Consider the following 115343-nt stretch of genomic DNA (forward strand, 5'->3'; position numbering starts at 1 on the left):
TCAATGACAATGCGATCAAACTTCCCGCTTTTGGCGGCTTTTTCGCAAAACGGGTATGAAATATATGAAACGTCTTTTGCTGATGTCAGGCTTTGTGCTGGCCGCCTCATTTTCCGCACCGGAAAAGGCGCAGGCGGAAAGCTATTACCTGACGGCGCAGGAATTACTGCAAATGTGCGGCAGCAGTTTTAATACCGATTACGGCTACTGCGCGGGTTATGTCACAGGTGTTGCCGATGAATTGCTGGGAAGTGCGGCCTCCTGCCATAAGGTCAGCGTCAAAAGCCAGCAGCTGCGCGATATTACCGTGCGCTATATGGAGAAACATCCGGAAAGCCTGAACCGCCCTGCCCGCAGCGTCACCGCAGAAGCTCTGGCGGCGGCCTTCCCCTGCCGCTAGAAAACCTGCATCACAGATATTAAAAAGGCCTCCCGAAAGGAGGCCTTTTCTTTTTTTACTGTGCTCCAAATTCTTTCTTTACGGGGCCTGCTGCTGCATCGGCTGTTGTTGCGGCGGTTGCTGACCGCCCCCCATCATCATCATCATGGCATCCTGACCGTTCACCAGCATTTTTCCTTCACGGCTGACGACGAAATCATAGGTTAAGACGGATTGTCCGGTCTTTTCATCCGTTCCCGGCTTGCCAAGCTGCTGTACCAGCATCAACGGCATCAGCGCCTGCTGCATCATCGGCGGCAGTTCCTGCGCTTTTGCCTGACTTTCCGCCAGCATCTCGTTCAAATTACGCAACCGTCCGAAGAATTGTGCCGTAAATCCGAACATGGCCGTATTGTCGGCAACCGCCTCACCTTTCAGCGATGTTCCCAAAGCCGGCATATCAACAGCGTGGTTTTCAAGCGTATATTTGGTTCCGGCCTCGCTCAGCATTTGCTGGATTGCCGCCATATTCAAACCTTCCGCACCGCGCGCATCCGGCTGCAATGCCGTACTCAACAGCGACAACAAGCCTTTCATCGGCATATTGGTAACATTCATTTTATAGTCGATCAGCGTCGGAATATATTGCTGGAAATCAGCCTGAATGCCCGGAATGGACAAACCGTTCAGATTTCCGCTGAGCCGGACCGAAATATTTTCACCGCGCATACCGTTCAGACCGAAACCGAAACCGGTATCTTTAATCGAGAAAGAGACCGCATCACGACCGACCGGCTGGAAATTCACCGTCATATCTTTCAGGGAGAAATCCGTATCCATGCCGTTTGCCGCTTCCAGCATCAGGGTGACGATACTATTAGCATAGGCGGCACTTTCTTCAGCCGTCATATTCTCCATATCAGCTTCGCCCATTTCTTTCTGGAACTGCGTCATTCCCGCCAGATCAAAGGCTTCGGAGGTTCCCGTCAGGACAATATCGCCGATACCGACAAAGAAATTGCCTTCCTGTTCACTGAAAGAATCAATCTTCAGCATATTGGCTGAAAATTTGCTGGGGCCGCTGTAATAGCCGCTCGCATCGGGTTCAAGATTCATCATCCCGCTTAAATCGTTAATTGTCAGGGTGATACCGGCTGCGGGCATCGCCATTTTGACATCCTGATAGGAAAAGCTGTATTTCGGCGTCGCTGAAATTGACGGCACATAAAGCGCATGCGCCTTTTGCTGACCGATATTCAATTGAAAGACTTCCTGCCCTGTGGAATCTTTCCCCAAAATCGGCATCGGCATCGCAACGCTCATATTCAGCGCATCATCGCCTTCCGGCACAACATTCATCACCATCTGGCCGAAATCAACCAGCAGCTTATCCGCCGCATTTGTCGGATGCTCCATTTCCAGCGCATATTCCGGCAGCACGACCTGATAATAACCGTCATGTTGGGTCACGCTCACTTCGCCCTCATGTTTTAACTTCATGGAGGGGATATTGCCGTAAACCTTATCCGCGTAATCGATCTGCTCCTGAATAATATTTTGCAGTTTTGCAGCCCCGGCATCGTCAATCACCTGCGCGTAAGACGGTGATGCGGCAAAGAATAGCGTGGCCGCAGTAAGGGCCGTAATCGTTTTTTTCATGGAAACACACTCCTAAATTATCGTGGTCAAATAGCGGATATTATCTTTATGAAACACGGAATTCGCATGAAAGACAAGTCTGCCGGTAAAATAAATTCTTCATCATCATGGCCTATCCTGACAAAACTTCCTTAAAAAACCCTTTAAAAGATGTTATGGTGCGTCTCCTTAATTTTAAAACGGATGCAAAAGCGATGAAAAACCTTGCGCTAACCCTGATCTGTGCAGCAGCATTATGCCTGTGCTTCACCAAAAAAAGCGACGCGGCCTATCTGACGGCGCTGGATCTGCTGACCATGTGTGACAGCGGCGAAAAAGCCCGTCAGGAAACCTGCGCCAGCTATATTGCCGGCGTCGTCGATTATCACCGCCTGATTCATTCGCTGGGAACCGCCCCGACGGTTGATTTCTGCGTACCGGGCAAAATGAAGCTGGAAGATGTGATTCTTCATGTCACACAATATTTGAAAAAACAGCCGCAGCATGATGCTTTCATCGCCTCCCCCGCGATTGCGCTGGCGCTGTATCATTATTTCCCGTGCAAGGGCGGCACGCGGAACGCCTCCGTACAACGCAAATAGGCGCGGCACGTCATGGTCAAAAAAACCATGCTCGACCCTGCTATCGTTTATGACGGCGATGGCACGGAAATTCTGCCCTTCCGGCTGGAAACGGATTTCACCCCCACAGGCGACCAACCGCGCGCGATTGCGGAGCTGATGACAGGACTGAACAGGGGCGAAGCCAATCAGGTTTTGCTTGGCGTCACCGGATCGGGAAAGACCTTCACCATGGCGCAGGTCATTATGCAGACACAGCGCCCTGCGCTGATCCTTGCCCCGAACAAGACCCTCGCCGCGCAGCTTTATGCGGAGATGAAAGGGTTTTTCCCGCATAATGCCGTGGAATATTTCGTCTCCTATTACGATTATTACCAGCCCGAAGCCTATATCCCGAAAACCGATACCTATATCGAGAAGGATTCGGCGATCAATGAACAGATCGACCGTATGCGCCACGCCGCCACCCGCGCCATTTTGGAGCGGCGGGATACGATTATCGTTGCCAGCGTCTCCTGCATCTACGGTATCGGAGATGTGGAAACCTATCAGGCGATGGCTTTCTCCGTTAAAAAAGGCGCGGTCATGGACCGCAATGATTTCATCCGCAATCTGGTCGCGCTGCATTACAAACGCAATGATATTGATTTTTCGCGCGGCTGTTTCCGCGTGCGCGGCGATACGGTCGAACTCTTCCCCGCCCACCTTGAGGATAGCGCATGGCGTTTCTCCCTGTTCGGGGATGAGCTGGAGGAGATCACAAGCTTTGATCCGCTGACAGGCAAAAAGACCGGCAGTCTTGACGCTGTCAAGATTTACGCCAACAGCCATTATGTCACGCCGAAACCGACCATGCAGCAGGCGCTGAAACAGATCAAAGAGGATTTGAAAACCCGCATCGCGGAATTTGAAGCCGCAGGAAAAATGCTGGAGGCGCAGCGCCTTGACCAGCGCACGCAATTCGATATCGAAATGCTGGAAGCCACCGGAATCTGCCCCGGTATTGAAAATTATTCCCGTTATCTGACAGGGCGTGCGCCCGGTGCGCCGCCGCCGACGCTGTTTGAATATCTGCCCGAAGATGCGTTGCTGTTTGTGGATGAAAGCCATGTCATGGTGCCGCAAATCCGCGCCATGTATAATGGTGACCGCGCCCGCAAAACCAATCTGTCCGAATACGGTTTCCGCCTGCCTGCCTGTATGGATAACCGCCCGCTGAAATTCGAGGAATGGGAGGACATCCGCCCGCAATCGGTTTTCGTTTCCGCCACCCCCGCCCCGTGGGAGCTGGAACAAACGGGCGGCGTCTTTGTGGAACAGGTCATCCGCCCGACCGGATTGATCGACCCGCCGGTCCTGATCCGCCCCGTGGAAAATCAGGTCGATGATCTGATGACGGAATGCCGCGAAGTGATCGCCAAAGGCTACCGCACATTGGTCACGACATTGACCAAGCGCATGGCCGAGGATTTAACCGAATATATGGTCGAGGCAGGCGTGAAAGTGCGCTATATGCATTCGGATGTCGAAACGCTGGAACGTATCGAGATTATCCGTGAATTGAGATTGGGCGAAATTGACGTGCTGATCGGCATCAACCTGCTGCGCGAAGGGCTGGACATTCCCGAATGTGCGCTGGTCGCCATTCTGGATGCGGATAAGGAAGGCTTTTTGCGCAGCCGTACCTCCCTGATTCAAACCATTGGCCGCGCGGCGCGGAATGTTGACGGGCGCGTGATACTTTACGCCGATAAGATGACCGACAGTATTAATGCGGCTTTGGAGGAAACCTCCCGCCGCCGCGAGAAACAGCAGCTTTATAATGCCGAACACGGCATCACACCGGAAACCGTGAAAAAGGCCATTGCCGCAAGCATGGCGGAAAAAGAGGAAACAGGCGCGCTGGTCAAAATTGACGGCGAAATCCTGAATCTGGCCGGCAAAGACCTCGAAAACCATGTCAAAAAACTGGAAAAACAAATGAAAGCCGCCGCCGCCGATCTGGATTTCGAGGAAGCCGCCAAACTCCGCGACGAAATCCGCCGCTTAGAAACCGCCGCCCTCAGCCTTTAATGCCCCGCCCCCTCCGTCATTGCGAGCGACCAGCGGGAGCGCGGCAATCCAGAACCCTGCCGGATTCCGCAATTAACTCTGCGCCTTTTATCTCCAATAAAAGATATAGAAGTACTCTAGAAACAGGACGTTTCATCATTTTTTCTTTTTAACGGGTACCACAAAACTCTCGGGATAACGTCTATGTTTATCTGTTATAGCGTCTGTAATTCCGAAGTCCAAAAATACTGCGCTAGCAATAATTTTTCCACCCATTTCACTAGGGATCATGCCGACTACTTCTCTACCATCATCTGTTTTACAGTCATATTTCAAGCCATCATCGGATTTTCTAACATAAATTGTGGTGGGAAGTTCCGCCGTCCAGACGCCACGCTTATTTTGGAGTTGGCATTTCCCCTCTACCCCATCGCTAAAGGAAATCGCAATAGGTGTCATAGCATCTTCAGTTAAAGTAGCGCATCCTGATATACTAAATATTCCACATAAAATTATAGTTATAGCCATGTACTTTTTCATTTTTTCATCCTTGAAATATATTTATGTATTTAGATATTAAGAACTAAATACAAATTCTTTCGTATTGTCCAGTAATAAACTATAAAAGACCAATAAAACCAAAGTAATTTTTACAGCCACACCCCATTGATTTGAATCCATTACTTAGACATCGGAGTACCAATGAAAAATAAAAACAACAGTGACGTTTTATACAGAAAGCTAATGGTTATAGCTGAAAATATTTGTGCCGAAACAAAATGGCTCTACGTAAATTATGAAATTCTAATAGCCGCAGATAAAGAGGAAGTGTCTGATAAATTTATAAATACTTATGCTGGTAACGTATGGAATGCCCTAAGAAGAAGCCTTCTTAATGAAACTTTAATAGGAATATCAAAACTTATCATAGATAAAAAAGACAATCCGTCTTCGTTCCATTCCCTGCACGAATTACTAAGAAAACAGGGAGTCCTTGAAATCATTAAACTAAATTACACCCAAGCAGAAAGTGAATTTCAAAATCGACACAAAGAACTTCTGAATGGGTTATTACGACTAGAGGAATATTTAAAAACGCATGATGTAGTGAAGAGTTTAGTTAGACATCGTAATAATTACTTAGTTCATCGATCACAAAAGGTTTCTTCAAAAACAGAAAATCTGAAATGGGGAGATGAAAAAATATTAATTGAAATTGTTTCAGAAATCATTCATCCAATGGAACTTCTTATATTGAATGTTGGTAATATTTCTAACTCCACAAGATCAATATATAAGGCGTATGCAGAAAACTTCTGGAACGGATTTGAGCCAAATGACGAAAAATTTTCTTGGTAGCTTTTAACTAATTGAGTACATTAAAGCAAAGAGATCAGCATCAATCCCCCTGTGCGAGGCTGAAGCCGCGCTGACCGTCAAAATGATAGAGGTTATCGGTTTTTACGACATCGAAACCGGCCTTATACAGTGCCGCCAGCAATTCCGCGATTTGGCCGCCGGTCAGTTCCTCCCCGTCTGCCGACATATAGCGGCAGCACCAGTGATCGGCGATGCGGTGATCTTCCAGCGCATAGGGCCAGACTTTCAAGCCGCCGACGGCAATCGAGGATAAATCCGGCCCGCCTGTCTGAACGGCGTTCAGTTTCTTTGCCAGTGCCGAGGGTGTCGCACTCTCCGACCAGTCAAGAAACACATCCACGCCGACCAGCTCTTTCTTTTGACGGGGCGGCAGTTTTGTGACAAACAACCCCATATCCATACGCCCCTCGCCATAAGAGGCCACAGGCAGTTTTTCCGGTTTCCGCCCCAGCCGTGCCACAACCGCCTTGGCAAAACCGTCTGTACCCACCGTCTCGACCGTATGTTCCGCACTGGCAATCTCGCCCGTATGTACGCCGTCTTCCAATGTGCGCAGCCAGGCATTGTGGATATTTTCCGCCACATCCGTCTGACCGATATGTTGCAGCATTAATAATGCGCCATGCAGCAGCCCTGACGGATTGGCAATGCCTTTGCCCGCAATATCGGGGGCACTGCCGTGGATGGCCTCGAACATTGCACCGCGCCGCCCGATATTCGCCGAACCGCACAGCCCGACCGAGCCTGCAACCTCCGCCGCAATATCGGATAAGATATCACCGTAAAGATTCTCGGTGACGATCACATCAAACTGTTCGGGGCGGGAGGCAATGCGCGCCGCGCCGATATCGACAATCCAGTGATCGCTTTCAATCTCGGGATATTCGGCGCGAATTTCGTCAAAAACCTTGTGAAACAGCCCGTCAGCCATTTTCATGATATTGTCTTTGGAAATGCAGGAGACCTTTTTGCGCCCCGCCAGCCGCGCATATTCAAAGGCATAGCGGATAATCTTTTCCGACCCGGCGCGGGAAATCAGCTTCAAAGCCTGCACCGTATTGGTCGTCTGACGGTGTTCAATCCCCGCATAGATATCTTCCTCATTCTCGCGCACGATCACCATATCCATTTTCGGCTGTAATGTGCGTACATAAGGCGCATAGGAGACGCAAGGGCGGATATTGGCAAACATGCCCAGCGTTTTGCGCACTGTCACATTCAGGCTTTTAAAACCGCCGCCCTGCGGTGTCGTGATTGGTGCTTTCAGAAAGCATTTTGTACGTTCCAGCGATTCCCATGCGCTGTCGGCAATGCCCGAGGGCGTGCCGCTTTTATAGACTTTCTCGCCGATATCGATGGTTTCAATCTCAAGCTGCGCCCCTGCCGCATCCAGAATATGCAGAACCGCCGCCATAATTTCCGGGCCGATGCCGTCGCCATGCGCGACTGTGATGGGGGTTTTTGTTGTCATTTTTTTGTTTTCCCTCTTTTTATTGTTTTAATTTTTAATCTTCCGGGCGGCTTTTTGATAAGCTCTTTCTTTTCAGCCAAGAAAATACTAATCTTTTGAGCATAAGATACGCGACAAAACCCATTAAAGACAAGGAATTTAGACCATGCTGCCACAGGAAATCATCCGCAAAAAACGCGACGGCGAAAAACTGAGTGAAAGCGAGATCAAAGCCTTCATCAAAGGCGTGACGGATGACAGCGTCACCGAAGGACAAGTCGCCGCCTTCTGCATGGCCGTATTGTTCAACAAGATGGAGATGGATGAACGCGTCGCCCTGACGACCGCCATGGCAGGGTCGGGAGAGGTACTGGACTGGTCGGGAGAAGACCTCGGCGGGCCTATTCTGGATAAACATTCCACCGGCGGCATCGGCGATAAGGTCAGCCTGATCCTTGCCCCCGTCATCGCCGCCTGCGGCGGTTTCGTGCCGATGATTTCAGGCCGCGGGCTGGGACATACGGGCGGCACATTGGACAAGATGGATTCCATCCCCGGCTATCAATCCATGCCCGATAATGCGCTGTTCCGCAAAGCTGTGCGCGAGGCAGGCTGCGCCATTATCGGCGCAACGGGCGACCTTGCCCCTGCCGATAAACGCATTTACAGCATCCGTGATGTCACCGCGACCGTGGAATCGCTTGATCTGATTACTGCCTCCATCCTGTCCAAGAAAATGGCGGCGGGGCTGGACGGTCTTGTCATGGATGTCAAATTCGGCACAGGTGCCTTTATGCGCGATTATGATGATGCCAAGGCACTGGCAGACAGCATCGTACAGGTTGCCAATGGCGGCGGCTTGCCGACGGTGGCGCTGCTGACCGATATGAACCAGACATTGGGCCGGACGGCAGGCAATGCCGTTGAAGTGCTGGAATCCGTAGAGTTCCTGCGCGGTGAAAACCGCAATCCGCGCCTTTACGAGGTCAATGCCGCGCTTTGTGCCGAATTGCTGGTGCTTGGCAAGCTGGCGCAGGATACGGATATCGCCCGCGGCATGGTCGATGCCGTGCTGGAAAACGGTCAGGCCGCCGAACATTTCGCCAAAATGGTGACGGTACTGGGCGGCCCCGCCGATTTCATGGATAAACCGGAAAAATATCTGAAAGCTGCGCCTGTCATCCGCGAATTCTTCCCTGAAGAAACAGGCACGCTCTCCGCAGTTGATGCCCGCAAAATCGGCCTTGCCATTGTCGGTATCGGCGGCGGCCGCACCCGCCCGCAGGACGGTATCGATCACAGCGTCGGACTGACGGAGATCGCGCAAATCGGCGATATTGTCGGTAAAAACAACAAACCGCTGGCCATCATCCACGCACAATCCGAAGAAAACTGGCAAAAAACCGCCGCTGCGCTGGCGGATGCCGTCACAGTCGCAACCGCCGGTGATGCGGCAGATGCCGTCATCGTGCGTGAAAAAATCGCCGCTTAAAGGACAAACGCCATGACGGAAATTTCCGCTGATATTCTTGAAAAGATGAAAAACGCGGCGATGGGCGCACAGAAAAACGCCTATTGCCCTTATTCCGACCACCCTGTCGGCACGGCCGTATTGGATGAACAGGGGCGTATTTTCGGCGGCTGTAATGTCGAAACCGCGCATTTTAAAGGTGTTTGCGCCGAAGCCTCGGCGATTTCCGCCATGGTCACGGCAGGCGGAAAAAAGCTGCAAGCCGTTTTCATCACCGCGCCGGATGAAAATCTCTGCGGCCCCTGCGGGGACTGCCGCCAGCGCCTGTACGAATTCGCCACAGCCGATATGCCGATCTATGCCGCAACAAAATCCGGCAATGTGAAGAAAATCCTGACGCTGGAAGAATTACTGCCCTATGCTTTCGGGCCGGAAAACATCCCGCCGCGCGGATAACAAAAGGCGGCGTTCGCCCAATGAAGCAGCGAACCCCGCCCTGTTGTGATCATTTACCTGTTATATCATGATGATTTGGGCGTGGAGGTCACGCCGACTGACTTCGCCTTAATTCTTCAATACGGTCTTTTAAGACAAGTTTCTCACGTTTCAGCTCCCGCAAGGCGCGTTCATCCGCCGCAGGATGCGTCATTTCTTCGTGAAGTCTTTTTTTGAGAGTATCGCGTTGCTGTTCCAGCGCGTGGAGATGATTTTCCATGCTCATGTGACTTGTCCTTCTCCGTAATTAAGTTCAAATTTGATGCTTTGCACAGATTGCGTAAAGCCTCGTCTCTTAAGCCTCCGTAGCCGTTCCGTGTTGCGCAAAGAGACACTTCGCACAGTCATCAAAACAGTTCGCTACAAAGACATCTATCATTGTAGCGAAGCCGTCTTAATTTTCCATTAATTCCCGCGTCGGCGGCGGCGTTTCAGCGGGCGTTTCCTTTCTATCAGCCTCTGTTTCCGGTGTTGTTGGCTCTACCGCTTCCTGCAAAGCGGCTTCCTGAACGGCAGAAGGGCCATAGCGTTCCATATAATCAACATTAGGCAAACCGCCCAGTGTATAAGCACCTTTCAAGACAACCTGCCCCATCACCAGAATAAAGCAGACCAGCGCCCCAGCCAGCTCCACAGGCGGTTTGAAAATACGGTAAATCATGTAACCGCCGATACCGTAACCGTAAAGGCGCAGTACCAGCATGACATCCTCCAGGGTTTTCGGCTCAAAAACACCGTAATAGCGCAGCGCCATAAACAGCATACCCAGCGGGATAAATATCAGACTGATCCAATTTGAAACCGTGTAATAAAGCCAGATACGGTTCGTGTTGCCGCCCGTGACGAAACGGGCAAAACCGTAGATCATCAGAAAACCGATCGTAAAGGAGGCAAGACCCGACAGAAAATGCACAAAAAAAACATAATCTGCAGAGAAAGCTTCCGTCCCGATCGGCGGATGGATTCTTGTCGAGACAAATGACAGCGGCAAAGATATCAGACTAACGGCAAAAGAGATAAAGGTTTCACGCGGCGTGCCGGAAAAACGTTCGATACCGCTGGGAATAAACAAGGCTGTTTCAAAAGCCCCGATCAAACGTTTTTTTATCTCGGCTGCAACGCTCATACCCTTATCTCCTTTTCACCATCATATTTTCCCGTTATTGCGGGCGCATCGCGGAGGCTGATTTTGCCAGCCGCACCAGATTGATAAATTCCGCGCGATAGCCGAATTCATCTTCACCGCGCCCTGATTTCGCCAGATCGATAATCGCGTCGTAATCCATGTTATTAATGTAACGTCCGCCACGCAATTTCTGCGCAAATCCCGCCACCGCTGCGGCAAAGCGCATATCATCCGGCAGGGCTTCCATCGCTTTACCGTCTTGCAATGTCACCGGACGCGTCAGCAAACGGCTGGTGTTTTCTGCGGGCAGTTTATAGCGGATTTTGACGTACGCGTACTCTTCCGTACTTTGCGGTGTTTCCGTATCCGCTGCCGCTTTTTCCGCTGCGCCGCCTGCTTCACCGTAACGCAAATCATCAATAATGCGGTTTTGCGGCACGGAGGTCGGCGTAATTTCATAAAGTGCCGTCACCGTATGACCCGCGCCAATTTCACCGGCATCTACCGCATCATTATTGAAGTCCTCGCGTGCCAAAGCGCGGGTTTCATAGCCGATTAAACGATATTCGGAGACAAGATTCGGGTTGAATTCCACCTGGATTTTCACATCTTTGGCAATCGGGAACAGCGTTGAGGACGCCTCTTCCACCAGCACTTTCCGTGCCTCGGACAGCGTATCGATATAAGCGGCATGGCCGTTGCCTTTTTGTGCCAGCACCTGCATCAGGCGGTCATTGAAATTCCCCTGCCCGAAACCGAGAATAGACAGGAACACACCGCTGTCGCGTTTTCTTTCGACAAAATCCTGCAATTCGCGCGGATTGCTGATACCGACATTGAAATCACCATCCGTACCCAGAATAATGCGGTTAACGGCGTTTTTGTCAAAACTTGCCTCCGCCATCGCATAGGCTTTCTGGATCCCCGCCGCACCGGCCGTCGAGCCAGAGGAACGCAACTGTTCCAGCGCATTGATGATTTTATGCTTTTCAGAGACTTTGGTCGGCTCCAGCGCCGTTCCCGCCCGTCCGGCATAGGTGACGATACCGACCGTGTCATTGGGGTCAAGCTTGTCCACCAGCAGTTTCATTGCATTGATCAGCAGCGGCAGACGGTCGGGCGCATTCATCGACCCGGATGTATCCAGCAGGAACACCAGATTGGCGCGCGGACGGCTCTCGCTGACCGTGTCATAGCCTTTCACGCCGATATGCATGATCTTGTTTCCGGCTTTCCACGGGCTGTCATAGACCGCGATATTCGGCAGGAAGGGTTCTTCCCTGCTTTCCGGTAAGGCGTAATCATAGGGGAAATAATTGATCATTTCCTCGATACGTACGGCATCTTTCGGCGGCAACACACCGTTATTCAAGGCGCGGCGCACAAAGCTGTAAGCCGTGGTATCAACATCTGCGGAGAATGTCGAGACAGGCTCCGCCGCCACCGCTTTCGCCGGATTTTCAGGAAATTCCTCAAAACGGTCGCGCCCCTCATCCTGATAATGCACCACCACCTGATCATCGGGGACAGGCATCGTAATCACAGGCTCGGGCGTTGGCACAACAATCGGCGGCTGCGGCGCAATAATGCCGGGGGCAACGCGCTCCTGCTCCTCTGCCATAATTTTGCTTTCCACCGGCATATTGACGGCAGGCGAGGTTGCGGGCATGGCGCGGTTTTCGACCGCCATACGGTCGGCTTCCATCCGTCCATCCGCGATAGACGCTCCTTTGCCGCGGTCAAGCCGTTCCTGCCCGACGCTTTCTGCCAATGTCATCGCCTGACGGCGCGGGCGGTATTGTTCCTTTTTCGCCAATTCGCGGGTTTTGCCACCACTACCGCTAATACTCAGCTGTCCTTGTATCTGCCCAATCGGTGTCGGCAAAGCACTACTGCCAACCTGTTTTGCAATTTCAGCACGCTTAATATTCGTTGCTTCAACAGCTTTTCTGTATTCTTCAGGCGTTTCTTCCCCGACCGTTCCCTGCACCGTTGCGGATGGGCGTATCATGGAAGTATCTTTATCCTGTTTCTTCTTGGAACCCAGAAGGTCGCCGTAATCCACATTCCCCATTTGCGTATGCACCAAATGCCCCGATGCCTGATCGGGGAAAGCCTGCCGGTAAACCTCCATCGGGCCGCCGAGTAAAACCAATACCGCACAGGCCGCCACCGCGCCTGACATTCCGCCGATTACAAAACGTTTATTCATGATCCGTCTCCATATGTTCAAGGGTTCATCTGTGCGGCTTTTTTTGCCGCTCTCCCCTTTAAGACGATCATACCCGTCAATTCCTTTGATATTTTTTTCAGCGCTGTCTTCATGCGCATCTTCCAGCCCGATTCCCAGCTGCGCATTATCGAAGGCTTCCATTGCCGCCGCCAGCGCCTCCTGCTTCGCCGTATTATCGGCTTCGGGCGCATCCATTTGCTGCAAAATCTGTTTCAGACGTTTTTCTTCAATCATTTCCCGTCCTCCACTGTTTTTGTCTGGACAATTTTACCCAGTTTTTTGCGCGCCTCGAACAGCCGCCATGACACGGTGGTTTCGGCACAATCCAGTACATCCGCTGCCTCTTTATGGCTAAGTCCCTCCCAGCAGACCAGCAAAATCACATCGCGCTGCGCCTCGGGCAGCGCATCCACCGCCGCCAGCACCTCTTTCATTTCCAGTTTCTTTTCAGGATTTTCTTCCGCCACAGGCGTGATTTCGGGTTTCAACGGCACTTCACGCGCACCGATGCGGCCTCTTTGCCGTATATGATCTTTGGCCGCATTCACCGTCAGACGGTAAAGCCATGTCGTAAAAGCCGCTTCAAAACGGTAGGAGGACATCACCCGTGCCAGCTTGATCGCGACATTCTGCGCGACATCCTCGGCATCTTCCTTATTGCCGCAGAATTTCCACGCAATCGCATAAATTTTGCCGTAATGACGTTCCACAAGCATCGCAAAAGCTTCCCTGTCGCCGCCGGCAGCCCGGCGAATCCATTCATCATCTTCCTGTTTTTGCGCCGTTTCCGTTGCCATAGCGGTTTTTCTTCTCCAGACGCCTTTCCTTTAAGACGCGAGCTGTAGGGAAATCCTTTGAAAAAATTATAACCTTTTTACCCGTCTTTGATATGCAGTATTTTTTTCATCTCGTCTTCTTCCAGCGGGTAATCGGTGCCGCCGCGTGCATAAATCAAATTGCGCGGCTGTACCCCCGCCAGTTTTTTCTGTAATTCCAGCGCCAGACGCATCTGCAACCCCGCCTTCCAGCACAGCGCCACAATAAATGCCGCATCATGTTTTGCCGCCGCTGCGTGAATATCGGCGATTTTCACCCCTGTCATCTGGTGCAGCGCCTCTTCCACAAATTTGATATTCTGCCAGGCCAGCGCGTCCAGCAGTGTTTCCGTCCCCAGTTTTCCTGATTTTTTATAGGCCGCGACCTGTTTTTTAACATCGCCCTCGGCGGTATTTTCCTGAAATTCAATCCGCCGTTTTACCAAGGCGACAATATCGGCACTGGTTTGTTTATCGAAATCTTTCCGTTTTTGCAGCAGAGAAAAGACGGTTTTTCCGGCATAACCGACCAGCTTGCGCGTCAATTCAAAGGTGAGGGACGGATGCAGCGCAATGGAGTCATGCCAATCAAGGCAGTCACGCGCATAATCGACAATTTCCTCCAATGTTTCAGGCGCAATCACCGCGCCGCGGTTTTGCAAAAGCAGTTTTCCCGCCATCACATCCAGCGTTTTGAAAATCCCCTCCGACAGCTCCTCGCCGACCTCTCCGCGCTGTGCCACAGCCTGTACCGCCCAGCTTTCCGGATGATGCGCCAAGATCGCCAGCAAATCCTTGTCACTAATCACTTTGCAATAGCGCAGCAGATTCTCCGAAACTTCCCGCTCCACATCCGCCGCCAGCTTTGCCATCACATGCGGCGGCGCCACACCCATATCCTGCAAACCTGTCGATAATGCGCGGCGGATTTTCAACATTTCATCTTCCGCCAGAATGGCCAGCGCCTGCACGGCAAAGCCGAAAAGCTGACCGTGTTCCGGTGTCGAAAGCCCGGGCAACAGCTTGACCAGACGCCCCGCCAAGGCATTACGCACATCGGCATTTTCGTCTTTCGCCAGTTTTTCACTGATTTGCAAAGGGGTGGCCGTATTGCCCGCGACAGCTTCGCGAACCTTGTCCGACGGGTCTTCCGCCATAAAATACAGCATTTCGGGAGAGGTGTGCGGGTCTTCGGCAAGCTTTTTCCGTGCCGCTTCATCGCCTGTTTCAAGAATTTCCTTATCCGCTTCGTAACGCTTTTTGGACGAGAAAAAAAACAAACGGCGTAAGAACGCAAACATGGCAGATTGCCTCTGGAATATTCCTTATAAAACAGAAAAGCCTGAAATACGGCTTAAAAGATCAGTTCGCCGCCGTTTTCGGGATATGCAGATTGCCGCCCGTCATTTGCGACGCCCAGAACCGCTCCAGCGCTTTCAGATTATCATTCAGCTCCGACAACCCCTCCTGCGGCAGGCCGATATCGGCCAGATCCGCTTCGTGCTGGCGGTACAGATCGGCAAGCGCCGCATTCAGCGCGCGCCCCTTATCGGAGAGATGCACACGCAGCGAGCGTTTATCATGGACGGAGCGCTCTTGAATCAGATAACCGTTTTCCACCATTTTCTTGACGTTATAGGACACATTCGATCCCAGATAATAGCCGCGTACCGTTAACTCGCCGACCGTCATTTCATCATCGCCGATATTGTGCAGCACAAGGCTTTGCACGTTATTGATGTCATGGATACCTGCGCGTTCCAGCTCGACCTTCAAAACGTCAAGAAACTGGCGGTGCAACCGCTCAATCAGGTGGATTATTTCGTAATATGGTGAACTCATCGGACTTCTTCTCCCGGGGAATAGACTTTCAAGATATATCCTAGACCTTTTTCAAGGCTTAGAAAACCGATTTTTTTGACGGAAATGCCACAGGATGCGGCAAGGAATAACCGATTTTCAAAAAATCAGGTCTTTTTCACCATTCAGACATATGCCGAACAACTTATCCAGATCTTTTTCCGGCACATCCTCCAGGCGGGACGGCGACCAGCGCGGCACACCGTCTTTATCAATCAGCAGGGCACGGACACCTTCATAAAAATCATGCCGCCATGCCATGTTCTGGCTCAGGCGGTAATCCATTTTTATCACGTCCTCCACCCGCGTCATGCCGCGTGCCGTATAGAAATGACGAAAAGCGGTCTTGATACTGGTCGGACAGGCCGCACGCAGAATATCATGGATTTTTTCACACCACGGGTCGCTAATCGCATCCGCCGCCAGCGCCGCGACGATTTTTTCCACACTCTTCCCCGACAGATACAGGTCAATCTTTTGCTGCAGCGGAAAAGCCTCCTCGCCGCTATAGGCAAATTTCGCCAAAGCCTGTTCCGCATCGCCGGCAATCACCTGCGCCATCACATCATCCCAGTCGCCTTCCGGCACAAAATGCGTCGCCAGCCCCAGCGCCATCATATCGCGCCCGGAAATGCTTTCCCCGGTCATCCCCATATACAGGCCGGTGAGGCCGGGCATTTTCCGGTAAAATATTCCAAATCCGATATCGGGGAAAAAGCCGATTTTCACCTCGGGCATTGCCGCTTTTGTCGACTCCGTCACAATCACATGCGACCCGTGCAGCCCGACACCGATACCGCCCCCCATCACAATCCCCTGCGCAAAGGCAATATAGGGTTTGGGATAGTTATGGATGCGGGTATTCAGCTTGTACTCTTCACGGAACAGGTGGCGGACATCATGGCCGGTATCTTTATTGCGGCGCGCCAGATCGGCTTCCACCGCGACCGCTTTAACATCGCCGCCTGCGCAGAAGGCGCGCGCGCTGCTGCTGTTGATAACCACGGCGGCGATATTATCATCTTTCTCCCATGCGGTCAGCGCCTCATCAATGGCGCGGAACATCGGCAGGGACAAGGCGTTCAAAGCCCGCGGACGGTTCAGCGTAATAATAGCTGTCCGCCCCTCCGTGCGGAACAGAACCTCCGCATCCTCTTCTATGGGGTCATTACTGGCGGCTTTTTCGGTCATGATTTAAGTAAAAAATGAATCGTTTTAAAGAATATCGTAAAGTTTTTCAGGCGGGCGGCAGATCAAAGCGCCTTTTTCCGTGATGACGATCGGACGTTCGATCAGAACCGGATTATTGACAATCTCTTTCACCAGCGTTTCATCCGTGACGGCGCCCAGATCAATATCCAGCGCCCCTGCTTCTTTTTTACGCACGATATCGCGTGCAGGCAGGTTCAGTTTTTTCAGCAGCTCGCGGATTATCTCCGCCGTCAACGGCGTTTTCAGATATTCGATGATTTCAGGTTCTTTTCCTTCTTTGCGCAGAAGTTCCAGCGCCTGCCGCGATTTACTGCAGCGCGGATTATGATAGATTTTAATCACCGGCCAAAACCTCCGAAACGGGGGCGGCCGCCGCGTCTGAAATTATCATCATTCATGGCGGCACCGGGCGGAATATTGTTGTTCGGCGCATCCTTATCATCGACATATTTCGGTGAAATACCCTGTTTTTTACGCTCTTCAAAGGCTTCAATCACCTTCATCATATCGTCATTATAGGTCTGACGCGCATGCGTATAGGCCGAACCGCCATAATTGTCCTGATGGTGCGGATCCGCACCATATTCCAAAAGCAGTTCGACATTCTCGGCATTGCGCGACCGCACGGCCGCCTGCAGCGGCGTGACACCGCTGTGGTCAACCATATCGACACGCATTCCAGCATCCAGCAATTTCTTTAAAACGGATTTATGTGCGCCATGCGCCTCCGCCGCCATATGTAGCAGAGAATCATACTGCCCGTCCTTGCCGGATTGTTTTACCGGATCAGCACCGTGTTCCATCAACCAGTCAAACATTTTGAAATCCGGCTGATAGGAACGCAAAGTATTGTGCAGCACGCCGCGCCCCTGATTATCAAGCGCGTTCACATCCGCACCGGCTTTCACCAGCGCTTTGACATTTTCCTCAACATAGTAACCGCCCGTCATCGCATTCAACAGCGGTGTACGTCCGTTCTGGTCTTTCTGATTCGGATCGGCACCGCCATCAATCAGTTTCTTGACGATTCCCGGTTCCAGATCACGCGAAATAAAGAACAGCGCATTCTGTTTTTCACGATTCAGCGCCTTCGGATCCGCGCCGGCCTCCAGCAATGCCGTTGCAACCGCGCTATGGCCGTATTGCATCGCCCGCATTAAAGGTGTGGAACCGTCGGTTCCCGGTGCGTTGACATTCGGCCCGTATTCCATCAATACCGGAAACAGCTCGCTCAACTGATAGGAAATCGCTTCTTCAAGCGCCGAGCAGCCTTCATAAACAATATCCGCACCGCGATCCAGCAGCGTCCGGACAATTTCTTCATGCTCGCCGCTGACAGCCAGCGCCAAAGGCGTTTTGCCGGATTTATCCTGTGCATTGATATTCGCGCCCATATCCAGCATTTTCCGCACGGCGGAAATCTGTTTTTTGGACACCGCCTCATGCAAGGCCGTACGTTTATTGTCCATCTCCTGATGATCCAGCTTTTTCACGGCTTCGGTCGTCAGCAGAAAATCGAGTACGCGTTCATCCTTATTATACAAAGACAGGTGAAACACCGTTTCGCTTTTATTCGTGGTCGACAGCAAATCAACGCGGTGATGCGTGAATTCCTGTACAACGGTGAAATTATTTCCGCGCACCGCATCATGGAAGGGACGTACACCGGTATGATCGGGCTTATCCGCATTCTTTGTCAGTTTCAACAGAAAGGATACGACATCAATTCCATGCGAAGAGGCGCCATGATGCAGAGCGCGGCGCCCGCGTTTATCCGCAGCATCAGGATCTGCGCCTTGCTTTACCAGCCAGGCGGCAAAACGCAGATTCGGCTTTTCATCTTTTCCGTCCACCGGATCAAACATACGCAGAAACGGCGTTTGTCCCGTGCGGTCACGGCTGTCAATGGGGATATCTTTTGCCTGCAGCGCTTTTACCAGATCGCGGTCGCGCTTTTCGACGGCGTAATGCATCAGATTACGGCCCTGCTGGTCAACCGTTTTCAGGTTAACATTCTCTTTATCCAGCATTTTCAATACAAATTCGCGATGACCGTCAAGAAGCGCCTGCATCAGTTTTGTCCGGCCGTTCGGCTTCAAAAACTCGTTGGGTGCGTCCCGCACCTCATGCAGTTTGTCCTTGGTGATGTGAATGTCCTCAGGTGCAGGTCTTTGCGCCTGTCTGTTAAAGTAAGGAGCCATTTTTCCACCTTTTCGCAATATATGGTCTAAAAGTTTCGGCACAAGGCTATCATAATTTTATGGTTATGCCTATATAAGAAAAAAAATTTCAATATGTCCGCGTGCAACAATGTGATATTGTCACCGATTCTTGACTTACCGGCCATGTTTGCTTATTTAAAAACTGTATTTTTCAGCTCCCGTAGCTCATCAGGATAGAGCGCAAGATTCCTAATTACATACCACTACCCGTAATGTAGGCTAGCGGCTGTCTGGTAAAACTCTTTTAAGGGGAAGCGGCGGCTTTATTCCTGAACGCGGAATGACATTCCACTGTTTTAACAATCATGGCGTGATATGTGTCCAATATAGGTTTCATCTCTTGCTTTGCAGCGACTACAGCCAACTCTGCGGCAAGATTATGCACCGCCAGATCACAAGCTTTAAATGCTTCCGCATCTTCTCCCAGTATAGAAAATATACGTTCCAGCTCCGCCTTAGAGGGCGGTGGATGATTTGTAATATGCTTGGCACTTTGTTCGATTGCCGTGTAATCCTGCAGAATTATCGCAGCTGTCATTTTCTCCAATTCCACACCCAAACTCCGCATAACTTCTTTCATCGTCATTTGACTTGCACTTACATGACTGTGATGGTCGTGATGCCCCTCCGCAGCATAAGCGGTGTTTACAAAATAGGCCAATAACATGCTGACAGCCATTCCGGTCAACCCAATCTTAATGATTCTCATAATTTCTCCTCCTACTCTATGTTTCAAGTTCCAGATTACCGTCACGCAAATGAAAAATATGGTCAAAACGATCATATATTTTCTCATCATGTGTCACCGCCAAGATAGCGGCATCCTGTTCGGCGGCGACTTTCCGTAGCAAATCCATCACAATACCAGCGCGTTCCGAATCCAGTGCCGCTGTCGGCTCATCTGCGAGAATAATACGCGGACGATTAGCTAAAGCGCGTGCAATGGCAACCCTTTGCGCTTCTCCCCCTGATAACTTAGCCGGGAAAGAATTCTTACGGTGATCGACTTCAAGATAACACAGAAGCTCAAGAGCCCGTTTTTCCGCTTCAACCTTGTCGTAGCCCGCCAATTCCAGAACAAGGCCGACATTATCCTGCGCAGTTAAAAATGGTAGCAAATTATGGAACTGGAAGATAAAGCCGATTTTTTCCAATCGTAAAGCCCGTAAATCAGGACGCAACCATCGCCTATCATAAACAACCTCACCATCCAGAACCATGTATCCTTCATTTGGTTCCAGGATACAGCCGATAACATTCAGTAACGTCGTTTTCCCTGATCCGCTCGGCCCCAGCAAAGCAACAACCTGCCCTGACGATACCTCAATATCTATGTGCCGAAGGGCATCAACACGCGCCTCGCCCTCACCGAAATGCTTACTAATTCCACGCAAGTAAACAAGAGCGGATGATTTCTCCTCAGCAGAATTTATGATCTTTTTCGTAGACATTTATCCACCGAGTGCTGTTGCTGGGTCAACTTTAAGTGCAAGTCTTACTCCGAGACCACTGGAAAGAATACAGACGATAATGACGGCAACAGCCAGTAACAAACCGTCATCAGGCTGCAGAACCACACGCCGGGGGAAATACTCTTTGAGACTAATAATTAACAGAGCTCCCATACCAAAACCTATAACGCCCATTGCCAGTGCTTGTTGCACAATCAACCCTATAATCGTCCTGTCAGGTGCGCCAATTAATTTAAGTGTGGCAATTTCACGAATTTTATCCGTCGTCATGGTGTAGATAATTAAAGAGATAATAACCGCTGAAACAATCAGAAGAATGGCGGTAAAAAGGCCAATTTGTTTTCGTGCCTTATCCACAACCGAACGGATCAGAATATTCTCCTGCTCCTGTTGAGATGTGGCGGATAAATGTTTCCAACGCTCTACCGTATTCACAACGTTACCCACGTCTATTTGTGGCTTTAAGCGCGCCACTACAGTATTGACTGTATCCATATCCATGCTGTTTGGTACATTTCCACGGGCAACCTCACGCCTGGCGGCGGGTGGTGCCAGCTCAAACTGTAATTCCTGTGAATCAAGTAACGTCATATAAACAACCGGATCGCCACCGGATGAAACCTGACCATCCGTAAGGCCTACAACAGTAAAATAATGCTCGCCAATCCGGACGCGCTCACCAAGCATTAATTTGGATCGGCGATCCGCGATTATTTCGTAATGGCTGCGCACAATAGCTCTGCCCGCCACAATTTTATCGGGCCCACCAGGTCTGTTCAGCTCATAACCCACAACATATAAACGTAATCTTTCGGAGCCGCGATGCGTTTCGATGGATTGATAGGTAACAGAACCGGCAATAGAAACACCGTGCAATCGCGCCACAGCTTCACGCGTATCGCCGGGAATACGTGAGGATTCTGCAAACGGTCCCCTTGTGCCTGATTCAACCACCCAGATATCAGCAGCCGGTGTCTGTGCTAACGTCAACGCATCATTAACCAGCCCTCTGTAGATACCGATCATTGACAGAACAACTCCCAACAGAAGGCTTAATCCTGCACAGGTCAGTATAAAACGTCCCAAACTATGCCGGACATCATGATAAGCCAAATTCATCTTATCGCTCTTTCTTTATGATTACCCGGCGGTTCTCACGTAATCCGGGCAGATGTGTGGCAACAATAGCAGCATCAGCATCTATACCTCCGGTTATTTCCAAATGCCCATCAAGTGTTTTATGCCCAAATACGACGGAAATGCGATGCAGACGATTTTTCTGTATAACCCAGATATCTCCGCCCGTACCGTCAAATTGTTCGACCGCCGTTTCAGGTACAAGAAGAGGTTGCTCCAATGTCGCCGTATGTATAAAGATCTCTGCTTGCTCACCAAGGTAAAAATCCTTGGGACAGTCGCTACACGAGACATAGACGCGTCTTTCTTCGCTAACCCGATCACTCTCAATATCAATACGCGTAACTTTTCCGTCGAACTCTTTATGCGGCAAAGAGCGCAAACGCACACGCACGGATTGTCCGACAAGTATGCCTCCGGCGCGCGCCTCATCTATATATCCCAGCACCCACACTGTGCGCGGATCAACAAGCGTAAACACGGGGTCACCAGCAGAAATGACTGTTCCGAGCTCCTTGCGTCTTTCCACGACAAGTGCGTCATATGGCGCCTTTAAGACATGATGATCCAGAAGCGTCTTTTCAAGCTCGTATTGAGACTGTGCTTCAGCAAGCTCGGCCTTTGCCAGTGCAACATCATTACGGGCAATCTCCACTTCTGCAGTGGCAACTTCTTCATTCAGCTGTTTTTGCTCAGCCTCTTCTTCCCCGATACTCCCGCGCGGGAGCAATACTTTGGCTCTTTGATTACTGATTCTGTGGAAGTCCAAAATCGCTTTTAGTTTCGGGATCGTTGTTTGCGCCTTTTTTAATCTTGCCTCTGCAGCTTCAACTGCCGCCGCCGCCCGCATTGTTTTTGCTTGCTGTTCCGCGCTATGTAGCTGTGCAAGTACTGATCCTTCTTTAACGCTATCCCCATAATCCGCATCCAGCTCGACCAGTGCGGCTCCGACCTCAAATCCAATTCGTGAGATTGTTTTAGCTTCAACAGAGCCCAACCCGTAGACTTCTACCGTTACATTTTCATGAAGCGGCATGACATCAATGATCAACGGTTTGTTTTGGACAAAAGAAATCCCAGCAACAGCAAGGGCTGCAATAACAATCAAAATAAGGACACTTTTCCGATTACCTTTGCTCATATCTCATCCCCACTCAAAGATGCGTCTGCGTTCAGAAAAACGTTAATCTGTATAGAAAACAGCCGCTTTCCTTCATCAACAAGGTGAAAATTTTTATCGCTTACCGACCACCGGACCGCCAGCCCCTGTATAAAACCCATAACAAGATAGGCACAATCGGCGGCTTGTACATCGCGACGAAAAGAGCCGTTTTCCTGCCCCGCAACAATTATATTTACAATGTGCTTATGTAGCGTATGCATGATTTTCAGAAAAGCTTGGCGCAGTCCTCTGTTACCGGCATGCAATTCACGGGAAAACAGAATACTGGGGATCGCAGGAACGCTCTGAATAATCCGTAGTTGCGTCAATACCAGTGCCTGTAATTTCTCGACTTCATCTCTTTCAGAATTCAGCGCCCGCTTCCATTTTTTTTTCATTGCTTCTTCTATATGAGACGCCACAGCAAGCCAAAGCAAATTCATGCCTGAAAAATGACGAAAAATAGCCGGTTGGCTGATACCAATATCCCGGGCAACCATCGCAGCCGACAACCTGTCCGGCCCAACTTTCTCAGCCAGTTTTAAAGTTGTTAAAACAATTTCCTGCTTACGCAGTTCTGCCGTTTTACGCTCAGCTATATCTTTCTTTACTGTCATTTGTAGACATGGCCTTTTTGCTAAGTTAGTTACTAATTACTAACTTAGCACGGCTTCCATAAAAAGTCAAGTCACAGTGGACTCCTATCATTACCTAGAACCATACAAAGACGTCCGGAAGTTATCCATCCATTACATAGACATAACTCAGCCACTATAAAGGATTCCAATTATTGTGATTTCATATTTTAACATGACGAGGTTATTTTATGGACAGGCTTTAACCTCTACATATATTCCATTACTAAAACTTAAATCAGCATATACTCTTGTTCTGGTACAGTGGTGCTTCGGAGAATAATTTAGCCAATGAGCCGGCTACTTAAGAATCATTTTGTCTGCCCTGACAGCAGCTTATCTCATCCACTGTGATGGCGTTCCGTTCAAAACGATCATTTCCTTTGAAAATTTCTTTATAGAGAGTATTATACTGCGATAGGCTAATTTCTCCCCGTAGCTCAGTAGGATAGAGCAACGGTTTCCTAAACCGTAGGCCACTGGTTCAAATCCAGTCGGGGAGACCACACTCCTCAGAATCGCAAGAATTTACACACTTTCTTACACACTTTCACAAGTTTTAAAAAATTATCTTATGAATTCATAATTTTGCATGTAGCGCTCATTGATTCCTAATCTTGAGGTAACAGGTTCGAGCCCTGTCGGGAGCGCCACCGCCCTTCCTGTCCGTATTTTTACTTTTTATTAATATTTCATCTGCTAGAATAATATAGTGTGCATATAGATCATAACCTGTGCATCACATGATTTAACCTTATTACCATATAACGAATAGGAGGCATAACGCTATGACATCCAAGAAACCACAACTTAGTCATAAACTTGCGGCTGGTCTTTTTGCCGGTATGGCTGTTGCACCGCTTATGTCCACCAAAGCTTTCGCTTTGGCGGCACCCGGCGTCGCAACACAGGATTTCACAACAACAACTGATGCTATTACGACATCCGCATCTAAAATTCCGAACCTTATCTCTACCGTTGCGTTCATCGCCGGTATCGGTATGGCCATCGCGGGTGTTTTCAAAATTAAAGCGCATGTGGACAACCCGGCGCAGGCTCCGCTTAAAGACGGTCTGATCCGTCTTGCCGTCGGTGGTGCTCTGCTCGCGTTCCCGCTCTTGACCAACTTGATGGTCTCTCTGATCGGTCAGGACAACGCGTCCGCTCACCTTGTACACACGCAAATGGGTAACGTTACATATCCGTAAGCGATATATACAGAAATACAATGGACAGGCCCGGCTTTTGCCGGGCCTGTTTTTTTATCTATCCCGCCATTCCCGCGCAAAAGCGGCACGGTATATTAGATAATTGTTAACGGCAAAGCGTTATAATAAACAGGACTTGGTCGCTCAAATACATTTTTACTTGAAGTATATTATTATGGCTGTCAGCAGATATGCATTACGCCCCGTTTTACAGGGGATCTTCTACAAACAGGAGCTTGAATCCTTTTTGGACAGTTTCGTTTTACCCGCAGATATTCCGGCGGAAAATGCCCCGCACGCCCCGCAGAAAGCCGAGCAGGTCCTCGACGATATCCGTCAATTATGGGAGCAAAGCGACACTCCGCTGCTGCATCCCGCCGATCTGCGCAACGCGCTATTACAAAAATATATGCCTGACAGCGACCCCGCCCTGCTGCAGATTTTTGACGAAGTCGAGCGGAGCAATTTCACACCTGAACACATGACAGGTTTTCTTGAAAAACAGCATCTGGGCCTGATTTCCGGCCTGGGTCATCTTTACGCGGAGCTGACGGGAAAACCCGTCGCCATGATCGAAGTTGATTATTCCAATATGGGCGGCACCAACGAATTCTTCCGCATTCTTCTGGCCACGGAAAAAGGTCTCGCCCCCGAAGAACTCCCGGTAACAGAGGCGTTTGATTACACCGACCGCAGCGCAAAGCTGCTTGCCAAGACCATTCAGGCCGAGGTCAAGAATACGACGGAAACCTCCAGCACCGGCGACGGCAATTTTGAATATACTGCCACCATTGACGGGCCGATGGCGCAGAATTACACCTATACGACCACGGCAGGCGGCGAAACTGCGGAAAACAGTGTCTATCACTATGACTGGAAACCCGACCCCGAAAAAAAACCTGCCCATAACATGCTTTGCATCCGTGCCGGCGGGGATGAGCTTAGAGTGATTGCAGCGGGGCTTGATCCCGCAGAATTTGACGAACTGACCGACCGTATCCACGAACAGATTGAAAACCACACCGCCAATCTTGACCTGCATGACCACCCGCATCCGAAAAATCCGGATGATCCGAACCGCAACGGATTCGGGGCGGCTGTCAGTATCGTCGATATGCGCGGCATTGATCCCGCCTCCGTCGTGCATTACGCCGATCTGCAAATCAAGGCCAACAAGCACAGTCTCGGCATGGCGCGGCGCGGCGTTATTGACGAAGAAACGGTTTATACCGCCTATCTGACCTATTATCAGCAATTTCCCGAAACGCTGCCGAACAACCAGAGCGCCGAAGAAGCCGCTGAAATGCTGACAGAAATGGAAAAACAGCTCGCACAAAAGCGCTATAACGGCTTCCAGGGTATGAAAAAGGCCACAAAGAATGATCTAGCCGCCAAAGAAAACTATATCGAACAGGAAATCGCCCTGATGGAGCTTAATGAGATGGAGCTGAACGGCGGCAACGCCCTGCCCTATCTTTACGAAACGGCAGATAACGCACCGCTGTTTTCCACCCCCGGAGAACGCCGCTATCTGCGCATGGTGCATGCCATCAAAGAACAAGGGCTGGAAACACAAAACCCTTACGAGGATCATTATCTGCGTCATACCGCCTTTCGCTCGGTCGCGATCGACTCCTCCGCCGGATGCTGGATGCCGGGTGATATGCCGGAAACCGTCAGTATTTATGCGGAAGATACCGCCTCCTTAAAAACGCGGCTTGTCAGCACGGCCGCCATGACGGAGGAAGAGGCGGCAAAACTTAAACCCCGGCTTTTGGGCGTTGCCTTTCACAATCTCGGCGGCTTAAACGATGCCGTCGGCCATGACGGCGCCAACAGCGCCCTGCAGCATATGGCGAAAAATATTATCGGCGGCGCGATGATGGAGGAAGGGCTGACTCTGGGTGACTACCAGATTGCACATTACGGCGGTGCGGAATTCCAGATTGTAACCCGCCCGGTCTATACTGACAGCAACGGTGCGGCCGTCGCCGTAGATGAAGCGAAAATCCGCCGGATTGAGACAAATATCGCCGTCAAAACCGCAGAAATGAACAAAATGAATATTGTCGCTTTTCTTGATGATGCGGGATTGCCCCCCGATGACGATTTACGGGCCAAAATGGGCAGCCGCAGATTTGCCGATATCCGCGATGTGAAGCCGGAACGCGATATCGGCGGGCTGGCGGTTGCCACATTTGCCCGCCCCGTGGAGCTGGAAGGTGACCGTGCCGGCGCGTTTATTTTCCACCATCGTGAAAAACTGCAGGAAAAAATGGACGCGTACAGGGCCAAAATTCTTACACAAAAGGCGCAGAATAAAGACCCTGCCGACAAAAAGACAAAACGCAGAAAAAACGACAGCCGTTTTGCCCAGTAAAGGAGATTGGAAACATGGGAAAAGAACGTGATAAACTGCTCTGGCAACGGGGGGATAAACCCGACCCGCGCAGCGATGCCGAGGCCTACCGCGAATATATGCGCCTGCGTGCCGAAGCCGGCAATCTGCCCCCGCATATGCAGAAACTGATCGCGCAGGCCCATCGCGACACGGCAGCAGACCATGCGCAGGAAACACAGACCGCAATGCCCGCACAAGCCGATCGTGAAAAACCGGAAAGCCCGGCACAAAGCAATGAAGAAAAAAATGTCACGCCGCATGATGTTCTTTACCGCTCTTCCTATAAAGGCTGGCTGGTTGACCAGAAATTCCTGCAATTAACGGAGGAAGCCTCTACGGAAGTCTGGACGATTATTCCGTTGCTGACGTTCTCCGTCCAGCCGGGAACGGAGGTGTTTGAAGGCGCACATAAAGCCATCCAGCGCGGCTGCAAATATAAACTCTTCATGCCTGATACGCCGGAGGTTCATCAAAATCTTGCGGAATATGTGCGGCTGCACAGACCGCTGCCGGGACAGGTCGAATTTATCCTGATTCCGGAAGAGGAATATCTCTTCCATACCGTCGTCGCACTCTATAACCCGCTTTCCAAAGACCCGATGGCAATTGAATATCTGCCCGCCGAACATCTGGCGACATGGGTGCGCATGGATGAGGATTATACAAGCCGCATCGTCAAAACCGCGCAGCGATTGATAAAAAAATACCGTAATGACAGCTATGTGCTGACGGAATCAATTCTGCGCCATATTACCGATAAAGACTAAAAACCGACAAAGATAAGCAAAGGAGAACACCATGCTGGCAGCCTTGAAATCCATTCTGTGCCCGCGCCGTCCCGCCCCTTGCGGACCGCCCGAGGAATTGCGGCAATTCACATCCGGCGACCGGCTTTTGCAGCAAAGCGGTATCAGTCCCGCGGAAGACGGCTGGAAAATTACGGTCGATAGCGGCGCATCACTGCCGTTATTCGAACTGCCGCTGGAAGATATCGACAGCGCCGTTCTGACCTATCATGCGGAACTGAAAGCGGAAAATCTGGACGGACAGGCCTATCTGGAAATGTGGTGCCGCCTGCCCGGCCGCGGCGAATTCTTTTCCAAAGGTCTGAACGCCCCCGTCACCGGCACGACGGACTGGATTACCTGTGAAACGCCCTTCTTGCTGAAAGAAGGGCAAAAACCGGATTTACTGAAACTCAATATTGCCGCCACAGGCAAAGGCACGGTTTTCATCCGCAATATCCGCGTCTCCAAAACGCCGATGGCCTAAATAACGCGCAACACAAAAAAACCCCCGCAAAATTTGCGGGGGTTTTCTATTCTTTGCAAAAAACTGATAAAGGACTGATTACTCAGCGTCTTTATCGGCGTCTTTTTTCTTCGCAGCAGTTTTCTTTGCGGGTTTCTTTGCCTTTTCCGCATCGTCATCTGCTTTCTCAGATTTTTTTGCAGCAGTTTTTTTCGCAGGTTTCTTTTCTGCGTCATCATCTGCTTTCTCGGCTTTTTTGGCAGCAGGCTTTTTCGCTGTTTTCTTTTCAGAAGCAGCAGCCTCGCTTTTGCCTTTTTCCTGCTGTTGCAGGGCAGCACCAAGAATATCACCAAGAGACGCACCGCTGTCAGACGATCCGTAATTGGCCATAGCTTTTTTATCTTCATCGATCTCATGTGCTTTGATCGACAGACCCAGCTGACGTCCGCCACGTTCGATTTTCGTGACCTTCGCATCGACTTTTTCGCCAACGGCGAAACGGTCGGGGCGTTGTTCGGAACGTTCGCGCGACAGGTCGGAACGGCGGATATAGCCTTCCAGTTTTCCGTCATTGACCGTAACGCTGATACCGTCCGCCTGAATTTCGGCAACCGTACAGGTTACGACATCACCGCGTTTCAAGCCGCCGAGGGCATCACCAACCGGATCTTCCTCAAGCTGTTTGATACCCAGAGACACGCGCTCTTTTTCCGGCAGGACTTCAAGGATCTTGACCTTGACTTTATCGCCGCGGTTATAGTCTTTCAACGCTTCGTCGCCTGCTTTTTCCCATGACAGGTCAGAGAGGTGAACCATACCGTCGATTTCCTCGTCAACACCGACGAACAGACCGAATTCGGTGATGTTCCGGATTTCGCCTTCCAGAATATCGCCCGGCTTGTGCGTATCGGCAAAGGATGTCCACGGATTATCCACACACTGTTTCAGACCAAGGCTGATACGGCGTTTCTCTTCATCGATGTCAAGAACCATGACTTCGACTTCCTGAGAGGTGGAGACGATTTTGCCCGGATGGACGTTTTTCTTCGTCCAAGACATTTCGGATACATGGACCAGACCTTCAACACCGTCTTCCAGCTCAACAAATGCGCCGTAATCGGTGATGTTGGTGATCGTGCCTTTGTATTTATCGCCGATTTTGAAGCGGCCGATAACACCCGTCCACGGATCATCCTGCAATTGCTTCATACCAAGGGAAACGCGCTGGTTTTCCTCGTTGAATTTGATGATCTGTACTTCAACGGTTTCGCCGACTTGCAGCATTTCCGTCGGGTGGTTGATACGTTTCCAGGACATGTCCGTGACGTGCAGCAGACCGTCAACGCCGCCAAGGTCAATAAACGCACCGTAATCGGTGATGTTTTTGACAATCCCTTTCAGGACCTGACCTTCTTCCAGGCTGGCAACGAGTTCGCTGCGTGCTTCCTCGCGGCTTTCTTCCAGAATGGCACGGCGGGACACGACGATATTGCCGCGTGCGCGGTCCATTTTCAGGATTTGGAAAGGCTGCGGTTCGCCGATCAGGGCGGAGGGGTCACGGATCGGGCGGATATCCACCTGAGATCCGGGCAGGAATGCAACGGCACCGTTCAGATCAACGGTAAAGCCGCCTTTTACGCGGCCAAAGATCACGCCTGTAACGTGTTCGCCGGCTTCGTAGAGTTTTTCCAATTCGCCCCATGCTTCTTCGCGGCGTGCTTTTTCACGGCTCAGAACGGTCTCGCCATTCTTGCCTTCCATGCGGTCAACATAGACTTCGACCATATCGCCGACTTTGATTTCGGCGCGGCTGCCCGCAATACCGAATTCTTTGAGCGGAATGCGGCCTTCCGATTTCAGGCCGACATCAACGGTCACAGCATCATCATCCATTTTGACGACAACGCCGTTCACGACCATTCCTTCAAAGCTGTCGACTCCGCCGAGCGTCTCGGAGAGCATGGCTTCAAAACTTTCTTTCTCACCCGTGATATCCTGGACGGGCGTCCAGTCTTTTCTGTGTTTTAAGGCATTTGCCATTGTTAATAGTCCTCTTCTTTCAATCAGAATACGCCCTTTTCGCGCGCGCAGTTTTTCGTGATACAGAAAATCCGAAAACATACGGCATTCAGGCGTTTGCAGCGGCTTTTGCGCGAGAGGCCCGCCCCGTGCTTTTCAACCGGCACCGGTTCTTTTCAGTAAAAAGAATCATGCACCGAAAGCACGGCAACAGGCGACTGCCAGCCGTTTACAGCTGTTGTTTTATGTATTTAAAGCCAAAAGGTCAAGCTTTATTTTGCAAGAACTACTTGGTTTTACGGTGATTGCTGGGGTTCATCTGCCCTTCGATAAAGTCGGGCGGCGCGATATCGGTTTCCGCTTCCGCCGCTTCGGAGGACATCACTTGCAGCCACAGGATTTTGTCGGGGTGCAAGGGCGGCTCACCGCGCTTGATTTTATCGACATATTCCATGCCGCGCACGACATGACCGACCACAGTGTATTGACCGTCAAGAAAGCGGGAATCGTCAAAAACGATAAAGAACTGGCTGTCCGCGCTGTCAGGATGCTGGGCACGCGCCATACCGACCGTTCCGCGCAGGAAGGGCTCTTTTGAAAATTCCGCCGGAATATTTTGACCGCTGCCGCCGCGTCCCGTGCCTGTCGGATCACCGGTTTGCGCCATAAAACCGTCAATCACGCGGTGAAAAACAACACCGTCGTAAAAACCGGATGATGCCAGTTTGCGGATGCGCTCCACATGTTTCGGTGCCAGATCGGGGCGCAGATTGATAATCACCTGTCCGTATTCGAGATTCATAACCAGAGTGTTTTCGTTTTCGCTCACAGGTCTCTCCTTTTTTGCGACTGTATTATTTTGGACCGGTGCCGGCGTTTCCGCAAAAACCGGATGAATGGTAACCACGGCCATCATTGCGGCAAACATCATGCACGCAAAACCGTTAAACAAGCTTTTTTGATACATTGCGACCTACTTGGTTTTGTATTTTTTTGTTTTACGTCCCCGCGCCGTTTTCAGGGCAGCAACATCCTCGCTTCGCTTTTCGCACATCTTTATCAAAAACGCGCAAAAATACTCATACACGAAGCGGGCAGCAAAAGGCAACCCGCTTACATAGTTTATGCTAGCATAAAATTCTTAAGATTCATTAAGGTAAAATATTAAAAATGTCAGAAAACCGTCAACCCGCTTTCGGCGCGTTCTTTTTGTTTTTCTTCTCCGCTGCGCGCTGCGCTTCCAGCCCCTGCAGGGTTTCGCTGATACTGCGCTGCTTGTCACTGCGATAGAAGTGCAGGATGGCGGCCTGTTGCAGTTTACCGCGTTTTCCGGCCGGTGTGTCCTCTGTCAGAACCGTCTCTTTCAGCCCCAAAGCTTTGGCGGCCTTTTTGATATCTTCGGCATTCACATCCACCGAAACATCCTCGGAACCGGTTTTCAGCACCACACGCGGGGCTTCGCCGCGGTAAATACTGGCTTCGCACAGATCATCCTTATTGCACAGGAAGTCATCAAAGACTTCCGTATGCGTCTTTTTCACAGCCGCACGGTGTTTTTCCGCCGCTTTCATCGCGATTTCCTCGCCATGGACAACGACTTCAAAATTGCCGCCTTTCACTTCGATAAAGGGCTCTTTCAGAATGCGGTCGGCATTGACCCAGTTCACGGATTTCCGTGCAGGTTTTGTCGCTGCGCGCGGCACTTGCGGTTCTTCCGCAGCGGCAGAGAATTTGCTGCCTGCTGACGCATCATTAAAGCTTTTCGCCACGCCGCTGCCGTTTTTCGCTGCGGCGGCAGGCGCTTCTTCTGCAACATCCTGCAAATATTCCAGCACATAACGGCTGGAACCGATGACCGTCAGCGTATCCATACCGGTATCTTCCGCAGATTTCACCGCCAATACGGCTTCTTTATTCACCGTCAAACCTTCGGCAATATTTTCAAAATTCGCGCGGGCGGCGATATCTTCCGCAATTTTCGCCGACAGGGCGGCATCTTTCTGCTCCTGCGCGGAAATATCGGTCTCCAGACCGTAATCACGCTCGCCGAACAGATCTTTTGTGAAAATCGTCCGACCGTTCACCAACAGTTCGACTGTTGATTCTTCCCATTCTTTTTCACCTGACGGCGCATCGGGGTCGTAATAGGCAAGTGTGCGCGTATAAACACCGTCGACTTTTTTCGTATTAATCAGCAGGTTTTCGGCATCAAGGCTGTAAACGCCGTCATTTTTCTCCTGCAGCGCTTTCGCCAGCGCATCGAATTCCTTTTTCGTGACGTCAGACACCAGAATATCCTGATCAAACACGACTTCACCGGCAGCCTCGTTATAGCGCAGAGTCGTAAATGTCGCGGCATCCAAAAGCAGCATATCCTGAAAGGCGACAAAGCTGTCTTTGCCGTCCATTGCCGCTTTAAACACTTCGTCAACGCGGCTTTCTTCCAGCGACAGCGAGATTTTATCCGTGCCGTTTTTGAAGACTTCCAGATCGCCGTACTGACCGTTAAAGATCATCATATCCCAGTTTTCGGCACGCAGCAGATCGTCACCGATACGGATATAACCGGGGCGTTTTTCCAAAACATTGATATAGGTCGTTGCGTTTTCTTTATTGATGGCGGCTTCGCTCTGGCCGCTTTTCGCGCCGGAGAAATAACCGACCGCATCATAAGCATGATAGATATGGCTCAGTTTTTCAGGATAAAGAACCGTTGCCGTGTCACCCGCAGGGCTTTGAATGTAATCACCCGCATATTGATCGGCCATACCGAACAACCGTGCGGCATTGTCCTTATTGCTCTCGCCTTCGCCGGCAACATGGAAGGCATCAGCCATTTCAATTTTTTGATCAAAGGCCTCTTCCAGCGGTTTCAGGCACTGAACGGAACCGTAAATACCTTCGGGATCGACATTTTTCATGATTTTCCCCAGCAGCGAGGATTGGAAGCCCGTGCTGTGTGAAATCATATCCGCAAATTCCGTCCGTGTCGTATTTGCCGCGACAAACTGCACCGTACCGGTATAAATACCGATATCTGCCGTCTTGCCCGAGGTCATGGCTTTTTCCGCCAGCGCATGCAGGCGCTCTTTCATCTTGCGCAATTTGGTATCATTCTGCTGTTCCGGCGCAAAAGGCGGCACACCGACGGAGACCGCCGTCTGGAACAGGGACGCCCGTGCATCTTCGGTTTTGGCAACGCCTAGCAGCGCATCCATGGCATGTTCCGCTTCCGGCTCACAGGCGGAGCGGATCAGCAGCCATTCTTCCAGCATTTCGCGGCTGGCATTTTTCAGCAGATTTCCGGTTTTCTGCGTTTTGCCCTCCGTAATGGCCGTATGCATATCGACATAGAAGTCAACGGCGGAGGTATCGCGTCCCATAATCCGGAACAATTCATGCAGCACCGCTTTGGTTTTATCCGGATCTTTTTCCGTTACCTGCAGAACCGTCGTCAGTTTCGAGCTTTGCGGGAAAGACTGCGTTTCAAAATCAACCTTTTCTTTCGCGGCCATCAACATGCGGATGATGTCGGTATTGCCTTGTTGCGCGGCGATCTGCAGCGGCGTCAATTTTTCCGTAGCCCGTTGACCGTCTTGACCTTGCTGGCCGTCTGCGCCTTGTTGTCCGTCCTGACCTTGCGGGCCTTGTTGCCGGCCTTCCGCAGGTGCCGCTTGTTGCTCCGGATTCGCATCCTGCTCTTTCTTGGCTTTTTCGGCTTCTGCGGCTGCTTTTTCCGCAGCGGCTTTGGCCTTGGCGTCCGCTTCCGCTTGTTTTTTGGCGGCAGCAGCGGCTTTTTCCTGCTCCTGCACCTCGGAAATCAGTTTTTTGACATCTTCATCGGAAACGGCTGCGACAACAGCCAATGCAACGGCGGATAAATCTTTATCCTTTCCGCGGCGTTTCAGTGCCTCATAAGTATAGCCCAGCGCTTCCGGCATCAGGCTTGCGTCTTTTTCCAGGACCAGTTCAAAAACGCGGTCAAAGACATTTGTGCCGTTTGTCAGCGCATTGCCGTCTTTATCCTTGATCGTCAATTCTTCCGGTGCGGCATCAACCGCAACTTCAAAAGCGCCCGTACGTTTTTCTCCGGCATCAAAGCTGGACAGCGCCAACGCAACCAGAGACGGCTCGCCCGTTTCTTCCAGCAAGCCCTTCACGATCTCTTTATTATCCTTATAGCGCGTAATCGCCGCACCCAGATGGTCCAGATCCTGATTCGTAAAGACGGATTTCAGGGAATCATAGGCTTGCGCATTCTCACAGACTTCCTCGAAAATCACCTGCAGGGTTTCGTTGCAGTCATTATAGACCTGACGCAGCAGATAATCAGGATTGCGGTAGGTACGCGTCAGATAGTCATTGTAATCGCCGTCGCCCAGCACTTCGGGGCGGCCTTCCGGCGGCAGATGCATGGATTCCAGCCAATCGAAAAAGCTGTTCACATAGAAAGGTTTGGAGGTTTTCAAGCCCAACAATTCGCCGCGGACTTCCTGAATTTTCTCCATGACATCGGCGGGTTTCTCTTTTTGGGTCGAGCCAAAAGGCCACATTTTCGATGCCCAGCTGCTTTTTTCGGCTTTTTCGGCTTTTTCCGCTTCAATCTTGGCCTTTGCCGTTGCCTCGACAACCGCATCCAGCGGCGCATCCGTATCTGTTGCGGTTTTCACCTCTTCCGGCGTTTCAACCGGCGTGTAAAGATGTTCGGGGAATTCCAGCGGAATCGCCGAAAGACGCTCATAGACAGCCTTTTCCGCTTTCGAGGCACTGTCGCCGCCAAAAATCTTTTCCGCAGTTTCTGTGATTGTTTTTCCGTCAGTAAGGGGGGTTTTCAGGACGGTCCCGGCCAGATCGCCCGCTTCATCCAGCGCTTTTTCAAAAGCCGCCGAATCCTTCTTGCGCAGCGCATCGCTCAACGCAAAATAGGTGCGGTACATATCGTCTTTATTTTCGGCCATCCAGATGGAAATGGCGGTCGTGCTTTGTTCAACGGCGGCAATCTCGCGGTTCAGGAAATCGCGGGTTTCCTGCCATTTTAAAAGCTCTTCCTTCAGCTCATCGACTGTCAATTGATTTGCCATGTCTCTAAAACACCCTTGATACCGAGAATCACCGGACGTCTCCGCCGTTCATTCTTTGTTAACGAATTAGTGGATAACATATCATTATTTTCCGTATTATGCAAACAAATTTCGAAAATTTCTTTGTTTCTCCGTAAAAGTAATGGACTTTTTTGTCCATATCCCCTATAAACCGCAGAGTAACATGTTGCATTTGCTATTCATCGCAAAAGAATTTACTCAACAAAACTTTGAGATTTTAAGGAGAAGACAATGGCGCAGCACCCCTTGATGCCAAAAGCCACCGCCGTATGGTTGATTGATAATACGGGACTCACTTTTGAACAAATCGCGGAATTCTGCGGTTTGCACAAGCTTGAGATTCAGGCGATTGCCGATGGCGAAATCGGCAGCGGCATTATCGGCGCGAATCCCGTCACCAGTCAGGAATTGACGGAAGAAGAGATTAAAGCCTGTGAAAAGGACTCCAAACGCCGTTTAACGATGATGAAAACGGACCTGCCGCAGCCGAAAACGCGCACAAAAGGCCCGCGCTATACGCCGGTTGCCAAACGCGCGGACAAGCCGAATGCGATTGCATGGCTGCTGAAAACCCATCCCGAGCTGATGGATTCACAAATCGCCAAGCTGATCGGTACAACCAAACCGACCATTCAGGCCATCCGCGATAAAAGCCATATCAGCACGCCGAATCTGAAACCGCAGGATCCGCTGCTGCTGGGTCTGTGCAAGCGCGACGATTTTGAAAAAGCGCTGGAACGCGCACAGCGCCGTGTTGAGCGCGAAGCCAAAGCCGCCGAGAAAAAAGCTGCTGCGAAAAAACCCGCCGCGAAAAAAGACGCGGCTGAAGCAACACCCGCTGCTGCGGATGCACCTGTTGCGGAAGCTGCGCAAGAAGATGCCGCCACGGAAGAAAGCACAACGGAAAGCGTCGAAGCACGCAGCGCCGAAGCTTAAAACCCGATTCGGTTATCAAAAAATTTCAAAACCCGCGTTTGAAAAAGCGCGGGTTTTTCTGTTCCTAATGTCGGTCTTCCTCTAAACTGAGCGCCATGACACAAAAGAAAACCGCATGCCGACATCTTTGCTATTCAATTCTTATCGCAGGCTACTTCCTAGCGACAACTTTCGCGCAAGGGGCAGACAACCTTTCACCACAATTACGAAAGTCCTGCGACCGCTTATATGACTTACAAATATTCCTGAAAGAGTTTGAGGCGACAAAAGAACATATTCCAGCTACCTCAACAAAAGAGAGCCATATGCAGGCTGATTGTTCTCACGAAGCACTCAACCTTCCCGCGCTTCAAGAGCTTGAAAAACAGGCTGCCATATTGGGAAGCACCCTAAACAAATATTACGGTATCGGAAGCGGATGGCGGGATATAGGACATGCACTAAAATGGATAAAACTTAAAGCAAGATACCACCCCACCTTACCTCTGGCGGAAATGCAAATAACGCCCCGCTCATCAGAGGATACCAAGAAATACATTGAAAATAGAAATCGTGATGAATACGTCCAAAAACAGCTTGAGGGACGCCCTTTGAGTGAAGAACAAATCATCCTCTTTGAGGAAGTGCGCAACAAAGCTATCAATGCCCTAAGCCATATATTCACGAAAGACGGCAATATCCCAAAGACCAGCGCAAATAAACGCGCGACGGAAATAGTTGATACGATTTCCTATATCCTAATTCAGGGAATGTAATATTTTCAGCCGTTACGTCTGTTTGCCGGGCGGTCTTTCTTTTGCTTCGCACCGCTAACGCCATCAACATCATTCTTGTCGGAAGCATTGTCGTTTGTCGGCGGCTGTGCAGCGATGCGGTCTTCAACCATATAGCTGGCGCTGACTTTGGTGGCACAGGAGTCGAATTCCAGCACCCAGGGGGAGGCGTTTTTCACTTTTGCCCGTTGTTCATGATAGGTTTCCGGCGTCGCCTCACCCGCCAGCAATTTAAAGGCGCGGACAACATTGGAATGGCAAACCACCATCACCGTCTTGCCGTCTTCCAGCAACGGTTTTAACTCGCGGTCGTAAAATTCCTCCAGACGTTTCTGCACATCCGCGGCGCTTTCACCGCCCGGAAAAGCCTGCGCATATTGGCGGTCAAAGGCGATAATATCAGGGTCGGTCTTGTAATGCCGTCCGGTAAAATCACCGGTATCCTGCTCCATAATGTCGTAATCCTGATGCACATTCCATGTGCCGTCCTCATTTTTCAAATGTGCGGTGGCGGCATCATCCATATGGTCCAAAATCAGCTCCGCCGTTTTAAAGGCGCGGTCCAGCGGCGAGGCATAAACCTTGTCCACATGTGTTGCAGCAAGCAGTTTCCCCGCGCCGCGCGCCTGTTCTTCGCCTTTTTCGGTCAGAGGCACATTTTTCTGCCCCGTCATTTTCTTTGCGGCGTTATAGCCGGTTTGACCGTGACGCAGAACAATCAGCGTGCCTTTTTTCTTTTCCGTCATTTTGTATTACCTTTCAAATTCTTCTTATTCTTATGTCTTTATTCTTAATCATTATAAAGCGCACGGCCCAGCTTCGGATCGCGATAGCGAAACAGGCTTTCATCAGGCAAATGAATGTTACTATGCGATTCCCACAAGGCGATACTTGTCGTCAGCCCCTGTGCATCATGAATAACCCAGCTGACCAGCTGCATCGGCTTTTGCCGGAAGATCAGCGTCAGATTCCCCGCCCCCGGATCGGCTGTCTGCGTCAGCGTCACTTCCAGCGTTTTATCTTCCGCCATCATGCCTTCCGTGATATCCAGAATTTTGATGTCGCCGGACAGGCGGATATTCTCGCGCAAAATAAAATCAGCCAGCGAATTGCCGATGGCCGTGCTGGACTGGTTTTCCATCTCCGCATCATAGAAATAGATAAACAAGCCGTCTGCGACGATAAAATCCTCGATCGGCGGGTCATATTCAAACCGCATCTTGCCCGGGCGCTGCAGATAAAACACGCCCGAGGTTTTCTCGCCATTCGGCGCCGTCTGGGTAAAATGCGCCTTCATGGTTTTCAGATCGCGCAGATATTTTTCAATCTTGCTGACGGTTTTCAGCCGTTCCTCCGCAGGATGCGGCGCGGCCTGCACCGCGTTAAGCGGAAGCGCGACGGAAAAAACCGCCGTTAAAACGAGAATGGAAAAAAAACGCGTTAAAGCAGACAAAAACTGTCGCATTCACTTATCACCCTGCGATATGTTACCGTTAAACATGCGGTGAAAATCCTAACACATTTTTTTTCATATTGGGGAATTTTTTTGACAAAAGCGCTGAAAATTATCTTTATGGGCACGCCCGATTTTGCCGTTCCCGCACTGGAAGCCATTGTAAAAGCGGGACATAATGTCATTGCCGTTTACAGCCAGCCGCCGCGTCCGGCAGGGCGCGGAAAAAAGCCGCAGCTCTCCGCCGTGCATCAATATGCCGCAGAAAACGGCCTGAAAGTGCTGACGCCGGAAAATTTCAAATCCGCCGCCGCACGGGAGGAATTTCAGGCGCTGAATGCCGATATCGCCGTGGTCGCCGCCTATGGGCTGATTCTGCCCACCGCCATTTTAAATGCGCCGCGTCTGGGCTGTATCAATATCCATGCCTCACTACTGCCGCGCTGGCGCGGTGCCGCTCCCATCCAGCGCGCCATTCTGGCAGGTGATGCAAAAAGCGGCGTTGCCATTATGCAGATGGAAAAAGGGCTGGATACAGGCCCCGTTCTGATGATGGAAAGCACACCGATTACGCCCGAAACGACGGCCACATCTTTGCATGACGCGCTTGCCGCTATCGGCAGTGATCTAGCCATCAAAACCCTTGCCGCTTTCGCAGAGGACAAACCGCCCAAACCCATCCCGCAAGCGGAACTGGGCGGCGACACCTGTTACGCATCCATGCTGACGCGGGAAGAAGGCAAAATCGACTGGTCGGAAACAGCGGATGTCTTAGAGCGCAAAATCCGCGCCCTTACCCCGTGGCCGGGCGTCTGGTGCCTGTACGCGCACGGAACAAAACGCCTGAAAATCCACGCCGCAACTGTTGCCACAGCGCAACCCGCCGTCCCCGGCACAATATTGGATAAAAATCTGACCGTGGCCTGCGGCAAAGGCACCGCCCTAACCCTAGCCTCCGTCCAGCCCGAAGGCAAAAAAGCCATGGACGGTGCCAGCTTCCTGAATGGTGGTACGGTCAGTATTGGCGACACTTTTGACTGAGAAGAAACTTTTAACGCTCTATTTGTTTCTCCATTGCCATGGTGGCGTTGGATTTGGCGCGTGCCATAACCCAATTTTTTTTGATTTAGCCCATCTCTCCAATTGATTCAGCTTGCCTTGCCTGTCTTTAGGTAAATGATTGTAGAATCTACGCATAACCCAAGCATGACCCAAAGTAACCATCCTTTCATTCACGTTCAGCCAATCATTTTTATTTTTATCAAAAACGTAAATTGTCGCCAGAGTTCTTCCATAAACATCTATTCCATGTTCTTCAATATGTACTCTTTGTCCACCGATAAGTTTAATAAGGCCATATTTGGCTGCATCCCCCCAATATTGTCCGTCTTCGGGGCAGTCTATAGCATCTAGCCGAATTGTGATTTTTCTCCACCTCTTAGACACAATCACTGTATCTCCGTCGACAACGTATAAAACCCCAGCGCGCGGCAGACGATTTATTTTACCTTTTATGAGATTACCGCTTAGTGCTTTCTTTGTTGAAGCAACGCGGATATTGGAGGGTTTCCTACGTTTACGATAGTAAGCCGACTTATTGGTGGTTACCGAAAGAATAAATCTAAAAATAAAAGCCACTATGCGCAAGACTTATCAACCCTCCAGCATCTGCACAAAACGCTCCATCAGCTTTTTGCGGCCTGCATTGTCAAAACGGATATCCAGCTTATTGCCTTCTACGCCGATCACCGTACCTTTGCCGAAATTGTCATGGGTCACGCGGCTGCCCAGCGCAATCCCCGCCTCGCTGCGTTTTTTCGATGGTTGTACATCAATCACAGCACTCGCCTCCGGAACGGAGGAGCGCGGCACGTAAAACTGCGTTTCGCGGCGGCTTTGATGGCTGTAATAAACGCCGCTATCGGAATGCGCTTCGACCAGTTCTTCCGGCAATTCACCTAAGAAACGCGAAGGGATGGCTGATGACCAGTTGCCGTAGACCATACGGTTCTGTGCATGGAAAATATACAGATTTTTCCGCGCCCGCGTCAGCCCGACATAGGCAAGGCGGCGCTCTTCCTCCAGCCCCGCCATGCCGTTTTCATCCAATGTGCGCTGGCTGGGGAACACGCCTTCCTCCCATCCCGGCAGGAAAACCGTGTCAAATTCCAGCCCCTTCGCCGCATGCAGGGTCATAATCGTCACCATATCCTGATGATTATTCTGCTGCATTTCCATGACCAGCGCGACATGTTCCAGAAAACCGCCGATATTTTCAAATTCGCCAACGGCGGCAACCAGCTCTTTCAGGTTTTCCAGCCTGCCGGGTGCTTCAACGGATTTATCCTGCTTCCACATTTCGATATAGCCGGATTCCTCCAGAATAATCCCTGCCAGCTCAGAAGGCGGCAACTCCGCCAGCTGCGCACGCCAGCGCAGAAAATCCTGCATCAGCCCTGACAGCACATGTTTCAGCTTTGGACGCAGAATATCCGTCTGGACAATACGCAGGCAGCCTTCAAACAGCGATAACCGGTTTTGCCGCGCAAAACTATGCAGGCTTTCCAGCGCCGCAGGGCCAACGCCGCGTTTGGGTGTATTGATAATGCGCTCAAAGGCCAGATCATCGGAAGGCTGCATCACCAGCCGGAAATAGGCAATCGCATCGCGGATTTCCATACGCTCGTAAAAGCGCGGCCCGCCGATCACACGATAGGGAAGGCCGATGGTCATAAAGCGTTCCTCGAACTCCCGTGTTTGATAACCCGCCCGCACCAGCACGGCGATTTCGTTCAAACGGTGCTTGCGCCGCTGCAGATTTTCAATTTCCTCACCGATTTCGGCGGCTTCCTGCGGGCCGTCCCAGACCTGACGGAGATTGATCTTCTCCCCCGCTTCGCTGGCACTCCACAGTTTTTTGCCCATCCGTCCGGCATTATGGGCGATCACGGCATTCGCCGCCTGCAGAATTTCGGGAGTGGAGCGGTAATTCTGTTCCAAACGCACGATTTTCGCCTGCGGAAAATCTTCTTCAAAACGCAGAATATTGCCGATATCCGCACCGCGCCAGCCATAGATTGACTGGTCATCATCACCGACGCAGCAGATATTCTTATGTTTCTGCGCCAACAGCCGCAGCCATAAATATTGCGCCGTATTGGTATCCTGATATTCATCCACCAGAATATAGCGGAACTGGTCCTGATACAGCCGCAGAATATCGCTGTTTTTCGGATTTTTAAAAATTGTAATCATATGCAGCAGCAAATCACCGAAATCACAGGCATTCAACGCAAGCAGCCGCTCTTGATACAGCTTGTATAATTTCGGCATTTTACCATCGACCAGCCCGCCTGCCTCGTCACGTCCGATATCTTCGGGGCGCAAAGCGCGGTTTTTCCAGCCGTCGATAACACCTGCCATCATGCGCGGCGGGTGTTTTTTCACATCCACACCCTCGGCAATGGCGATCTGTTTCATCAGCCGCATCTGGTCATCCGTGTCCAGAATGGTGAAATTACCGTTTTCAAGCTCCGCCCGTTCCGCATGGCGGCGCAGCATCCGTGCCGCCAGCGAATGGAACGTGCCGATCCACCAGCCTTCAACGGGGCGTCCGTCCAGAAGCTGTGACACGCGTTCCCGCATTTCCTGCGCCGCTTTATTGGTAAAAGTCACCGCCAGTATCTGATGCGGCTGCGCCGTGCCTGTTCTTAAAAGATGCCCCAGCCTTGTCGTAAGAACGCGGGTTTTACCCGTTCCTGCCCCGGCCAGCACCAGCAGCGGACCGTCCAGAGCCTCCACAGCCTGCCGCTGTTCAGGGTTCAGCGCCGCCAGATAAGGGAGGGCGGCAGGGTTGCTTTTCTGTTCCGTTTTTTGTTCCGCGGGGGTAGCCGGCATGAATTTGTGCTTCCGTTGCTTATTAATAGGGGACAAGCCCTGTTTTTTTCTATATGATTTTCCTTGCACCTATTCTAGGTAATGCTAACATCCTTATAAAGTCTAAAATACTCTTCAGCAGGAAAACGGAGGCTAAATTAATGAACAAACTGAAACATTTTACATGGGTGCTGGCGCTCACCCTGTTGCTCACAGGTTGTGGCACGAAAAAAGACGAAGTCGATACAGGCCTTGGCGTTGACGAACGTCCGCCGGTGACAGGGTTTGAAGACGGCGCATCTATGGACGGCGTCGAGCAAAGCGGCATTATGCCCGGCACACAGCAGGATCTGGTTGTCAATGTCGGCGACCGCGTCTTCTTTGATTACGACCAGTACACGCTGCGCTCTGATGCCCGTGAAACCATCGAGCGTCAGGCAACATGGCTGAAACAGCACGGTCACCTGACTTTCGTGATTGAAGGCCATTGTGACGAACGCGGCACGCGTGAATACAACCTTGCGCTGGGCGAACGCCGTGCGCAGGCCGTACGGAACTACCTTGTCGCGCTGGGAATTGAGCCGAGCCGTGTTCAGGTTATCTCCTACGGTAAGGAACGTCCCGCCGCTTTGGGTGCAAACCCGAATGCATGGGCACAAAACCGCCGCGGCGTTATCGTTATCAAATAACGGCACAACGGAAAAAATGATAAACCATGACGGTTCACAGCAAAAAACCAGCAAATAGCACGGCGCTAAGATTTCTTGGCACCTGCCTTTGTACGGGCTTTGTTTCTGTGGCTGTCATGGCTTTTCCTCTCAAAGCCTCCGCACAATCCTCCGCCCTTCCCGATGACCAGATTCAAAACCGCGTCCAGTATCTGGAACGGCAGGTGCAAACACTCAGCCGTGCCGTCTATCGCGGTGAAAAACCGCCCGCCGCAGCAGATAATGCAATGGGTGGCGATGCCCAGACCATGACGCAGATCGAAGTCCGCCTGTCTTATCTGGAAGAGCAAATTCAGCATCTGACAGGGCGGTTGGAAGAATACGGTTATCAAATCCGTACCATGGAAAACCGCATTGACACGCTGGAAGACCAGCTGAAAAACCGGCCCGTAATTTCACCGCCGGCACATACCGGCACATTGCCGCCCCGTTACGGCACGGCCGCTCCCGGCGCCGTCGGCGGGCATTCCGGTTACGGGCAGGAACCTTATGTTTCCGGCAATAATAATGTCACAAGTGACAGCCGCCCGCCGCTGGTTTCACCGCCCACGCAGCCGATCCTGACCATTCCGCAGCATGGCGGCGGAACGGAAGTTTTAAATACCATGCCTCCCGGCGCACAGGCGCTGGGCGTATTGCGTGTCACGGATAACGAAGCGGCACCGCAAACAGCGCCGCAGGATACGCCGGAAAAAGCCTATGAAAGTGCTTTTGCGCAAATTCGCGACCATAAATACAAGGAAGCCGCTACGTCCTTCACACAGTTCCTGCAGCAATATCCCGATCATAACCTTGCCGCCAATGCGCAATACTGGCTGTCGGAAACTTTTTATGTGCGCGGCGAATATACGGAAGCCGCCCGCCAATTTGCCAGAGGCTATCAGAAATATCCGAAAAGCACGAAAACCGCCGATAATCTGCTAAAACTCGGCCTGTCGCTGGCGCGCAGTGACAAAACACAGGAAGCCTGTCTGACCTTCACACAGCTGCAGCAGGAATTCGCGGGCAAGGCTGATGATATCGTCAGCCGCAGCAAGCAGGAACAAAAACGCCTCGGCTGTGAGTAATAGCATGAAAACCGTCAAAAAACATAACAACCGCAGTGATATCAGCGGGGTTTCCGCAGCGGAATTTGCCGCCGCCGTCACAGAACTCTTTCCTGAAAATACACTGCCGGAAAAAATCGCCATCGGTGTTTCCGGCGGCGCGGACAGTATGGCGCTAACATTATTACTGGCGGATTACGCCAAAGAAACGGGGCGGCAGCTCACCGCACTGACGGTCAACCACAATCTGCGCGCCGCAGCAAAAGACGAAGCCGCACAGACGGCACACATTCTCAAAAAACGCGGCATTCCCTGCCATATTCTGGACTGGCAGCCGACTGCGCAAAAAACCGCCATACAAAAACGCGCCCGCGACGCACGTTACCGTTTGATGACGGAATATTGCCGCGAAAACAATATTCCGGTGCTGTTTTTAGCCCATCATGCCGGCGATCAGGCCGAAACTTTCTGGATGCGCCTGCAGGCCGGCAGCGGTATTGACGGGCTGGCCTGTATGGAGAAACTGCGGCGTGAGCCGGAAAGCGGTATTCTTATCGCCCGCCCGCTGCTGAATTTTGAAAAAGACGATCTTAAAGCCGTCTGTACGGATCACGGCACAGGCTGGATCGAAGACCCGTCCAATACCGCCCCGCAATATCTGCGCAGCCGTATCCGCAAGACACTGGCGCAGATGCCGTCGGAAAAAATCAAAATCCTGCAAACTGTTGCCCTGTTCGGCAGGCTGCGTGAGAAGCTCCGCCGTGAAACCGCTGCCGCCACGCTGGATTGCGCCATTTTCTATCCCGAAGCCTATGCCGCGCTTCACCGCAATGTCTGGCAGGGCTATCCTGCCGAAATCCGCCGCCGCATTTTGCAAAATATCGTGCGGGATCTTGCCGGAAAGCCGTACCCGCCTCGCACGCGTACGGTTGATAACGCGCTGGAAAATCTTGAGAATATTCCCGATCACGGCGTTTTTACCTTTGGCGGCTGTATTTTTGAACGGCAGGGCGACACGGTCTTTATCTGCCGCGAGGCTGCCGCCACACGCCCCGAAAGCGTCACAAAAACCGCTTTCCTGTTTGGACGCTGCTTCCGCATAGAATTGCCCTTCCTGCCGGAAAAGCCGCTTTTCTGTAATGTTCTGGGTACGCGCGGGCTCTCTTTCCTGCCTGCGGCGCAGCGGAAAAATTTTGCAAAAAAATACAAATCCCTGCCGCGATTCGCACGGCAGGCGCTGCCTGTTCTGGAATCTGCGGACGGAATTGCCGCCGTGCCGCATCTTGCATGGGCGAATTCTGCGGTTTTTGGTGAAAATCCGTCGATTTCCGTCCGGTTCCGCCCTCCCGAAGCGATTTTTGACGAAGATATAGAGATTGTTTAGAATTGCCGTGCTACTATAATAGTGACAAAGAAGCATGGCATAAAACGGCATAAAAACAGGAAAAGGACGCGGTACAAAGGTGGATCAAGACCCGAAAAATCAAAGAGACCCCGATGATAATGATAATTTCGGCCGGAATATGTTTTTCTGGCTGATCATCATCCTTTTACTGGTCGGTTTCTTCAATATGTTCCAGCAAAAACCCCAGCATCAGGGCGCATCCGCACCGGTTTCCTATTCCGATCTGATGTCGGATGCCGATTCAGGCAAAATTGCCGATGTCACCCTGCAAGGCGAGGAAATCTACGGACATTACACCGACGGACGCAGCTTCCTGAGCTATCTGCCGCCGGGAACGGATATTGTCAGCCGTCTTGAAAAAACGCCTGTCCGCATTAACGCCAAACCGAAACCGACGGAAAAGCCGACACTGTGGAGCATTCTGATCTCATGGTTCCCGATGCTGCTTTTGATCGGGGTCTGGGTGTTTTTCATGCGCCAGATGCACGGTTCCAGCGGCAAAGCAATGGGCTTCGGCAAATCCAAGGCCAAATTACTGACGGAGCGCTCGGGACGCGTCACTTTTGACGATGTTGCCGGTATTGACGAGGCCAAGGCCGAGCTGGAGGAAATCGTCGAGTTTCTGAAAGACCCGCGTAAATTCCAGCGGCTTGGCGGGAAAATTCCCAAAGGCGCGCTGCTGGTCGGTCCGCCCGGTACGGGTAAAACCCTTGTCGCCCGCGCCGTTGCGGGGGAGGCAAATGTGCCTTTCTTTACAATTTCCGGTTCCGATTTTGTCGAAATGTTTGTCGGTGTCGGTGCCAGCCGTGTCCGTGATATGTTTGAACAGGGCAAGCGCAACGCCCCCTGCATCATCTTTATTGACGAGATTGATGCCGTTGGCCGCCACCGCGGTGCCGGTCTTGGCGGCGGAAATGATGAACGCGAACAGACGCTGAACCAGCTGCTGGTGGAAATGGACGGTTTCGAGGCCAATGAAGGCGTGATCCTGATTGCCGCCACCAACCGCCCCGATGTTCTTGACCCCGCGCTGCTGCGTCCGGGCCGTTTTGACCGCCAGATTGTTGTGCCGAATCCGGATATCGACGGGCGCGAAAAAATTCTGAAAGTGCATATGCGCAAAGTCCCGATGGCTGCCGATGTCGAAGCCCGCATCATTGCCCGCGGCACACCCGGATTTTCCGGTGCCGATCTCGCCAATCTGGTGAATGAGGCCGCACTGCTGGCCGCACGCCGCGGCAAACAGGTTGTCGGTATGGCGGAATTTGAAGATGCCAAAGACAAAGTGATGATGGGGTCCGAGCGCCGCTCTATGGCAATGACGGAGGACGAGAAAAAACTCACCGCCTTCCACGAAGCCGGACATGCCGTTGTTGCCCTGCACGAACCGGCCTCCGACCCGATACACAAGGCCACGATTATTCCGCGCGGCCGCGCTTTGGGGATGGTGATGCGCCTGCCGGAGGGCGACCGTATCTCGATGTCGCGGGACAAGTTGCTCGCCGATCTCGCCGTATCAATGGGCGGACGTATTGCCGAGGAAATGATTTTCGGCCATGGCAAAGTCACAACCGGCGCGTCGTCGGATATTAAAATGGCCACCGATATCGCCCGCCGTATGGTGACCGAATGGGGCATGAGCGATGAAATCGGCCCCTTGAATTACGGCGACGGCGGTCAGGAAGTCTTCCTTGGTTATTCCATGGGACGCGACAGCAAAGTTATTTCCGAAGAAAAAGCCAATAAGATCGATTCGGAAATCCACCGCATTGTCACCGAATCCTATACCCGCGCCCACAAGACGCTGACCAAATACAAAAAATCCCTGCATGCCGTTGCAGAGGCGCTTTTGGAATTTGAAACGCTGAACGGGCAGGAAATTCAGGATGCGGCCGATGGTAAAAAAATCAAACGCATCAATGCCTCTGTTAGCGCCAAGAAAAAAGCCGGACGGAAAAAACAAGGCTCCGTTCCGACAGGCGGCGGCGTTGATCTTGGCAGTTCCATCGAACCTCAAAGCACTTAGGAAAAGACTCCACCGCGCATGATCCCTTTTGCTCTGGCTATTCACGGCGGTGCGGGTACGATCACAAAAGAGATCGACCCCGCCCCCTATCTTGCCGTGTTACATGAGGCGCTGGATGCGGGCTATGCCGTATTGTCACGGCAGGGCAGCGCGATTGATGCCGTTGCCGCCGCCGTGCTGATACTGGAGGATTTCCCGCTTTACAATGCCGGACGCGGCGCCGTTTATAACCATGACACCCGGCATGAACTTGATGCCGCCGTGATGGATGGGGCAAACCGCAAAGCCGGCGCTATCGGCGGCGCGACAAAAATCCGCAATCCCGTACTGGCAGCGCGCGCCGTGATGGAACATTCCCCGCATGTGCTGCTGACAGGCGATGGCGCAAATCATTTCGCCGCCGAACACGGGCTGAAAATAGTGGAAAATGCCTGGTTTAATACCGACCACCGTCTAAAACAGCTGCATCAGGCACAGCAGAAGAACAAAATCCAGCTCGATTTTTCTGATGATGAGGAAGAACCCGCGATGGGGACCGTCGGCGCCGTTGCGCTGGATGTAAACGGCAATCTTGCTGCCGCCACCTCAACAGGCGGGCTGACCAATAAAGCCGTGGGGCGCGTTGGTGATACACCAATCATCGGTGCGGGAACCTATGCTGAAAACGGGGTTTGCGCCATTTCCGCGACGGGAACGGGGGATGAGATTATCCGTATCGTGATGGCGCATGACATCGCCGCCCGTATGAAATATCTGAACGAGAACATCGAAACCGCCTCCGCGCACGCGCTGGAACAATTAAAATCTCTAAACGGTGATGGCGGGCTGATTGCCGTCACACAGGAGGGCAAAATCCACATGCCCTTCATCAGCCGCGGCATGTTCCGCGGCAGCCGCAGCGCCGCCGACACCGAAAACTTTGCCGCGATTTTCTAATCCTGCTGCGTTTTTTTCGCCTTGCGTTTCACGGTCTTGCGCGCGGTTTTGACGGCGGCGGTTTTAAGAACCTTTGCGGCTTTCTTTCCTGCGGCGCGGGTTTTCTCTTTTATCACGCGGTAACGCGGGTCAATCCGGCTGATAAAGCCTGCCGTCATGGCGGTTGAGGACGGTACGAAATCCTCCGTCCGCTTCGGCGCGGCGCGGATTGTGCGGGCATAAAGCACGTAAATCAGCAACAGCGAGGTTAAAGCCGCAATTCCGTAGAACAGCGCCGATGTGCCGAAGCTTTCCATTACCAGCGCCGCCAGATAAGGTCCCGCCACCGCGCCAAGGCCGGAAACCAGCAAAATCGTCCCCGAAACCTGTACAAAATCTTTCGCCGCGACATGGTCATTGATATGGGCATTGCACAGCGCGCCCAAAGTCAGCAAAAAGCCGCCGAATAAGAACGCCGCAATCAAAAGCAGCCACAGCACCGCCGCGCCCGTCATTCCCATCACACACCCCGTTGCCGCCAGTCCTGCCGCGATCAACGCGATAACATTGCGGCGGTCGGTGCGGTCGGACAGCCAGCCCAACGGGTATTGCAACGCCATACCGCCAAACACGACAGCGGACATAAATCCGGCCAGCTGCGCGGTCGTCAATCCGGTCTGATAGGCGAATACAGGGCCCATCCCCCAGAAAGCGCCATTGGTCAAACCTGCCGTAAACGCGCCCGTTATTCCGACGGGAGAGATTTTCCACAGCGTCCCGATTTTCATGCGCAGGGTTTCCTGCAATTCAGGCGCGGGGGCACGTGTCAGCGCCACCGGAATCACGGCAACGGAAAACAACACCGATCCCAACACAAACAGATGAAAACCCGCCGGATCGGCCAGGTTCATCAATTGCTGCCCCAGACCGACCGATGCCAGATTGATCACCATATAAAGCGAGAACAGTTTGCCGCGGTTTTTGTTATCGGCGCGACCGTTCAGCCAGCTTTCGGTCACAAGATACAGTCCGGCAAGGCAGGCACCGGTGATGCCCCGCAGCAGCGCCCAGAAATAGGGGTCAATCCAGACGACATGCAGCAAGGCCGCCGCCGAAGCCAGCGAGGCCAGCGCCGCAAAAACACGGATATGTCCGACAAAACCGACCAGACGCGGCACGTAAAGCGCCCCGATAATATGCCCGATAAAGTAACCGGACATCAAAAAACCCGTCATACTTGTGGAAAAACCTTCGATCTGCGCCCGCACGCCGATCAGCGTCCCCTGCAAACCGTTTCCCAACAGCAGGAAAGCAATCCCCGCCATCAAAGCCGTAATGCTGCCGATAATATCGCGCATTGCCTTTAACCCCCTCTATTTCCTCCGGTTTTTCAGAGCCTGAAACACCGGACACACACCGTTTTTTATTCTTCTTTTTGTTTTTCTTGTTTTTATTCCAAATAAATAAATTTCAAGAATATGTCAAGAAAAATACACCGTAATAATGGTAAAGAGAGTATTTATTTACGCTGATTTCTGTTTACTTTCGGGGCGGGTGTTTTCAAAGGCGATACGCAGACCTTGCAGCACCAGATCGGGCAGGATTATGTCGAAAATGCCGCGTTCCCGATATAGCTGGGCGAAGCCGCCCGTGGCGACAACGGTGACGGGTTCGTTATTGAAGACCTCGGCCTTATAGCCTGCAATCACTTCCTTCATCGCGCCGAAATGGCCGTAATACAGCCCGCTTTGAATACATTCGCGCGTTGACTGCCCCAGATAGGTTGCGGGTTCTTCAATATCAACCTCCATCAGCCGCGCCGTATTCAGACGCAGGCTTTCCATCGCCACGCGCAGACCGGGCAGGATCACACCGCCCATAAAATCACTGCCGTTTTTCACCGCCACCAGCGTTGTCGCCGTACCCAGATCGACAACCACCAGATTTTTACCCGGAAACGCCGCCGCCGCGCCGATTGATCCTGCAATCAGATCCGCCCCGACTTCATTGGGGTTTTTATATTTGATATTGATGCCTGTTTTCACCCCCGCCTGCAGGATGAAATATTCCGCCTTGGGAAAATACTGCAAAAAAGCGTGACGAATGGTGAAATTCGCCCCCGGCACAACCGAGGCCAGCGCGATTGCCCGCACATCTCCATGCGGTATTTCGTTTTCACGCAGCAGATCACGCAGGAAAATCCCGAATTGATCCGCCGTACCGATCTGATGGGTGGCGTAACGGAAGCGCAGTTTCAGCTCCTCGCCGTCAAAAACCCCGCCGACAATATGCGTATTTCCGATATCAAGACACAGCAGCATGTTTTTCTTCCTTTTTACCGCATTCTGCGGGGATATTATCAATCAGGCGCACATCGCCCAACCATGCGGCGGCCAAGCGCCGCCCCCATTTTGTTTCCACATATTCGGGCTTAAATCCTGCTTTTTCAAGCTTTTTTACGATCTCCGCATCCGTCAGCGAAAAATCGGAAAGTAGGGCATAAAGCTGCGCCGCCTGCGCCTTTTCCTCTGCCGACAGGCGGTTGTTGCGGGAGCTCATGGCAAGCCCGCTTTCCGCGCGCCGTGTCGGGCAGGGAATAATCTCCGTATCCAGAAAGAAAGCCGCCGCCATTTTTCGCACCAGCAGCAATTGCTGAAAATCCTTTTCCCCGAAATAGGCGCGGTCGGCAGCGGCAATATTCAAAAGCTTCATCACCACCGTCAGCATGCCGGTAAAATGGCCGGGACGGAACTGCCCCTCCAGCACATTGGCATCTTCCGTTTCCGTGATTTGCAACGCATAGCCGTCAGGATAAATATCCTCCTCGGCGGGGTTCAGTACGTAGACACGGTTTTCCGCCCCTTCCAGAGCATCCAGCTTTGCGCAATCCTCCTTAAACGTACGGGCGTACGCCTCGTAATCCGATGCTTGATTAAACTGGGTCGGATTGACGAAAATACTGACCAGTACAAAATCATTTTCCGCCAGCGCCCGCCGCACGAGGTCAAGATGACCGTCATGCAGATTGCCCATTGTCGGTACAAAACCGAGCGTACCGTTCAGGTTTTTACGCTGTTTCTGCCAGTTTTTCGGCACCGAAACTATATGCGGCATCGGGGAAAACTCCTGTTTTAACCTCTTCAACATAGCTATCCAGTGCGCCTGTCACCAGATCAGCACCGTCAAGGAACTGTTTGACGAATTTCGGGCGGAAATCGGTATTCAGACCCAGCAGATCCTGGAAAACCAGTACCTGACCATCCGTATCCGCACCGGCGCCGATACCGATTGTGGCAATGCCGATTTCTTCGGTAATCTTTTTCGCCAGCGGCGCGGGAACGCATTCCAGCACCAGCGCAAAACAGCCCGCTTCTTCCAGCGCTTTTGCATCCTGCAGCAGTTGTTTTGCCGCTTTATCGGTTTTCCCCTGTACGCGGTATCCGCCCAGTTGATGCACAAATTGCGGCGTCAATCCGATATGGCCCATCACCGGCACGCCGCTATCAACCAGATGGCGGATAAAACCGACATTGCCGGATGTACCTTCCAGCTTCACCGCATGTGCGCCTGCCTGCATGATGGTCTGCACCGCCTCCATATTATCGGAGAGCGCTTTGCGGTATGATAAAAACGGCAGATCGCCGACAATAAATTTGTCTTTTGCACCGCGGGAAACCGCCGCCGTATGCAGCGCCATCATCTCCGTCGTAGCATTCACCGTTGTTTCAAAACCGTGCATCGTCATGGCAAGGCTGTCACCGACCAGAATACAATCCAGCGCCGTACGATTGACCAGAACCGCGCTGGTATAATCGTAACAGGTGACCATGGTGATTTTGTCACCTTTCTGTTTTTTCTTTCCGAAATCGAGAATGTTCAACATGCTTTTTCCTTTCTGTTTTGCGCCTCTGCGCCTTGTATATTTTGGTAAGTCTCTACAAAAACCTGATAGATATTCTGATACGCATCCCCCGATAATGCCGCCAGATTGCGGGCAATCGTCGCCTGATCACCACGTAGCAACGGCCCGGTCAGCGCATTTTCGCGATCACTGACAAGATTTTCCGTCTGTTGTTTCAGTAAGGGAAATGCGGCTTCGGCCGGAAGGTTGAAATCATTTTCAAAAGCATCAAACAGCTTTTGCCAAAGCAGACAGCTGTAATTTGCCGCCATCACGCAATGGGCGTGATAGGCCGCCTTCATGGCAGGGGCAAGCCGTGCATGGGGATTGGGCAGACCGGGTAGCAGTGTGGTGAAATCCGGCGCGGTATCGTCCAGAATGAAGAAAATTTCTTCATATTTTTCGCAGGCGTAAAGCCCCTGCCCAAAAGTCGTCAGCGGATGCGCGCCGCTGGCAAGTTCCGTCACCAGCGACCCTGAAAAATGGATTTTTTTGCCTTGTTTGCCGCCGAGATGGTCGCGGATAAAGCTTTCAATGGCGTCATCACGGATCAACACCAGAATGCGCTGCGCATCGCCAAGCTCTTCTAGGGGAAGACCACGATGCCAATGGGAAACGGAAATACCGAGAAGGGAAAAATAATGCAAAAAATGCCGCGCGACGCGGCCATTGCCGATAATCAGATATTGCGGTACTTGTCCCATGGATCAAGTCCTCTTTGCAAAATGCAGGCTTTATTTAAGATAGCCTTGATGTTAAACCGGTGCGCGCTTATCAAAGATAAGTCACGCCTGATACAAGGCATCATACGCCCGCAAATGGCGGCGAGTCAAACAGAATCGGCATCTTTACGGAAAATCTTGCTGTACAGAGAGGTCAAAAGAGCCAGCCCCCATAGCGCCGGAATATGCAGCAGACGCATTCCCCAATAGAAAAGCGGTGTAAAAAGCGCCCATGACGCAACCAGCAGCGCAAAAGCCGTGCCGCCGACCAGAATATCCGTTGCCCAATGCCCGCCGCCGACCAGACGCGGCATGACCAAAACAGGCGCAAGAGCCAGCGCCGCCAACCCCCATTTCCGCCCTGCCAGCCCCCAGAGCAGCGGAATAAACAGGAAGGCGGCATTGGCATGGTCACTGGGGAAACAGCTGCTTGATTTGGTTTTGACCCACAAATCGCCCAGCACACCATGCATATCGAAAAACGGCTCCAGATCAACAGAGGGGCTGGCGCGGTCAAATTCTCCGATACCGAGCTTGCGGCGCAGAAATACCGATAACAGCAGATAAATCCCTAAAAAAGCGATCCCCGCACCGCGCCATGCCAGCGTGCCTTTACGACCGAAAAAAGCGTAAAGCAGCAGAATAACCACCAGCGCCGCACCTGACAGCGCGTCAAATATACGGGTATTGGCAAAAGCCATAACGGATTGCCACCACCCCGCCTCTGCAACGGAACCGTTCAAAAGGAAGAACACCTGCCTGTCCAGCGCATCCCAATAAGGGCGCACAGGGCTGTAGGATGTCCAGCTGGAGATAATTACCGAAGCCGCCCCGTAACACACAACCAGACGCCGCCAATGCCACGCCCTTGTGATATGGGGAAATATCTCTGCAGGGAATTCTTTCCCTTCAGCTTTTCCGGCAGTTTTTTCTTCCATTGTGACCGTCCCGGCAATGATTTTAGACTCGCCCGCAGGCAGGGCAATATATTATAACGGAACCCTGCTTGCAATCTTTTGAGAGAAGGACAGAATTTTCACCATGCTGGACTCCCGCATCAGGCCGCTGATCGACCCGCCCTTAAACGCTGCCGCGCGGCAATTGGCGAAAACAGGTATGTCTCCCAATGCGCTGACATTCACGGGTTTCTGTTTCGGGCTTTGCGCTTTTGCCGCGCTTGCCGTGCAGGCTTACCCCGCCGCCGCACTGCTGGTCGGTATAAACCGGCTTTTCGACGGGCTGGACGGCGCTGTCGCACGGGCGGAAAATCGCGTCTCCGATCTCGGCGGCTTTCTCGATATCGTCACGGATTTCATCTTTTACGCCGGTATCGTGTTCTTTTTTGCCGTCGGACAGCCCGAGACGGCGCTTGCCGCCGCCTTCCTGATTTTCAGCTTTATCGGATCGGGCGTCAGTTTTCTCGGCTATGCCGTTATTGCAGCCAAACGCGACATCACAACCGAAAAACAGGGGCGAAAATCCTTTTTCTATATCGGCGGCTTGATGGAAGGCACGGAAACCGTCATCGCACTTTTACTGATTTGTCTGCTGCCGCAATATTTTACGGTCACCGCCATTCTCTTCGGCACGGCCTGCTGGCTGACGGCACTGGGAAGAGTCTTGCAGGCTTTTCGTGATCTGGGTTAAAATTCCTCTGTCCATCCTGCGCAGAATTACTATAATGAAGCCGTTCAAAACAAATCAAAAGCAGCAAAGGCATTGTCATGGCACCCACTTATAAACGCGTCCTTCTGAAACTTTCCGGCGAGGCGCTGATGGGCGACGGCGAATATGGTCTTGATCCGGTCACCGTCAAACGCGTCGCTCTTGATATTCAGGAAGCCGTCAAGCTTGGGACGCAAGTCTGTATCGTTATCGGGGCCGGAAATATTTTCCGCGGCGTCTCCGGCGCTTCGGAAGGCATGGACCGCGCCACTGCCGATTATATGGGGATGCTGGCCACCGTCATCAACTGTCTGGCGCTGCAAAATGCGCTGGAACAGATCGGCGTTGATACGCGGGTGCAATCGGCCATTCCGATGTCATCGGTTTGCGAACCCTATATCCGCCGCCGCGCCATCCGCCACACGGAAAAAGGCCGTGTTGTTATTTTCGGCGCCGGTACGGGCAATCCGTTTTTTACAACCGATACCGCCGCCGCGCTGCGCGCTTCCGAAATGGGCTGTGACGCCATTTTAAAAGGCACGAAAGTGGACGGTGTTTACACAGCCGATCCGGAAAAAGACAAGACGGCAACACGTTTTGAACATCTGACCCATCATGACGTCCTGTCCAAGGATTTGCGCGTTATGGATGCGGCGGCGATTTCGCTGGCGCGGGAAAGCCATATTCCGGTGATCGTCTTTTCGATTGCCGAGGCCGGCTCCTTCGCCCGCGTCCTGAAAGGTCAGGGTGCTTTCACCATCGTCGACGACCGTCTGGGCGAAAAAAAACACGCGACTGAAACAAGAGAGGTACAAAATGGCTGATTTTGACATGAAGGATATCGAGCGCCGCATGGAAGGCGCATATGACTCACTGAACAAGGATCTGGGCGGGCTGCGTACAGGCCGCGCCTCGACCGCACTTCTCGACAATGTCACGGTCGAAGCCTATGGCAGCCGGATGCCCATCAACCAGGTCGGCACGGTCGGCGCCCCCGAAGCACGTCTCCTGACCGTACAGGTCTGGGACGGCGGATTGGTAAAAGCCGTTGAAAAAGGTATCGCCAATGCCGGTCTGGGACTGAACCCGCAATCCGACGGTAATCTGATTCGCGTTCCGCTTCCCGATCTGTCTGAGGAACGCCGCAAAGAGCTTGTAAAAGTTGCCGCACAATATGCCGAACAGGCACGTACAGCCGTACGCAATGTCCGCCGTGACGGCATGGAAGCCGCCCGCGATCTTGAAAAAGCCGGAGATATTTCCGAAGACGAGAAAAAACGTCTGGAAGGCGACGTGCAGAAAGCAACCGATAAATGGGTCGGGAAAATCGACGAGACCCTTGCCGATAAAGAAAAAGATATTCTACAGGTTTAAAAACCGGCAGTATTTATCAGCAATTCGGCCAGTACAGTATCGCACCGGGCTGGATGTGAATATTTTCAATATGTCCGGCCTTGTCTTTGGCCTCATTAATCATATACATCTGCATGGTTTCCGTGCGTGCCGTATACTGCCCGCTATTATCTTCTCCCGCCCATGCACCGACAATCAACAGATTTTCGCCTTCCACTTCGTAGGCTGGTGGCGGAGGAATGCTGGCCCGGCGTATGACGCGCCGTATTTGTCGGGTCGCGGTAAATAACACCGTATTTCGCGTATTCAACCTTGCCCTCAATACGAAACACGAACATTTCCTCCATATCCATATTGAGGCTTTTTGCCGTTTCCTCAATGAAGTCATTGACTTCATCCATGCCGAATAATTCCCGTTCAATCGGAATTTCCTGCCAGATCTGACTGCGACCGTAAGCGAGAAAAACGGCTTTCAAATCATCACGTTCTTCCACAACGGGTTTATCCGGCCCCGGAACGGCAATATAAGATTTTCCGTTATAAAAGACGATATCCCCCTGCAGCAGATTAACCTGACCATATCCGTAGACATCGCCTTCACTCAGACCGTTTTTAAGAGAGACTTTTCCATCGGTTTTTCCGCTACGGAACATATATTGGCGGCTGCCGTCTACACGGAAGGTACAGCTCATCAATGATTGTGCGCCTACCTCTCTGACCGACAAATGCAATGATGCGGCCAGAATCAGCCCGCCTGTCATGACAACAACGGGCATACCGACCCCGCATAACCGAAAAAATCTTCCTAAAATACCCATTTTCTCCCCAAAAACCTGTTTTTTTCTTTTTTACATCATCTCATTATATCAGAAAAAGACAAAAAAAACATTTCCCTGCCGAAACCACGCATATCTGTGAAAAATACTGGACTTTTATGTAATGTTATGCGATAAAATTCGTGCTTTCTTAAAAATTGCAAAATCTTTAAACCGGAACAGACAGGTCTTGAGAAAAAATATGTTGAACCGCCCGCTGAAATACAATTTTTGTTGTTGTTGAATTTCGGATATCCCCGCGAACCGCTTTGTGGTCCGATGCGCGGCGGCAGGACATATTTAAAGACCATTGGTGATAACGTCTGAGACGGAAAGTGCTTTAAATCACCGCGGAATTGTTTCTTTTTTCTTCCCGCCCCGCGTTTTATGAAACACTTGAAATACAGAAACAATTTTGGAGAAAAAAAATGACAGTTGTAAGCTTTGCCAACATGGAAACGGAAGACACCGCAATGACTGCCCCTTCCCCCTTTTCCGACAGAAACAAGATTTTCGATACCGTATTGGATGCCATCGGCTCGACACCGATGGTGCGCATCAACCGGCTGTTTTCGGAATTTCCCGGCGCGGAAGTTCTGGCAAAGCTGGAATATATGAATCCGGGCGGGTCAATGAAAGACCGCATCGGCATGAAAATGATCGAACTTGCGGAAAAAGAAGGCCGCATCAAACCGGGTGACACATTGGTGGAACCGACCAGCGGCAATACCGGCATCGGCCTTGCACAGGCGGCTGCGGTGAAAGGCTATAAGCTGATTATCACCATGCCGATGAAAATGAGCGAGGAAAAACGCCGTCTGTTGAAAGCCTATGGTGCGGAGCTGATTTTGACCCCGACCGAATATGCTTTCGATCATCCGGAAGGCTATATTGAAATCGCCAAAAAACTGGCGCGTGAAAACGACCATATCCATCTTCTGAACCAATATATCAATACCGGCAATCCGACCGCCCATTACGAAGGCACAGGGCCGGAAATCTGGGAACAGACGGATGGCAAGCTGGATTATTTCATCAGCGGTATGGGTACCGGCGGCACAATTTCCGGCGTCTCGCATTTCCTGAAAGAAAAAAATCCGCAAATTCAAATTATCGGCGTCGATCCCGACGGCTCGATTTATACCGGCAAAGCCGACAAACCCTATCATGTCGAAGGGATCGGTTATGATTTTTACCCCGATGTTTTCGATACCGGCAGCGTTGATAAAATGTACCGTATCAGCGACAAGGAAAGCTTTGCCGAAGTCCGCCGTCTGGCGAAAGAGGAAGGCATCCTTGCCGGCGGTTCGACCGGAACGGTTCTGGCCGGACTGCGCCGTCTGTTGACGGAGCTGGATCAGGAAGGAAAAGCCGATAATATCCGCATCGTCATGATGGTGCATGATAACGGCCGCAGCTATCTCAGCAAAATCTATAATGATGACTGGATGGCCGAGCACGGCTTTCTGAATGAGGGAGAATAATCATGGCAAAACTAAGAACCAAAGCCATTCATTCCGGGCAGCATCCCGACCCCGTCACCGGTGCCGTTATCACGCCGCTGTACCAGACCACGACTTTCGCGCAGGAAGCGCCGGGCGTCCATAAAGGATACGAATATTCCCGCAGCGGTAATCCGACCCGTACGGTACTGGAAACCGTTCTGGCCGATATGGAAGGCGGCGCGCACGGCTTTTGCTTTGCCAGCGGTTCGGCGGCACTCGCAACTCTGATGATGGCGCTGCTGCGCCCGGGCGATCATGTGATTGTCGGCGATGACGTCTATGGCGGCACCTATCGTTTTCTGACGAAAGTGCTGAAAAATTTCGGTGTCACGATGGATTTTGTTGACCTGTCGGGCAGTGCCGATATTGCGCCTTTTATCAAAGACAGTACAAAAATGGTCTTTCTGGAAACGCCGACCAATCCGCTCTTGAAGCTGACGGATCTGGAATCTGTGATCAAAACGGCAAAACAGCATAAACTGACGGCCGTGGTTGATAACACTTTTGCCACGCCGTATTTGCAGCAGCCGCTTGCGCTGGGCGCCGATATTGTGATGCACAGCACAACGAAATATATCGGCGGGCACAGTGATGTTGTCGGCGGTGCGTTGATTTTGAAAGATGATACTTATCGCGAGCAGATCGCCTTCAACCAGAACTCCATCGGCGCAACCCCCGACCCCTTCGCCTGCTGGCTGACGCTGCGCGGCGTCAAAACGCTGGGTGTCCGTATGGAGGCACATTGCAAGAATGCGCTGGAAATCGCTGAATTTCTGGAAGCGCATCCGCAAGTGGAGGATGTCATCTATCCGGGTCTGCCGTCACATCCGCAGCATGATCTTGCCAAAAAACAAATGCAGGGCTATGGCGGTATGATTTCGCTGCGCGTCAAAGGCGGCACGGCGGAGGCCAATGTCTTCCTGACCGGGCTGCAATATTTTACGCTGGCGGAAAGTCTTGGCGGCATTGAGTCCCTCTCCGAAATTCCGGCGATTATGACCCATGCCTCCATCGAACCGGAGATCCGCGCGCAGCTCGGCATCACCGATAATCTTGTCCGGCTCTCGGTCGGTATCGAGGATGTCGCGGATTTGAAGGCCGATCTGGACCAGGCACTCACAAATACGTCATCAACAAAGAAAACCGCCGCAGCCTAAACTTTCAGGCCGTCTGTTTTTTTGTGAATATCAGCGCGGCTGCACAGAAAGCCGCCGCTGATGTATAGATGTCGAATGGCAGATTCAGGACAAAACCGGTATAGACCTCCACTCCCAGCGCCGCCAGCGGAATCAGTGCCATCAGCAGTGCCGTCTTCCGTTTCTTGACGGTCAAAAGCAGCCCGACGGTAAACAGCGCCGTCGGTCCCGGCGCCGTTCCGGCAAAACGCAAATCGCTATTTGCAAGACCTGTCAGTTTTTCCACCAGCGGATAACCGACCAGCGCCAGCACGACAAAAAGCAGACCCAGCGCCGCCGCCAAAGATTTCTCCAGACGGAAATCCAGCTTTCCCATCACAACCCCAACCGCCAGAAACAAGACGGCCTGCATAAGAAAGAAAAAACCATAGACCGGCCCCATAAAATTCAGCGGTGTAAAATACACCATATGAAACACGCCGCCCGTCCACATCCAGAATAAAGCCAATATGGCGGAGATCGCCCACCCGCCGATATTTTCAGGTTTCAACAGGCATAATAACGCCAGCAGCGCCCCGCATATCATCACCCAGGGGGCGGGGTGAATACCTGTATTATAATTGTGGAATAAAGCCGTCAGAGCATCATGGGTAAAAGGCAGCATCAAAAATTCCTTATGATATCAGTCTCAAAGATTGGCAACATAGGCGGCCATCCGCGCCCGCATTTCCTGGTCCGGCTGACGGCCATACATGGCCTGTACATTTTCCAGCATATGTCCGACTTTCCGTGTCGCCGGAATCGCGCAGGTGACATGCGGGTGGTTAATAATGAATTTCAGGAAGAACTGCGCCCAGTTATAGCAATCAATTTCCCCGGCCCATTCCGGCAGCGGTTGTTGCCCGTAAAGGTCAAATAATTGTTTATGGCGGAAAGGCATATTGGCAATCACGGCAATGCCGCGTTCCGCCGCCAGCGGCAGCAACAGCTTTTCCGCCGCGCGGTCGACGATATTATAAGTGAATTGCACAAAATCAATCGGCTGTGTTTTCATCACATGCGCAATGGCCTCATGGCGCAAACCATGCGACGTTGTTACGCCGACATAGCGGATTTTACCCGCCTCCTTATCGGCGAATAATGTCTCCAGCTGCGTTTCCCAATCGGCAAGGTTATGTACCTGCATCAGGTCGAATTTGGGAATGCCCCACAGTTTCCGTGATTCCTCCATCTGCAAAATGCCGCGTTTTTTTGCACCCTGCCAGATTTTATAACTCGGCATATCCGTCCAGACTTTTGTCGCTGCAAATAACGGCTCCGTTTTTTCAAGCTGCTGCAATATCCGGCCAATGACCGCTTCGGATGTCCCATACATTGGCGAAGAATCGATCATACCGCCGCCCGCTGCGAAAAAAGCCCGCATTACCAGCCGGCAATGCTCCAGCAGCAACGGGTCATCGCCGATATTAAACGTCACCCATGTTCCCATGCCGATGGCGTTGATCTCTTCACCCGTCGCGGGAATTTTGCGTTTAATGGGACCGCTGGATAAATCGGGAAGCTGCAGATTCCACCCCTCCATTTGTCCATATGCAAGGGGCGGCAGTCCCGCCAGCGCCGCCAGCGATACCGCACCGCCCAAAAAATACCGGCGGCTGATTTTTCCGAAAATATCACCCATGTTTCCGGCCTAGAATGCGGTGATACTCTTCCGCGTCAAAGCCCAAAAGAATCTCGCCGCCCGCCGTCAGAACAGGGCGTTTAATCACGGAGGGGTTATCACGCGCAATATGCACGGCCTGTTCCGCATCCATTGTGCTACGGACGGATTCAGGAAGTTTTTTCCATGTCGTGCCGCGGCGGTTGATGACATTTTCCCAGCCATGCGCGTCAATCGCTTTTGCCAGCACCTCTTCATCAATCCCCAGTTTTTTATAATCATGGAAATCATACATCACACCGGCCTCATCCAGAAAAGTAATGGCTTTTTTCATGGTGTCGCAATTCTTGATACCGTAGATTTTCACATCTTTCATTCTACGCACTCCTTCCTACTCGTCATTTTCATGATGCCATTATAAACAGCCCTGCCCTTTTAAAAAACGGCTTTTTTTATATTTGGTGTTTGCAATTTTTGCCAAACCATGCGGTAATTTTACAGATGTTACGCAGCGCAAGGAGTGCACAATCATGGCCCGCATATCCAAAATATTTCCGGTTTTTCTGATAACGGCGGCACTGTTTCTCGGTGCGCCGCAAACGGCGCAGGCATTTGAAGCCGATCTGGTCGCCATTGAAAGCATGGGGGTCGAGGCTTTTCTGCCCGCTGCCGAAACAGGCGATGTGGAGGCGCAGACCATGACAGGGCTTGCCTATCTGACAGGTGTCGGTGCAGAGCAGGATGTCCCGACAGGTCTGGACTGGCTGAAAAAAGCCGCAGATGACAATAATGATGCCTATGCGCAATTTGTTCTGGGGAAAATTCTCGCATCAGATACAATCCCCGGCATTCCCTCCGATCCCGCACAGGCAAAAATCTGGCTGCAAAAAGCCGTCAATCAAGGTGTTCAGGATGCCGGACGGGTTTTGACGGATATGAAAGACGCCGATACCGCAACGGAAACGCCGGACGCACTGCGCAGCAAGGCGGAAAAAGGCGATGCGGCGGCACAGTACCGCTTATCCATGGCGCATTATTTCGGCACGGACGGTTTTGAAAAAGATTTGAAAGCCTCGCTGAAATGGCTGGGCGAGGCCGCCCATGGCAATGATGCCGCAGCGCAATTACTGCTGGGGCTGCGGCTGATGGATAAAGGCTATGACACGGATGGCATGATCTGGTTCAAACGGGCCGTTGCGCAAAAAAACGCCGAAGCGGAATACAGGCTGGGGCTTTACTATCTCCGCTATGATATGTCGGGGCAGAATTACGGTGCGGGCTGGCGTTTGCTGCAGCGGGCCGCCGAAAAAGGCGACACCCGTGCCCAAAAAATCCTGTATAGCGGCGATTAAGAACAAAGCCGCACAAAAACAGGCATCGTAAAACCGCAAAAAAATGGACTGGTATTTCACCTTAAAAACCCTGCATATTCTCAGCGCCGCGATCTTGTTCGGCACAGGGCTGGGGATTGCTTTTTTCATGTATGCCGCGCGCTTTGCCGAAAATCTGCACCAGAAATATTACGCCGCGCGCTTTACCGTTCTGGCTGATTTCATCTTCACGCTTCCCGCCGTTATCCTGCAGCCGCTGACGGGTTTTCTTCTTATAATCGAAGGCGGCTACTCCTTCCATGACACATGGATTATCCGGAGTAGCGCATTATATCTGCTGGTCGGCCTGTGCTGGATTCCCGTTGTTTTTATCCAGATCAGATTGCGCAATATGCTGCGTCATGCCATCGACAACGACACATCTCTGCCCGCAAATTATACAAAATTGTTCCGCATCTGGTTTCTGCTCGGCTGGCCGGCCTTTGCGGGCGTGGTCGGCATTTTTTACCTGATGGTCGCAAAACCGTAAGATTGAAAGAAAACACTCCATGGCATCCCTGACGCGCATTCTTGTTATCGGCGGATACGGTAATTTCGGCAGCTATATCTGCCGCCGCCTTGCGCCGCATCCGCAAATCCGGCTGATTATCGGCGGCCGTGACGCAAAAAAAGCCGCAGATTTTGCCGCGACGCTGACGGATGCCGCGCATAAACCCGCAACCGCCGTGCTGGATATTACAAAAGACATGAGCGCGGTTTTAAAAAGCGCCGCGCCGGATATGGTCATCCATACCTCCGGCCCGTTTCAGGGGCAAGGCTATGATGTTGCCAAAGCCTGCATCGCCGCCGGCTGCCACTATGCCGATCTTGCCGATGCGCGGGATTTCGTCTGCGGCATCACCGCGCTGGATCAGGATGCAAAACAACGCGGCGTCACCGTTATCAGCGGCGCAAGCTCCGTCCCCTGCCTGTCCGCCGCCGTTATCGACCGTTACCAAGACCGTTTCCAAAGCATCGACAATATTGATTACGGCATCGCCACCGCACAGCAGACCAATCGCGGCTTGGCGACGAGTTCCGCCATTCTTAGCTATGTCGGGCGTCCCTTCGAAACCCGCATGAACGGCAAAATGCAAAAAACCTATGGCTGGCAAAATCTGCGCAGTCATATCTATCCCGAAATCGGCAAGCGTCTGCTGGCGGATTGCGATATCCCTGACCTTGCCTTGTTTCCGCAACGCTATCCCGCTGTGAAAACAATCCGCTTTGGCGCGGGAACGGAAAGCCGCCTGCAACATCTCGGATTATGGCTGTTGTCATTCCTGCCGCGCAGCGGGCTGATAAAAAGCCTCGTGCCGCTCGCCCCGCTGCTGTATAAAATCTCGCGCCTGTTTGACCCGTTTGGCAGCGGCAAAAGCGCCTTCCATCTGCGTCTGACGGGAACGGATCATAGCGGCGAAACAAAAACGCTGACTTTTTACATCATTGCCAAAAGCAATCACGGGCCCTATATTCCGTCAATACCCGCAATTATTCTGGCGCAAAAACTGGCCGCAGGGGATAGATTGCCGCAAGGTGCCTTTCCTTGTCTTGATGTCATTACGCTTGGGGAATATCAGGCGGCACTGGACGGGCTGGATATCACATTTTTAACGGAAGAAACATGAAGACGGATATAAAAACCATTCCCGCAAGCGACCTGGATGCTGTTGTCGCCGTGCAGCAGCAATCCTATCCGAAAGAATTATGGGAGGATGCCGCGATCTTCCGCGAAAAACAGCGTGTCTTTCCGGAAGGCGCATTAGGATGGTATCAGGACGGTGTTTTGCAGGCCTATCTTTTCGTGCATCCCTGGCGCAAAAATGAAACGGCGCCGCTCTTTACGGAAAATATGTCTCTACCCGAAAATCCCGACTGCCTTTATATCCATGACCTTGCCATCGCCCCCGCCGCGCGCGGCAAAGGTGCGGCGCGCGCTTTGGTCACAGCCGCTTTCGCGCTGGCGGAAGAAAACGGGCTGGAGCATTTTTCACTGGTCGCCGTGCAGAATTCCGAAAGCTTCTGGAGCAAATTCGGCTTCACCCCTTATAAGTCTTTGACCTATAGCGGCGTACCCGCCACCCATATGGTGAAATAATGTTATTTCCACGACATGTCATAAAGATCTGTGCGGCGGTCTTTTAAATTTTGCACCGTGCCGCTTGTGCGCGCCTTATGCAGCGCAGGAATATCCAGATCGGCAGCAATCAGGGCTTCCTCCTCCGCAGCGGCGATTGCCGCGATACCGTCTTTTGCAAAACCGTAATCACAAGGCGTTAAAATACAGCTTTCAGCATAGTGATGATCGGCATTTTCGACATTCTCCAAATATCCTGTGCCGCCCGCCGCCACAACGTAATACTGGTTTTCCACCGTCCGCGCATGGCAGCAATAACGCACACGGTAATAGCCCTGGCGCTCATCCGTGCAGAACGGCACGAATAAAATCTCCGCGCCGTCATCGGCCAGTTTTCGCGCCGCTTCGGGGAATTCGGAATCATAACAGATCAGCACGCCGATCGGGCCGCAATCCGTCTTAATCACGCGGAGCGTATCGCCGCCCTGCAAATGCCAGCATCCGGCTTCATTCGGGGTCGGGTGCAACTTGTCCTGCGTGACAAAGCCGCCATCCCGCAAAGCGATATAACAGCTGTTACGCACCGCACCTTCCGCATCTTTATGCAGATGCGAGCCGCCGATAATATTGATGTTATGTTTTGCCGCCAGATTTTTTAAAAATTCCTGCCAGCGCGGCGTATAATCGCTCAGCGCCGCAACACCTTCGGCAAGGCTCAGTTTTTTCTCCGCCGCCGATAACAGACACAAGGTCAGCAATTCCGGGTAAAGAATAAAATCCGTACCGTCTCCCGCCGCCGCCGCGGTAAAATCATCCAGCCGCTTTTCAAATTCCTCTGCCGAGGCCACGCGCCGCATCCCGCATTGCAATGCCGCCACGCGAATCTTTTCTTTCGCCATATCCGTCCATCCGTTTTTTTGTCTCATAGATCATCCGGCACATATCATACGTCATATATATGAAAGAACAAGCGCCGACAATCTGTCACTTATCAGTCGTAAATCCCTTGCCCTTTCCCGCAAAGCCGCACAACCGCAAGTTATATTTTGTATAATTATTATGTTATTGTTTTATTAATAATTACGGTTTGAAAGACGGTCATCGCCGCATCCGTAACGCGCCTGTGAGTCGGAAGAATCATCCCGTAAAATTTAAGATTATGGTAAGAATAACACCTTATTTTTCAATAAGTTTTAAAAATATGTGAAATAATATCCCCTCATATGACATAACCCTGAACTATCTGCCCAATACGCCCCCGCAGTTGCGATATTATCTTGACATGATACGACCCGTTTTGGTGTAATACCGCCGTATTTCATACATGACATAAATGCACGTTCAACAACAGGAGAGAAAACCCATGATCCGCAAAAAGATTCTGGAGACGTATAAAAAGGTTATGCCGCCGATTTCGCAGACCGAAAAAGAGGCGCTGGAATCCGGCACCGTCGGCTTTGAAGGCGAGCTGTTTAAAGGCAAGCCCGATTTCGACAAAATGCGCAGCCTGCCGACCCCCGAACTCTCCGCGAAAGAACAAGCCTTTATTGACGGTCCCGTGCAAGAACTTTGCGACATGATCGATAACTGGAAAATCAACAATAACGGCAATGATTTCGGCGATCTTCCCGATGAAATCTGGGATTTCATGAAAGAAAACAAATTTTTCGGCATGGTTGTGCCGGAAAAATATGACGGTCTCGAATTTTCCGCTTATGCGCATTCGCAAGTCGTAATGAAATTGTCCTCCCGCAGTATTACTGCCGGCGTCACCGTTATGGTTCCCAACTCCCTCGGCCCGGCCGAGCTGATCCATGAATACGGCACACAGGATCAAAAAGATTATTATCTGCCGCGCCTTGCCAAAGGTGAGGAAATCCCCTGTTTCGCACTGACAGGCCCGAATGCGGGTTCTGATGCGGGCGGCATGCCGGATACGGGCGTTGTCTGCAAAAACGAAAAAGGCGAACTGGGCATCAAAATCAACTGGGACAAACGCTATATTACGCTGGGCCCCGTTGCGACACTGATCGGTCTGGCTTTCAAAATGGAAGATCCCGACGGTCTGCTTGGCGACAAAAAAGATATCGGCATCACCTGCGCCCTGATCCCGTCTGTCTGATCTGCCGGGTGTTTCAATCGGTGACCGCCACCGTCCGATGAATGTGCCGTTCCAGAACGGCCCCAATCAGGGTAAAGACGTCTTTATCCCGCTGGATAACATTATCGGCGGTAAAGAGCGCGCCGGACAGGGCTGGAAAATGCTGATGGAATCACTGGCTATCGGCCGTTCCATTTCGCTTCCGGCACAATCGACTTCTGGTGCGAAAATGGCAACACGCCTGACCAGCGCCTATGGCCGCGTCCGCCGCCAGTTCAATATGCCGGTCGGTAAATTTGAAGGCGTCGAAGAAGTTATGGCACGCATGGCCGGTACGACCTATATGATGGATGCTGCCCGTACGGCAACCGTCCAGATGGTTGACCGTAAAGAGCGTCCCGCCATCCCGTCTGCCATCGTCAAATACCATCTGACGGAAAAAATGCGTAAAACCGTTAATGACGCCATGGATATTCACGGCGGTAAAGCTGTCAGTGAAGGCCCGAGCAACCTGCTGGCCGAAGCCTATAAAGGTATTCCGATCGCCATCACGGTTGAAGGCGCGAATATCATGACACGTAACCTGATCATCTTCGGTCAGGGCATGGTACGCTCGCATCCTTACATGCTGAAAGAAATTCAGGCCGCTGAAGACAATGACGAGAAAGCTCTGACCAAACATCTGGTCGGCCATATCCTCAACAGTGTCATCAATGCCGGACGCAGCATGTGGCTGGGCGTGACAAACGGACGCCTGACACGCACACCGACAAAAGATAAAAACACCAAGCGTTATTATCAGAAAATCAATAAATTGTCGGCACAGTTCAACCTGCTTTCCAACGTCTCCGCAGGCGTATTGGGCGGCAGCCTGAAACGGAAAGAGCGCGTGACGGCACGTCTTGGCGATGTCCTCAGCAACATGTATATCGCTTCCGCAACCCTGCGCCATTTCGAAGCGCAAGGCAGCAATAAGGAAGATATCCCGTTGATGAAATGGGCTGCCGAGCAGTCGCTGCATGATGCGGAAAAAGCCATGAATGACCTTCTGGATAACTACCCGAACAAATTTGTCGGCGGTATCCTGAAGCTGATGACGGCACCGCTCAGCGTTCTGCCCTTCTTCGGACGCCAAAGCAACAAAGCACCGTCCGACAAGCTGGACCATCAGGTTGCCACGCTGGTTTCCACACCGGGCCCGGCACGTGACCGTCTGACGGGTGGTATTTATCTGCCGACAAATGAAAAAGAGCCGCTCTTCATTCTTGAAGACGCGTTCAAAAAAGTCGTTGCGGCAGAACCGCTGGAAAAGAAAATCAACGAAGCCGTCAAAGAAGGCAAGCTGGACAGCAAAGATCTGGACAAGGCCGTTAAAGCCAAAATCCTGTCGAAAGCAGAAGCCCAGCTGATCAAAGACGCCAATGCCGCGCGCGAAGCCGTGGTTGCCGTTGATGCTTTCGAAGACAAAGGCAATCAGGCGCTGCGTGCCAAACGCGCCGCCGAAAAACAGGCCGCTTCCGCTCCTGCTGCATCCAAAGCCGCAGCAAAGAAAAAGAAAGCGCCTGCCAAAAAGAAATAAACAGGTGATCCGCGCTCTGCGCGGAGAAACAAAGGAAACGGCGGAGAATTTTTTCTCCGCCGTTTTTTTGAAAAGGAGACTCCCAAACCATGATGTCGCTGACCATTATTATGACGGCGTTTTTTGCCTCTCTCCTGACCCTGTTTTCCGGATTCGGTCTCGGCACAATCCTGATGCCTGTTGTCGCGATTTTTTTCCCCGTCACCGTTGCCGTCGCCATGACGGCTGTCGTCCATCTGTTAAACAGCCTGTTCAAACTGGCAACGCTTTGGAAATATATTGACTGGCGCGTCACCGCACGCTTTGGCATCCCTGCAATGATTGCGACCGTACCCGGCGCATGGCTGCTGGCAAAACTCGCCGTTTTGCCGGAAATTCATTCCTATACGGTATTTGGAGCAACGGCGGAAGTCACCCCCGTCAAACTGGCTGTGGGATTATTGCTGATTTTCTTCGCGACGCTGGAATGGCTTCCCGTTCTGAAAAAGATCAACCTCTCCGCCCGCACCCTGCCGCTCGGCGGTATTTTAAGCGGTTTTTTCGGCGGATTATCGGGGCATCAGGGCGCGTTCCGCAGCGCTTTTCTGATCCGTGCAGGTCTGGATAAAGACCGGTTCGTGGCCAGCAATGCGGCCATTGCCGCGCTTGTCGACATCACCCGCCTTGCCGTTTACGGTCTTAATATCACGCTAATTATGGCGCAGGCGAATATGCCGCTTCTGGCCGCCGCGACCCTTGCCGCCTTTGCCGGCGTATTGGCAGGCAAGGCCGGGCTGAAAAAAGTCACGATCGGCTTTGTCCAGAAACTTGTCGCCGCAACATTATATCTTCTGGGTCTCCTGCTAACAGCCGGACTGATTTAAAACAACAGCATGATCAGTTGCCGGATTTGCCACACTAACAATATACGGTATTCATAAAGCCTGAAAATGCATATATCTTGTCTTTTTTTGAAAAAGCCTCTTGTTATTTCACCGTAAAACTGTGACAACAGGACGAAGGGCGTTTTACTTTAAAACGGGATTCGGATAAACGCAGGGTTTGGGTGCATAATGTGCGGTGTTATCGGAATAGCCGGTTCGGCATCCTCTTTTCAGGGTGATCCCGAATATCAGGCAGCCTATGAGGCCTATCGCGGTTTGCTCACGTTGCAGCACCGCGGACAAGATGCGGCAGGTCTGCTTTCTTATGATGATCTTTCAAAAATGTTTTACCAAAAGCGCGACCTCGGACTGGTCGCGCAAGTCTTTGACCGTGAAAGCATCGAGAACCTGACAGGTGCAATGGCCATCGGCCATACCCGCTATGCCACGACAGGCGGCAACGGCAAGCGCGATATCCAGCCGCTGCTGACCGGTGCGCCTTTCGGTCTTGGCATGGTGCATAATGGCAATATCGTCAACCAGCGCGACCTTGCCGATACATTGACCAGCGAATTAAAACGCCATCTGCTGACCAAAAACGATCTTGAAATCCTTTTATATTACTGGAGCCATTATCTGCTGGATGGCCATGAAGTCCGCGCCGAAAGCTTCAGCTTTGCCAATATGTGCCGCGCCACAAAACATATTTTCGACACATTCCGCGGCGGCTATGCCGTTATCGGTCTGGTCGGGCAATCCGGCATGATCGCCTTCCGCGACCCTGACGGCATCCGCCCGATGGTACTGGGGCAGAAGAAAACGGAGAACGGCGAAACACGCTGGTGCATTTCTTCGGAAACGGTCGCGCTGAATTATCTCGGTTATGAATTCCTGCGTGATGTCGCACCGGGTGAATTTATTTATATTGATCTTGAAGGCAATCTGCTCAGCGCCGTCTTAAAAACAAGCAAATCCCTCCCCGCGCCTTGCGTCTTTGAATGGATTTATTTCTCGGCCGCCGAAAGCACGATTGAAAATGAATCCGTTTACAAAGTCCGGCTGCGGCTGGGCGAGCAACTCGGCCTCAAAGCACAGGCGGCAATTGACGCGGGTGAAATCAGCCCCGATGTCGTGATGCCTGTTCCCGATACCAGCCGTTCCGCCGCCATTGCCGCCGCCGATACGCTCGGCCTGCCCTACCGCGAGGGGCTGATTAAAAACCGCTATGTCCATCGCAGCTTTATCCTGAACACGCAGGAAAAACGCGAAGAAGCCGTGCATCTGAAACTCAGCCCGATCCGCAGCGAAATCGAAGGCAAAAATATTCTGCTGATCGATGACAGTGTTGTCCGCGGCACGACCTCGAAACGCATTATCGAATTACTGAAAAGAAACGGCGCCAAGGAAATCGTGCTGGGCATTACCTGCCCGCCGATCCGGCACGGCTGTTTTTACGGCATTGATTTTCCCGACCCGACGGAGCTGGTCGCCAATGAAAAAAGCGTCATGGAAATCGCCGCATGGGCAGGGGCGCGGAAATTCATTTATCTGGACGAAGATGATTTGAAAAAAGCGGCCTCCAAAGACAGCCTGTGCATGGCCTGTCTTGACGGGAAATACCCGACCGCCGCCGCCGATATCACAAATTTCACGGAAGCGCGGCGCGCCGAAAGACTGGAGAATGCCGCAACAGTTAAAAAAGATGTTATGAAGAAAGAGAGACGCGCATGAAAATTTTTGTCGTTTTCGGAAGCAATTCGGATGAAGGCACTTACGCCCCGCTGATTGAGGAACTGAAAAAAGCGGGCGAGGTTGAATTCGCCGTTATCTCCGCCCACCGCAATCTTGAAGAATTGCAGGAAAAACTGAAAAGCTGGAACGGTGATGTCATCGTTGCAGGGGCAGGGCTTGCCGCCGCACTCCCCGGCGTTTGCGCCTCGATTTCCGACAAGCCGGTTTTCGGCGTCTCCGTGATGGCGCATTTCGGCGGGTTGGACGCACTGGCCTCCATCGCGCAAATGCCTTTCGGCATGCCGGTCTTAACCAGCGGCGCAGGGCAGGAAAAAAACATCGCCGCCTTTCTGCTGCGCTATCAGGAATTTTTGCAAAATGAACAACCGCGCCTGCATTTTGTACTGCCGCCTTTCGCGGCAGAGGAAGATTACGCCAAAGCGGAATTCGCCCGCGCCGAAACACTGGCCGAAGAGAAGGGTTGGCATGTTACCGAAGGCAGTAAATATGCCGGTGATGCCTTCAATATTATATATGTGACGGAAGATGCCGATATTCTTCCAGATGTGCTGGGCGCGCATGTGCCGCTTTTCAGCAAGGAAGAAATCCAAAAACCGGAAAACTATCTGAAGATTTACAACTGGGCGCAAAAAGGCGGGCTGTGGGTCGGCGCAAATAATTCGCGTAATGCGGTATTGGCGGCGGAACGCCTGTTTAAAAATGCGACGGAAGAAAATAGAGAGAGGGAAAGCCATGACACAATTACCGGAGATTCTGTATCGCGGATCGGTTAAGGACATCCGTGCAGGTTTCGAGAAAGACGATTTGATTTTTCAATTTTCCGACCGTTACTCGGTTTTCGACTGGGGCGAAATGCCTGACATATTGCCGGAAAAAGGTGCGGCACTCGCCATGCTGGCATGGCTGTTTTTCGATTTGTTAAAACAGCGCGGCATCAACAGTCATATGAATGCGCTGCTGGATCAGAATGGCGCAATACTCTCTGGTGATGACATCTTTACGCATAAAACCCCGCTGCTTTCCGTTGAGAAAATGGATGTGCTCCGCCCCGCCGAAAAATCGGAAAACGGAAAGCTCTCCTTTGATTACAGTGCCTATGATACAAAGCCCGCAGGCTGCCTTGTCCCGCTGGAGGTCATTTTCCGCTATGCCGTTCCCGAAGGCAGTTCGCTGTTGAAACGCGCAGGCGATGCGGATTATTGCAAAAGCCTCGGTCTGGATACGCCGCCGAAAGCCGGAGATGTTTTCACCGCACCGGTGATTGAATTTTCGACCAAGCTGGAAAATTACGACCGCTATCTGACCTATGATGAGGCGCAAAAAATTTCCGGCATGAATGATGCGGAGTTTTCAAAACTGCAACAGCAGATGAAAACCGCCGCCGCAACCCTGCACGGTATTTTCGCAGAAATCGGTATCGACCTTCTGGACGGCAAGCTGGAATTCGGTTTTGCCAAAGAAACAGATGCGGAGGGCAACCGCGATTTTGTGCTGATTGATTCCATCGGTCCGGATGAGCTGCGCCTGAGTTATAACGGCACCCAGCTTTCCAAGGAAGTCCTGCGCAAATTCTATCGCGGCAACAACTGGGAACAAGCCGTCGAAAAAGCAAAAAAACTGGCGGATCAGCGCGGCATTGCCGATTGGAAAACCATCTGTGTTGATGAGCTTCAGCAGACACCGCCCGTTCTCGACCCTGCGCTCAAAACCGCCACAGCCATGATTTACAAAAGCATTGCCCGTGCCTTGGCGGAAAAATTCTATCAAAAATCCTGCTTTGATAATGCCTGGCCCTTAAAAGATGTGGCAGCAACGCTTGATAATTGGGGCAAGAAACATGCCGCATAAGAAAACAGTCATGCTGATCGGCAGCGGCGGGCGCGAACATGCGATTGCCTGGAAATTGTCACAATCACCTTTGCTGAAAAAAACAATTGTTCTTCCCGGCAGCGACGGTATTGCCGCCTTGCCGAAAACCGCCTGCAAGACGGAAACGGATTTCCTGAAAGCCGCGCAGGAAATCAAACCCGATCTGGTCATCATCGGTCCGGAACAGCCGCTGGCCGAGGGGCTCACTGATCTGCTGGAGGAAAACGGTTTTACTGTTTTCGGCCCTACGCAAGCTGCGGCACAGCTGGAGAGTTCAAAAATCTTTTCCAAGGATTTCATGCGGGATGAAGAAATCCCCACAGCACGTTTTGCCGCCTGCAATGATTTTGACACCGCGCAAGACATCATCCAAAACTGGGATGCCTCCAAAGGTTTCGTCGTCAAGGCCGATACGCTGGCCGCAGGTAAAGGCGTTGTTGTCACCGACAGCCGTGACGAAGCGCTGAAAACGGCAAAAGATTTCATGGTCAACCCTGCCTGCACCGTCAAGACGGAACGCCTGCTGCTGGAAGAAAAACTAACAGGGAAAGAAGTCTCCGCCTTTGCCGTTTGCGACGGCACGGATTTCCTGACACTCGGCTATGCCTGCGATTACAAACGCGCTTTCGCCGGTGACAAAGGTCCGAATACCGGCGGTATGGGCGGCTTCAGTCCGCAGGGCTGGCCGTCTGACAAAGTCAGAAAATTTGTCGCGGAACATATTTTCAAAAAAACGCTGGACGGTATGGCCGCACGCGGCACACCTTTTAAAGGCATTCTGTTTGCCGGATTAATGGTGGATGGCGATAACGTCAATGTCATTGAATATAATGTGCGGCTGGGCGATCCCGAAACACAGATTCTGCTGCCGCTGATGGAAGATGACATCCTTGAAATTTTCCTTGCCGCCGCAAAAGGTGATCTGGCCTCTCTTGGTAAAAAATCGTTCAGCCTTTCCGGCGCGACGGCGGTGCATATCGTCATGGCCTCGGAAGGCTATCCGTCCACCGACGGCAGCGCGATGACCCTGCAGCAAACCATCAACGGCATTGATCAGGCAGAAAATGACAATAACGCGCTTATCTTTCTGGCAGGCGCAAAAAAACACGGCACGGATTGGGTCAATACCGGCGGGCGCGTTCTGGGTGTCACCGCGATTGGCAAAGATGCGGAAGAGGCGCGCAAAAAAGCCTATGCGGCATTGGCGCAAATCAGTTTTTGCGGCGCACATTTCCGTGACGATATTGCAGGGGGCGGCTTTGGCACATAAGGCAAAAATCCGCAGCATCATCTTCGCATCAGGCAGCGGTACAAATGCCGCAAACCTGATCCGTCACGCTGCGGAAAATCCTGATTTTTCCGTCGCCGCCGTTATTTGCGACAATCCCGCTGCGGGGGTGATCGAAAAATGCGCGGCGCTTGATCTTCCTTGTCATGTCATCCCGTTTGAAAGTTCCAAACACAATCATGAGGAAAAAATCCGCACAGCGCTCGCGCATTATGATGCCGACTGGATTTTTCTGGCGGGTTATATGCGCATCCTCAGCGCAGAATTTATCGCGGAATTTTACGACTCCGCCTTAGGCTGCGCCCGCATCGTCAACATCCACCCCTCCCTGCTACCCGCCTTTCGCGGCAAGGATGCCTATCAACGCGCTTTCACCGAAAATGTTCCCGAGTCCGGCGTGACAGTTCATTTTGTTGATTCCGGCATTGATACCGGGCCGATCATTCTGCAACGCCGCTTCCCGCGCAAGAGCGATGACACGCTGGAAAGCTTCACCGCACGCGGCATGGCGCTGGAATATCAAACCTATATCGATGCCGTCGCCTTACTGCTGCAGCAGCTGCAAAATAAGAATTTTCAGGAGAAACGCGCATGACCGCATCCGCTAAAATCCGTTTTGAAATCGAAGACCTCGCCGCGCCGGATGCGCAAAAACTTTCCGGCTGCGAGATCCGCAAAACAAATTTCTATCTTGTGGAATCGGAAACGGCGGAGAAAGAAAAACTACAACAACAAGGCAGCGATATTTTCGCCGATCCGTTGATCCAGAAAATCCATATGGACGGCAAGGGCGCAGATATTTTGACCGGCGCCGCCTATATTATCGAAGTCACATTCCGCCCCGGCGTTACAGATAATCCTGCCCACAGCGCCGCCGAAGCTTTCGGTCTTGGCGGTATAACCGCAAGCGTTGCCAGCGGACGGATTTATGCCGTCAGCGGCGACATTTCCCGTACAGAGGCTGAAACACTTGCCGCAGAGGAATTCGCCAATCCGCTGATTGAAAAAATCGGTGTTTACACACCGGAAGAATTTGCCGCGCTGAACCGTTTTAACGACATCAACCTGCCGCATGTGCATCTGCAGGGCGCGCCGGAAATTCTGACCATCAACCTTGACCGCAGTGATGCGGAACTTGCGCAGTTGAGCACTGACCGCTGTCTTGCGCTGACAGTTGATGAAATCAAACATATCGAGCGCCATTATCATGATAAAAATGTTGCCGCACATCGCGCAGAAAAGAACCTGCCCGCGCAGCCGACGGATGTGGAGATCGAAATCATCGCACAAAGCTGGAGCGAGCATTGCAAACATAAAATTTTCAGTGCCGCTATCACCTATACGGATGAGACAGGCGCAACAACTGACATCAACAGCCTGTATAAAACCTATATCAAAGGCGCCACCAAAGAAATCGAAAAACAGCGCGGTATTGACTGGCTAATCTCCGTCTTTGAAGATAATGCCGGTATTGTGCGTTTTGACGGCAAGATTGACCTTTGCATCAAGGCGGAAACCCATAACAGCCCCTCGGCTCTTGACCCCTACGGCGGTGCTTTAACAGGTATTCTTGGTGTCAACCGCGATATTCTCGGCTGCGGGCTCGGTGCTTTGCCGATTGCCAATACGGATGTCTTTTGTTTCGCGCCGCCCGATCTTCCTGTCACATTAGGGGCTGAAAATATGCCCGCAAAACTGAAAGAACCGAAACGGATTTTTGAAGGCGTGCATCTGGGCGTGGAAGACGGCGGCAATAAAAGCGGCATTCCCACCGTCAATGGCGCAATCTTTTTCGATCAGGACTACGCCGGCAAACCTCTCGTTTTTTGCGGCACAATCGGCACAATGCCCCGCCGGCTGGATGACGGGCGTGCCGCCGCAGAAAAACAGGCGCAAAACGGTGACCGCATTTTTATGGCCGGCGGCGCGATCGGCGCAGACGGTATTCATGGCGCCACTTTCAGTTCGCTGGCACTGGATGAAAACGCGCCCGCCACCGCCGTACAGATCGGCGACCCGCTGACGCAAAAACGCCTGACCTCCTTCCTGCTGGAAGCCCGCGATAAAGGGCTTTATTCCAGCGTCACCGATAACGGCGCGGGCGGGCTTAGCTCCAGTATCGGTGAAATGGCCCTACAATCAGGCGGGGCGGAAATTGAGCTGGCACAATGTCCGGTGAAATATCCCGGTCTGCAGCCCTATGAATTGATGATTAGTGAAAGTCAGGAGCGGATGAGCTTTGCCGTACCGCCGCAACATGCCGCTGACTTTCTGGCGCTGGCAAAAATCCATGGCGTAGAGGCAACGGATATCGGCTTTTTCAAGGATGACGGTTTCCTGACAATTCATTACCGCGGCAAAATTGCTGCGGAACTCGATCTTGATTTTCTGCACAATTCCCTGCCACAAATGACACTGCAAGCCGTCTGGAACGGCGGGCAAGCGCGTAAAGCATGGCATAAGGAAAATACCGCAATACAGGAGCTGCCGCAGCCGGAGGCGAATGGCGCTTTCATCAAAACCGCGCTTCTCACCTTGCTCGGCGCGCCGAATATCGCCTCGAAAGAAAAATGGGTGCGCCGCTATGACCATGAGGTACAGGCCGCAACCCATATCAAACCTTTCAGCGGCACAGGTGACGGCCCGTCCGATTGCGGTGCCATCTGGCTGTATCCGCATGGCGGCGAACAGGAAAGCGCCGTTACCATCGGCTGCGGACTCGCGCCGCGCCTGTCTTTGAGTGACCCTTATCTAATGGCGCAATATGCGGTGGATGAAGCCATCCGTAATGTTGTCGTATCAGGCGGCGATCCGGATATGTGCTGCCTGCTGGATAATTTCTGCTGGCCCGATCCGGTCAAAAGCGCGCATACGCCCGATGGTGATCTCAAGCTGGGGCAGCTGGTCAAAACCTGTCAGGGGCTTTATGATATCTGCACCGCCTATGGCGCGCCGCTGGTCAGCGGTAAGGACAGCATGAAGAATGATTACCGCGGCAAAGATCATCAGAGTCGCGACATCACGATCAGCATTCTGCCGACCCTGCTGGTCACGGCAATGGCCAAGGCCGATATCCGCCATACGACCCGCAGCGATTTTCAAAACAGCGGCGATTTTATTTATCTGCTGGGGGAAAATCATGCCGGATTAGGCACATCGGAATTCGCACAGCATTTCGCAGCGGATAGCACCCCGCCCGGTATCAACATGGAAAAAAATATCGCGCTCTACCGTGCCTATCACGAAGCCTGTCGGAATAACGTGCTGTCATCGGGCCATGATCTCTCGGATGGCGGGCTGCTGGTGGCGCTGGCGGAAAGTATGATCGGCGGCGGCAAAGGCGCAGCTGTCGACATAATGAATACCGCGCTGCCGCTAACGGATCTGCTGTTCGGTGAAGCGGCAGGACGTTTCCTTGTATCGGTTGCGCCTGCGCACCGCGCCGTTTTTGATGATCACTTTGCAGGTCATTCCCCGCTGCTGCTGGGGCAGGTGACGGATGATGAGGACTTGTCACTAAAACTGCCCGCGCCCTATTCACGCATCACAATCTCCTTAAGCGAGATGGAGGATAAATGGAAAAACAGTCTCTCCCTTTAACAAACACGCTTTATAAAAACAGCCTGCCGAAATTTCTGGTGCTGGCAGGTGACGGCGTCAATTGCGAAAGTGAAACCGCTGCCGCCTTTCTTCATGCCGGCGGCGCAGCTGAAATTGTGCATATCAACCGCCTTCTTGAAAACCCGCAGCAGCTGTCCGGTTATGACGGGCTGGCATTGCCGGGCGGTTTTTCCTTCGGGGATGAGTTGGGTAGCGGCCAGCTTCTGGCTTTAAAGATCCGTGCACAGCTCGGCGATATTTTCCGCGATTTCACCGCACGGAAAAAACCGGTCATCGGTATCTGCAACGGTTTTCAGGTGCTGGTGCGTCTGGGTCTGCTGCCTTTCCCTGATGCGCCGCGCGCCGCCGCGCTTGCCGTAAACAATCACGGGGAATTTATGAATAAATGGGCGGATTTAAAAACTGATTCTTCCTCCGTCTGTCTCTGGACAAAAAATATGGAAGATATTTCCCTGCCCGTCCGCCATAAGGAAGGCCGTATCGTTCTGACCCCCGGTGCGGAAAAAGATGTCTATAAGATGCTTGTAAAAAACGGACAGATTCCACTGCGTTATACATCCGATATCAACGGTTCCTACGAGCGCATTGCCGCGCTGTGCGACCCGTCCGGTCTGATCCTCGGTATGATGCCGCATCCCGAGGCTTTCGTTTTTCAGGCCACAAATAAACAGCGTCATCATAATCCTCTGGAAAAGGGTGCAGGACTGCAATTATTTGAAAATATTCTGCGTTACCTTAAAGGCGCAGAAAGTGATAGGGAAGGATTACAGCGTCATGGCTAATACACGAACAATCCGCCGCGCCTTAATCAGCGTCAGCGATAAAACGGGTCTGGATATTCTGGGACAGGCTCTGCATAAATGCGGCGTTGAAATTATTTCTACCGGCGGCACGCGCAGCTATCTGGAAGAACGCCAAATTCCCGTTACCCCGATTGAAGAGGTTACCGGCAATCCTGAAGCCTTTGGCGGACGCATGAAAACCATCAGTTTTGAGATTGCCAGCGCCCTGCTATTCCGGCGTGGCGCTGATGATGCCGAGGCGGAAACTCTGGGCATCAAACCTATTGATCTGGTCGTCTGTAATCTGTACCCGTTCGAGCGCACCGCACGCGCCGGAGCAGATGAGGCCGCATTGGTGGAGAAAATTGATATCGGCGGCGTCACGATGATCCGCGCTGCCGCGAAAAATTATGAGGATGTCACAATTTTGACTGACCCCGCGCAATATACCGCGCTGGCGGAAAAATGGACGGCGCAAGCCGTCACGGATTTTGACGCGCGTAAAAAATTCGCCCTCGCCGCCTTCCGCCATACCGCACGTTACGATGCCGCCATTGCCAACCGTTTCGAAGTGCTGGCCAATGATGCGCTTTACACGCCTGTCGTCACATCTGAAACAGCGGAAATTCTGCGTTACGGCGAAAACCCGCATCAAAAAGCCTGGCTGTATAAAGACCCGCTGGCAACCGACGGGCTGGCACAGGCCGAACCTTTGCAGGGCAAAGCACTGTCCTATAATAATCTTCTGGATGCCGATGCCGCATGGCGCGCCGCACAGGATGTTGCCGGTGTCAGCGCGAAAGGCAGCCATTGCGCCGTCATCGTCAAACATTTAAACCCCTGCGGTATTGCCGTCAGCAAAACCTCCGCCAAGGATGCTTTGGAACAGGCATGGGCGGGCGATCCCGTCAGCAGCTTCGGCGGTATCATCTGCCTGACGACACCCTGCACGGAGGAGATCGCCGCATGGCTGGATGACAAATTTGTCGAAATCGTTATTGCCCCCGTTTTTGCAGAAGAGGCGCTCGGCATTTTTGCACGTAAGAAAAACCTGCGCATTTTAACCTCCCCCGGTGCTGAAGAAACAGCTCCTTTCATGCTGCGCAGCGTCTCGGGCGGATGGCTGGTACAGCAGGAGGATTTCGGTATTGAGGATGATTTCAAAACCGTCACCAAAACCGCCTTTGGAAAAGCGCAGAACAATGTTCTGCGTTTCGGCATTGCCGCCTCCAAACATTTGCGCAGCAACGCCATCGCCCTAGTGCAGCAAAATGATAACGGCATTGCGCTGATCGGCGCAGGAATGGGCAACCCTAACCGTCTTGTCAGCACGCAGCAGGCCGTCGAAAAGGCGCGGGAAAACGGCTATAATGATTTGTCGCATTGCGTTTTGATTTCCGACGCATTTTTCCCCTTTGCCGATAACATCGAGATTGCCGGCGAATACGGCATCCGCCATATTCTGCAACCGGGCGGCAGCATAAAAGATGACGAGGTTATTGCCGCCTGTGACGCGCAGGGGATTGCCATGGCATTTACCGGCAGCCGTCATTTCCGTCACTAAAGTTTTGAAAGGAATAATCCATGAGCGTTTTGTCCTATAAAGATGCCGGTGTCGATATTGAAAAAGGCGATGCGCTGGTCGAAAAAATCAAAGCCCGCGTCAGCGGTACCTATGGCGAAAACGTCATCAGCGGTGTCGGCGGCTTTGCCTGTCTTTACCGCATTGCCGAAAATAAATTGCTGGCGGCGGGCACGGATGGTGTCGGCACCAAACTGAAAATTGCGCAAATTCTGAACAAACATGACACAATCGGTATTGATCTGGTCGCTATGTGCGTGAATGACATTCTGTGCACCGGTGCCTTACCGCTGTTTTTTATGGATTATCTTGCCACCGGACAGCTTGATACCGGTGTGGCCGATGACATTATCGCAGGCATTATCGAAGGCTGTACCCAAAGCGGTGCAGCCTTGATCGGCGGCGAAACGGCGGAAATGCCCGGCATGTATCAGAACGGTGAATATGACCTTGCCGGATTCGCCGTCGGTGAAGTTGCCGCAGACCGCGTGATTGACGGCAGCAAAATCACTGCAGGCGATACGCTGATCGGCTTGCCCTCTTCGGGTTTTCATTCCAACGGTTATTCCCTGATACGCAAATTGGTGGATATGAATGACAAATCCCTGCTGGAACTTTGCCTGACTCCGACACGGATTTATAAAAATGCCGCCGCTGCCATTCTGGCGGAAGACGGTCTCACCAATGGCATGGCGCATATTACAGGCGGCGGGCTATTAAATATTGCCCGCATGAATACCGGTTTTGATTATCACATCACCGCTATGCCGCAGGAGGGTGAACGCCCCGCGGTTTTTGATGCCGTGCTGAAAACATCCGGTATTGAAACGGGCGAGCTGTATCGCAGCTTCAATATGGGGATCGGTTTTGTGATCGCAACATCCCTGCCGGAGAAAGCGCTTGCTGTTTTAACCGCAGCAGGTGAAGCGCCGCGTATCATCGGCACAATCGGCAACGGTACAGGTAAAGTCCTGCTGAACGGCAAAGTTATTTAAAAACATCCTGCGCAATCTTGACTTTCCATACCGCTTCTGCAATATTTTATGATAATTAAAATATCAGACCATTTCCGGAAAGGTCGCGCCCATGTTCGACAAACTGAAAGAATCGTTCAGAAAACGTGCGGAAAGAAACCGTGCGCATCGTGATCTGTTGCGCGCCATTTCCGACCATGATATCGCGGGCGTAAAAGAACTTAGCGCGGCACGCGATTTGATTAACCTCAACAGCTATCCCTATCTGGCACATGCTGTGAATGAAGGTACGCCGAAAATCATCGCAACAATGCTGAAAAACGGTGCCGACCAGAATCTCTGGACACGCGGCACTGTCACGCGTCTGATTGTCCCGCCGATTGCCGAAGCGATTTTACAGCGCAAACCGGAAATGGTCGCCGTCTTTCTGGATGACCCGCGCGTTATCGCGCCCGACGAGGTTCATGTCTGGCGCGATGCCGATGATCTGCTGACCCCCTCTTCCGAGACATTGCTCGGCCTTGCCAGAAACCGCGGCAGCAGAGAATGTCTTGAGCTGCTGGAAAAGCACATGATGGAAAAATATAAAAGGAAATATGAAAGTGATGACCGCCCGGCCCCGAAGAAACCGTCAGAACCCGGTCGTTAATTCCTCATGCGGCGCGTCAAAACGGATATCCGCCCCTTTATTTAAAAGATAATCGACCAGCAGCGTTTTCCTGTCCGCCAGATAGCTGCTGTCGAGAAAATTCTCATAAGCCGCGCGTCCGGCCGCACGGTAAGCGCGGTAGCATTTCTCAAGATAACTGCGCGCAGGATAAACATCCGTGCGGTAAATATCGCCCGTATAGCCCTGCCGCTGCTCTTCTATATAGGTTTTATCTTCACCGGATTTATTGGCCATGAATTCCGCATCATTGCGGAAACCAAAAAATGTCAGCGCCGTGCCGCTTTCTTTTCCGTCCAGCGTTTCATAAGGCACTTCGCGGCAGCGGTAATCGATCTCGCGCAGGCGCATGGCGGGCCATTCCTCTTTCGGAACATCAAAGGTGACACCGATAATATCCTGACCTTCCCGCGGCTCCATAAAGCAGGAGGCGACCTCAAGCGTATCCCAATGCACATCACCGCGAAACGCCGCACGCAAATTCACCTTGCCGAAAACGCGGCAAACATTCTGTGTTTTCGATGTTTTGAAATTCTGCAAATTCGGACAGGTATTCAAGGCGGATTCTTCATGGACAAGCGTCCCGAAACCAAAAATTTTAATCATCAGCAACCCGGCTCTGTTTTTTATTGCGGCAAGAATGCCCGGAAACGGCAAAGATCTTTGCCGGAAGATCAGTCAATCATCAGCGGCTGTATGCGGTAAATAATATCGCATACCCTGTCAGTATAGGACTGCCCTTCATGCAGGACAAGCCCTTGCAGCAGGCGCAGCGGCGCATATTTTCTTTTGCGGCAGGAAATGATGACGCGTTTGGCCGTGTTTTCTCCGGTGCGGGGATAAAGCGGCAACACGGAAAAGCTGCCGAATTCGGCACGACGCAGCGATTCCAGCAGATCATGCAGACGGTCGGCACGGTGAATGATATAAAAATATCCGCCCTGTTTTAAATGCCGTGCCGCGGCCTTTGCCCAGTCAAAAAACGGAATGCTTTCCAGATGCGCCATGCGCCTGTTATCAACACGGTTCGGGGAACCGCGTCCGATTTCCACATAGGGCGGATTGGTCACAACCGCATCAAAAACCTCTTCAAGCTGTAAATCCCGCACATTGCTTTCAATGAATGTGATGTCATCCTGCCGCGACAGCTTGGCGGCGTTTTTTTGCGCCAGCTGCAGCAGTTCCGGCTGCAGATCAACACCCGTTACTTTGCAGGGAAAGCGCGCCATCAGGCAAAATCCGACCGTCCCGATACCGCAGCCGAGATCAAGGATATGCGCACCCGCAAGCCTGTCAGCATTCACCGCCGCAGCCAGCAAAACCGGATCCAGCGCCGTGCGATACCCTTCCGCAGGCTGCAGTAATGGTAAATGACCATCAAAAAGCGTAAATTCCATTGCTTTTATCATCGTTTTCCGCAAGAATCCTCAAGAATCACCGTCAGAAAAGATTATATCTTTTTGTCTTATTGCGTAAGGAGAAAAGATGGTGCAAAACGCCGCGACAAATAAAACGGACACGGAAAAGGCGGAAACGGGCAAGCCCGAAAACCCGCTGGAACGGCTTTCCACCCTGCTGGAAAGCGATATGAAACAGGTCAATCAATTGATCCTGAAACATATGAAATCCGATATTCCGATGATTCCGCAACTGGCAGGGCATCTGATTGCCGCGGGCGGGAAACGTGTGCGTCCGCTGCTGGCGGTTGCCGCCGCGCAGATGTTTGCGTATGACGGTGACGACCATTGCAAACTCGCCGCCTGTGTCGAATTTATCCATACCGCAACTCTTCTGCATGATGATGTTATTGACGAAAGCGAGCAGCGCCGCGGCAAAGCCTCCGCCCATGTTATTTTCGGCAATGAGGCCGCCGTTCTGGTCGGGGATTTTCTGTTCAGCCGCGCCTTTCAGCTAATGGTTGAAATCGGCTCATTGCCGATCCTGCGTATTCTCTCCAACGCCTCCGCCACAATTTCCGAAGGCGAAGTGCTGCAGCTGACGACCACGGGCAATATCCGCATTACGCGTGAAGATTACATGAATGTCATCCGCGCCAAAACCGCAGAACTCTTTGCCGCATCCTGCGAAGCCGGTGCGCTGGCCGCAGGCGGTACGGAAGCGGAATGCGATGCATTGCGCCGCTATGGTGAAAATCTCGGCATCGCCTTCCAGATGGTTGATGATATTCTTGATTACCGCCCCGCTGATGCCGCACTGGGCAAAAACACCGGCGATGATTTCCGCGAAGGCAAAATGACCCTGCCGGTCGTGCTGTTGCTGCAATCCGCAACGGAGGAAGAAAAAGCCTTTTTTGAAAGCGCCTTCATCCGCACCGAAAAGCAACAGGACGGCGATTTTGAAAAAGCCTGCGCCCTGATGGAAAAATACGGTATTTTTGAAAAAGCCTTGCGCGAAGCCGAAACTTACGGCCAACTGGCGAAAGACGCTTTAACGGGTTTTGACAAAAATCCTGAAATCACATCCCTGCTGTCAGGCCTGATCGATTTCGTCATCAACCGCCGCCATTAATCCGTCACATATTTTTACGGCCGGAATTTCACGCCGCCCGCGGCGGGCTTACCCGTTTCCGGTGCATCCCGTGTTGCGGTTTTGTTTTTTTGCGGCATAAAATCGGACAAGGTTTTCTGGAGCTGTTCCACCGTTTTCCAGCCGCCGCGCAAATCAGGACTGCCTTTTTCGGAAACACCGCGATATACCTCCGGCGACAGCTTGTCATGCAATACCAGCTTGCCCAGCGTGTCCTGCAATGTCACCACCTGCCGTGCAAAATCATGCCCGCCTTTCCGGCGGTTTTTCACGTCAAAGAAATTCACATCATGCGAGGCGATTTTGGCCTGCGCATATTGCGGATCATTGCCGATGACCTCAATAATCGATTTTTCCCCCGCATCACGACCGGGCGGCGTATTGGTGGAAATTTTCTCGATCGCATTATCATTCAGCCATTTTTCCAACAGCGCATCTTTCGGATAAGCCGTATCGGAAACTGATTCCTCATAAACGCGGTCGGTGATTTTTACATTATATTCTTCCTGCAGCGCATCCAGAATTTCCACAAAACGCGCTTCATTACCCGGATCTTTCCGGCGCCCGAAGGCATCGGCAACCCAGCTTGTATCCAGAAAAAGAATCTGTTTTTTCGCCATCAGATATAGCCCCGCCGCTTCATCTCTTCCGAGAATCCGCATAAACGATCCAGCCGCGCATGAAGATTGCGTATGATAACGCCCAGAAACGCCCCGTTATTTTTCTGGTTTTCAGGACGCATATTCCACAAGGCGCGTTCCAGCCCCTCTCTGATCTCCGACGGAAAGAGGAACAGCCGCGTTGCTTCGGCACAATCAAAAAACAAGGCAGGCTGCGCGGAATAAAGCTGTTCAAGGATATTATCTGCCGTCTCTTGCGTGACTGATTCCGCAGGAAGCTTCGTCTGTTCCACAGCAACCGCAGGCAAAGCGGGATAATCTCCGTCGCGTTTTTCCGCAAGCGGCTTACCGATAGGGTCCACAGCCGCCAGATGCAAAGCCGCGCGAATACGGCGCGTGATTTCAAACAGCAAATCCAGTCGCCCCAAAACCGTCTCAGGATAAACATCCTGCCCGCCGCCGCGAGGCTGTGCCTCCAGAAAATCAAGAATAAGGTCACAGATTTTAATATGATTGCCGCGCCGCACCGCAACAATATCACTTGCCGATTCAAAACCGGCCAATTCGCGCAAAAGCTCCGGACGTTCGCGCAACAGGCGCTGTACGGCCGCATCAATCATTTTGCGGCTGCAATAGTCTTCACGCAGCGGCGCAAGCTCCGGTAATTCCGGAAGCTCCGGCAGCTCCTCCATATATAATCCCTGTGCCATCATCTTTATCTATGCTCCCATATTTTTCATTCTGCGCCGCTGGACGGAGGAGGGTATCCCCATCGCCTCGCGGTATTTCGCAACGGTGCGCCGTGCGATTTCGACCCCCGCTTCTTTCAGTAATTTAACCAGCTTGTCATCGGAGAGAATTTTTTTCGGGTCTTCCGCATCGACCAATGCGCGGATGCGTGCCTTCACCGATTCCGCCGCATGATCCGCCGCGCCGTCATCCGTGGCCGATAAGCCGCGTGAGAAAAAGTAACGCAGTTCAAACACGCCGCGCGGCGTGCCGATAAATTTTCCTGCGGTGACGCGGCTGACCGTGCTTTCATGCAAATCCAGCGCCTCGGCCACATCGCGCAGCACCATCGGTTTCAGATATTCCACGCCATAGGCAAAAAAGCCTTCCTGCCGGCGCACGATTTCCGCCGCGACGCGCAGAATGCTTTGCGCGCGCTGATCCAGTGTTTTCAGCAGCCATTTCGCCTCTGCCATACGGGCATTCAGATATTCGCGGTCCTGCTGTTTGCGCACGCCGCCTTTGACCTCGGTATAATAACGGTGATTGATCAGCAGTTTCGGCAATGTGTCGGGGTTCAGTTCTACCCCCCAGCCGCCGCCGCTTTCCTTCGGCAGTTTTTTCATCACCGCATCGGCCACCACGGTTTCAATGACAAAATCATCAAATTCCGCCGCCGGTTTCGGATTCAATTCACGGATTTCCGCGATCATCTCCTGCAAATCCTCCAGCGTTACGCGGCAGATACGGCAGAGCTTTTTCACATCATGCGCCGCCAGCACATCCAGATTATTCAGCAGCAAGCGCATGGCGGGATCAAGCCGGTCTTTTTCCTTCAACTGCAAGGCCAGACATTCGGACAAATCGCGTGCAAACACCCCTGCGGGCTGCAATGTTTTCAACTGTGCCAGCACGTTTTTCACGCGTGTTTCGTCGCAGCCGATCATCTCCGCAAGCTCCGCCGTGCTTTCACGCAGATAACCGATATTGTCCAGACTGTCGATCAGATAGCCCGCGACCATACGGTCTTTATTGTCATGGATTTCCAGCACCATCTGATCCAGCAGATGGTCACGCAAGGTTTTGGTTTCGGCAATGCGGTTTTCCAGAGAATAATCGGGGGTGTCAAAAGCCATCGTGCCGCCCTTACCGATCCCCGCCATGGTCGAGCCGGGATCGTAATCCGGAAGGTCTTCAACGACTTTCCCCGCGTCCTGCGCCTCTTCACGGCTTGTTTCCGGCGCGTTATCTTCCTCATCCTCGCGGCTTTCATTGCTGTCCGTGTCACGGTCCAGCAGCGGATTTTCGATGATTTCCGTGGCAACAAATTCCTGCAATTCCAGCGCCGACATCTGCAAAACACGGATCGCCTGCTGCATTTGCGGCGTCATACTAAGGCTTTGCGACTGACGGAGCTCTAATTTTTGCTGGATAGCCATGTGTGATTTTTTCTCCCTATAATTCCAGCTTACAGGGAAATTGCAAAAAAATCGTTAAGATTTCACAAATTTTCGCAAAAACGGCACGCTTCTTGCTTCAATTATTTAACAGGCACTTTTTTCTGATCTCTTTTTTCTTTCCTATTTTCTTCAATCTTTTTCTGCAATATTTCTTCAGAAACTTCCCGCCAATTCTCTCCGTAATGGATTTTCCAAGACTCTTCCCATCCCTTCTTCCACGCCTCATCTTCCCGCAGCCATTCTTCCCGCGCATTTTTAGAAAAATATAGACAGGTCGGTGTCATTCCGGCCGCAAGCAACGCATCAATTTCTGCAACATAGCGTTCAAAACTGGGGACTCTTTGGTGTTTTGCACCTGTCACGGCGTAATCAGCGCAAAATGCGCCATCCCTCAGTTCAAGACATTCCTCCAGTTTTTCCCAATAATCTGCTCCCAACGCCATAATAGGTTCTTTTAACGCGGACAAAATTCTTTTGTCCAGCTTATCGTTCAACCCCAGACTATGTATGCCCAGAATTACACCATCCCGCCGTTGCGATAGAAGGTCGCGGGAACGACCTGGCATTAGAATACGCGGCTTTCCAGGCCATAACTGGTCAACAAGAGCAGACAGAATTGCTCTTGCCTTCAAGTCCCCTTTCTTGGCTTCCGGCCATAAGCTATTCCAAACCTTCTCACATTCACCTGCAAAAATAAGTTCTATAAGCTGTGGATCAAAAATAATTTCCGCTTCATCACCCTTTGATGGAATACTGGCAGGGTCACCTTCAGCCGATACAATATGTGTAAAGACCACAGAGCTTGCCAACAAAACCGAAAAGAATAAGACTAAAATACAGGCTCTCATTATCTGCTGTTATTTCTGTTCAGAAAATTTATATTTTAAAAATCAGGCTTTCTTTTCCCAGCCGCCGCCATCATTCTGCTGAAAATAGACGGTGTCAAAACCGCGGGATTGAAAATCTTTCCATGCCGCCCGCGCATCAGCCACGGCCTCCGCATCCTGCCCGTTAAAGACGGTGCAGCAGATATCATATTGTTCCGGTGCCGCTGTTTTCGTACCGTCAGCCAGCACCAGAATATTGGCATTATTGGGATTTTCATCTTCCGTCGTCAGAAAAACGGGTTGTTCCGCAGCGTTTTTATCCTTATCCGCACCATGCGGCAGAAAGCCGTTCGGATCAAATGTCCACAGCGCCGTATCCAGCGCTTCGAGTTTTTCGGGGCTGCCCAGCTTCACCAGAATACGGTGACCGCCGGCATGGATTTTGGATAAAAGCGGCGGCAGCACCTGATCGGCACTGCCGCGCATCACATGATAAAAACGGATTTCTGTTGCCATCATGCCGCCTGTTATTTTGACTCGTAATGTTTCGCGACAAGACGGTCCAGCAAACGGACACCGAACGCCGTTGCGCCTTTCGGCACGGTCAGGCGCTCCTTTTTGCTCCAGGCCATACCCGCAATATCCAGATGCGCCCATGACGTGCCGTCTTTAATGAAACGCGCGAGGAAGGCCGCCGCCGTCGCGCTGCCTGCACCGCGGTCACCGCCGATATTCTTCATATCGGCAATATCGGAATCAATCGCCTTATCCCATGCTTTGCACATCGGCATATGCCATGTTTTTTCCTTCAGCTCCGCACCGGTTTCCACCAGACGTGCGGATAATTCCTCGTCATTCGAGAACACGCCCGCATATTCATTCCCCAGCGCAATAATAATCGCGCCTGTTAATGTCGCCAGATCAATCACGGTTTTCGGTTTGAATTTTTCCTGCACATGCCACAGTGCATCCGCCAGCACCAGACGGCCTTCGGCATCCGTGTTCAGAATTTCCACCGTCTGCCCCGACAGCGAGGTCACAACATCCGACGGACGGCTTGCTCTGTCGGACGGCATATTTTCCGCCAGCGCAATAATGCCGACCGCATTCAGCTTTGCCTTGCGTCCGGCCAGCGCCTTCATCAATCCGGTCACAACACCGGCACCCGCCATATCCCATTTCATATCTTCCATGCCCGGGCCGGGTTTCAGAGAGATACCGCCTGTGTCAAAAGTGATACCCTTGCCGACAAAAGCAACAGGTTTCTTTGCCGCAGCCGAGGCGTTTTTCGGTGCGCCGTCATATTGCATGATAACCATACGCGGCGGACGGGCGCTGCCTTTACCGACAGACATCAAGGCCCCCATACCCATTTTTTCCATCTGCTTGTCCGTCAGAATCTGCACTTTGATCCCCAGCGGCGTCAGTTCTTTTTTTGCACGCGCGGCAAAGCTTTCGGGATAAAGAACATTCGGCGGCTCAGAGACCAGATCACGGGTCAAAAACACGCCCGCCGCAATTTTTTCCAGCGGTGCAAACAGCTTTTTCGCCTCTGCCGCATTGGCCAGAACGATATCCAGCGCTTTCAGTTTTTTCGGCGCATCTTTCTTCTTTTTGTAAATACCGAATGTGTAATCCTGCAAGACCGCACCATAAGCCAGATGTGCTGCAAATTCCGCCACATCAATACCATCGGGCGCATCCGTCAGTACGGCGGCCTCCTCCAGTTTTGCGGCTTTCAGCGCCTTGACCAGCGTCGCACCGCTTTCCTCGATTTTCATCGGGCAGAGTTTTTCTTTTTCCTTTGCCTCTGTTCCCAGCACGATAATCTGATCTGCGCCGCTGTTCTTAATGCCGGATAAAACCAGACTCTGGCAGCATTTACCGTCAAAACTTTTTGCAGCCTTAATGGCAGCCGCAATCGCGCCGCCGGTTTTTTTATCCAGCTCCGCCGCTTTATTACCCAATTTCGCCTTTTTTCCGGAAAAAATCGCAAGAACCGCCGCTTTTTTCGGCACAGCCGTATGAAAACCCGTTTTCAGCATCGCAAAACCCCTGTATCCTTTGTTATCTTTGTTATATGTGCTACCACATGATGTAACAGAGCCTAGCAAAAAACCGGATGCAAAAACAGGTAATAATGTATCTTACCACGCGCTATATCACCCGTAATATCCTGACCACCGCGGTTTTTGTCTCGGTCGTGCTGCTGGCGATTATCTGGCTGACGCAATCACTGCGTTATCTGGAGCTGATCGTCAATTCCAACGCGCCGATGTCGCTGTTCATGAAAATGATCGCGCTGTCGCTGCCGCGTTTTCCCGAGGTGATCGTACCGGTCGCCGTTGTGACCTCGGTGTTGTTTACCTATAATCGCATGATTCTGGACAGTGAACTGATCGTCATGCGCTCTGCCGGAATCAGCGCCCGCAGGCTCGCCCTCCCCGCGATGATCGTCTCTCTTGCCGCCGTCTTTGTTATGATGCTGTTCAGCACATGGCTGTCCCCCGCCGCACGCGCCGCCATGCAGGAGCTGAAACAGGTCATCAGCGCCGAATATTCCACCTTTCTTCTAAAGGAAGGCGTATTCAACCCCGTCGGTGATAATCTGATGATCTATCTGCGCAGCCGTCAGCGCGGCGGCGAATTACAAGGGTTGCTGATCCATGACACACGTCCCGAAAATAAAACCCCTGTCACCATTACCGCACGACGCGGCGTCATGATTACCGCAGAAGACGAACCCGCCGTGATTATTTATGACGGCAGCCGCCAGCAATATGACCCCGAAACGGGCAGTCTGTCGCGGCTGGAATTTGAGGAATACACGCTGGAAATCAAAAATTTCCGCGCCCAGATCCGCCAGCGCTGGCGCGATGCGGAGGAGCGTAATATAAAAGAACTCCTCACCCTTGATTACGAAAGTGACGAAATGCTTGCCGCCCATAAGCGCGAATTTATGGTCGAGGCGCATAAGCGTCTGATTATGCCGTTCAGCGCCCTTGCCTATACGCTGGCAGCGCTATCCTGTCTGCTGACAGGGTCTTTCAACCGGCGCGGACAGATGCGGCGCATTCTTGCCGCTGTCGGCACGGTTTTTGTTTTGCAGGCCGGATATTTAAGCCTGATCAATCTTGCCAAAGATGATTTCTGGGCCGTGCCCGCGCTTTATATTGCGGTGCTGCTGCCATCGGTTCTCGGCTGGTTCATTCTGGGTGATAAAGGCTACACCCTGCTGTCGCGCTTGCAGCGCAAATACCGCAAGCCCCTTTCCGGGCGGAAAAACAAGGGGGCGGCGGCATGAGATTTTACGCACCGATCCTCTGGCGCTATGTCACGCGTTATTTCCTGCTGAGTTTTCTCACCATCCTCGGCGTCTTGCTGTCGATTATTTATGCGCTGGATATGACAGAGCTGCTGCGCCGTGCCGCCGGATATGAGGCGGGTGTGAAAGAAGTCGCACATATGGCACTGTTAAAACTTCCCGAAGTCGGACAGATGGTACTGCCTTTCGCCGTCTTATTCGGGGCGATTTACAGTTTCTGGAGTCTGAACCGTAAAAGCGAGCTGGTCATTATGCGCTCCGCCGGTATGTCGGCCTGGCATTTTCTGACCCCCGCAATTATAATTGCCTGTCTGATCGGTGTTTTTTCCATCACGGTTCTCAACCCCGTCTCTTCGGTTTTACTGGCAAAATATATCAAGCTTGAGGAAGTGCATCTGCAGAAAAAAAGCCGTTTCGTTTCACTGCTGCAAAACGGTTTATGGCTGCGCCAGAACGATCCGGAAGGCTATGCGCTGATTTACAGCCGCCATTTCGAACCCAAAGACTGGAGCATGAAAAAACTTATCATCTTTACCTTCAGCGAAGATGATACCCTGACCTCGCGCATTGACGGCGATACCGCCAAGCTGGAAGACGGGTACTGGCTGATTGAAAATGCCGCCATACACGGCGATACGCCTGTGCCGGAAATACTGCCGACCTACCGCTATCCGACAACATTGACCGCGCCGGATATTGAAAGCTCCTTTTCCTCGCTGGAGACCATTTCCTTTTGGGATATTCCCGAACTTGCCCGCAAGATGGAGGAAACCGGCGTCTCCTCCAGCCGTCTAAAGGTTCATTACCAGTCATTATTATCAAGGCCACTGTTTTTCCTGTCTATGGTTTTGCTGGCCGCGACTGTTTCCCTGCGCCCTGCGCGACAGGGCGGAACGGCGCTATTGATCGGCGGCGGTGTCGCCATCGCCTTTCTGGTGTTTTTTCTGGAAACGGTTTTGCAGGCTTTCGGGATTTCACAAAAACTCCCCGAAGGACTGGCGGCATGGACGCCCGCCATTTTAACGACGCTTTTAGGCAGCGCTATTTTACTGTCTCTTGAAGACGGTTAGCGATTTTCTCCACAGCCGCCGCATCCGGCGCATCGACAAAAAGCGCATCACCCAACTGATTTCTCATCCATGTCATCTGTCGCTTGGCGTATTGACGCGTTTTCCGGCAAGACAGTTCCTCCGCATCCTCCCGCGTCAGTTTCCCCGCCAGATAATCACGCAGTTCCGCAAAACCCAGCGCCTGCAACAGCGGTGCATCTTCCGGCACTTTTCCTGCCGCAATCCGTGCGGAAAAATCCTTTACCTCGTCCAAAGCGCCATGTTCCAGCATCCATGAGAAACGCTTGTCGCAACGCGCATAAAGATGCGCACGCTCCGGCAACAGCACCACCGTCACAACCCGTATATCATCACCCAACCCGCCCTGTTTTTCCTTATCCTGCCAATAACCAAGGCTTTTGCCGGTGGCCTTCAGCACCTCCATCGCCCGTATCATGCGCTGCGGGTTCCGCATATCAATCCGCGATGCAATCGCCGGATCCGCTTTCGCCAGTTTTTCTGCAAACGCCTCTGTGCCCATGACTGAAAAATCATTCCGCACCTGCGCCCTGACATCTTCCGGCACATCCGGAACCGGACTGAGTCCTTCCGTCAGCGCCTTCATGTAAAACCCCGTACCGCCCGTAACAATCGGCAAACGCCCGTGCTGATGCGCTGCTGCAATCTCTGTCAGAGCCATGTCGCACCAGCGCGCAGCGGTGCATTGTTCCGCCGCATCCAGAACGCCGTAGAGTTTATGGGGGATTTCCTGTTTTTCTTCCACGGACGGATGCGCCGTCAAAACCGGCAGCCCGTCATAGACTTGCATGGAATCCGCATTAATCACCGTGCCGTTCCATTTCCGCGCACAGGCCAGTGCCAAAGCGGATTTGCCGCCGGCTGTCGGGCCAGCGACAATTAGAACCGTTTTTGGAAAAACAGGCACCGTGTTTTGCCTCTAATCTTTGAAGCGCAGCGCAACGAAGCGGATTTCGCCGCCGCGTGAAATCAGCAGCAGAACGGAACGTTTTTTCGCTTTCTCCGCCGCTTTGACAGCCTTCTGCATGTCTTTCACGCTTGTTGCCGGTTTCTGGTCAATCTCGATAATCAAATCACCGGGCGCGATGCCTTTGCCTGCCGCAATACCTGCGGGATCAACCTCCGTCACCACGATACCGGCAGCCTCACGGTCAATATTATAGCGCTGCTGCAAGACGCGGTTCAGGGGGGAGACCGTCAGACCAAGAGAGGCGATCTTATCGGCATCAGCCGTGCCCGTCTCATCATCCGGCGTTTCCGCACTGCCTGTGACCAGACCATTTTCCTCGGCTTTTTCAAGCTGCCCAAGCTTCACCTGCGCCGTCACGGTTTTACCTTTGCGCCACAAATGCAGATCGACTTTTTTGCCGATTTCGCTTTCCGCAACCATGCGCGGCAATTCACGCATTTGTTTGATCTGTTTGCCGTCAAAGCTGAGGATAATATCGCCCTGCTGCAATCCCGCAGCGGCGGCGGGGCCGTCATCTGTCACACTGGAAACCAGCGCACCATAGGCTTCTTTCATGCCCAAACTTTCCGCGATTTCATCTGTCACCTGCTGGATACGGACACCCAGCCAGCCGCGCCGCGTCTGACCGTATTTAATCAGCTGATCTACCACCGGACGCACCAGCGATGACGGTACGGCAAAGCCGATTCCGACACTGCCGCCCGAGGGCGAAAAGATCGCCGTATTCACACCGATGATCTCGCCTTTTAAATTGAACATCGGGCCGCCGGAATTACCGCGGTTGATGGAGGCATCCGTCTGGATAAAATCATCATAAGGGCCGGCATTGATATCGCGGCGGCTGGCCGAGATAATCCCCGCCGTCACCGTACCGCCAAGGCCGAAAGGATTGCCGATTGCCAGCACCCAGTCACCGACGCGCGAGACTTCGCTGTCGCCCCAGTTTGCAGCAACCAGCGCTTTACTGCTTTTGACCTGCAAGACGGCGATATCGGTTTTTTCATCCGTGCCGATAACCGTTGCATCCAGCGTTGTATCATCCTGCAAAATTACTTTAATTTCATCGGAATCGCGAATGACGTGATTATTGGTGACGACATAGCCTTTTTCGGCATCAATAATAAAGCCGGAGCCCAGTGACGCCGTCTGACGCGGTTGTGCCTGCGGCGCATTTTCATACTGTTCGAAAAAGTCGCGGAACATATCTTCGAAAGGTGATCCCGGCGGCAAATTCGGCATATTCGGCATGCCTTGCGGCGCCTCTATGGTTTGTGTCGTGGAAATATTCACCACGGTCGGCAGCAATTTATCGGCCAGATCGGCGAAACCTTCCGCCGGTGCCGTAGAGGATGCCGCCGCAGCCGGTGTTACTTGCAGGTTTCCCGGCCCCGCAAGCAAAAACAGGGCGCATAACAGGCACGCCCCGTGCATAACAGTCCGAAGGAAAAATCTATTCCGTGTCTTTTCTTGTGTCATTGACTTTCTCCTTATTATGACCGTTGAACACTCTTAGGATCCGAGCGCATAGCGCATCAGAACAATTCCCGTTGCGGCAATCAGCAATGCCGCAAAACGGAATCGCGCCGGAGGAAGATCCAGCACATAAAGAAACATACGCCGAAGAATATCGCGGGGCAAGATAGCATAAAGCATGCCCTCCATAAACATCATCACCCCGAATGCCAGTAATACCACATCCTGCACCGCGACTTGCATCACATGCCTATCCTTTATTTATGAAAGTAAAGAGCCGTTACTTCTGTTTGCCGGATGTCCCGAAATAGCGGAAAAACTCACTATCCGGCGACAAGACCAGCGTTGTGTCTTTTCCTGCCAGACTTTCGCGGTAAGCCTGCAATGTACGGTAAAAGGCGTAGAATTCCGGATCAACCTTATAGGCATCGGCGTAGATTTTAATGGCTTTCTCATCGCCTTCACCGCGCATAATCTGTGATTTTTTGCGGGCTTCCGCCAACAGCAATGTGCGTTCCTTATCGGCGCGTGACGTAATCTGCTGGGCAATCTCCGCCCCTTGCGCGCGAAACTCTTTTGCCTCGCGGTCACGTTCCGAACGCATCCGCGCATAGATCGACTGGCTGATCTGTTGCGGGAAATCGGCGCGGCCGATACGGACATCAATAATCGACATGCCGAAACGCTGGACGGAGTTATTAACCTCCTCCTTAATCGCCGACATCACATTCGTCCGGTTTTCACCCAGAATATCGGGCAGCATTTTATTACCCAGCGTACCGCGAACCGTCGAGTTAATGATGTTGTGCAGCTGCTTGCGCGCTTGCTCCTCCGTTCCCATGGTCTGGTGGAACAGCAGCATATCGGTGATTTTGTAACGGGCGAAAGTGTCAACAACCAGACGTTTCTGGTCCAGCAGGATCAGCTCTTCCGGCGGCGGATCGGCATTCAGCACGCGCTTGTCAAAAGTTTTCATCTGCTCCAGAAACGGAATTTTCGCTTTCAGCCCCGGTTCGGAATGCTGGCGCACAGGGTCACCAAAGCGCAGCACCAGCACCTGATGCGTTTCCGGTACGATAAAGAAAGACTGCGTCACCCCGATAAAGGCAAAAAAGCCGACCACGATCAAGGCACTGAAAGATTTTGTCATTTTGTTTAGACCCTCTGATTCATCAGATTTTATATTACAGCGGACAGTATAGAAAGGAGTGGGGCTTTCGGCAAGAGTTAGTGATGAACAATAAAAAAAGACCCGTCGGGGTCTTTTTATTTCCCACTTACGTCTAAATTCAGCCTGCGCCGATTATAAATCGGCTTGGCTTCATTAAGACATCCAGTGATGAATAAAGAAAAAGGGTTCGTTTAGAACCCTTTTTCTTTATTCATGGTGCGGCCGAGAAGACTCGAACTTCCACGGGATTATCTCCCACAGCGACCTCAACGCTGCGCGTCTACCAATTCCGCCACGGCCGCAGGTCTAAATAAGCTTCACCGTTGATACATGGTTTTGTATAAAAACTCAAGTCCAATCAATAGCGGCCTAATCAATGTTTTGAATCTGGGTGCTTACCGGGAAGCAAACGCTTTGCCGATGCCGGAATCGATGTATATTTCATCGGCAGGATATCGGGTTTGGGTTCGCTGTCTTTATATTCTTTCCAGCGCATACCGATATTTTCCTGCATACCTTCGGGCATTTTGTCAAAAACGGTGACGTAATGGTCAAGCATTTGCTTTTTGTTTTGTTCCAGCGTGTTTTTGCCGTTGGCGTAACGCATATGCGCCTCTTCCAGATCGGCCAGAACCAGCATCACGGTTTCAACATAAAGATTACCGTCCGAGCGGGATTTATGCGCGGTTTGCGCATCACGGAAAGCCTGCAGGGATTTGCCTTTGCCTTCGGTGTTAAAGTCGCAATTGGTTTCGTAATCCATTCTCCATGTGCCGTTTTCCTTGGTCGCGAAAAAGCGCATATAATAACCGCCGCCGACATCCGGTACGGGGTACGGGGAGTTTGCGGGTTGTCATTTTCTTTACGCGGCTCAGCGCCGTATCTTCCGATTTACGGTTAAATAGATTACGTAAAAAATCCATAACATCTCTCCTGCTTAACTTAGTGACATTGTATCCGGGCCATATGTATGCGGTGCGCCCATTATGTCGTCATTTTGATAAATGTAAACACATAACTTCTATTATTTTTCAATTATTGCGTCAAGGGGCTTTATTTTTTTGAAAAAATACAGTAGGTTTGTGGAACAGGAAACAAAAACATCTCATCACGGGAGAAACTGCGCATGCTTATGGATAACGTGCAAAGCTTCGTCGCACCCGATGCGGCAAGTTCCGGACTTCAATGGCAAATCGAGACAGCGCCCGTCGCATATGACCGGGCGCTTGCGTTTATGGAGGCGCGCGCACGTACGATACGCGAACGCGGCCATGACGAAATGGTCTGGCTTTTGGAACATCCGCCGGTTTACACGGCAGGAACCAGCGCCGAGTTAAAGGACATGATTAATCCGAAATTCCCCGTCTATCACACGGGGCGCGGCGGAAAATTCACCTATCACGGCCCCGGCCAGCGCATTGCCTATGTGATGCTGGATCTGCAAAAACGCAATCCCGATTTGAAAAAATACGTCTTTGATCTTGAAGACTGGGTCATCCGCGCCTTATTCAAATTCAACGTATTGGGACAGCGCCGCGAAGGCCGCGTCGGTATCTGGGTTGATATGCAGCCTTACGGCCAGCCGAAGGGAACAGAGGCAAAAATCGCCGCCATCGGTGTTCGCGTCAAAAAATGGGTCACCTTCCACGGCGTCTCCGTCAATATCAATCCCGAACTGGGACATTATGACGGGATCGTGCCCTGCGGCATCAGCGAACACGGCGTAACATCGCTGGAACAGCTGGGTCTGAACATCACGCGTGATGAATTCGACAATGCCCTGCAGGAGAGCTGGTACGAGGTTTTCGGTTAAGATTTAAGTGCCGTCATCCGTTCCGTTTAAATCAGAACGACATTAATTTCGTTACTGCCCGTTTCGATGACATTCACCGAAACCGCTGCATTTGACTGCGACTGGTAAGTCCCGCCGCCGACATCATCGAAACCTTCAAGGGTGAGTGTATAAGGTGTCACGGGGGCTGTACTTCCATCCGCACCCCAAATATTCAGCGTTGTCGCGCTTTGGTTTGTGGCGTACAGCACACCTGCCGTGTCCAGCGTGATGGAATGGTTAAGACTGCTTGTAAAAACAAAGCTTTCAATTCCTTTGAATTTGCCGTATTCACTGCCGCCGGAGGACAGGTCGAGATTGACAATACCGGAGCCGCCAAGCAACACCGCATCACCGGCAAGCCCTGACAGATTTCCGGGATTAACCGTGCCCTCGGTATTATAGCCGCCGTCAATCATGGTAAAGCTCAGCCCGGCACCGTTGAGAGAAAAGACATCACTGCCCAGACCGCCAAGATAAACATCCCCCGCCTCAACACCGGTCAGGTTAAAGATATCATCACCGCTATCCGCCCAAATCAAATCCGCCGCCGCCGTCACGGTCGGCGTATCAACACCGGTACTGCCTTGTATATAATTCCGTCCCGTCGACAGATCATCAATATTGATATTTAACGTCACGGGCAATGTGTTCAAATCCGCATCCGTGACATCAATCGTCAGCGTATAATTGGTCTGTTGATAGGTCGCCAGATCGCTGATAATCGAAAGCTCTCCTGACGCATTAATGGCAAAAGTCGCCAGACCCGTATAACCGTCATTGCCGCCGGTAATGGCATAACTGACGCCGCCCGCCGGAGCGCTGACATTCAAATCACCGATTTGAAAGCCGATATTACCGAATTCACGCACCGTGCCCGCGCCTGTCATGCTGCTGCCGTCCCACCATAGTGACGATGTCAGGACAATCGGCGGCGGTGCGCCCTGCGGTGCGGTCGGCGTTGTCGAGCCGCCGGCATCCGTCAGTACATCTGTCGTATCCGTCGTTGTACCTGCCGCATAACCTGTACCGCTCAGGAATGTCTCGCCGCCATCGGCAGGCAGAACCGCGCCGCCGGTCTGGTCGATAAATTCATCGCCGATCTGCTGTTGCAGCTGCTGATAGGTCTGGAATTGCAGCATCTCCTGCACCAGCAAGTCACCCGAGAGCGTTCCCGCATCGGCTGTCTGCGTACCTTGTGCCGCACCTTCTTGATTACCATCCAAGGGGGCCTGATCGCCATCTGTAGGGGCGGCATCTTGCGGCACATCCTGCGGCGCAGGATTGTCGTTACCGTCCTCCTGCGGGGTTGTGCTGTAATCATAGAAACTGAAACCGTCGACCGTGTTGTCAAAACTGTAATTCTGCGTCATGTAATCCGCATCCACCGTGCCGATATTATTTGCCGGTGCGTCAAAACCCGTTAATTGCAGGGTTTCAAAATCTTCGTCCAGCACATAGCTGTCCGCGCCGTTTGAAATCACGACCGCACCGTCAATGACGGTGATTTCGCTCAACTGTCCGGCTTCGTTAATCACGCCCGCCACAACCGTTCCGCGGATCCCGATTGACCCGACCGGCGTATCGATATTGACATTTTCGGGGTCGCTTTTTCCGATCATGCCGCTGGTATAAATAAATGCGCCTTTCAGCATGGAAAAGAACGAGCTGCCGCTTTTCTGTTCGGAATCGTAAATATACTGATCCACCGACAGCCGTGCGCCTTCGCTGACGGCAAAGCTGCTGTTATCGGCAAAAACGATATTGACGGCGGAATCGATATCCGCCTCGACCACATCGCCTTGAAAGATCATCATGCCTTTTGCCGCGGCCAGTTTTGTGCCGTCGGCGCGGGTGATAAAGACATCACCGACCGTATCCGTCACCTGCCCTGCAGCGCTGACATCGCTGGCCGTTTGCGCGGATTGCGCATATTCTCCGGCATGGGAGGGGGAGAGGAAAGAGTCGACAAGCGCAGGCGACAATACGCCGCCCTGCGGCGACAATAAATCAGGCCGCGCCGCCATGTCGAAATAGCCTTCAACAATCACCGTCTCGCCGCTTTTCAGCGTCAATACAAGATCGTGCCCGTCGCGCTCCATCGACGAGTCTTGCAAAAACGCTTCACCGGGCAGCATCACATTGCTCTGCCCATCGGCGGAAAGAACCTCTCCTGTCATGATTGTGTCTTTCGGCATTGCTTCTCTCCCCTACTCAATTCCGCACGACATCGTTCGCTTATTATACACATGTTTCGCGCGGGATATATTACCCTATCTTCCATTATACGCCCGCCGCCGTTAAAATAACGTGAAATATTTGCGGGGTTTAAGGAACATATCAATAAAATTTTATTGACCTGCCCTGCCGTTGCCCGTATCACTTCAAGCATGGATGACGCGGTACTTATTCTCGATTTCGGTTCCCAATACACGCAGCTGATTGCGCGGCGCTTGCGCGAGGCGGGCGTTTATTGCGAAATTTTCGGCTGGTCATCAGACAAAGCCGTTGATTTTGCAAAACAATCCGAAACAAAAGGTATTATCCTCTCCGGCGGGCCGGAATCCGTCACGGAAAGCGGCGCACCGCATATTCCCGCCGCAATTTTTGATCTGGGCAAGCCGATTTTGGGCATTTGTTACGGTATGCAGGCACTGACCAAGCATTTCGGCGGCACGGTTGCGGCAGGCGAGACCCGCGAATTCGGCCATGCCAATATCGTCATTGATCACGGCAATCAGCTGTTCTCACAATTGCCTGAGGAAAATTTCTCCGTCTGGATGTCGCATGGCGACCATGTCACCGCCCCTGCGGAAGGTTTTGTCCTTGCCGCAAAATCCCATAACGGGCTGGTGGCCGCGATTGCCGATGATGCGCGCAAAATCTACGGGCTGCAATTCCATCCCGAAGTCACGCATACGGCTTTCGGGCAGGATATTCTCCGCCGTTTTGCCATTGATATCTGCGGCTGCGCCGCAACATGGACGCCCGCCCATATCATTGAAACCGCCATCGAAAATGTGCGCCTGCAGGTCGGCAATAAACGCGTTATTCTCGGATTGTCGGGCGGGGTTGATTCCTCCGTGCTGGCCGCGCTGCTGGATAAGGCCGTCGGCGGCAATCTGACCTGTATTTTTGTCGATACGGGGCTGCTGCGTCTGAATGAAGGTGATCTGGTCATGGAGATGTTCGCCGCGCATAAAGGCATCAATGTCATCCGCGTCAATGCGGAAGAAAAATTCATGTCCGCGCTGAAAGGCGTGGAAGACCCCGAAGACAAGCGCAAAATTATCGGGCGCTGCTTTATCGAGATTTTCGAGGTCGAGGCCGGAAAAATCGAAAACGCCGCCTTCCTCGCGCAAGGCACAATCTATCCCGATGTCATTGAATCCGCAGGCGCAGGCACAGGCGGCGGCGCACATGTGATTAAATCACATCACAATGTCGGCGGCCTCCCCGCCGAGATGGGGCTTGATCTGGTCGAGCCGTTGCGGCTGCTGTTCAAGGACGAAGTGCGCAAAATCGGCACCGAACTCGGCCTGCCGCATGAGATGGTTTACCGCCATCCCTTCCCCGGGCCGGGGCTGGGCGTACGCATTCTGGGCGAGGTGAAAAAAGACTATGCCGATCTGCTGCGCCGCGCCGATGATATTTTCATCAGCGAATTACGCGCCCATGATCTGTATGACAAAACCTCGCAGGCTTTCGCCGTTTTCCTGCCCGTCAAATCCGTCGGCGTGATGGGTGACGGCCGCGCCTATGATTACGTGATCGCGCTGCGCGCCGTGGAAACCATCGATTTCATGACGGCGAAATGGGCGCATCTGCCTTATGACTTCCTCGACCATGTCTCCCGCCGCATCGTCGGCGAAATCCGCGGCATCTCCCGCGTCGTCTATGATATTTCAGGAAAACCGCCTGCCACGATCGAGTGGGAATAAATTCTTACAACATCGCCGTCACTCCCGCGAAAGCGGGAGTCCATCCGTCAACAGCCACATCTACCATCTTATGGATTCCCGCTTGCACGGGGATGAGTAACTTTTCTTATATTACTGTTTTTGTTCATTATTTTGCGTTATACTTGTATATACAAGTCCTGCACAGGAACCACAGATCAATGACTTAGCAAAAATATCTGCACGGTTTCTGCACAGTTTTACAGCTTACGGGAACAGTATATATCATGAGCTTTATTATCGACAAGGAAGAACTCAAACCCGGACTGATCGTCTTTCGCCGTGGTGATGTGGTACATAAAAACTGGTACTGCCGTATTAAGCTGCCCAAAGCAGACCGTTATAAAACCGTATCCCTTAAAACCTCAGACATACATGAAGCCCGTGAACGCGCCTATGATCATTATGCCGATGTCCGTTTCCGTTTAAAGCACGATGTGCCGATCTTCGATAAATCCTTCTATGACGTTGCCGTGGAATATACCGAAGTGCAGCGCCACCGCGCCCAAATGGGAGAGATTACCCATGAACGCGTCAAAAAGATTGCCTCTGTTATCAATGCCCAGCTAAATCCTTATGCAGGAAGCACACAAATCAGCCTGATCGGTCAGGAGCGCTGGTCGGGTTATCCGGCATGGCGGCGGGAACACGGCGAAGGGCGCTTGCGGGAACAGGTCAGCGATGCCACCATCAAATTTGAAATGTCGATATTCGGCGCGATCATGAATTACGCCGTCAGAAAACGCTATATCCCCGCCAGTCATAAATTCGAGGGCAGACCGAATTTCAAAACCATGCGGCGGGATGCCTTTTCTCTGGAAGAATACCGCGCCCTGCACAGCAGAGGGCGGTCATGGGTGAAATCCGCACCAAAGCCCCAGAGTCTTTGGTACCGCACCATTGCCTATAACTTCGTCCTGATCATGTGCAATACGGGTATGCGCCCGCCGGAAGCGCGGAATCTGCGCTGGCGCGATATCTCGCGCGGCAAAGACAAGGACGGCAGAGAGTTGCTGATCCTCTCCGTCACCGGTAAAGACAAGATGCGGCAGCTTGTTGCGCCGGTGAGTGTCGGCGACTATCTGGAGCGCATCCGAAATATCTCTAAAGCCACAGAACCCGATGACCCTGTTTTCACCACCATCGACGGCAAACCGGTCAGTACATTATACAAAGCCCTTATCAGAGACCTGCTCATCACAGCAAAACTGCGCGACGGCCCGTCGGGTATTCCGCGTTCGACCTACAGTTTTCGTCATACCTATGCCACTTTCCGCCTGAGCGAAGGCGTGGATGTGTATTTTCTGGCACAGCAGATGGGAACCTCGGTCAAGATGATCGAAGAGCATTACGGCCATGTCAACGCCGTCAAACATGCGGATCGCGTGTTGCACGGTATGGGAAGTTGGGAGGTCGTCCCCTCAGACCCGTCTAAACCTGAAAACAGCAGGAGCGGTAAATCTGGAACGGCGCGTTCCAGACCGTCCCGGCTGCGCGGGAAGCGTAAAAATAAAGAATAGCACCATCTATTTTAAGGGCTGGCTGAAAACAGAACAGTGAGCCTCGCTGTTCCAGCCCGCCTCTGCCTTTTCTCGTCTCTCCGCTGCACCGCCGGTGCGGCTTAAAGCGGAGAGAACGGGAGTCGGGGCAGAAAAGCAGTTGCTTGTCGTTCCTGCCCCGCTATGGTAAAAATAAGATATATCCAAAAGCAAGAAAGGCATTCTGATGACGATTGAAATCCGCAGCAGGGAATACAAAGTCGAAAGTCATGTGGCCAAACTGCTGGCCAAAACGCACCGGGCGGCGATCAAGCTGGCGGATGAGCATCTGGTGGCACCGATCAACAATCTGATGAGGAACCGCATCGGCAATCCGCAGGTTTTGGCTTTTGCGCTGATTGATCTGGCTTATTTTATCCTGCGCAAGAAACTGCCGCAGGACAAAGCCGGAGCAACCTTTGACGTGTTCGCGCATTTTGCCAAGCAACGCACAGAGAACAAACTTGCCGCTGACGAGCGTAAGAAAAAGCTGCATTAAAAGCGACTTTTGTCCCACACCAATTAAGCATTGTGTTCTCGGATTCCCGTCAGGGAATTAATTGTATCGTGTCCCGCTTTTTCTACCGCTTTTTCTACACACCGAGCCAGCGCGAGAGCGAATAAACTTCCCCTTCAAAATCCACAGCGACATAGCCGCGCCGATCACCTTTGGCCAGATAATAACCGCGCTCTTGCAGAGCGCCTGCAAAGCTCTGCTTGTTATCCGAGCCGTTCCAGCATTGCTGGAAGAATGCCTTTAGCTTGACCGGATCGTCTTTCAGCCGTTCCGCCTGCTGCCATTCATGGAGAGTGTAATTGGTGGGGCTACTGTCTTCTTTGCGGATAAAGCCTTTCGGCAGTTTCCAGCCGTGATGGATGAACAGCTCTTTTGCAACAGAAAACAGCTTGTTCTTAAAATGCGACATCTGCACGGCTTTGAGCTTATGCCCGGTATCATAGATGCGCGACCAGACACAATGGCAATGCCTGCGGCCTTTCTTTTCATGGAAGACGATGACGCGGGGCTGGCCTTCCAGCCCCAGAGACTTTTCAATGCGGTCTATCGCGTTTTCAAAGTCCTCGATTGTCGCAATTTCGCCTTCCGGCGGATTAAGGCTGAGAGAAAACAGATATTGCCGACACATCGTCGCAAGACTGGTCATTTCCGCTTCCTGCAACGCGCCCAGCACGTCTTGCGCTATAAATCCCCGTATTTCATGGACGGTGACATGCTCATTCTCGTCACCTTTGAGGAGATGCGCAGCCAGCGCGGCAGCGCCTTTGCGCTGGCTGGCTTTCAGGATCATTGGCTTTCTCTGGATTTTTGCGTCACTTTTGTCTTTATTGGGCGCCCCAGCGCCACAGAAAGCTCCTCGCGCATCTCAAGCACGGCATGACAGGCTTCATGGAGCAGGGCATGTGTTTCCGCGTCTAGCGGCAGAGCGCCGCTGTTGCAGGCTTTGGCAATCTGGTTGAGATTGCCGGAGATACGGCTGTTGCCCAGACGATGCAACAGATGTTCGATCAGTTCCTTGTTTTCAACATATGAAATCGCGCGGCGCGGTGAAGGCATATCAAACAGCATGAATCGGATATAGGCGCTGACCGGCATCCGCCCGGCGCTGTCTCTCAGCGCCTGCTTTTCCCCGTCCGTGGCGCGAAACGTCACCGGAGAGGAACGCTCTGCTCCTTTATTTTGACCCTTTGCTTCCATATCACTGCCTATCCTTTTATTTTACCATGAGGGAGGACATGCTTCATTTTGCGCCGCACAAAAAGCGGCGGATTACCGGCATGTTCAAAAAGCCGGAATTGCTTGCAAACCGCCTGTTTCTGTGTATAAAATGCCGCAGAGGCGCGGCTGCCCAAAAAACGCAGATAAGGCTTTGCGATGCCGTACGACCTTCCCCCGAAAATCACAAAAACACTCCGAATCAACCACTCGTCCATTATCGGCAAGATGTGCGCGTGTACTACACGGTTAACCTTCCGTTAACCTATACCCGCGCAAATCTTGGCAAAGGAGGCGCTAAAAGCCGCCCTCCCGTTGCATCCCTCCCGGCTGAAAACAGGCCGCGTATTGCGATCCTGTTTTTCAAACATCCTTGGCGTTTGATCCCGCGTCAAAGGAGGAGACGTGCCTCTCTCCCCTTTAACAATACCCCATCGCTTCAAGGGCATGTTCATAGCCCCTGAAAACCCTCGACCAAAAGGAGAAGTCTCTCTCCCTTTGGAAACTCATCGCCAAAGACATTCCGCTCTCTTTTGAAACATCGGGCAAAGGGCTTATCCGCCCCTTGCAACCCCGTTCTTCAGCCTGCCTCAGAAAAAGAAGCCTTTTGTGCTAACGGAATGCGGGAATATTTGTTATAATGGGGATATAACAAAACGCAGCGACAAAAGGACGCTTTTTGTATTATGAGACCCTCTGACGCACTGACAGCAAAACGCCATGCCGTACTGGATGCGGCCACCCGCTTTCGGGCGGCCAATCCGCGTGTTTTCGGCTCGGTTCTGCACGGCACCGACCGCGACGGCAGCGATCTCGATTTGCTGGTGGACACGCTGCCGGGTGCGACATTGTTTGATCTCGGCGGATTGCAAATCGAACTGGAAGAACTGCTCGGCGTACGCGTCGATGTGCTGACACCGGGCGATTTGCCGCCGAAATTCCGTGAGCATGTGCTGTCCGAGGCGCGTCCGGTATGAAGGAAGACCGTTGCAATGATTATCTCGGCCATATCCGCGAGGCGGCCTCTGACTCATGCGATTTTATACGCGGCATGAGCCAAGAAGAATTTCTGGCAGATAAACGCACCCAGAAAGCCGTGATTATGAATCTGGTCATCATCGGCGAGGCCGCCACCAAGATCATGGATCAATATCCGGATTTTCCCGCGCAGCATCCACAAATTCCGTGGCGTAATATGCGCGGTATGCGCAACCGCATTGCGCACGGCTATTTTGATGTTGATTTGAACGTCGTTTGGGAGACCGTTCAGACGGCTCTTCCCGATTTGCTCGACAAATTAAACGCTATTGCATAGATAATCCGTTACTTTTGCGCTGTAATATGTGCCGGATGCGGCTTAGCAGTTCCCCGGTGATCCGCTTTGCCGGAGTGCCTTCCGGCAGCGCCTGATATTCGGCCAGCAGAATGCGGTAAAGCCTTTGCCGTGCAACACTTCGCGCAAGGCAAGCCCCGACACGCTTGCAACAAATGCCACACGCTCCTTAAACTTCGCTGGGTAATTATTCCTCACTTACTGTCCGAATTTTTGGAACCACCTCTTAATAACTCTCCGCCAGAATCTCTTTAGCATCGGTATCTACCAAGTCCGCCGCTGTCAGCGCCGGAAAGCAGCGGAGATATTTCTCTACAATAAAGTAACCCAAAGAATAGCCGACCCAGCCGGGGAATGTTTTGTTATCGCCAAAAAACCATGCGATATGGTCGTAGTCCTCATTTTCCAGTTCTTTAGACGATTTCTTAAGCCATGTTTTGATTTCACCCTCTACCAATGCGCAGCACCATTTCGGCACTTCACCCTTAAAGACCTGCAACGAGAAATGATCCGCAAGACCTTCTGTAACCAATGCCTCGCCAAGTGTCTTGCCGTATCCGACTGTTTTCCAGCGGCAGGCATGGTGATATTCATGTGCCAATACTGCTGGCAGCTTTTCCTCTATAATCATATCCAAATCAGAACAGCCGGTATCAAAATAGATAAAGATCGTCGAGGCGCTTGTTGATCGGCCGCCGATGTATTCACCGGGCACAGTCGCCGCAGGCGCGTGCAAAAACACAATATCCAGATTAGTCTGCGGTAAAAAACGGTTAATCTCTGACAGCGCCTGAAGGCTAACCATCCGTATCTTTTCGGCCTGATCGTCTTGGAAATCGCCTACCGCATTCAAAATATGTAGAGTTACACCATCCATAAAACAGCTCTGTTTTATATGAAACTTCTCTGATGGTACGCTGACAACCACAGTTCACGCAATTACAATAATATTTTAGCCTAAAATAGATTGGACTAATCATAATAATGAAGTATTAATAAATATTATGTATCATATGGACGGCTATTGATTGGAGAAGTTATGCTGATTGCAATAGACGGATTAGACGGGGTTGGAAAGACTTCGGTGATAGAGCTGCTTGCAAATGAGCAGGGCTGGATCAATATCGCCTCTGAAGTCAAAGATATGCGACAGATTGTGCGTTCTGCACCGAAACATACTTCTGCTGTAAATCGCCTTCTTAATCTTGCTTTTCTGCGTCATATGTCCGACACGGCCAAGGAGTTTTTGAAAAAGGGGAAAACCGTTCTGCTGGACAGGTATACGCCCTCTCATAGTCACTATGCTAAAATTTTTAACAAAAAAGCGATTAAGGCTGGAGAGTTCCCGAACATTGATCCGGCAGACCTCAACCTTGCCAAGCCGGACTTAGTTATCATTCTGAAGGTCAGGGAAAGTGTTCGCCAGACCCGGCTTGCGGCACGTGGAGAACAAACGCCGCATGAATTGACACTTTCGAAAGAGCATAAAGTCAGAGAAGCCATACAAAAACGGCTGGAAAAAGATGCGGACATCGTGATTGATACCTCGGATTTAAGCGTGAAAGAGACCGCTGAACTCATCAAGAAGCATATTGAGGATTATAAAAATTCACCAAAGAAAAAGCCGAATACCGCAAAACCTCGTAACCCGGAAGTTTAAATGGCGACCCCATTATCCATACAGCCGCCGATTCTGCGTCACGCTTCCTGGATTGTCGTCAACAGTATCCAAGGATGCCCCAAAAGCTGCGCATATTGCTTTCTGACGCCGATAGGGCAAACAGGGGTTGCGCCACAGGAGGTATGCTCTCCAAGTGAAGCTATACGTCTTCTTGTGCAAAATAAACACTATACGCCTGAAACCCCCATCTGCTTCTTTACCAGTACCGACCCGTTTGCAACACCGTTTGTTGAGCAGAAGCTTAAAGAGGCTTTGGACGAGTTTATCAGAGCAGAGTTAAAAAATCCGGTCTGCTTCGTCACTAAATGTTGTCCGTCAAAAGCCATTATCCCGACGCTCGAAAAAATGATGGCGCAGAGTATTCCGGTTATTCCCTACATCAGCTATTCGGGATTGAATAACAAGATTGAACGTGGTGTGATTGCAGAAAAGAACAGAGCAGCGTTTCCGTTTTTCAAAGATATCGGGCTACCAGTTATCCACTATTGGCGGCCTTTGTTGCCGCAGAATAGTACGCTGGATGTTTTAACAGCGGTTGGCGAATATGTATCTCAATACGCAAAGGCATCTGTTATCACAGGATTGAAACTGTATAAAGAAATGCAGGAACAAATTCCTTTCTGGCCACAAGTGCAAGAACGTATGGACGAAGCTGTCAAAGCCGAATGCGTCTGGCCGAAAAACGCGCTGGAAAAAACCTATGAGATTGCAGCTCGGCTGGGATTACCTGTTTATCAGTCAAATAGCTGCGCTCTTAATTACGTTCTTGGACGTGAAGATAAAAATGCGTTCTGGGGTAGCAACGTCTGCACCGATCATAACAAATGCCCTCCTTTTCAGCGCGAAAAATGCAGGGCATTCTATGCGAAAAGAAATATAAATAAGGCTGATGTTATCAACTTTCTTGCACGGTTAAAAATAGATGCAGATGAGAGAAATGTTGATGTATCACATGATCAGACACCGGTTGTGCGCTTAACGGGGCTAAAGGTGGATACTGCCGCAATTGCAACGTTGCGCGAGCAATTGAACGCTGTCATTGAAACAAAGTTCGACCGTGGTTATTATTGGGGTGCTTCCATAGCGGGAGAAAAACCTTTCGTGGTCGAGGATGATTGAAGAAAAAGCTATAGACGGATTTTTATATAGTGCAAAAGCGTTGCATAACGCTTTTCAGGATACATCCGTTTGCTCTTGGAATTTGCAGGATATTGTTTCCGAGTTGTGTATCCAGACAGGGCATCTGGTTCAGGCAACTGGCAAGAATTCCTTGATGGATGAAAAAGGCCGCAACCTTTCTCACCTTGGAGATGAAGCCGCCGATGTTCTCTTGCAAGTGCTTGTGCTGTCGTATCTCTTCCCAATGGATTGGCGTAAAGTACGTCTGAGGGCAAGCGAGATGAATACCGCTTCGGAAGATCAACTCTTGAAATCCATTGTGCAGGGAGGACTCCAGCTTCTTGAATCGTCTCTGCGGATTAGCGGTAAACGCTTTCCACAAGCGCGGCACGCAAGTTATGGCGGAGAAGAAGGGTTCTTTTCAAAAACGCTTTCAGATATTGCAGCCTGTTTGTTAGCGCTTGTTGATAGATGTAATGCGGACATAGCCGCCGAGTTTGCCACTATGGAAAAATCAGCGAGAGAATTTCTTTCCATTTATACTGAGTACGAGAAAGAAGTCCATAACTTAGCCCTTGATATATCTAGAATTGACCATAAAATACAAGAAAAACTAAAACAACTTCATAAAGATAACGAGAGAGAAGATGGCACTGATTGACGTTTACACAGACAGAAACGAACCTGCGGGCTATACGGTTGAGAAGAAAGAAGCTCATGCCAAAGGCTTATGGCATAGAGTCTTTACCTGTCTCGTCATCAATACCGACAATAAAACAGCATTTCTTCAAAAGAAAACACCCGGGCGCTACTCGTTCGACAGGCCGGATCACATGGATGTTACTGTCGGCGGTCACTATGAAGCGGGAGAAAGCATAGAAGCAGGCGTGAGAGAAATGGAGGAAGAAATAGGCCTCAAAGTGCCTTTTGAGCAGCTTGTTTCACTAGGGCAGCGTCAAACATCTGTTATCCTTGCCGAAGACTACGATAACAACGAATTTCAGCACATTTTTCTGCTGCCCACGAAAACCAAGATTACCGAGTTTAAATACACAGATACCGAAGTGCGTGGCATCGTGGAGGTTCCGTTGATCGAAGGCATCAAGCTCATGCGCGGGGAAATCGCTGAATTGAAAGTGGAAGGTTGCTTCGTTAACCCTGAAAAGCCTGAAGGTAAAGAAGTCGTCGACATGACGATAACCATGGAAGACTTTGTTCCGGCTTATCTCAAGACAGATGAATTCATGATCCGCTTGTTTGTTGCGGCACATCGCTATTTTCAGGGTGAAGATCCCAGTTTCATCTATTGGTGATTTTTGAAATGACCAGTGTTGTTGTTGTCATTCAGGCTGGAGGTGATGGAACAAGGCTTTGGCCTTTATCCACGACAAAACGTCCCAAGCAATTCTTAAAAACTGGCAAATATAGCTTTTTTCAGCAAACTGTTCAACGTGCACAGAAATTACGTGAAAGGTTCGATGTACGTTTTGTCGTACTTGGTAATGATCACACAAAAGGCTTGCTTTTGAAGCAATGTCGAGAAGTTGACTTTGTGCCGGATGATATCCTGATACAACCCTGCAACCGTAACACGGCCCCCGCCCTTATTGGTGTGGCGGCGTATATTGAAATGGTCTATGGGAGCAAGATCCCGACCTGTTTCATGCCATGCGACCATGTTTTTGGGGATAGCAGTACTGTCTGTCGTCATCTAGCGGAAGCTGTCAGGCTTACCGAAGAAAAGGCATTCGTTTCCCTTGTGGTTAACCCTGAAAAGTATAACAGCCAATATGGATACTACTTTGGAAGTGCGGATACATCGGAAGCGTTTTTTGTCGCCCGCCCTTCTTTGGGTGTATTTGGTCAGATGAAAGAAAAAGGCCTTCACCCTTTCTGGGATTGCGGTGTATTTGTCACGACAGCGAGTTTCTTGCTGGGGAAAGCAGTTGAGGGAGATAGAGATTTTGCGCGGCGTTGTAAGGAAACTGTTCGTCAGGCAGTTAAATCTGATTTGTTTCTGATATTCAACCCCGTGCTTTACAAGGTACTTCCTTCTGTTCCCATTACAACCCTTGTTATGCAGAAGCTGGAAAAAATCGGAATAGTTCCCTTATCAACGACTTGGACAGATATAGGGAATTGGGCATCTTTCCTAGGCTGGTACTTTAAGGCCGGGTGGCGAAAATGAAAGTAGCCGTCCTTATCGGAACACGCCCGGATGCCATCAAAATGGCTCCGCTTGTCCTGCGCATGCAACAGAAAGAAAGCGGTTTTGAGGCCATTGTCATTTCAACGGGGCAGCATAGAGATTTGTTGGGACACGGATTGGAGTGCTTTGGCATTGCCCCCGATGTTGATTTGGCCGTCATGCGTGATAATGACGATTTGCACAGCCTGACTGGACGTATGATACCCGCGATAGCGTCTGTACTTGAAAAAGAGAGGCCGGATATTGTCCTTGTGCATGGGGATACGACTACAGCACTTTCTGCGGCTTTGGCAGCATTTTATGTCCAAACTCCCGTCGGACACGTAGAAGCAGGCCTCACAACGGGAAACAAAAATACTCCGTATCCCGAAGAAGTAAACCGCCGCCTTATATCAAGAATAGCAGATATCCATTTTGCACCGACTTTTCTTGCTAAAAGTAACCTTATGCGTTCTGGTATTGAAGAAGGCCGAATAGCCGTGACGGGTAACACTCTTATTGATGCCGTTCAGTATATAGAGAAAACGTTTCCCGGGGATAATGGTCCCAAACAGGGAAAGATGGTTCTGGTTACATGCCATCGCAGAGAGAAGTCGGATAGTGATTTATTAGGCATTTATGATGCTATGTGCCGCATAGCAGATGATCAGTCACAGCCCGATATAGTTTTTATTCTGCACAAAAGGAAAGAGCAAAGGTCGTTTTTTTTGCTGAGAGACAAGACGCATCCGCGTATAAGGATGATCGAACCCCTAGAATATTCGCAATTTATAAATCTCCTAAAAGACGCAGATGTTATCTTAACGGATTCAGGTGGAATACAGGAAGAAGCTTCTTATTTCAGTAAGCCGCTTGTTATTTTAAGAAACGAAACTGAACGTACAGAAATTTTAGAAAGTCAGCTTGTCAAGGTTGTTGGTTACAGATCAACGGACATCGTGGACCACACCTGTCGATTTCTTGCAGAAATCGATATTCAAGTTTCTGCGAAAATATCAAGCGCATGTATCTTTGGTGATGGGGTTGCTTGTGATCGAATTGTCAAAGCGTTGCGTAACTGGAAACGTGGCCATCATTTATTTCTGTCCACGAGCGAGGAATTTCACCCTGTGTCAACCCCCGTTTAGGTGTCCAGTTTTAGAGTTATAATTTATCAGCTTGTGCGGTTTAAAGGAAGGCGGCGGATGTGTTTGTATAGATACCGCCATTGCTCGGTCAGGATCTGCGCTTCTTTTATTGTGTCCCCGTAATGCCTGAGCTAGAGACAGCTGTTTGAGGTCATTTTCCGTCACCCTGTATATCTTCTAAATGCCAGTCATTTGTCTCTTCTCCCTTTCTAAAGCTTGCCTATCGCCGCTGACCGGCGCGGTCGTCTCTTATGTGCGAACCTGACGGCATGCGCCCTGCGGCGCAACGCTCAGCTAGCGGTTTCTTCCCCGGCTGTGCCTTCCTCGCGGAAAACAAGAAACAGCCCGCTTTTACGCGTCCTTCACTTTGTTGCGGCTCCTTTGGAGTGCGCCTTTGGCTTGGCCTGCCGTCTATCGGTTGCCATGAGACGGCCGCGGCGGTCGCGGCCAACAAACGCCAAGCAAAGGTAAGAAGACAATGACAAAACAACATTCAGATATTTACAGCCGGGTAACGCAGAACATCATCACCGCCATCGAGAAAGGCGCAGGCGACTGGCAAATGCCCTGGCATCAAGCCGGATCAGGCCTCAACCGCCCGAACAACATCAACACCGGCAATCACTATCGCGGCATCAATATCCTGAACCTCTGGGTATCAGCCCAAGCACAAGGCTTCAGCACCGGAACATGGGGAACCTATAAGCAATGGAAAGAGAAAGACTGCCAAGTCCGCAAAGGCGAAAAATCCTCTCTCGTCATCTTCTACAAAACAGACGAGATCGAAAACACCGATGGTGAGCTTGAAACAAGATATATCGCCAGAGCCTCTTACGTCTTTAACGCCGATCAGGTCGATGGCTATCAAGCGCCGCCAGCACCCACACCGGAACCGGTCGAAACTATCGATAATGTCGAGCAGTTCGTCAAACACACCAATGCAACAATCAAGCATACCGGCAACAGCGCCTTTTACCGTCCGGCAGATGACAGCATCACGATGCCCGAGCAAAGCCGCTTTCTCGGATCAAAGACCAGCACAGCAACAGAAGCCTATTACTCCACGCTGCTGCATGAACTGTCACACTGGACAGGTGCAAAGCACCGTCTGGACAGAACATTCGGCAAACGCTTCGGCGATAATGCCTATGCGGTGGAAGAACTGGTCGCGGAACTGAGTGCAGCATTCCTCTGTGCCGATCTCGGTATCACAGTAGAACCGAGAAAAGACCACGCAGCATATCTTGAGAACTGGCTGACAGTCCTCAAAGCCGACAAGAAAGCGATCTTCACCGCCGCAAGTCAGGCAGCGAAAGCAGCAGACTTTCTGAAAGCCCTGCAACCTCAAACGCAACAGGAGGCGGCTTAGGCCGTCTCCAACTGCTTCAATTTTTCTTCATGAACAGAACAGCCCCTATCGACAAAATCACATGGACAAATGTCAAAAATTAGGCCATATTTAAAGAAGAAATTTCCTCAAAAATAAAAGAAAAATCTGCACAACATCTACACAGATGAAAATGTGCTATTTTATTCTTTTATTTTCAACGCGCTATAATGCATTACGCATTGCGCGGGAATGACGGAGAGGGTGTCACCGCCCCAAAAGCTGCGCCACCACAGGATCAATCCCCGCCATAAATAATTCGACATTGGCGGTATAATCGCCTTTTTGCCCCAGCGTTTTATTAATTGCGCCATGCCCCATATTGACGGAAAGCACCGCCGCCTTTACGCCGTATTTCTGCGCTTTTTCCGCATATTCCACCGCCTGCGGGCAGGGTTCGTCACGGTTTGCGGCACAGACCCCCAGCCACGGGATGGTTTTACGGCTCATTTGATGATAGGGCGAGGTTTCGCGCCAATAGGACGGGCTGGTGCCGAAGGCTTCGTCAAACAGCAACAGCTTGTTTTTGCGCATCGTATCAATCGTGTTCAATGTGCCGGAATCCAGCGAGATCGTCATCAACCACGGTGCAACCTCCGTTTTTTTCCAGTTTTCGGGTGATGCCCCGATCAGAGAAACCAGATGCGCCCCTGCCGAATGCCCCATCACGATCACGCGGTCTTTGTCCCCGCCCCAGTCGCGGGCGTTTTCCTGTATATGGGCGATTGCTTTTGCCACATCTTCGGCTTGCCGTGTGACAGGCGCATTATCGGGCAACATGCGGTAATTGACGGAAACCAGCACAAAACCCTTTGCCGACCAGCGCGCAACCTTGTTCTGCATACCCGCGCCCATTGCCTTGTCACCGATACACCAGCCGCCGCCATGCACCATGACGATGACGGGCGCTTTTTTCAGCACTTTCTTTTGCGGCAGAAACACATCATAACGCTGCCGCCAGTGATGACCGTATGACACATCTTTTATAGAGGGTTCCGGCCCGTCCTTGCCGCCGCGCTTTTTCCGCGCGGTCAGCCATGTCAGCGCCTCGCTTTTTTCGCGGCAGCTTTTTTTCGCGTAATCGCTGTCCAGCACCTTTTCGGCGATTTTGTCTTTCAGCTTTGCCTTGAAATTATATTTCAGATTATCTTCGATATCCGCCCGTGCTGTAGAAACAGCAAACAGGCAGACCAAAGATGCCGCCAGAAAAGCTTGAAAAACAGTCCGTTTCTTTGTCATTTTCTTCCCGCCGTTAAAATCGCGTCCCCCTAGAAACGCGTCATTGTCAAAAGAATATAGAATCCGAACATTAATCCGGTCACAACAGGTTTCAGTCGCATTGTCTTCGCTCCGTCATATTACATTTTAAGTCTTCGCTTGCTCTGAAAGTAATACGCACGGCGCAGCAAAAATCCTGCACAGAATTTTAAAAAAATAACAGATCAGAAATTATTTTACCATTTCGGACGATAAGGT

Annotated in this window: 113 protein-coding genes and 2 tRNA genes (2 of these 115 cut by a window edge); 58 read left to right on the forward strand and 57 right to left on the reverse strand. The window is 51.7% G+C overall.

All coding sequences use genetic code 11. The features are described 5' to 3' along the window. Both HND56_11425 and HND56_11430 read left to right on the forward strand, forming a co-directional pair. Nucleotides 1–59 carry the 3' end of an alpha-glucosidase gene (locus tag HND56_11425; GenBank protein ID QKK06260.1) on the forward strand. Its footprint begins 1564 nt before the window's first position, so only the last 59 of its 1623 coding nucleotides appear in the window; the start codon falls outside the window, past its left edge; its stop codon occupies nucleotides 57–59. Between the two features lie 5 nt (nucleotides 60–64). Continuing rightward, nucleotides 65–400, forward strand: coding sequence for a hypothetical protein (locus tag HND56_11430; protein ID QKK06261.1), 336 nt, complete (start codon nucleotides 65–67; stop codon nucleotides 398–400). 78 nt (nucleotides 401–478) lie between these two features. On the opposite strand, the gene HND56_11435 is transcribed toward HND56_11430, so the two are convergent. Then, nucleotides 479–2038 (reverse strand): hypothetical protein, encoded by a 1560-nt coding sequence (locus HND56_11435; protein ID QKK06262.1) that lies wholly within the window; start codon nucleotides 2036–2038, stop codon nucleotides 479–481. A 194-nt stretch (nucleotides 2039–2232) separates the two neighbouring features. On the opposite strand from HND56_11435, the gene HND56_11440 reads away from it, so the two are divergent. After that, nucleotides 2233–2619, forward strand: coding sequence for a hypothetical protein (locus HND56_11440; protein ID QKK06263.1), 387 nt, complete (start codon nucleotides 2233–2235; stop codon nucleotides 2617–2619). Nucleotides 2620–2631: 12 nt separating this feature from the next. Continuing rightward, on the forward strand, nucleotides 2632–4671 hold the full coding sequence (gene uvrB / locus HND56_11445) for an excinuclease ABC subunit UvrB (GenBank protein ID QKK06264.1): 2040 nt from the start codon (nucleotides 2632–2634) through the stop codon (nucleotides 4669–4671). A gap of 135 nt (nucleotides 4672–4806) precedes the next feature. Here uvrB and HND56_11450 read toward each other — a convergent pair whose 3' ends face one another. After that, the gene (locus HND56_11450) at nucleotides 4807–5190 is read right to left on the reverse strand and encodes a hypothetical protein (protein ID QKK06265.1); all 384 of its coding nucleotides are present in this window, start codon (nucleotides 5188–5190) and stop codon (nucleotides 4807–4809) included. A gap of 162 nt (nucleotides 5191–5352) precedes the next feature. On the opposite strand from HND56_11450, the gene HND56_11455 reads away from it, so the two are divergent. Then, entirely contained in the window at nucleotides 5353–6009 is a 657-nt protein-coding gene (locus tag HND56_11455; GenBank protein QKK06266.1) for a hypothetical protein, read from the forward strand. A gap of 40 nt (nucleotides 6010–6049) precedes the next feature. Here HND56_11455 and HND56_11460 read toward each other — a convergent pair whose 3' ends face one another. Then, nucleotides 6050–7501, reverse strand: a complete 1452-nt coding sequence (locus HND56_11460) for an NADP-dependent isocitrate dehydrogenase (GenBank protein ID QKK06267.1) — start codon at nucleotides 7499–7501, stop codon at nucleotides 6050–6052. Between the two features lie 145 nt (nucleotides 7502–7646). Between HND56_11460 and deoA the strand changes: the two genes are divergently transcribed. Both deoA and HND56_11470 read left to right on the forward strand, forming a co-directional pair. Next, entirely contained in the window at nucleotides 7647–8972 is a 1326-nt protein-coding gene (gene deoA / locus HND56_11465; protein ID QKK06268.1) for a thymidine phosphorylase, read from the forward strand. A gap of 12 nt (nucleotides 8973–8984) precedes the next feature. Further along, entirely contained in the window at nucleotides 8985–9407 is a 423-nt protein-coding gene (locus HND56_11470; protein QKK06269.1) for a cytidine deaminase, read from the forward strand. Between the two features lie 88 nt (nucleotides 9408–9495). On the opposite strand, the gene HND56_11475 is transcribed toward HND56_11470, so the two are convergent. The 14 genes from HND56_11475 to HND56_11540 form a co-directional block, all read right to left on the reverse strand. After that, nucleotides 9496–9672: a DUF465 domain-containing protein gene (locus HND56_11475; protein QKK06270.1), complete on the reverse strand. Its 177-nt coding sequence runs from the start codon at nucleotides 9670–9672 to the stop codon at nucleotides 9496–9498. Between the two features lie 168 nt (nucleotides 9673–9840). Next, nucleotides 9841–10572 (reverse strand): hypothetical protein, encoded by a 732-nt coding sequence (locus tag HND56_11480; GenBank protein QKK06271.1) that lies wholly within the window; start codon nucleotides 10570–10572, stop codon nucleotides 9841–9843. A 34-nt stretch (nucleotides 10573–10606) separates the two neighbouring features. Continuing rightward, nucleotides 10607–12646 carry a VWA domain-containing protein gene (locus HND56_11485; protein QKK06640.1) on the reverse strand — a complete coding sequence of 680 codons (2040 nt, stop codon included), beginning with the start codon at nucleotides 12644–12646 and terminating at the stop codon, nucleotides 10607–10609. Nucleotides 12647–13035: 389 nt separating this feature from the next. Next, nucleotides 13036–13602: an RNA polymerase sigma factor gene (locus HND56_11490; protein ID QKK06272.1), complete on the reverse strand. Its 567-nt coding sequence runs from the start codon at nucleotides 13600–13602 to the stop codon at nucleotides 13036–13038. Nucleotides 13603–13679: 77 nt separating this feature from the next. Further along, on the reverse strand, nucleotides 13680–14921 hold the full coding sequence (locus HND56_11495; protein QKK06273.1) for a DUF2336 domain-containing protein: 1242 nt from the start codon (nucleotides 14919–14921) through the stop codon (nucleotides 13680–13682). 61 nt (nucleotides 14922–14982) lie between these two features. Continuing rightward, the gene (locus HND56_11500; GenBank protein QKK06274.1) at nucleotides 14983–15462 is read right to left on the reverse strand and encodes a winged helix-turn-helix transcriptional regulator; all 480 of its coding nucleotides are present in this window, start codon (nucleotides 15460–15462) and stop codon (nucleotides 14983–14985) included. A gap of 117 nt (nucleotides 15463–15579) precedes the next feature. After that, the gene (locus HND56_11505) at nucleotides 15580–16671 is read right to left on the reverse strand and encodes an enoyl-CoA hydratase/isomerase family protein (GenBank protein QKK06275.1); all 1092 of its coding nucleotides are present in this window, start codon (nucleotides 16669–16671) and stop codon (nucleotides 15580–15582) included. Nucleotides 16672–16695: 24 nt separating this feature from the next. Continuing rightward, nucleotides 16696–17034 (reverse strand): arsenate reductase (glutaredoxin), encoded by a 339-nt coding sequence (arsC, locus tag HND56_11510; GenBank protein ID QKK06276.1) that lies wholly within the window; start codon nucleotides 17032–17034, stop codon nucleotides 16696–16698. Further along, nucleotides 17031–18893: a hypothetical protein gene (locus HND56_11515; protein QKK06277.1), complete on the reverse strand. Its 1863-nt coding sequence runs from the start codon at nucleotides 18891–18893 to the stop codon at nucleotides 17031–17033. The genes arsC and HND56_11515 overlap by 4 nt, the downstream gene beginning before the upstream one ends. A 265-nt stretch (nucleotides 18894–19158) precedes the next feature. Continuing rightward, nucleotides 19159–19623 carry a hypothetical protein gene (locus tag HND56_11520; GenBank protein QKK06278.1) on the reverse strand — a complete coding sequence of 155 codons (465 nt, stop codon included), beginning with the start codon at nucleotides 19621–19623 and terminating at the stop codon, nucleotides 19159–19161. 16 nt (nucleotides 19624–19639) lie between these two features. Continuing rightward, the gene (locus HND56_11525; GenBank protein QKK06279.1) at nucleotides 19640–20365 is read right to left on the reverse strand and encodes an ABC transporter ATP-binding protein; all 726 of its coding nucleotides are present in this window, start codon (nucleotides 20363–20365) and stop codon (nucleotides 19640–19642) included. Continuing rightward, nucleotides 20366–21505 carry an ABC transporter permease gene (locus HND56_11530; protein ID QKK06280.1) on the reverse strand — a complete coding sequence of 380 codons (1140 nt, stop codon included), beginning with the start codon at nucleotides 21503–21505 and terminating at the stop codon, nucleotides 20366–20368. Nucleotide 21506: 1 nt separating this feature from the next. Further along, nucleotides 21507–22664: an efflux RND transporter periplasmic adaptor subunit gene (locus tag HND56_11535; GenBank protein ID QKK06281.1), complete on the reverse strand. Its 1158-nt coding sequence runs from the start codon at nucleotides 22662–22664 to the stop codon at nucleotides 21507–21509. Beyond that, on the reverse strand, nucleotides 22661–23302 hold the full coding sequence (locus HND56_11540) for a TetR/AcrR family transcriptional regulator (protein QKK06282.1): 642 nt from the start codon (nucleotides 23300–23302) through the stop codon (nucleotides 22661–22663). The genes HND56_11535 and HND56_11540 overlap by 4 nt, the downstream gene beginning before the upstream one ends. Nucleotides 23303–23749: 447 nt before the next feature. Here HND56_11540 and HND56_11545 point away from each other — a divergent pair. From HND56_11545 to HND56_11565, 5 genes are all read left to right on the forward strand, one after another. Further along, a tRNA-Arg gene (locus HND56_11545) sits at nucleotides 23750–23826 on the forward strand. Nucleotides 23827–24108: 282 nt separating this feature from the next. Further along, a complete protein-coding gene (locus tag HND56_11550) occupies nucleotides 24109–24528 on the forward strand; it encodes a hypothetical protein (protein ID QKK06283.1) in 420 nt (139 codons plus the stop codon). 175 nt (nucleotides 24529–24703) lie between these two features. Next, the gene (locus tag HND56_11555; protein ID QKK06284.1) at nucleotides 24704–26908 is read left to right on the forward strand and encodes a hypothetical protein; all 2205 of its coding nucleotides are present in this window, start codon (nucleotides 24704–24706) and stop codon (nucleotides 26906–26908) included. A 14-nt stretch (nucleotides 26909–26922) separates the two neighbouring features. Continuing rightward, nucleotides 26923–27696, forward strand: coding sequence for a hypothetical protein (locus HND56_11560; protein ID QKK06285.1), 774 nt, complete (start codon nucleotides 26923–26925; stop codon nucleotides 27694–27696). A gap of 31 nt (nucleotides 27697–27727) precedes the next feature. Then, entirely contained in the window at nucleotides 27728–28201 is a 474-nt protein-coding gene (locus HND56_11565) for a hypothetical protein (protein ID QKK06286.1), read from the forward strand. 78 nt (nucleotides 28202–28279) lie between these two features. On the opposite strand, the gene rpsA is transcribed toward HND56_11565, so the two are convergent. The 3 genes from rpsA to HND56_11580 all read right to left on the reverse strand — a co-directional run bounded on the left by rpsA (nucleotide 28280) and on the right by HND56_11580 (nucleotide 35280). Beyond that, the gene (rpsA, locus tag HND56_11570) at nucleotides 28280–30220 is read right to left on the reverse strand and encodes a 30S ribosomal protein S1 (protein ID QKK06287.1); all 1941 of its coding nucleotides are present in this window, start codon (nucleotides 30218–30220) and stop codon (nucleotides 28280–28282) included. Nucleotides 30221–30485: 265 nt separating this feature from the next. After that, a complete protein-coding gene (locus tag HND56_11575; GenBank protein QKK06641.1) occupies nucleotides 30486–31112 on the reverse strand; it encodes a peptidylprolyl isomerase in 627 nt (208 codons plus the stop codon). Between the two features lie 271 nt (nucleotides 31113–31383). Beyond that, complete coding sequence (locus HND56_11580) at nucleotides 31384–35280, reverse strand: hypothetical protein (protein QKK04158.1); 3897 nt, start codon at nucleotides 35278–35280, stop codon at nucleotides 31384–31386. 252 nt (nucleotides 35281–35532) lie between these two features. Between HND56_11580 and HND56_11585 the strand changes: the two genes are divergently transcribed. Both HND56_11585 and HND56_11590 read left to right on the forward strand, forming a co-directional pair. After that, nucleotides 35533–36237, forward strand: coding sequence for a DUF1013 domain-containing protein (locus HND56_11585; protein QKK06288.1), 705 nt, complete (start codon nucleotides 35533–35535; stop codon nucleotides 36235–36237). A 95-nt stretch (nucleotides 36238–36332) separates the two neighbouring features. Continuing rightward, complete coding sequence (locus tag HND56_11590) at nucleotides 36333–36992, forward strand: hypothetical protein (GenBank protein QKK06289.1); 660 nt, start codon at nucleotides 36333–36335, stop codon at nucleotides 36990–36992. A gap of 5 nt (nucleotides 36993–36997) precedes the next feature. Here HND56_11590 and HND56_11595 read toward each other — a convergent pair whose 3' ends face one another. Together HND56_11595 and HND56_11600 are read right to left on the reverse strand one after the other, a co-directional pair. Continuing rightward, a complete protein-coding gene (locus HND56_11595) occupies nucleotides 36998–37756 on the reverse strand; it encodes a histidine phosphatase family protein (protein ID QKK06290.1) in 759 nt (252 codons plus the stop codon). A gap of 44 nt (nucleotides 37757–37800) precedes the next feature. Next, a complete protein-coding gene (locus HND56_11600) occupies nucleotides 37801–38475 on the reverse strand; it encodes an outer membrane lipoprotein carrier protein LolA (GenBank protein ID QKK06291.1) in 675 nt (224 codons plus the stop codon). A 93-nt stretch (nucleotides 38476–38568) separates the two neighbouring features. Between HND56_11600 and HND56_11605 the strand changes: the two genes are divergently transcribed. Then, the gene (locus HND56_11605; GenBank protein ID QKK06642.1) at nucleotides 38569–39504 is read left to right on the forward strand and encodes a methionyl-tRNA formyltransferase; all 936 of its coding nucleotides are present in this window, start codon (nucleotides 38569–38571) and stop codon (nucleotides 39502–39504) included. Between the two features lie 18 nt (nucleotides 39505–39522). On the opposite strand, the gene HND56_11610 is transcribed toward HND56_11605, so the two are convergent. Both HND56_11610 and HND56_11615 read right to left on the reverse strand, forming a co-directional pair. Then, on the reverse strand, nucleotides 39523–40101 hold the full coding sequence (locus HND56_11610; GenBank protein QKK06292.1) for a hypothetical protein: 579 nt from the start codon (nucleotides 40099–40101) through the stop codon (nucleotides 39523–39525). 15 nt (nucleotides 40102–40116) lie between these two features. Continuing rightward, entirely contained in the window at nucleotides 40117–42360 is a 2244-nt protein-coding gene (locus HND56_11615; protein QKK06293.1) for a UvrD-helicase domain-containing protein, read from the reverse strand. Nucleotides 42361–42641: 281 nt separating this feature from the next. Between HND56_11615 and pal the strand changes: the two genes are divergently transcribed. The 5 genes from pal to HND56_11640 all read left to right on the forward strand — a co-directional run bounded on the left by pal (nucleotide 42642) and on the right by HND56_11640 (nucleotide 48480). After that, nucleotides 42642–43028 carry a peptidoglycan-associated lipoprotein Pal gene (gene pal, locus HND56_11620; GenBank protein QKK06643.1) on the forward strand — a complete coding sequence of 129 codons (387 nt, stop codon included), beginning with the start codon at nucleotides 42642–42644 and terminating at the stop codon, nucleotides 43026–43028. Between the two features lie 116 nt (nucleotides 43029–43144). Next, nucleotides 43145–44134, forward strand: coding sequence for a tol-pal system protein YbgF (ybgF, locus tag HND56_11625; protein ID QKK06294.1), 990 nt, complete (start codon nucleotides 43145–43147; stop codon nucleotides 44132–44134). 4 nt (nucleotides 44135–44138) lie between these two features. Next, nucleotides 44139–45497, forward strand: coding sequence for a tRNA lysidine(34) synthetase TilS (gene tilS, locus HND56_11630; GenBank protein ID QKK06295.1), 1359 nt, complete (start codon nucleotides 44139–44141; stop codon nucleotides 45495–45497). 139 nt (nucleotides 45498–45636) lie between these two features. Further along, nucleotides 45637–47544, forward strand: a complete 1908-nt coding sequence (locus HND56_11635) for an ATP-dependent metallopeptidase FtsH/Yme1/Tma family protein (GenBank protein QKK06644.1) — start codon at nucleotides 45637–45639, stop codon at nucleotides 47542–47544. An 18-nt stretch (nucleotides 47545–47562) separates the two neighbouring features. Then, on the forward strand, nucleotides 47563–48480 hold the full coding sequence (locus HND56_11640) for an isoaspartyl peptidase/L-asparaginase (protein QKK06296.1): 918 nt from the start codon (nucleotides 47563–47565) through the stop codon (nucleotides 48478–48480). Here the strand turns inward: HND56_11640 and HND56_11645 are convergent. The 6 genes from HND56_11645 to HND56_11670 all read right to left on the reverse strand — a co-directional run bounded on the left by HND56_11645 (nucleotide 48477) and on the right by HND56_11670 (nucleotide 54020). After that, a complete protein-coding gene (locus tag HND56_11645) occupies nucleotides 48477–49817 on the reverse strand; it encodes an MFS transporter (GenBank protein QKK06297.1) in 1341 nt (446 codons plus the stop codon). The genes HND56_11640 and HND56_11645 overlap by 4 nt on opposite strands. 165 nt (nucleotides 49818–49982) lie before the next feature. Then, nucleotides 49983–50780, reverse strand: a complete 798-nt coding sequence (locus HND56_11650; GenBank protein QKK06298.1) for a type III pantothenate kinase — start codon at nucleotides 50778–50780, stop codon at nucleotides 49983–49985. Beyond that, a complete protein-coding gene (panC, locus tag HND56_11655) occupies nucleotides 50764–51573 on the reverse strand; it encodes a pantoate--beta-alanine ligase (GenBank protein QKK06299.1) in 810 nt (269 codons plus the stop codon). Before panC ends, HND56_11650 begins: the two co-directional genes overlap by 17 nt. Next, the gene (gene panB, locus HND56_11660) at nucleotides 51527–52342 is read right to left on the reverse strand and encodes a 3-methyl-2-oxobutanoate hydroxymethyltransferase (protein ID QKK06300.1); all 816 of its coding nucleotides are present in this window, start codon (nucleotides 52340–52342) and stop codon (nucleotides 51527–51529) included. Before panB ends, panC begins: the two co-directional genes overlap by 47 nt. Next, on the reverse strand, nucleotides 52336–53064 hold the full coding sequence (locus HND56_11665; protein QKK06301.1) for a DUF2520 domain-containing protein: 729 nt from the start codon (nucleotides 53062–53064) through the stop codon (nucleotides 52336–52338). The genes panB and HND56_11665 overlap by 7 nt, the downstream gene beginning before the upstream one ends. A 125-nt stretch (nucleotides 53065–53189) precedes the next feature. Further along, nucleotides 53190–54020: a phosphatase PAP2 family protein gene (locus HND56_11670; GenBank protein ID QKK06302.1), complete on the reverse strand. Its 831-nt coding sequence runs from the start codon at nucleotides 54018–54020 to the stop codon at nucleotides 53190–53192. A gap of 103 nt (nucleotides 54021–54123) precedes the next feature. On the opposite strand from HND56_11670, the gene HND56_11675 reads away from it, so the two are divergent. From HND56_11675 to frr, 3 genes are all read left to right on the forward strand, one after another. Further along, nucleotides 54124–54729: a CDP-alcohol phosphatidyltransferase family protein gene (locus HND56_11675; protein QKK06303.1), complete on the forward strand. Its 606-nt coding sequence runs from the start codon at nucleotides 54124–54126 to the stop codon at nucleotides 54727–54729. A gap of 77 nt (nucleotides 54730–54806) precedes the next feature. Beyond that, entirely contained in the window at nucleotides 54807–55571 is a 765-nt protein-coding gene (locus tag HND56_11680) for a UMP kinase (GenBank protein ID QKK06304.1), read from the forward strand. Further along, nucleotides 55564–56121: a ribosome recycling factor gene (gene frr, locus HND56_11685; protein ID QKK06305.1), complete on the forward strand. Its 558-nt coding sequence runs from the start codon at nucleotides 55564–55566 to the stop codon at nucleotides 56119–56121. The genes HND56_11680 and frr overlap by 8 nt, the downstream gene beginning before the upstream one ends. 16 nt (nucleotides 56122–56137) lie before the next feature. Here frr and HND56_11690 read toward each other — a convergent pair whose 3' ends face one another. Then, nucleotides 56138–56299 (reverse strand): hypothetical protein, encoded by a 162-nt coding sequence (locus tag HND56_11690; protein ID QKK06306.1) that lies wholly within the window; start codon nucleotides 56297–56299, stop codon nucleotides 56138–56140. Continuing rightward, nucleotides 56268–56876, reverse strand: a complete 609-nt coding sequence (locus HND56_11695) for a hypothetical protein (protein ID QKK06307.1) — start codon at nucleotides 56874–56876, stop codon at nucleotides 56268–56270. The genes HND56_11690 and HND56_11695 overlap by 32 nt, the downstream gene beginning before the upstream one ends. 467 nt (nucleotides 56877–57343) lie before the next feature. Between HND56_11695 and HND56_11700 the strand changes: the two genes are divergently transcribed. Further along, entirely contained in the window at nucleotides 57344–58399 is a 1056-nt protein-coding gene (locus tag HND56_11700) for a cysteine synthase family protein (protein QKK06308.1), read from the forward strand. Nucleotides 58400–58401: 2 nt separating this feature from the next. Further along, nucleotides 58402–59577: a cystathionine gamma-synthase gene (locus HND56_11705; GenBank protein QKK06309.1), complete on the forward strand. Its 1176-nt coding sequence runs from the start codon at nucleotides 58402–58404 to the stop codon at nucleotides 59575–59577. A 4-nt stretch (nucleotides 59578–59581) separates the two neighbouring features. Here HND56_11705 and HND56_11710 read toward each other — a convergent pair whose 3' ends face one another. The 3 genes from HND56_11710 to HND56_11720 are packed head-to-tail and all read right to left on the reverse strand — an operon-like array spanning nucleotide 59582 to nucleotide 61583. Next, the gene (locus HND56_11710) at nucleotides 59582–60220 is read right to left on the reverse strand and encodes a hypothetical protein (protein ID QKK06310.1); all 639 of its coding nucleotides are present in this window, start codon (nucleotides 60218–60220) and stop codon (nucleotides 59582–59584) included. 24 nt (nucleotides 60221–60244) lie between these two features. Continuing rightward, nucleotides 60245–61237: an aldo/keto reductase gene (locus HND56_11715; protein ID QKK06311.1), complete on the reverse strand. Its 993-nt coding sequence runs from the start codon at nucleotides 61235–61237 to the stop codon at nucleotides 60245–60247. Then, nucleotides 61230–61583, reverse strand: coding sequence for an ArsC family reductase (locus tag HND56_11720; GenBank protein QKK06645.1), 354 nt, complete (start codon nucleotides 61581–61583; stop codon nucleotides 61230–61232). The genes HND56_11715 and HND56_11720 overlap by 8 nt, the downstream gene beginning before the upstream one ends. Nucleotides 61584–61746: 163 nt before the next feature. Between HND56_11720 and HND56_11725 the strand changes: the two genes are divergently transcribed. The 4 genes from HND56_11725 to HND56_11740 are packed head-to-tail and all read left to right on the forward strand — an operon-like array spanning nucleotide 61747 to nucleotide 64684. Beyond that, a complete protein-coding gene (locus tag HND56_11725) occupies nucleotides 61747–62568 on the forward strand; it encodes a sel1 repeat family protein (GenBank protein ID QKK06312.1) in 822 nt (273 codons plus the stop codon). 43 nt (nucleotides 62569–62611) lie between these two features. Beyond that, nucleotides 62612–63076 carry a DUF2269 domain-containing protein gene (locus HND56_11730; protein ID QKK06313.1) on the forward strand — a complete coding sequence of 155 codons (465 nt, stop codon included), beginning with the start codon at nucleotides 62612–62614 and terminating at the stop codon, nucleotides 63074–63076. 28 nt (nucleotides 63077–63104) lie between these two features. Next, a complete protein-coding gene (locus tag HND56_11735) occupies nucleotides 63105–64214 on the forward strand; it encodes a potassium transporter (protein QKK06646.1) in 1110 nt (369 codons plus the stop codon). Next, nucleotides 64211–64684, forward strand: coding sequence for a GNAT family N-acetyltransferase (locus tag HND56_11740; protein QKK06314.1), 474 nt, complete (start codon nucleotides 64211–64213; stop codon nucleotides 64682–64684). The genes HND56_11735 and HND56_11740 overlap by 4 nt, the downstream gene beginning before the upstream one ends. 2 nt (nucleotides 64685–64686) lie before the next feature. Here HND56_11740 and HND56_11745 read toward each other — a convergent pair whose 3' ends face one another. After that, complete coding sequence (locus tag HND56_11745) at nucleotides 64687–65562, reverse strand: carbon-nitrogen hydrolase family protein (GenBank protein QKK06315.1); 876 nt, start codon at nucleotides 65560–65562, stop codon at nucleotides 64687–64689. Nucleotides 65563–66026: 464 nt separating this feature from the next. On the opposite strand from HND56_11745, the gene HND56_11750 reads away from it, so the two are divergent. The 13 genes from HND56_11750 to HND56_11810 all read left to right on the forward strand — a co-directional run bounded on the left by HND56_11750 (nucleotide 66027) and on the right by HND56_11810 (nucleotide 81723). Next, nucleotides 66027–66785, forward strand: coding sequence for a hypothetical protein (locus tag HND56_11750; GenBank protein ID QKK06316.1), 759 nt, complete (start codon nucleotides 66027–66029; stop codon nucleotides 66783–66785). Between the two features lie 37 nt (nucleotides 66786–66822). Beyond that, complete coding sequence (locus tag HND56_11755; GenBank protein ID QKK06317.1) at nucleotides 66823–68343, forward strand: acyl-CoA dehydrogenase; 1521 nt, start codon at nucleotides 66823–66825, stop codon at nucleotides 68341–68343. An 89-nt stretch (nucleotides 68344–68432) separates the two neighbouring features. After that, nucleotides 68433–69206 carry a sulfite exporter TauE/SafE family protein gene (locus HND56_11760; protein ID QKK06318.1) on the forward strand — a complete coding sequence of 258 codons (774 nt, stop codon included), beginning with the start codon at nucleotides 68433–68435 and terminating at the stop codon, nucleotides 69204–69206. A 189-nt stretch (nucleotides 69207–69395) separates the two neighbouring features. Next, nucleotides 69396–70937, forward strand: a complete 1542-nt coding sequence (purF, locus tag HND56_11765) for an amidophosphoribosyltransferase (GenBank protein QKK06319.1) — start codon at nucleotides 69396–69398, stop codon at nucleotides 70935–70937. Continuing rightward, nucleotides 70934–71731, forward strand: a complete 798-nt coding sequence (locus HND56_11770; GenBank protein QKK06320.1) for a hypothetical protein — start codon at nucleotides 70934–70936, stop codon at nucleotides 71729–71731. The genes purF and HND56_11770 overlap by 4 nt, the downstream gene beginning before the upstream one ends. Further along, nucleotides 71691–72806: a phosphoribosylaminoimidazole succinocarboxamide synthase gene (locus HND56_11775; GenBank protein ID QKK06321.1), complete on the forward strand. Its 1116-nt coding sequence runs from the start codon at nucleotides 71691–71693 to the stop codon at nucleotides 72804–72806. The genes HND56_11770 and HND56_11775 overlap by 41 nt, the downstream gene beginning before the upstream one ends. Beyond that, nucleotides 72796–74097, forward strand: coding sequence for a phosphoribosylamine--glycine ligase (gene purD, locus HND56_11780; GenBank protein QKK06322.1), 1302 nt, complete (start codon nucleotides 72796–72798; stop codon nucleotides 74095–74097). Before HND56_11775 ends, purD begins: the two co-directional genes overlap by 11 nt. After that, nucleotides 74063–74710: a phosphoribosylglycinamide formyltransferase gene (gene purN, locus HND56_11785; GenBank protein QKK06323.1), complete on the forward strand. Its 648-nt coding sequence runs from the start codon at nucleotides 74063–74065 to the stop codon at nucleotides 74708–74710. Before purD ends, purN begins: the two co-directional genes overlap by 35 nt. Further along, entirely contained in the window at nucleotides 74707–77715 is a 3009-nt protein-coding gene (locus HND56_11790; protein QKK06324.1) for a phosphoribosylformylglycinamidine synthase, read from the forward strand. Before purN ends, HND56_11790 begins: the two co-directional genes overlap by 4 nt. Then, nucleotides 77691–78518, forward strand: a complete 828-nt coding sequence (locus tag HND56_11795) for a phosphoribosylformylglycinamidine synthase subunit PurQ (GenBank protein QKK06325.1) — start codon at nucleotides 77691–77693, stop codon at nucleotides 78516–78518. The genes HND56_11790 and HND56_11795 overlap by 25 nt, the downstream gene beginning before the upstream one ends. Further along, the gene (gene purH / locus HND56_11800) at nucleotides 78511–80082 is read left to right on the forward strand and encodes a bifunctional phosphoribosylaminoimidazolecarboxamide formyltransferase/IMP cyclohydrolase (GenBank protein QKK06326.1); all 1572 of its coding nucleotides are present in this window, start codon (nucleotides 78511–78513) and stop codon (nucleotides 80080–80082) included. Before HND56_11795 ends, purH begins: the two co-directional genes overlap by 8 nt. A 20-nt stretch (nucleotides 80083–80102) precedes the next feature. Next, entirely contained in the window at nucleotides 80103–81095 is a 993-nt protein-coding gene (locus tag HND56_11805) for a phosphoribosylformylglycinamidine cyclo-ligase (protein ID QKK06327.1), read from the forward strand. A 91-nt stretch (nucleotides 81096–81186) separates the two neighbouring features. Continuing rightward, complete coding sequence (locus HND56_11810; protein ID QKK06328.1) at nucleotides 81187–81723, forward strand: hypothetical protein; 537 nt, start codon at nucleotides 81187–81189, stop codon at nucleotides 81721–81723. On the opposite strand, the gene HND56_11815 is transcribed toward HND56_11810, so the two are convergent. Then, complete coding sequence (locus HND56_11815; protein ID QKK06329.1) at nucleotides 81706–82347, reverse strand: gamma-glutamylcyclotransferase; 642 nt, start codon at nucleotides 82345–82347, stop codon at nucleotides 81706–81708. The two genes, HND56_11810 and HND56_11815, sit on opposite strands and share 18 nt — an antisense overlap. A 68-nt stretch (nucleotides 82348–82415) precedes the next feature. Further along, the gene (locus HND56_11820) at nucleotides 82416–83150 is read right to left on the reverse strand and encodes a methyltransferase (protein QKK06330.1); all 735 of its coding nucleotides are present in this window, start codon (nucleotides 83148–83150) and stop codon (nucleotides 82416–82418) included. Nucleotides 83151–83226: 76 nt separating this feature from the next. Here HND56_11820 and HND56_11825 point away from each other — a divergent pair, with 76 nt between their 5' ends. Then, nucleotides 83227–84270 (forward strand): polyprenyl synthetase family protein, encoded by a 1044-nt coding sequence (locus HND56_11825; GenBank protein ID QKK06331.1) that lies wholly within the window; start codon nucleotides 83227–83229, stop codon nucleotides 84268–84270. 14 nt (nucleotides 84271–84284) lie between these two features. Here the strand turns inward: HND56_11825 and HND56_11830 are convergent, their stop codons facing one another. The 6 genes from HND56_11830 to HND56_11855 all read right to left on the reverse strand — a co-directional run bounded on the left by HND56_11830 (nucleotide 84285) and on the right by HND56_11855 (nucleotide 89969). Then, nucleotides 84285–84908, reverse strand: coding sequence for a hypothetical protein (locus tag HND56_11830; protein ID QKK06332.1), 624 nt, complete (start codon nucleotides 84906–84908; stop codon nucleotides 84285–84287). Next, a complete protein-coding gene (locus tag HND56_11835; GenBank protein QKK06333.1) occupies nucleotides 84908–85621 on the reverse strand; it encodes a hypothetical protein in 714 nt (237 codons plus the stop codon). Before HND56_11835 ends, HND56_11830 begins: the two co-directional genes overlap by 1 nt. Before the next feature lie 6 nt (nucleotides 85622–85627). Further along, nucleotides 85628–87076: an RNA polymerase factor sigma-54 gene (gene rpoN / locus HND56_11840; protein ID QKK06334.1), complete on the reverse strand. Its 1449-nt coding sequence runs from the start codon at nucleotides 87074–87076 to the stop codon at nucleotides 85628–85630. Between the two features lie 101 nt (nucleotides 87077–87177). After that, nucleotides 87178–87945, reverse strand: a complete 768-nt coding sequence (locus HND56_11845) for a hypothetical protein (GenBank protein ID QKK06335.1) — start codon at nucleotides 87943–87945, stop codon at nucleotides 87178–87180. A 42-nt stretch (nucleotides 87946–87987) separates the two neighbouring features. Continuing rightward, nucleotides 87988–88440 carry a DNA polymerase III subunit chi gene (locus tag HND56_11850; protein QKK06647.1) on the reverse strand — a complete coding sequence of 151 codons (453 nt, stop codon included), beginning with the start codon at nucleotides 88438–88440 and terminating at the stop codon, nucleotides 87988–87990. Between the two features lie 11 nt (nucleotides 88441–88451). Further along, the gene (locus HND56_11855; protein ID QKK06336.1) at nucleotides 88452–89969 is read right to left on the reverse strand and encodes a leucyl aminopeptidase; all 1518 of its coding nucleotides are present in this window, start codon (nucleotides 89967–89969) and stop codon (nucleotides 88452–88454) included. Nucleotides 89970–90064: 95 nt separating this feature from the next. On the opposite strand from HND56_11855, the gene lptF reads away from it, so the two are divergent. Continuing rightward, a complete protein-coding gene (gene lptF, locus HND56_11860; protein QKK06337.1) occupies nucleotides 90065–91228 on the forward strand; it encodes an LPS export ABC transporter permease LptF in 1164 nt (387 codons plus the stop codon). Further along, nucleotides 91225–92319 (forward strand): LPS export ABC transporter permease LptG, encoded by a 1095-nt coding sequence (gene lptG / locus HND56_11865; GenBank protein ID QKK06338.1) that lies wholly within the window; start codon nucleotides 91225–91227, stop codon nucleotides 92317–92319. Before lptF ends, lptG begins: the two co-directional genes overlap by 4 nt. Here lptG and miaA read toward each other — a convergent pair. From miaA to HND56_11895, 6 genes are all read right to left on the reverse strand, one after another. Further along, nucleotides 92291–93244, reverse strand: a complete 954-nt coding sequence (gene miaA / locus HND56_11870) for a tRNA (adenosine(37)-N6)-dimethylallyltransferase MiaA (GenBank protein QKK06339.1) — start codon at nucleotides 93242–93244, stop codon at nucleotides 92291–92293. The two genes, lptG and miaA, sit on opposite strands and share 29 nt — an antisense overlap. 12 nt (nucleotides 93245–93256) lie before the next feature. Further along, the gene (locus HND56_11875) at nucleotides 93257–94783 is read right to left on the reverse strand and encodes a DegQ family serine endoprotease (protein QKK06340.1); all 1527 of its coding nucleotides are present in this window, start codon (nucleotides 94781–94783) and stop codon (nucleotides 93257–93259) included. 33 nt (nucleotides 94784–94816) lie between these two features. Further along, nucleotides 94817–95026, reverse strand: a complete 210-nt coding sequence (locus tag HND56_11880) for a DUF2065 family protein (protein QKK06341.1) — start codon at nucleotides 95024–95026, stop codon at nucleotides 94817–94819. Between the two features lie 34 nt (nucleotides 95027–95060). Continuing rightward, complete coding sequence (gene hflC, locus HND56_11885) at nucleotides 95061–95930, reverse strand: protease modulator HflC (GenBank protein ID QKK06342.1); 870 nt, start codon at nucleotides 95928–95930, stop codon at nucleotides 95061–95063. A 235-nt stretch (nucleotides 95931–96165) separates the two neighbouring features. Beyond that, nucleotides 96166–96253 (reverse strand) — tRNA-Leu (locus HND56_11890). Between the two features lie 71 nt (nucleotides 96254–96324). Then, nucleotides 96325–96753 carry a hypothetical protein gene (locus tag HND56_11895; protein QKK06343.1) on the reverse strand — a complete coding sequence of 143 codons (429 nt, stop codon included), beginning with the start codon at nucleotides 96751–96753 and terminating at the stop codon, nucleotides 96325–96327. A gap of 330 nt (nucleotides 96754–97083) precedes the next feature. Between HND56_11895 and lipB the strand changes: the two genes are divergently transcribed. Further along, complete coding sequence (lipB, locus tag HND56_11900; protein ID QKK06648.1) at nucleotides 97084–97764, forward strand: lipoyl(octanoyl) transferase LipB; 681 nt, start codon at nucleotides 97084–97086, stop codon at nucleotides 97762–97764. A gap of 26 nt (nucleotides 97765–97790) precedes the next feature. On the opposite strand, the gene HND56_11905 is transcribed toward lipB, so the two are convergent. Then, entirely contained in the window at nucleotides 97791–99980 is a 2190-nt protein-coding gene (locus HND56_11905) for a hypothetical protein (GenBank protein ID QKK06344.1), read from the reverse strand. Between the two features lie 192 nt (nucleotides 99981–100172). On the opposite strand from HND56_11905, the gene guaA reads away from it, so the two are divergent. From guaA to HND56_11920, 3 genes are all read left to right on the forward strand, one after another. Beyond that, complete coding sequence (guaA, locus tag HND56_11910; protein QKK06345.1) at nucleotides 100173–101723, forward strand: glutamine-hydrolyzing GMP synthase; 1551 nt, start codon at nucleotides 100173–100175, stop codon at nucleotides 101721–101723. Between the two features lie 245 nt (nucleotides 101724–101968). After that, nucleotides 101969–103261 (forward strand): site-specific integrase, encoded by a 1293-nt coding sequence (locus tag HND56_11915; GenBank protein QKK06346.1) that lies wholly within the window; start codon nucleotides 101969–101971, stop codon nucleotides 103259–103261. A 205-nt stretch (nucleotides 103262–103466) separates the two neighbouring features. Further along, nucleotides 103467–103778 (forward strand): hypothetical protein, encoded by a 312-nt coding sequence (locus tag HND56_11920; GenBank protein QKK06347.1) that lies wholly within the window; start codon nucleotides 103467–103469, stop codon nucleotides 103776–103778. A gap of 94 nt (nucleotides 103779–103872) precedes the next feature. Here HND56_11920 and HND56_11925 read toward each other — a convergent pair whose 3' ends face one another. Both HND56_11925 and mobC read right to left on the reverse strand, forming a co-directional pair. Then, a complete protein-coding gene (locus tag HND56_11925; GenBank protein QKK06348.1) occupies nucleotides 103873–104586 on the reverse strand; it encodes a relaxase/mobilization nuclease domain-containing protein in 714 nt (237 codons plus the stop codon). After that, nucleotides 104583–104993 (reverse strand): plasmid mobilization relaxosome protein MobC, encoded by a 411-nt coding sequence (gene mobC, locus HND56_11930; GenBank protein ID QKK06349.1) that lies wholly within the window; start codon nucleotides 104991–104993, stop codon nucleotides 104583–104585. Before mobC ends, HND56_11925 begins: the two co-directional genes overlap by 4 nt. 704 nt (nucleotides 104994–105697) lie before the next feature. Here mobC and HND56_11935 point away from each other — a divergent pair. Then, on the forward strand, nucleotides 105698–105988 hold the full coding sequence (locus HND56_11935; protein ID QKK06350.1) for a nucleotidyltransferase family protein: 291 nt from the start codon (nucleotides 105698–105700) through the stop codon (nucleotides 105986–105988). After that, the gene (locus HND56_11940; protein QKK06351.1) at nucleotides 105985–106326 is read left to right on the forward strand and encodes a DUF86 domain-containing protein; all 342 of its coding nucleotides are present in this window, start codon (nucleotides 105985–105987) and stop codon (nucleotides 106324–106326) included. The genes HND56_11935 and HND56_11940 overlap by 4 nt, the downstream gene beginning before the upstream one ends. A 42-nt stretch (nucleotides 106327–106368) precedes the next feature. On the opposite strand, the gene HND56_11945 is transcribed toward HND56_11940, so the two are convergent. Further along, a complete protein-coding gene (locus HND56_11945; GenBank protein ID QKK06352.1) occupies nucleotides 106369–106506 on the reverse strand; it encodes a hypothetical protein in 138 nt (45 codons plus the stop codon). Between the two features lie 64 nt (nucleotides 106507–106570). Next, a complete protein-coding gene (locus HND56_11950) occupies nucleotides 106571–107221 on the reverse strand; it encodes a hypothetical protein (GenBank protein ID QKK06353.1) in 651 nt (216 codons plus the stop codon). A 162-nt stretch (nucleotides 107222–107383) separates the two neighbouring features. Between HND56_11950 and HND56_11955 the strand changes: the two genes are divergently transcribed. The 7 genes from HND56_11955 to HND56_11985 all read left to right on the forward strand — a co-directional run bounded on the left by HND56_11955 (nucleotide 107384) and on the right by HND56_11985 (nucleotide 113849). Further along, entirely contained in the window at nucleotides 107384–108004 is a 621-nt protein-coding gene (locus tag HND56_11955; protein QKK06354.1) for an AAA family ATPase, read from the forward strand. Continuing rightward, nucleotides 108005–109144, forward strand: a complete 1140-nt coding sequence (locus HND56_11960; GenBank protein ID QKK06355.1) for a hypothetical protein — start codon at nucleotides 108005–108007, stop codon at nucleotides 109142–109144. Further along, on the forward strand, nucleotides 109137–109805 hold the full coding sequence (locus HND56_11965; GenBank protein QKK06356.1) for a hypothetical protein: 669 nt from the start codon (nucleotides 109137–109139) through the stop codon (nucleotides 109803–109805). Before HND56_11960 ends, HND56_11965 begins: the two co-directional genes overlap by 8 nt. After that, complete coding sequence (locus HND56_11970) at nucleotides 109792–110457, forward strand: NUDIX domain-containing protein (GenBank protein ID QKK06357.1); 666 nt, start codon at nucleotides 109792–109794, stop codon at nucleotides 110455–110457. The genes HND56_11965 and HND56_11970 overlap by 14 nt, the downstream gene beginning before the upstream one ends. Before the next feature lie 8 nt (nucleotides 110458–110465). Further along, nucleotides 110466–111332, forward strand: coding sequence for an NTP transferase domain-containing protein (locus HND56_11975; GenBank protein QKK06358.1), 867 nt, complete (start codon nucleotides 110466–110468; stop codon nucleotides 111330–111332). After that, entirely contained in the window at nucleotides 111329–112480 is a 1152-nt protein-coding gene (wecB, locus tag HND56_11980) for a UDP-N-acetylglucosamine 2-epimerase (non-hydrolyzing) (GenBank protein ID QKK06359.1), read from the forward strand. Before HND56_11975 ends, wecB begins: the two co-directional genes overlap by 4 nt. A 478-nt stretch (nucleotides 112481–112958) precedes the next feature. Beyond that, nucleotides 112959–113849, forward strand: a complete 891-nt coding sequence (locus HND56_11985) for a DUF1738 domain-containing protein (protein QKK06360.1) — start codon at nucleotides 112959–112961, stop codon at nucleotides 113847–113849. Nucleotides 113850–114074: 225 nt separating this feature from the next. Here HND56_11985 and HND56_11990 read toward each other — a convergent pair whose 3' ends face one another. Next, a complete protein-coding gene (locus HND56_11990; protein QKK06361.1) occupies nucleotides 114075–115106 on the reverse strand; it encodes an alpha/beta hydrolase in 1032 nt (343 codons plus the stop codon). Between the two features lie 215 nt (nucleotides 115107–115321). After that, a protein-coding gene (locus tag HND56_11995; GenBank protein QKK06362.1) for an HAD family phosphatase crosses the window boundary here: on the reverse strand, nucleotides 115322–115343 show its final stretch. The gene runs 722 nt beyond the window's last position; the window shows 22 of its 744 coding nt (coding positions 723–744); the start codon falls outside the window, past its right edge; its stop codon occupies nucleotides 115322–115324.

The organism is Pseudomonadota bacterium (assembly GCA_013285465.1).
In the GTDB taxonomy this organism is placed as follows: Bacteria; Pseudomonadota; Alphaproteobacteria; order Micavibrionales; family CSBR16-224; genus CSBR16-224.

Excerpts from the sequence above, each read along its gene's own strand:
- HND56_11430 (QKK06261.1), top strand. The coding sequence starts at position 65 with ATGAAACGTCTTTTGCTGATGTCAGGCTTTGTGCTGGCCGCCTCATTT.
- HND56_11435 (QKK06262.1), bottom strand. The coding sequence starts at position 2,038 with ATGAAAAAAACGATTACGGCCCTTACTGCGGCCACGCTATTCTTTGCC.
- HND56_11440 (QKK06263.1), top strand. The coding sequence starts at position 2,233 with ATGAAAAACCTTGCGCTAACCCTGATCTGTGCAGCAGCATTATGCCTG.
- uvrB (QKK06264.1), top strand. The coding sequence starts at position 2,632 with ATGGTCAAAAAAACCATGCTCGACCCTGCTATCGTTTATGACGGCGAT.
- HND56_11450 (QKK06265.1), bottom strand. The coding sequence starts at position 5,190 with ATGAAAAAGTACATGGCTATAACTATAATTTTATGTGGAATATTTAGT.
- HND56_11455 (QKK06266.1), top strand. The coding sequence starts at position 5,353 with ATGAAAAATAAAAACAACAGTGACGTTTTATACAGAAAGCTAATGGTT.
- HND56_11460 (QKK06267.1), bottom strand. The coding sequence starts at position 7,501 with ATGACAACAAAAACCCCCATCACAGTCGCGCATGGCGACGGCATCGGC.
- deoA (QKK06268.1), top strand. The coding sequence starts at position 7,647 with ATGCTGCCACAGGAAATCATCCGCAAAAAACGCGACGGCGAAAAACTG.
- HND56_11470 (QKK06269.1), top strand. The coding sequence starts at position 8,985 with ATGACGGAAATTTCCGCTGATATTCTTGAAAAGATGAAAAACGCGGCG.
- HND56_11475 (QKK06270.1), bottom strand. The coding sequence starts at position 9,672 with ATGAGCATGGAAAATCATCTCCACGCGCTGGAACAGCAACGCGATACT.
- HND56_11480 (QKK06271.1), bottom strand. The coding sequence starts at position 10,572 with ATGAGCGTTGCAGCCGAGATAAAAAAACGTTTGATCGGGGCTTTTGAA.
- HND56_11485 (QKK06640.1), bottom strand. The coding sequence starts at position 12,646 with ATGGGGAATGTGGATTACGGCGACCTTCTGGGTTCCAAGAAGAAACAG.
- HND56_11490 (QKK06272.1), bottom strand. The coding sequence starts at position 13,602 with ATGGCAACGGAAACGGCGCAAAAACAGGAAGATGATGAATGGATTCGC.
- HND56_11495 (QKK06273.1), bottom strand. The coding sequence starts at position 14,921 with ATGTTTGCGTTCTTACGCCGTTTGTTTTTTTTCTCGTCCAAAAAGCGT.
- HND56_11500 (QKK06274.1), bottom strand. The coding sequence starts at position 15,462 with ATGAGTTCACCATATTACGAAATAATCCACCTGATTGAGCGGTTGCAC.
- HND56_11505 (QKK06275.1), bottom strand. The coding sequence starts at position 16,671 with ATGACCGAAAAAGCCGCCAGTAATGACCCCATAGAAGAGGATGCGGAG.
- HND56_11515 (QKK06277.1), bottom strand. The coding sequence starts at position 18,893 with ATGGCTCCTTACTTTAACAGACAGGCGCAAAGACCTGCACCTGAGGAC.
- HND56_11520 (QKK06278.1), bottom strand. The coding sequence starts at position 19,623 with ATGAGAATCATTAAGATTGGGTTGACCGGAATGGCTGTCAGCATGTTA.
- HND56_11525 (QKK06279.1), bottom strand. The coding sequence starts at position 20,365 with ATGTCTACGAAAAAGATCATAAATTCTGCTGAGGAGAAATCATCCGCT.
- HND56_11530 (QKK06280.1), bottom strand. The coding sequence starts at position 21,505 with ATGAATTTGGCTTATCATGATGTCCGGCATAGTTTGGGACGTTTTATA.
- HND56_11535 (QKK06281.1), bottom strand. The coding sequence starts at position 22,664 with ATGAGCAAAGGTAATCGGAAAAGTGTCCTTATTTTGATTGTTATTGCA.
- HND56_11540 (QKK06282.1), bottom strand. The coding sequence starts at position 23,302 with ATGACAGTAAAGAAAGATATAGCTGAGCGTAAAACGGCAGAACTGCGT.
- HND56_11550 (QKK06283.1), top strand. The coding sequence starts at position 24,109 with ATGACATCCAAGAAACCACAACTTAGTCATAAACTTGCGGCTGGTCTT.
- HND56_11555 (QKK06284.1), top strand. The coding sequence starts at position 24,704 with ATGGCTGTCAGCAGATATGCATTACGCCCCGTTTTACAGGGGATCTTC.
- HND56_11560 (QKK06285.1), top strand. The coding sequence starts at position 26,923 with ATGGGAAAAGAACGTGATAAACTGCTCTGGCAACGGGGGGATAAACCC.
- HND56_11565 (QKK06286.1), top strand. The coding sequence starts at position 27,728 with ATGCTGGCAGCCTTGAAATCCATTCTGTGCCCGCGCCGTCCCGCCCCT.
- rpsA (QKK06287.1), bottom strand. The coding sequence starts at position 30,220 with ATGGCAAATGCCTTAAAACACAGAAAAGACTGGACGCCCGTCCAGGAT.
- HND56_11575 (QKK06641.1), bottom strand. The coding sequence starts at position 31,112 with ATGGCCGTGGTTACCATTCATCCGGTTTTTGCGGAAACGCCGGCACCG.
- HND56_11580 (QKK04158.1), bottom strand. The coding sequence starts at position 35,280 with ATGGCAAATCAATTGACAGTCGATGAGCTGAAGGAAGAGCTTTTAAAA.
- HND56_11585 (QKK06288.1), top strand. The coding sequence starts at position 35,533 with ATGGCGCAGCACCCCTTGATGCCAAAAGCCACCGCCGTATGGTTGATT.
- HND56_11590 (QKK06289.1), top strand. The coding sequence starts at position 36,333 with ATGACACAAAAGAAAACCGCATGCCGACATCTTTGCTATTCAATTCTT.
- HND56_11595 (QKK06290.1), bottom strand. The coding sequence starts at position 37,756 with ATGACGGAAAAGAAAAAAGGCACGCTGATTGTTCTGCGTCACGGTCAA.
- HND56_11600 (QKK06291.1), bottom strand. The coding sequence starts at position 38,475 with ATGCGACAGTTTTTGTCTGCTTTAACGCGTTTTTTTTCCATTCTCGTT.
- HND56_11615 (QKK06293.1), bottom strand. The coding sequence starts at position 42,360 with ATGCCGGCTACCCCCGCGGAACAAAAAACGGAACAGAAAAGCAACCCT.
- pal (QKK06643.1), top strand. The coding sequence starts at position 42,642 with ATGGACGGCGTCGAGCAAAGCGGCATTATGCCCGGCACACAGCAGGAT.
- ybgF (QKK06294.1), top strand. The coding sequence starts at position 43,145 with ATGGCTTTTCCTCTCAAAGCCTCCGCACAATCCTCCGCCCTTCCCGAT.
- tilS (QKK06295.1), top strand. The coding sequence starts at position 44,139 with ATGAAAACCGTCAAAAAACATAACAACCGCAGTGATATCAGCGGGGTT.
- HND56_11635 (QKK06644.1), top strand. The coding sequence starts at position 45,637 with ATGTTTTTCTGGCTGATCATCATCCTTTTACTGGTCGGTTTCTTCAAT.
- HND56_11640 (QKK06296.1), top strand. The coding sequence starts at position 47,563 with ATGATCCCTTTTGCTCTGGCTATTCACGGCGGTGCGGGTACGATCACA.
- HND56_11645 (QKK06297.1), bottom strand. The coding sequence starts at position 49,817 with ATGCGCGATATTATCGGCAGCATTACGGCTTTGATGGCGGGGATTGCT.
- HND56_11650 (QKK06298.1), bottom strand. The coding sequence starts at position 50,780 with ATGCTGCTGTGTCTTGATATCGGAAATACGCATATTGTCGGCGGGGTT.
- panC (QKK06299.1), bottom strand. The coding sequence starts at position 51,573 with ATGCCGCATATAGTTTCGGTGCCGAAAAACTGGCAGAAACAGCGTAAA.
- panB (QKK06300.1), bottom strand. The coding sequence starts at position 52,342 with ATGTTGAACATTCTCGATTTCGGAAAGAAAAAACAGAAAGGTGACAAA.
- HND56_11665 (QKK06301.1), bottom strand. The coding sequence starts at position 53,064 with ATGGGACAAGTACCGCAATATCTGATTATCGGCAATGGCCGCGTCGCG.
- HND56_11670 (QKK06302.1), bottom strand. The coding sequence starts at position 54,020 with ATGGAAGAAAAAACTGCCGGAAAAGCTGAAGGGAAAGAATTCCCTGCA.
- HND56_11675 (QKK06303.1), top strand. The coding sequence starts at position 54,124 with ATGCTGGACTCCCGCATCAGGCCGCTGATCGACCCGCCCTTAAACGCT.
- HND56_11680 (QKK06304.1), top strand. The coding sequence starts at position 54,807 with ATGGCACCCACTTATAAACGCGTCCTTCTGAAACTTTCCGGCGAGGCG.
- frr (QKK06305.1), top strand. The coding sequence starts at position 55,564 with ATGGCTGATTTTGACATGAAGGATATCGAGCGCCGCATGGAAGGCGCA.
- HND56_11695 (QKK06307.1), bottom strand. The coding sequence starts at position 56,876 with ATGCCCGTTGTTGTCATGACAGGCGGGCTGATTCTGGCCGCATCATTG.
- HND56_11700 (QKK06308.1), top strand. The coding sequence starts at position 57,344 with ATGACAGTTGTAAGCTTTGCCAACATGGAAACGGAAGACACCGCAATG.
- HND56_11705 (QKK06309.1), top strand. The coding sequence starts at position 58,402 with ATGGCAAAACTAAGAACCAAAGCCATTCATTCCGGGCAGCATCCCGAC.
- HND56_11710 (QKK06310.1), bottom strand. The coding sequence starts at position 60,220 with ATGCTGCCTTTTACCCATGATGCTCTGACGGCTTTATTCCACAATTAT.
- HND56_11715 (QKK06311.1), bottom strand. The coding sequence starts at position 61,237 with ATGGGTGATATTTTCGGAAAAATCAGCCGCCGGTATTTTTTGGGCGGT.
- HND56_11725 (QKK06312.1), top strand. The coding sequence starts at position 61,747 with ATGGCCCGCATATCCAAAATATTTCCGGTTTTTCTGATAACGGCGGCA.
- HND56_11730 (QKK06313.1), top strand. The coding sequence starts at position 62,612 with ATGGACTGGTATTTCACCTTAAAAACCCTGCATATTCTCAGCGCCGCG.
- HND56_11740 (QKK06314.1), top strand. The coding sequence starts at position 64,211 with ATGAAGACGGATATAAAAACCATTCCCGCAAGCGACCTGGATGCTGTT.
- HND56_11745 (QKK06315.1), bottom strand. The coding sequence starts at position 65,562 with ATGGCGAAAGAAAAGATTCGCGTGGCGGCATTGCAATGCGGGATGCGG.
- HND56_11750 (QKK06316.1), top strand. The coding sequence starts at position 66,027 with ATGATCCGCAAAAAGATTCTGGAGACGTATAAAAAGGTTATGCCGCCG.
- HND56_11755 (QKK06317.1), top strand. The coding sequence starts at position 66,823 with ATGAATGTGCCGTTCCAGAACGGCCCCAATCAGGGTAAAGACGTCTTT.
- HND56_11760 (QKK06318.1), top strand. The coding sequence starts at position 68,433 with ATGATGTCGCTGACCATTATTATGACGGCGTTTTTTGCCTCTCTCCTG.
- purF (QKK06319.1), top strand. The coding sequence starts at position 69,396 with ATGTGCGGTGTTATCGGAATAGCCGGTTCGGCATCCTCTTTTCAGGGT.
- HND56_11770 (QKK06320.1), top strand. The coding sequence starts at position 70,934 with ATGAAAATTTTTGTCGTTTTCGGAAGCAATTCGGATGAAGGCACTTAC.
- HND56_11775 (QKK06321.1), top strand. The coding sequence starts at position 71,691 with ATGACACAATTACCGGAGATTCTGTATCGCGGATCGGTTAAGGACATC.
- purD (QKK06322.1), top strand. The coding sequence starts at position 72,796 with ATGCCGCATAAGAAAACAGTCATGCTGATCGGCAGCGGCGGGCGCGAA.
- HND56_11790 (QKK06324.1), top strand. The coding sequence starts at position 74,707 with ATGACCGCATCCGCTAAAATCCGTTTTGAAATCGAAGACCTCGCCGCG.
- HND56_11795 (QKK06325.1), top strand. The coding sequence starts at position 77,691 with ATGGAAAAACAGTCTCTCCCTTTAACAAACACGCTTTATAAAAACAGC.
- purH (QKK06326.1), top strand. The coding sequence starts at position 78,511 with ATGGCTAATACACGAACAATCCGCCGCGCCTTAATCAGCGTCAGCGAT.
- HND56_11805 (QKK06327.1), top strand. The coding sequence starts at position 80,103 with ATGAGCGTTTTGTCCTATAAAGATGCCGGTGTCGATATTGAAAAAGGC.
- HND56_11810 (QKK06328.1), top strand. The coding sequence starts at position 81,187 with ATGTTCGACAAACTGAAAGAATCGTTCAGAAAACGTGCGGAAAGAAAC.
- HND56_11815 (QKK06329.1), bottom strand. The coding sequence starts at position 82,347 with ATGATTAAAATTTTTGGTTTCGGGACGCTTGTCCATGAAGAATCCGCC.
- HND56_11820 (QKK06330.1), bottom strand. The coding sequence starts at position 83,150 with ATGATAAAAGCAATGGAATTTACGCTTTTTGATGGTCATTTACCATTA.
- HND56_11825 (QKK06331.1), top strand. The coding sequence starts at position 83,227 with ATGGTGCAAAACGCCGCGACAAATAAAACGGACACGGAAAAGGCGGAA.
- HND56_11830 (QKK06332.1), bottom strand. The coding sequence starts at position 84,908 with ATGGCGAAAAAACAGATTCTTTTTCTGGATACAAGCTGGGTTGCCGAT.
- HND56_11835 (QKK06333.1), bottom strand. The coding sequence starts at position 85,621 with ATGATGGCACAGGGATTATATATGGAGGAGCTGCCGGAGCTTCCGGAA.
- rpoN (QKK06334.1), bottom strand. The coding sequence starts at position 87,076 with ATGGCTATCCAGCAAAAATTAGAGCTCCGTCAGTCGCAAAGCCTTAGT.
- HND56_11845 (QKK06335.1), bottom strand. The coding sequence starts at position 87,945 with ATGAGAGCCTGTATTTTAGTCTTATTCTTTTCGGTTTTGTTGGCAAGC.
- HND56_11850 (QKK06647.1), bottom strand. The coding sequence starts at position 88,440 with ATGGCAACAGAAATCCGTTTTTATCATGTGATGCGCGGCAGTGCCGAT.
- HND56_11855 (QKK06336.1), bottom strand. The coding sequence starts at position 89,969 with ATGCTGAAAACGGGTTTTCATACGGCTGTGCCGAAAAAAGCGGCGGTT.
- lptF (QKK06337.1), top strand. The coding sequence starts at position 90,065 with ATGTATCTTACCACGCGCTATATCACCCGTAATATCCTGACCACCGCG.
- lptG (QKK06338.1), top strand. The coding sequence starts at position 91,225 with ATGAGATTTTACGCACCGATCCTCTGGCGCTATGTCACGCGTTATTTC.
- HND56_11875 (QKK06340.1), bottom strand. The coding sequence starts at position 94,783 with ATGACACAAGAAAAGACACGGAATAGATTTTTCCTTCGGACTGTTATG.
- hflC (QKK06342.1), bottom strand. The coding sequence starts at position 95,930 with ATGACAAAATCTTTCAGTGCCTTGATCGTGGTCGGCTTTTTTGCCTTT.
- HND56_11895 (QKK06343.1), bottom strand. The coding sequence starts at position 96,753 with ATGCGCTTTTTCGCGACCAAGGAAAACGGCACATGGAGAATGGATTAC.
- lipB (QKK06648.1), top strand. The coding sequence starts at position 97,084 with ATGGATAACGTGCAAAGCTTCGTCGCACCCGATGCGGCAAGTTCCGGA.
- HND56_11905 (QKK06344.1), bottom strand. The coding sequence starts at position 99,980 with ATGCCGAAAGACACAATCATGACAGGAGAGGTTCTTTCCGCCGATGGG.
- guaA (QKK06345.1), top strand. The coding sequence starts at position 100,173 with ATGGATGACGCGGTACTTATTCTCGATTTCGGTTCCCAATACACGCAG.
- HND56_11915 (QKK06346.1), top strand. The coding sequence starts at position 101,969 with ATGAGCTTTATTATCGACAAGGAAGAACTCAAACCCGGACTGATCGTC.
- HND56_11920 (QKK06347.1), top strand. The coding sequence starts at position 103,467 with ATGACGATTGAAATCCGCAGCAGGGAATACAAAGTCGAAAGTCATGTG.
- HND56_11925 (QKK06348.1), bottom strand. The coding sequence starts at position 104,586 with ATGATCCTGAAAGCCAGCCAGCGCAAAGGCGCTGCCGCGCTGGCTGCG.
- mobC (QKK06349.1), bottom strand. The coding sequence starts at position 104,993 with ATGGAAGCAAAGGGTCAAAATAAAGGAGCAGAGCGTTCCTCTCCGGTG.
- HND56_11935 (QKK06350.1), top strand. The coding sequence starts at position 105,698 with ATGAGACCCTCTGACGCACTGACAGCAAAACGCCATGCCGTACTGGAT.
- HND56_11940 (QKK06351.1), top strand. The coding sequence starts at position 105,985 with ATGAAGGAAGACCGTTGCAATGATTATCTCGGCCATATCCGCGAGGCG.
- HND56_11950 (QKK06353.1), bottom strand. The coding sequence starts at position 107,221 with ATGGATGGTGTAACTCTACATATTTTGAATGCGGTAGGCGATTTCCAA.
- HND56_11955 (QKK06354.1), top strand. The coding sequence starts at position 107,384 with ATGCTGATTGCAATAGACGGATTAGACGGGGTTGGAAAGACTTCGGTG.
- HND56_11960 (QKK06355.1), top strand. The coding sequence starts at position 108,005 with ATGGCGACCCCATTATCCATACAGCCGCCGATTCTGCGTCACGCTTCC.
- HND56_11965 (QKK06356.1), top strand. The coding sequence starts at position 109,137 with ATGATTGAAGAAAAAGCTATAGACGGATTTTTATATAGTGCAAAAGCG.
- HND56_11970 (QKK06357.1), top strand. The coding sequence starts at position 109,792 with ATGGCACTGATTGACGTTTACACAGACAGAAACGAACCTGCGGGCTAT.
- HND56_11975 (QKK06358.1), top strand. The coding sequence starts at position 110,466 with ATGACCAGTGTTGTTGTTGTCATTCAGGCTGGAGGTGATGGAACAAGG.
- wecB (QKK06359.1), top strand. The coding sequence starts at position 111,329 with ATGAAAGTAGCCGTCCTTATCGGAACACGCCCGGATGCCATCAAAATG.
- HND56_11985 (QKK06360.1), top strand. The coding sequence starts at position 112,959 with ATGACAAAACAACATTCAGATATTTACAGCCGGGTAACGCAGAACATC.
- HND56_11990 (QKK06361.1), bottom strand. The coding sequence starts at position 115,106 with ATGACAAAGAAACGGACTGTTTTTCAAGCTTTTCTGGCGGCATCTTTG.